106 protein-coding genes and 2 tRNA genes (2 of these 108 running past the window's edge) are annotated in these 113,246 nt (G+C 66.7%); 59 read left to right on the forward strand and 49 right to left on the reverse strand.

All coding sequences use genetic code 11. The features are described 5' to 3' along the window. From G370_RS0109520 to G370_RS0109530, 3 genes are all read left to right on the forward strand, one after another. Positions 1-1,006, forward strand: partial view of a homocysteine S-methyltransferase family protein gene (locus G370_RS0109520; protein ID WP_019660392.1) — the 3' portion only. 89 nt of this gene lie to the left of the window's left edge; 1,006 of the gene's 1,095 nt are visible here — the last part of the coding sequence; the start codon falls outside the window, past its left edge; it ends in the stop codon at positions 1,004-1,006. Then, positions 1,003-3,687 carry a methionine synthase gene (metH, locus tag G370_RS0109525; RefSeq protein ID WP_019660393.1) on the forward strand — a complete coding sequence of 895 codons (2,685 nt, stop codon included), beginning with the start codon at positions 1,003-1,005 and terminating at the stop codon, positions 3,685-3,687. Before G370_RS0109520 ends, metH begins: the two co-directional genes overlap by 4 nt. Before the next feature lie 79 nt (positions 3,688-3,766). Beyond that, complete coding sequence (locus G370_RS0109530; protein ID WP_019660394.1) at positions 3,767-4,951, forward strand: MFS transporter; 1,185 nt, start codon at positions 3,767-3,769, stop codon at positions 4,949-4,951. 12 nt (positions 4,952-4,963) lie between these two features. On the opposite strand, the gene G370_RS0109535 is transcribed toward G370_RS0109530, so the two are convergent. The 6 genes from G370_RS0109535 to G370_RS0109560 all read right to left on the reverse strand — a co-directional run bounded on the left by G370_RS0109535 (position 4,964) and on the right by G370_RS0109560 (position 11,048). Beyond that, a complete protein-coding gene (locus tag G370_RS0109535; RefSeq protein ID WP_019660395.1) occupies positions 4,964-7,036 on the reverse strand; it encodes an acyltransferase family protein in 2,073 nt (690 codons plus the stop codon). A gap of 48 nt (positions 7,037-7,084) precedes the next feature. Beyond that, complete coding sequence (locus G370_RS0109540; protein WP_019660396.1) at positions 7,085-7,771, reverse strand: DUF2058 domain-containing protein; 687 nt, start codon at positions 7,769-7,771, stop codon at positions 7,085-7,087. A gap of 10 nt (positions 7,772-7,781) precedes the next feature. After that, positions 7,782-8,021, reverse strand: coding sequence for a SlyX family protein (locus tag G370_RS0109545; RefSeq protein ID WP_019660397.1), 240 nt, complete (start codon positions 8,019-8,021; stop codon positions 7,782-7,784). Further along, positions 8,014-9,363, reverse strand: coding sequence for a UDP-glucose dehydrogenase family protein (locus G370_RS0109550; RefSeq protein ID WP_019660398.1), 1,350 nt, complete (start codon positions 9,361-9,363; stop codon positions 8,014-8,016). The genes G370_RS0109545 and G370_RS0109550 overlap by 8 nt, the downstream gene beginning before the upstream one ends. A gap of 23 nt (positions 9,364-9,386) precedes the next feature. Continuing rightward, positions 9,387-10,364 (reverse strand): FKBP-type peptidyl-prolyl cis-trans isomerase N-terminal domain-containing protein, encoded by a 978-nt coding sequence (locus G370_RS0109555; RefSeq protein ID WP_019660399.1) that lies wholly within the window; start codon positions 10,362-10,364, stop codon positions 9,387-9,389. A gap of 96 nt (positions 10,365-10,460) precedes the next feature. After that, complete coding sequence (locus G370_RS0109560) at positions 10,461-11,048, reverse strand: glutathione peroxidase (protein ID WP_019660400.1); 588 nt, start codon at positions 11,046-11,048, stop codon at positions 10,461-10,463. A 365-nt stretch (positions 11,049-11,413) separates the two neighbouring features. Between G370_RS0109560 and G370_RS1000000122055 the strand changes: the two genes are divergently transcribed. The 7 genes from G370_RS1000000122055 (at position 11,414) to G370_RS0109590 (ending at position 16,000) form a co-directional block, all read left to right on the forward strand. Beyond that, positions 11,414-11,659 (forward strand): hypothetical protein, encoded by a 246-nt coding sequence (locus G370_RS1000000122055; protein ID WP_032955307.1) that lies wholly within the window; start codon positions 11,414-11,416, stop codon positions 11,657-11,659. A gap of 2 nt (positions 11,660-11,661) precedes the next feature. Beyond that, the gene (locus G370_RS0109565) at positions 11,662-12,021 is read left to right on the forward strand and encodes a GntR family transcriptional regulator (protein WP_006453095.1); all 360 of its coding nucleotides are present in this window, start codon (positions 11,662-11,664) and stop codon (positions 12,019-12,021) included. Beyond that, the gene (locus tag G370_RS0109570; RefSeq protein ID WP_019660401.1) at positions 12,021-12,896 is read left to right on the forward strand and encodes an ABC transporter ATP-binding protein; all 876 of its coding nucleotides are present in this window, start codon (positions 12,021-12,023) and stop codon (positions 12,894-12,896) included. Before G370_RS0109565 ends, G370_RS0109570 begins: the two co-directional genes overlap by 1 nt. Beyond that, positions 12,893-13,921, forward strand: coding sequence for an ABC-2 transporter permease (locus G370_RS0109575; RefSeq protein WP_019660402.1), 1,029 nt, complete (start codon positions 12,893-12,895; stop codon positions 13,919-13,921). Before G370_RS0109570 ends, G370_RS0109575 begins: the two co-directional genes overlap by 4 nt. A gap of 24 nt (positions 13,922-13,945) precedes the next feature. After that, the gene (locus tag G370_RS0109580; RefSeq protein ID WP_019660403.1) at positions 13,946-14,833 is read left to right on the forward strand and encodes a DUF4097 family beta strand repeat-containing protein; all 888 of its coding nucleotides are present in this window, start codon (positions 13,946-13,948) and stop codon (positions 14,831-14,833) included. Positions 14,834-14,862: 29 nt separating this feature from the next. Next, positions 14,863-15,468: a YggN family protein gene (locus G370_RS0109585; RefSeq protein ID WP_019660404.1), complete on the forward strand. Its 606-nt coding sequence runs from the start codon at positions 14,863-14,865 to the stop codon at positions 15,466-15,468. 106 nt (positions 15,469-15,574) lie between these two features. Further along, positions 15,575-16,000, forward strand: coding sequence for a hypothetical protein (locus G370_RS0109590; RefSeq protein WP_032955309.1), 426 nt, complete (start codon positions 15,575-15,577; stop codon positions 15,998-16,000). A 105-nt stretch (positions 16,001-16,105) separates the two neighbouring features. On the opposite strand, the gene G370_RS0109595 is transcribed toward G370_RS0109590, so the two are convergent. Then, on the reverse strand, positions 16,106-17,530 hold the full coding sequence (locus G370_RS0109595; protein ID WP_019660406.1) for a class II fumarate hydratase: 1,425 nt from the start codon (positions 17,528-17,530) through the stop codon (positions 16,106-16,108). 292 nt (positions 17,531-17,822) lie between these two features. Here G370_RS0109595 and purB point away from each other — a divergent pair, with 292 nt between their 5' ends. The 6 genes from purB to lpdA all read left to right on the forward strand — a co-directional run bounded on the left by purB (position 17,823) and on the right by lpdA (position 28,020). Then, positions 17,823-19,190 (forward strand): adenylosuccinate lyase, encoded by a 1,368-nt coding sequence (purB, locus tag G370_RS0109600; RefSeq protein WP_019660407.1) that lies wholly within the window; start codon positions 17,823-17,825, stop codon positions 19,188-19,190. Positions 19,191-19,936: 746 nt separating this feature from the next. After that, on the forward strand, positions 19,937-21,352 hold the full coding sequence (locus G370_RS0109605) for a ribosomal protein uL16 3-hydroxylase (protein WP_019660408.1): 1,416 nt from the start codon (positions 19,937-19,939) through the stop codon (positions 21,350-21,352). Between the two features lie 11 nt (positions 21,353-21,363). Then, positions 21,364-22,260 (forward strand): GNAT family N-acetyltransferase, encoded by an 897-nt coding sequence (locus G370_RS0109610; RefSeq protein WP_019660409.1) that lies wholly within the window; start codon positions 21,364-21,366, stop codon positions 22,258-22,260. A gap of 187 nt (positions 22,261-22,447) precedes the next feature. Then, complete coding sequence (locus tag G370_RS0109615; RefSeq protein WP_019660410.1) at positions 22,448-25,279, forward strand: 2-oxoglutarate dehydrogenase E1 component; 2,832 nt, start codon at positions 22,448-22,450, stop codon at positions 25,277-25,279. 41 nt (positions 25,280-25,320) lie between these two features. Further along, the gene (gene sucB, locus G370_RS0109620; RefSeq protein ID WP_019660411.1) at positions 25,321-26,520 is read left to right on the forward strand and encodes a dihydrolipoyllysine-residue succinyltransferase; all 1,200 of its coding nucleotides are present in this window, start codon (positions 25,321-25,323) and stop codon (positions 26,518-26,520) included. A 63-nt stretch (positions 26,521-26,583) separates the two neighbouring features. Next, the gene (lpdA, locus tag G370_RS0109625; protein ID WP_019660412.1) at positions 26,584-28,020 is read left to right on the forward strand and encodes a dihydrolipoyl dehydrogenase; all 1,437 of its coding nucleotides are present in this window, start codon (positions 26,584-26,586) and stop codon (positions 28,018-28,020) included. Between the two features lie 145 nt (positions 28,021-28,165). Here lpdA and G370_RS0109630 read toward each other — a convergent pair whose 3' ends face one another. The 9 genes from G370_RS0109630 to G370_RS0109670 form a co-directional block, all read right to left on the reverse strand. Next, positions 28,166-28,414 carry a hypothetical protein gene (locus G370_RS0109630; RefSeq protein ID WP_032955311.1) on the reverse strand — a complete coding sequence of 83 codons (249 nt, stop codon included), beginning with the start codon at positions 28,412-28,414 and terminating at the stop codon, positions 28,166-28,168. Continuing rightward, complete coding sequence (locus tag G370_RS0109635; protein WP_019660414.1) at positions 28,411-28,623, reverse strand: hypothetical protein; 213 nt, start codon at positions 28,621-28,623, stop codon at positions 28,411-28,413. The genes G370_RS0109630 and G370_RS0109635 overlap by 4 nt, the downstream gene beginning before the upstream one ends. A gap of 263 nt (positions 28,624-28,886) precedes the next feature. Continuing rightward, a complete protein-coding gene (locus G370_RS0109640; protein ID WP_019660415.1) occupies positions 28,887-30,317 on the reverse strand; it encodes a replicative DNA helicase in 1,431 nt (476 codons plus the stop codon). Positions 30,318-30,529: 212 nt separating this feature from the next. Further along, positions 30,530-31,090 carry an NADPH-dependent FMN reductase gene (locus G370_RS0109645; protein ID WP_019660416.1) on the reverse strand — a complete coding sequence of 187 codons (561 nt, stop codon included), beginning with the start codon at positions 31,088-31,090 and terminating at the stop codon, positions 30,530-30,532. 66 nt (positions 31,091-31,156) lie between these two features. Further along, entirely contained in the window at positions 31,157-33,100 is a 1,944-nt protein-coding gene (gene asnB, locus G370_RS0109650; protein WP_019660417.1) for an asparagine synthase (glutamine-hydrolyzing), read from the reverse strand. Between the two features lie 3 nt (positions 33,101-33,103). Next, a complete protein-coding gene (locus G370_RS0109655) occupies positions 33,104-35,383 on the reverse strand; it encodes a thiamine pyrophosphate-dependent enzyme (protein ID WP_019660418.1) in 2,280 nt (759 codons plus the stop codon). A 77-nt stretch (positions 35,384-35,460) separates the two neighbouring features. After that, on the reverse strand, positions 35,461-36,117 hold the full coding sequence (locus G370_RS0109660) for a glutathione S-transferase family protein (protein ID WP_026347068.1): 657 nt from the start codon (positions 36,115-36,117) through the stop codon (positions 35,461-35,463). Positions 36,118-36,293: 176 nt separating this feature from the next. Continuing rightward, a complete protein-coding gene (locus tag G370_RS0109665; RefSeq protein ID WP_019660420.1) occupies positions 36,294-36,836 on the reverse strand; it encodes a GNAT family N-acetyltransferase in 543 nt (180 codons plus the stop codon). 123 nt (positions 36,837-36,959) lie between these two features. Further along, positions 36,960-37,802 carry a glycine zipper 2TM domain-containing protein gene (locus G370_RS0109670; protein WP_026347069.1) on the reverse strand — a complete coding sequence of 281 codons (843 nt, stop codon included), beginning with the start codon at positions 37,800-37,802 and terminating at the stop codon, positions 36,960-36,962. A gap of 163 nt (positions 37,803-37,965) precedes the next feature. Between G370_RS0109670 and G370_RS0109675 the strand changes: the two genes are divergently transcribed. After that, a complete protein-coding gene (locus G370_RS0109675; RefSeq protein WP_019660422.1) occupies positions 37,966-38,184 on the forward strand; it encodes a DUF6116 family protein in 219 nt (72 codons plus the stop codon). Further along, on the forward strand, positions 38,181-38,954 hold the full coding sequence (locus G370_RS0109680; RefSeq protein WP_019660423.1) for a TatD family hydrolase: 774 nt from the start codon (positions 38,181-38,183) through the stop codon (positions 38,952-38,954). Before G370_RS0109675 ends, G370_RS0109680 begins: the two co-directional genes overlap by 4 nt. A gap of 110 nt (positions 38,955-39,064) precedes the next feature. Here G370_RS0109680 and G370_RS0109685 read toward each other — a convergent pair whose 3' ends face one another. Continuing rightward, positions 39,065-39,892: a tRNA threonylcarbamoyladenosine dehydratase gene (locus G370_RS0109685; RefSeq protein ID WP_019660424.1), complete on the reverse strand. Its 828-nt coding sequence runs from the start codon at positions 39,890-39,892 to the stop codon at positions 39,065-39,067. Positions 39,893-39,971: 79 nt separating this feature from the next. Here G370_RS0109685 and G370_RS0109690 point away from each other — a divergent pair, with 79 nt between their 5' ends. Continuing rightward, on the forward strand, positions 39,972-40,406 hold the full coding sequence (locus G370_RS0109690) for a cytochrome c (RefSeq protein WP_019660425.1): 435 nt from the start codon (positions 39,972-39,974) through the stop codon (positions 40,404-40,406). Between the two features lie 136 nt (positions 40,407-40,542). Further along, entirely contained in the window at positions 40,543-41,037 is a 495-nt protein-coding gene (locus G370_RS0109695; protein WP_005410289.1) for a glycine zipper 2TM domain-containing protein, read from the forward strand. 73 nt (positions 41,038-41,110) lie between these two features. On the opposite strand, the gene G370_RS0109700 is transcribed toward G370_RS0109695, so the two are convergent. Continuing rightward, entirely contained in the window at positions 41,111-41,320 is a 210-nt protein-coding gene (locus tag G370_RS0109700) for a cold-shock protein (protein WP_005410290.1), read from the reverse strand. Positions 41,321-41,556: 236 nt separating this feature from the next. On the opposite strand from G370_RS0109700, the gene G370_RS0109705 reads away from it, so the two are divergent. From G370_RS0109705 to arsC, 3 genes are all read left to right on the forward strand, one after another. Next, complete coding sequence (locus G370_RS0109705; RefSeq protein ID WP_019660426.1) at positions 41,557-42,042, forward strand: DUF456 domain-containing protein; 486 nt, start codon at positions 41,557-41,559, stop codon at positions 42,040-42,042. Positions 42,043-42,161: 119 nt separating this feature from the next. Continuing rightward, positions 42,162-43,316 (forward strand): phospholipase A, encoded by a 1,155-nt coding sequence (locus G370_RS0109710; protein ID WP_019660427.1) that lies wholly within the window; start codon positions 42,162-42,164, stop codon positions 43,314-43,316. Continuing rightward, positions 43,316-43,657: an arsenate reductase (glutaredoxin) gene (gene arsC / locus G370_RS0109715; protein ID WP_019660428.1), complete on the forward strand. Its 342-nt coding sequence runs from the start codon at positions 43,316-43,318 to the stop codon at positions 43,655-43,657. Before G370_RS0109710 ends, arsC begins: the two co-directional genes overlap by 1 nt. 100 nt (positions 43,658-43,757) lie before the next feature. On the opposite strand, the gene G370_RS0109720 is transcribed toward arsC, so the two are convergent. From G370_RS0109720 to G370_RS0109735, 4 genes are all read right to left on the reverse strand, one after another. Beyond that, positions 43,758-44,393 (reverse strand): glutathione S-transferase family protein, encoded by a 636-nt coding sequence (locus G370_RS0109720; protein ID WP_019660429.1) that lies wholly within the window; start codon positions 44,391-44,393, stop codon positions 43,758-43,760. Between the two features lie 56 nt (positions 44,394-44,449). Beyond that, entirely contained in the window at positions 44,450-44,785 is a 336-nt protein-coding gene (locus G370_RS0109725; protein WP_019660430.1) for a hypothetical protein, read from the reverse strand. Between the two features lie 74 nt (positions 44,786-44,859). Next, on the reverse strand, positions 44,860-45,255 hold the full coding sequence (locus G370_RS0109730) for a hypothetical protein (protein ID WP_019660431.1): 396 nt from the start codon (positions 45,253-45,255) through the stop codon (positions 44,860-44,862). Between the two features lie 117 nt (positions 45,256-45,372). After that, a complete protein-coding gene (locus G370_RS0109735; protein ID WP_019660432.1) occupies positions 45,373-46,890 on the reverse strand; it encodes a fumarate hydratase in 1,518 nt (505 codons plus the stop codon). A gap of 148 nt (positions 46,891-47,038) precedes the next feature. Here G370_RS0109735 and G370_RS0109740 point away from each other — a divergent pair, with 148 nt between their 5' ends. The 4 genes from G370_RS0109740 (at position 47,039) to G370_RS0109755 (ending at position 51,571) form a co-directional block, all read left to right on the forward strand. Beyond that, positions 47,039-47,935: an RNA polymerase sigma-70 factor gene (locus G370_RS0109740; protein ID WP_019660433.1), complete on the forward strand. Its 897-nt coding sequence runs from the start codon at positions 47,039-47,041 to the stop codon at positions 47,933-47,935. Positions 47,936-47,971: 36 nt separating this feature from the next. Continuing rightward, positions 47,972-48,421 (forward strand): carboxymuconolactone decarboxylase family protein, encoded by a 450-nt coding sequence (locus G370_RS0109745; RefSeq protein WP_019660434.1) that lies wholly within the window; start codon positions 47,972-47,974, stop codon positions 48,419-48,421. A 418-nt stretch (positions 48,422-48,839) separates the two neighbouring features. After that, positions 48,840-50,711, forward strand: coding sequence for an ABC transporter ATP-binding protein (locus tag G370_RS0109750; protein WP_026347070.1), 1,872 nt, complete (start codon positions 48,840-48,842; stop codon positions 50,709-50,711). Positions 50,712-50,791: 80 nt separating this feature from the next. Next, a complete protein-coding gene (locus G370_RS0109755) occupies positions 50,792-51,571 on the forward strand; it encodes a ferredoxin--NADP reductase (RefSeq protein WP_019660436.1) in 780 nt (259 codons plus the stop codon). A gap of 94 nt (positions 51,572-51,665) precedes the next feature. Here G370_RS0109755 and G370_RS0109760 read toward each other — a convergent pair whose 3' ends face one another. After that, positions 51,666-52,145 carry a glutathione peroxidase gene (locus G370_RS0109760; protein WP_019660437.1) on the reverse strand — a complete coding sequence of 160 codons (480 nt, stop codon included), beginning with the start codon at positions 52,143-52,145 and terminating at the stop codon, positions 51,666-51,668. Between the two features lie 130 nt (positions 52,146-52,275). On the opposite strand from G370_RS0109760, the gene G370_RS0109765 reads away from it, so the two are divergent. Beyond that, positions 52,276-54,441 (forward strand): M3 family metallopeptidase, encoded by a 2,166-nt coding sequence (locus tag G370_RS0109765; protein ID WP_019660438.1) that lies wholly within the window; start codon positions 52,276-52,278, stop codon positions 54,439-54,441. A gap of 63 nt (positions 54,442-54,504) precedes the next feature. Here G370_RS0109765 and G370_RS0109770 read toward each other — a convergent pair whose 3' ends face one another. The 4 genes from G370_RS0109770 to G370_RS0109785 all read right to left on the reverse strand — a co-directional run bounded on the left by G370_RS0109770 (position 54,505) and on the right by G370_RS0109785 (position 57,764). Next, on the reverse strand, positions 54,505-55,257 hold the full coding sequence (locus G370_RS0109770; protein WP_019660439.1) for a hypothetical protein: 753 nt from the start codon (positions 55,255-55,257) through the stop codon (positions 54,505-54,507). A 150-nt stretch (positions 55,258-55,407) separates the two neighbouring features. Beyond that, on the reverse strand, positions 55,408-56,523 hold the full coding sequence (gene cfa / locus G370_RS0109775) for a cyclopropane fatty acyl phospholipid synthase (protein ID WP_019660440.1): 1,116 nt from the start codon (positions 56,521-56,523) through the stop codon (positions 55,408-55,410). A gap of 19 nt (positions 56,524-56,542) precedes the next feature. Then, positions 56,543-57,424, reverse strand: coding sequence for a DUF3298 and DUF4163 domain-containing protein (locus G370_RS0109780; RefSeq protein WP_019660441.1), 882 nt, complete (start codon positions 57,422-57,424; stop codon positions 56,543-56,545). Between the two features lie 37 nt (positions 57,425-57,461). Then, positions 57,462-57,764: a GNAT family N-acetyltransferase gene (locus G370_RS0109785; protein WP_019660442.1), complete on the reverse strand. Its 303-nt coding sequence runs from the start codon at positions 57,762-57,764 to the stop codon at positions 57,462-57,464. A 209-nt stretch (positions 57,765-57,973) separates the two neighbouring features. Between G370_RS0109785 and G370_RS1000000121600 the strand changes: the two genes are divergently transcribed. Next, positions 57,974-58,135 carry a hypothetical protein gene (locus tag G370_RS1000000121600; RefSeq protein WP_019660443.1) on the forward strand — a complete coding sequence of 54 codons (162 nt, stop codon included), beginning with the start codon at positions 57,974-57,976 and terminating at the stop codon, positions 58,133-58,135. A gap of 41 nt (positions 58,136-58,176) precedes the next feature. Here the strand turns inward: G370_RS1000000121600 and G370_RS0109795 are convergent, their stop codons facing one another. Together G370_RS0109795 and G370_RS0109800 are read right to left on the reverse strand one after the other, a co-directional pair. Beyond that, positions 58,177-58,803, reverse strand: coding sequence for a rhomboid family intramembrane serine protease (locus G370_RS0109795; RefSeq protein ID WP_019660444.1), 627 nt, complete (start codon positions 58,801-58,803; stop codon positions 58,177-58,179). A 7-nt stretch (positions 58,804-58,810) separates the two neighbouring features. After that, positions 58,811-60,376: a POT-type proton-dependent oligopeptide transporter gene (locus G370_RS0109800; protein WP_019660445.1), complete on the reverse strand. Its 1,566-nt coding sequence runs from the start codon at positions 60,374-60,376 to the stop codon at positions 58,811-58,813. 163 nt (positions 60,377-60,539) lie between these two features. On the opposite strand from G370_RS0109800, the gene G370_RS0109805 reads away from it, so the two are divergent. Then, the gene (locus tag G370_RS0109805; RefSeq protein WP_019660446.1) at positions 60,540-61,388 is read left to right on the forward strand and encodes an endonuclease/exonuclease/phosphatase family protein; all 849 of its coding nucleotides are present in this window, start codon (positions 60,540-60,542) and stop codon (positions 61,386-61,388) included. A gap of 131 nt (positions 61,389-61,519) precedes the next feature. Here G370_RS0109805 and G370_RS0109810 read toward each other — a convergent pair whose 3' ends face one another. Continuing rightward, complete coding sequence (locus G370_RS0109810) at positions 61,520-62,131, reverse strand: superoxide dismutase (protein ID WP_005410310.1); 612 nt, start codon at positions 62,129-62,131, stop codon at positions 61,520-61,522. A 221-nt stretch (positions 62,132-62,352) separates the two neighbouring features. Between G370_RS0109810 and G370_RS0109815 the strand changes: the two genes are divergently transcribed. Both G370_RS0109815 and G370_RS0109820 read left to right on the forward strand, forming a co-directional pair. Beyond that, positions 62,353-62,805 carry a guanyl-specific ribonuclease gene (locus G370_RS0109815; protein ID WP_019660447.1) on the forward strand — a complete coding sequence of 151 codons (453 nt, stop codon included), beginning with the start codon at positions 62,353-62,355 and terminating at the stop codon, positions 62,803-62,805. Continuing rightward, positions 62,805-63,218, forward strand: a complete 414-nt coding sequence (locus G370_RS0109820) for a barstar family protein (protein ID WP_019660448.1) — start codon at positions 62,805-62,807, stop codon at positions 63,216-63,218. Before G370_RS0109815 ends, G370_RS0109820 begins: the two co-directional genes overlap by 1 nt. Positions 63,219-63,320: 102 nt before the next feature. Here G370_RS0109820 and G370_RS0109825 read toward each other — a convergent pair whose 3' ends face one another. Together G370_RS0109825 and G370_RS0109830 are read right to left on the reverse strand one after the other, a co-directional pair. Continuing rightward, entirely contained in the window at positions 63,321-65,087 is a 1,767-nt protein-coding gene (locus G370_RS0109825; protein ID WP_019660449.1) for a hypothetical protein, read from the reverse strand. Positions 65,088-65,097: 10 nt separating this feature from the next. After that, the gene (locus tag G370_RS0109830) at positions 65,098-65,697 is read right to left on the reverse strand and encodes an NfuA family Fe-S biogenesis protein (protein ID WP_019660450.1); all 600 of its coding nucleotides are present in this window, start codon (positions 65,695-65,697) and stop codon (positions 65,098-65,100) included. Between the two features lie 90 nt (positions 65,698-65,787). Between G370_RS0109830 and G370_RS0109835 the strand changes: the two genes are divergently transcribed. The 3 genes from G370_RS0109835 to zupT all read left to right on the forward strand — a co-directional run bounded on the left by G370_RS0109835 (position 65,788) and on the right by zupT (position 67,459). Continuing rightward, positions 65,788-66,138: a 4a-hydroxytetrahydrobiopterin dehydratase gene (locus G370_RS0109835; RefSeq protein WP_019660451.1), complete on the forward strand. Its 351-nt coding sequence runs from the start codon at positions 65,788-65,790 to the stop codon at positions 66,136-66,138. Next, positions 66,135-66,551 (forward strand): energy transducer TonB, encoded by a 417-nt coding sequence (locus G370_RS0109840; protein WP_019660452.1) that lies wholly within the window; start codon positions 66,135-66,137, stop codon positions 66,549-66,551. The genes G370_RS0109835 and G370_RS0109840 overlap by 4 nt, the downstream gene beginning before the upstream one ends. A 98-nt stretch (positions 66,552-66,649) precedes the next feature. Further along, the gene (gene zupT / locus G370_RS0109845; RefSeq protein WP_019660453.1) at positions 66,650-67,459 is read left to right on the forward strand and encodes a zinc transporter ZupT; all 810 of its coding nucleotides are present in this window, start codon (positions 66,650-66,652) and stop codon (positions 67,457-67,459) included. A gap of 547 nt (positions 67,460-68,006) precedes the next feature. On the opposite strand, the gene G370_RS0109850 is transcribed toward zupT, so the two are convergent. Beyond that, positions 68,007-68,981, reverse strand: a complete 975-nt coding sequence (locus G370_RS0109850; RefSeq protein ID WP_026347071.1) for an RluA family pseudouridine synthase — start codon at positions 68,979-68,981, stop codon at positions 68,007-68,009. A gap of 407 nt (positions 68,982-69,388) precedes the next feature. On the opposite strand from G370_RS0109850, the gene G370_RS0109855 reads away from it, so the two are divergent. Continuing rightward, positions 69,389-72,676: an Rne/Rng family ribonuclease gene (locus tag G370_RS0109855; protein WP_019660455.1), complete on the forward strand. Its 3,288-nt coding sequence runs from the start codon at positions 69,389-69,391 to the stop codon at positions 72,674-72,676. 117 nt (positions 72,677-72,793) lie between these two features. On the opposite strand, the gene G370_RS0109860 is transcribed toward G370_RS0109855, so the two are convergent. The 10 genes from G370_RS0109860 to G370_RS0109905 all read right to left on the reverse strand — a co-directional run bounded on the left by G370_RS0109860 (position 72,794) and on the right by G370_RS0109905 (position 86,643). Further along, complete coding sequence (locus tag G370_RS0109860; RefSeq protein WP_019660456.1) at positions 72,794-73,681, reverse strand: endonuclease/exonuclease/phosphatase family protein; 888 nt, start codon at positions 73,679-73,681, stop codon at positions 72,794-72,796. 2 nt (positions 73,682-73,683) lie between these two features. Beyond that, positions 73,684-76,851, reverse strand: coding sequence for a discoidin domain-containing protein (locus G370_RS0109865; RefSeq protein ID WP_019660457.1), 3,168 nt, complete (start codon positions 76,849-76,851; stop codon positions 73,684-73,686). After that, the gene (locus G370_RS0109870) at positions 76,848-77,684 is read right to left on the reverse strand and encodes a carbohydrate ABC transporter permease (RefSeq protein ID WP_019660458.1); all 837 of its coding nucleotides are present in this window, start codon (positions 77,682-77,684) and stop codon (positions 76,848-76,850) included. Before G370_RS0109870 ends, G370_RS0109865 begins: the two co-directional genes overlap by 4 nt. Continuing rightward, positions 77,681-78,562 (reverse strand): carbohydrate ABC transporter permease, encoded by an 882-nt coding sequence (locus G370_RS0109875; protein WP_005410323.1) that lies wholly within the window; start codon positions 78,560-78,562, stop codon positions 77,681-77,683. The genes G370_RS0109870 and G370_RS0109875 overlap by 4 nt, the downstream gene beginning before the upstream one ends. After that, a complete protein-coding gene (locus tag G370_RS0109880; protein ID WP_194445152.1) occupies positions 78,559-79,935 on the reverse strand; it encodes a sugar ABC transporter substrate-binding protein in 1,377 nt (458 codons plus the stop codon). The genes G370_RS0109875 and G370_RS0109880 overlap by 4 nt, the downstream gene beginning before the upstream one ends. Then, a complete protein-coding gene (locus tag G370_RS0109885; RefSeq protein ID WP_019660460.1) occupies positions 79,904-81,508 on the reverse strand; it encodes a glucoamylase family protein in 1,605 nt (534 codons plus the stop codon). The genes G370_RS0109880 and G370_RS0109885 overlap by 32 nt, the downstream gene beginning before the upstream one ends. 243 nt (positions 81,509-81,751) lie before the next feature. Then, positions 81,752-84,808 carry a TonB-dependent receptor gene (locus G370_RS0109890; protein WP_019660461.1) on the reverse strand — a complete coding sequence of 1,019 codons (3,057 nt, stop codon included), beginning with the start codon at positions 84,806-84,808 and terminating at the stop codon, positions 81,752-81,754. A 76-nt stretch (positions 84,809-84,884) separates the two neighbouring features. Next, a complete protein-coding gene (locus tag G370_RS0109895; RefSeq protein ID WP_019660462.1) occupies positions 84,885-85,922 on the reverse strand; it encodes a LacI family DNA-binding transcriptional regulator in 1,038 nt (345 codons plus the stop codon). A 149-nt stretch (positions 85,923-86,071) separates the two neighbouring features. Beyond that, complete coding sequence (locus G370_RS0109900) at positions 86,072-86,323, reverse strand: BolA family protein (RefSeq protein ID WP_032955313.1); 252 nt, start codon at positions 86,321-86,323, stop codon at positions 86,072-86,074. A 20-nt stretch (positions 86,324-86,343) separates the two neighbouring features. Next, entirely contained in the window at positions 86,344-86,643 is a 300-nt protein-coding gene (locus G370_RS0109905; RefSeq protein ID WP_026347072.1) for a YciI family protein, read from the reverse strand. Positions 86,644-87,016: 373 nt separating this feature from the next. Between G370_RS0109905 and G370_RS0109910 the strand changes: the two genes are divergently transcribed. Genes G370_RS0109910 through G370_RS0109920 form a run of 3 tightly spaced genes read left to right on the forward strand, consistent with a single transcriptional unit; the run spans position 87,017 to position 90,432 of the window. Continuing rightward, the gene (locus G370_RS0109910; RefSeq protein ID WP_019660465.1) at positions 87,017-87,922 is read left to right on the forward strand and encodes a segregation and condensation protein A; all 906 of its coding nucleotides are present in this window, start codon (positions 87,017-87,019) and stop codon (positions 87,920-87,922) included. A 13-nt stretch (positions 87,923-87,935) separates the two neighbouring features. Beyond that, positions 87,936-88,805, forward strand: coding sequence for an SMC-Scp complex subunit ScpB (gene scpB, locus G370_RS0109915; protein ID WP_019660466.1), 870 nt, complete (start codon positions 87,936-87,938; stop codon positions 88,803-88,805). Then, on the forward strand, positions 88,798-90,432 hold the full coding sequence (locus tag G370_RS0109920) for a pseudouridine synthase (protein ID WP_019660467.1): 1,635 nt from the start codon (positions 88,798-88,800) through the stop codon (positions 90,430-90,432). The genes scpB and G370_RS0109920 overlap by 8 nt, the downstream gene beginning before the upstream one ends. Positions 90,433-90,548: 116 nt before the next feature. Here G370_RS0109920 and G370_RS0109925 read toward each other — a convergent pair whose 3' ends face one another. Further along, entirely contained in the window at positions 90,549-91,337 is a 789-nt protein-coding gene (locus G370_RS0109925; RefSeq protein ID WP_019660468.1) for an AraC family transcriptional regulator, read from the reverse strand. A 90-nt stretch (positions 91,338-91,427) separates the two neighbouring features. On the opposite strand from G370_RS0109925, the gene G370_RS0109930 reads away from it, so the two are divergent. Both G370_RS0109930 and G370_RS0109935 read left to right on the forward strand, forming a co-directional pair. After that, positions 91,428-92,555 carry an MFS transporter gene (locus tag G370_RS0109930; protein WP_019660469.1) on the forward strand — a complete coding sequence of 376 codons (1,128 nt, stop codon included), beginning with the start codon at positions 91,428-91,430 and terminating at the stop codon, positions 92,553-92,555. A gap of 95 nt (positions 92,556-92,650) precedes the next feature. After that, positions 92,651-92,944, forward strand: a complete 294-nt coding sequence (locus G370_RS0109935) for a hypothetical protein (protein ID WP_019660470.1) — start codon at positions 92,651-92,653, stop codon at positions 92,942-92,944. Here G370_RS0109935 and G370_RS0109940 read toward each other — a convergent pair. From G370_RS0109940 to G370_RS0109950, 3 genes are all read right to left on the reverse strand, one after another. After that, positions 92,931-93,365, reverse strand: coding sequence for a hypothetical protein (locus G370_RS0109940; protein WP_019660471.1), 435 nt, complete (start codon positions 93,363-93,365; stop codon positions 92,931-92,933). The two genes, G370_RS0109935 and G370_RS0109940, sit on opposite strands and share 14 nt — an antisense overlap. A 103-nt stretch (positions 93,366-93,468) precedes the next feature. Beyond that, the gene (locus G370_RS0109945; RefSeq protein WP_019660472.1) at positions 93,469-94,275 is read right to left on the reverse strand and encodes an amidohydrolase; all 807 of its coding nucleotides are present in this window, start codon (positions 94,273-94,275) and stop codon (positions 93,469-93,471) included. A 14-nt stretch (positions 94,276-94,289) separates the two neighbouring features. After that, on the reverse strand, positions 94,290-95,438 hold the full coding sequence (locus tag G370_RS0109950) for a pyridoxal phosphate-dependent aminotransferase (RefSeq protein WP_019660473.1): 1,149 nt from the start codon (positions 95,436-95,438) through the stop codon (positions 94,290-94,292). 103 nt (positions 95,439-95,541) lie between these two features. On the opposite strand from G370_RS0109950, the gene ccmA reads away from it, so the two are divergent. From ccmA to G370_RS0110010, 11 genes are all read left to right on the forward strand, one after another. Continuing rightward, positions 95,542-96,264 carry a heme ABC exporter ATP-binding protein CcmA gene (gene ccmA, locus G370_RS0109960; RefSeq protein WP_425423327.1) on the forward strand — a complete coding sequence of 241 codons (723 nt, stop codon included), beginning with the start codon at positions 95,542-95,544 and terminating at the stop codon, positions 96,262-96,264. Continuing rightward, entirely contained in the window at positions 96,261-96,956 is a 696-nt protein-coding gene (ccmB, locus tag G370_RS0109965) for a heme exporter protein CcmB (protein ID WP_006456616.1), read from the forward strand. Before ccmA ends, ccmB begins: the two co-directional genes overlap by 4 nt. 43 nt (positions 96,957-96,999) lie before the next feature. Beyond that, positions 97,000-97,770: a heme ABC transporter permease CcmC gene (gene ccmC, locus G370_RS0109970; protein WP_019660475.1), complete on the forward strand. Its 771-nt coding sequence runs from the start codon at positions 97,000-97,002 to the stop codon at positions 97,768-97,770. Then, complete coding sequence (ccmD, locus tag G370_RS0109975; protein ID WP_019660476.1) at positions 97,767-97,955, forward strand: heme exporter protein CcmD; 189 nt, start codon at positions 97,767-97,769, stop codon at positions 97,953-97,955. Before ccmC ends, ccmD begins: the two co-directional genes overlap by 4 nt. Next, the gene (ccmE, locus tag G370_RS0109980; protein ID WP_019660477.1) at positions 97,952-98,413 is read left to right on the forward strand and encodes a cytochrome c maturation protein CcmE; all 462 of its coding nucleotides are present in this window, start codon (positions 97,952-97,954) and stop codon (positions 98,411-98,413) included. Before ccmD ends, ccmE begins: the two co-directional genes overlap by 4 nt. After that, on the forward strand, positions 98,414-100,333 hold the full coding sequence (locus tag G370_RS0109985; protein ID WP_019660478.1) for a heme lyase CcmF/NrfE family subunit: 1,920 nt from the start codon (positions 98,414-98,416) through the stop codon (positions 100,331-100,333). A gap of 8 nt (positions 100,334-100,341) precedes the next feature. After that, a complete protein-coding gene (locus G370_RS0109990) occupies positions 100,342-100,959 on the forward strand; it encodes a DsbE family thiol:disulfide interchange protein (protein WP_019660479.1) in 618 nt (205 codons plus the stop codon). A gap of 4 nt (positions 100,960-100,963) precedes the next feature. Continuing rightward, positions 100,964-101,413, forward strand: a complete 450-nt coding sequence (locus G370_RS0109995; RefSeq protein ID WP_019660480.1) for a cytochrome c-type biogenesis protein — start codon at positions 100,964-100,966, stop codon at positions 101,411-101,413. Continuing rightward, complete coding sequence (locus G370_RS0110000) at positions 101,407-102,396, forward strand: tetratricopeptide repeat protein (protein WP_019660481.1); 990 nt, start codon at positions 101,407-101,409, stop codon at positions 102,394-102,396. Before G370_RS0109995 ends, G370_RS0110000 begins: the two co-directional genes overlap by 7 nt. A 180-nt stretch (positions 102,397-102,576) precedes the next feature. Further along, complete coding sequence (metX, locus tag G370_RS0110005) at positions 102,577-103,689, forward strand: homoserine O-acetyltransferase MetX (RefSeq protein ID WP_019660482.1); 1,113 nt, start codon at positions 102,577-102,579, stop codon at positions 103,687-103,689. Next, positions 103,690-104,034, forward strand: a complete 345-nt coding sequence (locus tag G370_RS0110010) for a DUF1294 domain-containing protein (RefSeq protein ID WP_019660483.1) — start codon at positions 103,690-103,692, stop codon at positions 104,032-104,034. A 100-nt stretch (positions 104,035-104,134) separates the two neighbouring features. Here the strand turns inward: G370_RS0110010 and cydC are convergent, their stop codons facing one another. Continuing rightward, complete coding sequence (gene cydC, locus G370_RS0110015; RefSeq protein WP_019660484.1) at positions 104,135-105,808, reverse strand: thiol reductant ABC exporter subunit CydC; 1,674 nt, start codon at positions 105,806-105,808, stop codon at positions 104,135-104,137. Continuing rightward, on the reverse strand, positions 105,805-107,550 hold the full coding sequence (cydD, locus tag G370_RS0110020; RefSeq protein WP_019660485.1) for a thiol reductant ABC exporter subunit CydD: 1,746 nt from the start codon (positions 107,548-107,550) through the stop codon (positions 105,805-105,807). The genes cydC and cydD overlap by 4 nt, the downstream gene beginning before the upstream one ends. A gap of 228 nt (positions 107,551-107,778) precedes the next feature. On the opposite strand from cydD, the gene G370_RS0110025 reads away from it, so the two are divergent. From G370_RS0110025 to pgaA, 7 genes are all read left to right on the forward strand, one after another. Then, on the forward strand, positions 107,779-109,368 hold the full coding sequence (locus tag G370_RS0110025; protein ID WP_019660486.1) for a cytochrome ubiquinol oxidase subunit I: 1,590 nt from the start codon (positions 107,779-107,781) through the stop codon (positions 109,366-109,368). 15 nt (positions 109,369-109,383) lie between these two features. After that, a complete protein-coding gene (cydB, locus tag G370_RS0110030; RefSeq protein WP_019660487.1) occupies positions 109,384-110,535 on the forward strand; it encodes a cytochrome d ubiquinol oxidase subunit II in 1,152 nt (383 codons plus the stop codon). Between the two features lie 58 nt (positions 110,536-110,593). Beyond that, positions 110,594-110,710: a cytochrome bd-I oxidase subunit CydX gene (cydX, locus tag G370_RS0110035; protein WP_019660488.1), complete on the forward strand. Its 117-nt coding sequence runs from the start codon at positions 110,594-110,596 to the stop codon at positions 110,708-110,710. 55 nt (positions 110,711-110,765) lie between these two features. Beyond that, positions 110,766-110,842, forward strand: a tRNA-Pro gene (locus tag G370_RS0110040). A gap of 140 nt (positions 110,843-110,982) precedes the next feature. Beyond that, positions 110,983-111,059 (forward strand) — tRNA-Pro (locus G370_RS0110045). Between the two features lie 221 nt (positions 111,060-111,280). Beyond that, entirely contained in the window at positions 111,281-112,486 is a 1,206-nt protein-coding gene (locus G370_RS0110050; RefSeq protein WP_019660489.1) for a CynX/NimT family MFS transporter, read from the forward strand. A gap of 344 nt (positions 112,487-112,830) precedes the next feature. Next, positions 112,831-113,246 carry the start of a poly-beta-1,6 N-acetyl-D-glucosamine export porin PgaA gene (gene pgaA, locus G370_RS0110055; protein WP_019660490.1) on the forward strand. Its footprint extends 1,612 nt past the window's final position, so only the first 416 of its 2,028 coding nucleotides appear in the window; its start codon is at positions 112,831-112,833; the stop codon falls past the right edge of the window.

Below are 113,246 nucleotides of genomic sequence, written 5' to 3' on the forward strand. Positions count from 1 at the left end.
GGGCACGATGATCCAGCGCCATGGCCTGCAGGAAGGCGATTACCGTGGCGAGCGCTTCGCCGGTGGCTACGACCATGCGCATGGCCCCGGCTGTGACCACGGCGTGCCCGAAGGCCATGATCTGAAGGGCAACAACGATCTGCTGCTGCTGACCCGGCCGCAGATCGTCGCCGACATCCATACCGCCTACCTGGAGGCAGGCGCGGATCTGGTCGAGACCAACACCTTCAATGCCACCTCGGTCAGCCAAGCTGACTACCACCTCGAGCACCTGGTGTACGAACTGAACAAGGCCGGTGCGGCCGTCGCGCGCGCCTGCTGTGACGCGGCGGAAGCGACCACGCCCGGCAAGCCGCGCTTCGTGATCGGGGTGATCGGCCCGACCAGCCGCACCGCCTCGATCAGTCCCGACGTGAACGATCCGGGCTTCCGCAACACCAGCTTCGACGAGCTTCGCGACACCTATCGCGAAGCCATCGAAGGCCTGATCGACGGCGGCGCCGACACGCTCATGGTCGAGACCATCTTCGATACGCTCAATGCCAAGGCCGCGCTGTATGCGCTGGAAGAGGCCTTTGATGCACGTGGCGCGCGGTTGCCGGTGATGATCTCCGGCACCATCACCGACGCGTCGGGGCGCACCTTGTCCGGACAGACTGCCGAAGCCTTCCACGCCTCGCTGGCGCATGCGCGACCGCTGTCGATCGGCCTGAACTGCGCGCTGGGCGCCAATGCGATGCGCCCGCATGTGGAAACCCTCTCGCAGGTCGCCGACTGTTACGTCAGCGCCCACCCCAACGCCGGCCTGCCCAACGCGTTCGGCGAGTACGACGAAACCCCTGAAGAGATGGCCACCACCCTGCGGGGCTTCGCCGACGATGGCCTGTTGAACCTGGTCGGTGGCTGCTGTGGTTCCACCCCCGACCATATCCGCGCGATCGCCCAGGCCGTGGCCGGGCTGGCACCGCGTGCCCTGCCGGGCGCACGGGAGCAGCACGCCGCATGAGCAGCACGCCCCTCACCCGCCTGTCCGGCCTGGAACCGCTGGTCATCACCCCGGACCTGCTGTTCATCAACGTCGGCGAACGCACCAACGTCACCGGCAGTGCGCAGTTCCGCAAGCTCATCAAGGAAGGCCGCTACGAAGAAGCGGTGGACGTGGCCCGCCAGCAGGTGGCCAGCGGTGCGCAGATCCTCGATGTGAACATGGACGAGGGCCTGATCGACTCGGAAGCGGCGATGACCCGCTACCTGAACCTGATCATGTCCGAGCCGGACATCGCGCGCATCCCCGTGATGGTCGACTCCTCCAAGTGGAGCGTGATCGAGGCCGGCCTGAAATGCCTGCAGGGCAAGAGCGTGGTCAACTCGATTTCGCTGAAGGAAGGCGAGGCGCTGTTCCGCGAGCACGCGCGCAAGGTGCTGCGCTACGGTGCTGCTGCGGTGGTGATGGCGTTCGACGAAAACGGGCAGGCCGACACCTGCGCGCGCAAGGTCGAAATCTGTACCCGTGCCTACCGCATCCTGGTCGACGAGATCGGTTTCCCGCCGCAGGACATCATCTTCGACCCGAACATCTTCGCCGTCGCTACGGGCATCGAAGAGCACGACAACTATGCAGTGGACTTCATCGAAGCCACCCGCATCATCAAGCAGACCCTGCCGCACTGCCACGTCTCCGGCGGCGTCTCCAACGTCTCGTTCTCCTTCCGCGGCAACGAAACGGTACGCCAGGCCATCCACTCGGTGTTCCTGTACCACGCGATCGCCGCCGGCATGGACATGGGCATCGTCAACGCCGGCGCGATGCCGATCTACGACGACCTGGAGCCGGACCTGCGCGAGCGCGTCGAGGACGTGATCCTCAACCGCCGAAGCGATGCCACCGAGCGTCTGCTGGAGATCGCCGAGCGCTACAAGGGCAAGAAGGGCGCGGCGAAGACCGAAGACCTGGCCTGGCGCGAAAAGCCGGTGGCACAGCGTTTGGCGCATGCCCTGGTACACGGCCTGGATGCCTTCGTCGAGGAAGACACCGAACTGGCCCGGCAGGCCTCCAGCCGCCCGCTGGACGTGATCGAAGGCCCGCTGATGGACGGCATGAACATCGTCGGCGACCTGTTCGGCGCCGGCAAGATGTTCCTGCCACAGGTGGTGAAATCCGCGCGCGTGATGAAGAAGGCCGTGGCCTACCTGCTGCCCTACATCGAAGCGGAAAAGGCGCGCAGCGGTGACACCGCCAAGAGCAACGGCAAGATCATCATGGCTACGGTGAAGGGCGATGTGCATGACATCGGCAAGAACATCGTCGGCGTCGTACTGGCCTGCAACAACTTCGACGTGGTCGACCTCGGCGTGATGGTGCCGGCGCAGAAGATCCTCGATGCCGCCCGCGAGCACAACGCCGACCTGATCGGCCTGTCCGGGCTGATCACCCCGTCCCTGGAGGAGATGAGCCACGTTGCCCGCGAGATGGAGCGCCAGGGCTTCGACCTGCCGCTGCTGATCGGGGGTGCGACCACTTCGCGTGCGCACACCGCGCTGAAGATCGACCCGCACTACAAGGCGCCGACGGTATGGGTGAAGGATGCATCGCGCGCGGTTGGCGTTGCGCAGTCGCTGATCTCGCGTGATCTGCGCGAGGCCTTCGTTGCCGCCAACGAAGCCGACTATGCCGAAATCCGCGCGCGCCACCGCAACCGGGGCGACGCCAAGCGTCTGGTCACGCTGGAACATGCGCGCGGGCAGAAATTCCAGGGCGGCTGGGACAGTTACACGCCACCGGCACCGAATCAGCCCGGCCTGCACGTGTTCGACGACTATCCCCTGGCCGAACTGGTCGACTACATCGACTGGACGCCGTTCTTCCAGGCCTGGGAGCTGGCCGGCAAGTTCCCGGCGATCCTCACCGACGAGATCGTCGGCACCCAGGCCAGCGAGCTGTACAAGGATGCCCGTGCGATGCTCGAGCGCATCGTCGGCGAGAAGTGGCTGACGGCCAAGGCCGTGTTCGGCCTGTGGCCGGCCAACAGCATCGGCGACGATGTCCGCGTGCAGCACGCACAGGGCGAAACCACCCTGCACTTCCTGCGCCAGCAGGTGGACAAGCCAGCCGAACGCCCCGATTTCTGCCTGGCCGATTTCATTGCACCGGCCGAAAGCGGAAAGCAGGACTGGATCGGCGCGTTCGCGGTCACTGCCGGTATCGGCATCGACACCCACGTCGCGCGCTTCGAGGCCGAGCATGACGACTACAACGCGATCCTGCTGAAAGCCCTCGCCGACCGCTTCGCCGAGGCACTGGCCGAGCGCCTGCACCAGCGCGTGCGTACAGAATTCTGGGGCTACGACCGCGCCGAGACGCTGGACAACGAAGCCTTGATCGACGAGCAGTACCGCGGCATCCGTCCGGCGCCGGGCTACCCGGCCTGCCCCGAGCACAGCGAGAAGCGCCGCCTGTTCGACCTGCTGCAGGCTGAGAAGAACGCTGGCATGGAACTGACCGAGAGCTTCGCGATGTTGCCCACGGCCGCTGTCTCCGGCTACTACTTCAGCCATCCGCAGAGCCAGTACTTCGTTGTCGGACGGCTCAGCCGCGAACAGGTCACCGACTATGCCCGGCGCAAGGGCGTGGACCGCGGCCAGGCCGAACGCTGGCTGGCCTCCAATCTCGACTACGACCCCGAATGAGGCGGTAGCGCCGGGCCATGCCCGGCGTCATCTCCCGTCCGCCGGGCATGGCCCGGCGCTACCGTGCATTATTCCCGCGATGACCGTTCCCGTTGCCCACCTCTCAAGTTTCTACTTGTTCTACTACGCGGCGCTCGGCGCGTTCACGCCGTACTGGAGCCTGTTCCTGACCGCGCGCGGGATGAGCGTGACCGCGATCAGCGTGATGATGGGCCTGTGGTACGCCACCCGCGTGATCGCACCCAGTGCCTGGACCTCGCTGGCGGCCGCATCACCGCGACCGATCCGCCTACTGCGCGTCGGCTGCGTGCTGACCCTGCTCAGCTTCGCCGCCTTCCTGCTGCCCCTGCCGCAGCCGTGGATGTACCCGGCGATGATCGTGTTCTGCTTCTTCTACAACGCGGTGATGCCGCAGTTCGAGTCGATCACCCTCACCCACCTGGGCAACGACAGCCATCGCTACGGGCTGATCCGGGTCTGGGGCTCGCTCGGTTTCATCGCCGTGGTCACCCTGTTCGGCTGGCTGATCGAAGGCGATGGCGCCGGCAGCCACGCCGGATTGTTGCCCTGGATGATGCTGCCCCTGTTCGTGCTGCTGGTTGCCTCGGCCTTCAGCAACCATTACGCGCGCGACATCGGCAGGACGGCGGGGGATGCCAGCGGCTTCTGGCAGATCGTGCGCCGACCGCCGGTGCTGGCGTTCTTCCTGGCCGCGTTCATGGAGCAGCTGTCGTTCGGCCCGTACTACACGTTCTTCTCGGTCTACATGGACCATCACGGTTACCGTACCTCCACCCTGGGCCTGCTGTGGACCATCGGCGTGGTCTTCGAAGTAGGCGTGTTCTTCACCATCGGCCGCTTCTTCCGCCGCTACGACGCCAGCTGGATGCTGCTGATCGCACTGGTCAGTTCCTGCCTGCGCTGGGCCGTGACCGCATTGTTCCCGGAGAACCTGCCGGTAATGCTGCTGGCGCAGACCGCGCACGCGCTGGGCTTTGCCGCGTTCTTTGCGGCGGCGATGCAGATGCTGGCGACCTACTTCCCCGGTCGTCTCAATGGCCACGGCCAGGGACTGCTCTATGGATTCTCGTCGGGTGTCGGCGGGGTGCTGGGCGCGCTTATTGCCGGCCAGCTGTGGAAGATCGACGATGGCCGCACCGCGTTCCTGGCGGCTAGCGGGTTTGCCCTGATCGGCGCCCTGCTCTGCTTCTTCGCGCTGAGCCTGCCGCTGATACGCGCGCGCCGGACCCACGGCGCACACTGACAACGCTCCGGTTCAGCGCTGCAGCAACACCTGCTGCAGCGAAGGCAGCAGCACGCGGTTGCCATGCGCGCTGAGATGATCGCCATCGAAGAACAGCGGGCGGCCATCGCGCTGCGCGGGACATAGCGCGTCGTCGCACAGCACCGGCAGCGGGTCCCACAGCACGCCCCCCGGCAGTCCATCGACCACCTGCCGCAGGCTGCCCAGCATGGGTGCCCGCAACGTTTCCATCGCGACGCGCGTGCTGTCCAGCCCGTTGCGGCAGACCTCGTTGCGCGCATTGAAGCGGTCCGAGCAGCGATAGGGGGGCGCCGGCAGCACCGGTTTGGGTGCCTCCAGCACGATGCGCACACCGCGCTCGGCCAGAGGCTTCCACTGCTTGATCGCCTCGGCCGCTTCGGCCTCACGCCCTGCCGTGGCCTCCGCTGTCAGTTCGCCCGCCAGCTGCGCCTGCGCATCGAACAGCACGAACTGATCGGACAGGCGCGGCACCCGCAGCGATACCAGAACCACGGCGTCCCCCGGCTGCGCGCGCTGCGCGATGTCGGCAAACACCGCTGCGTCGAAATCGGTGCAACCGGCCCCGGCACCGCGCCACTTCTGCAGGCTCACCTGCGGGCATCCGCCACGGCCATAGAGGGAGACCTCAGAGCCGGTTTCCAGCGCCAGGCGCTGCAGCAGCTCGATGTAGGCCATCGCATGCGAATCGCCGGCAACAAACACCCGCTTCGGCGCACCGGCCGGCAGCGGACGGTCGCAGTTTCCACGGGTAAAGGTGCGCGCACTGCCGCCTTCGAATCGATGCTTCGCGGCCACCAGAGCACAATCGGGATAATCACCCGCCACACTCTCGCCATTGGGATACCAATCGGCTGGATGCCGGCTGACGGTACTCAGCGACAGCCGCGGCGCCTGCAGGTAGAGCAATGCCTGGATGCCGGCGGCGCACAGCAGTACGACTGCGCCGCTCAGCACCCACCGGCCTGGACGCAGGCGCTGCGACAACGGGCCGCGGAAGGGTTGCTCGACCCAGCGCCACGATACCCATGACAGCAGCAGCACCAGCACCATCGCAGCGATCATCTGCGGTTGTGTCCGCAGGCCCACGGTCCAGCGCATCAGCACGAACACCGGCCAGTGCCACAGATACAGCGAGTACGACAGCAGGCCAATGCGGCGCATCGGAGCGCTGGCGAGCAGCCGCGCCACCCATGCCTGCGGATGATGATGCAGCGTCCAAAGCAGGCCTGCGGTGGCGAAGGCCGGCAGCAGGCCGTCAGGCCACGGCGAGCGCCCGGCACGCGAGGACCATAGAGCCCACCCCAGCAAGGCCAGCGCCATCATGGCCAGCAGGGAAAACACCGGCGCAGCGCGCTTCAGTGCCTGACTGGTTGCGGGGTCCAGCGATTGCCGCACGTGCAGCAGCTGGAACAGCAGCACGCCCACGCCCAGTTGCCAGAGACGGGTGCTGGTGGCGTAGAACGCCCACGATGGCGGCGCCTCGCGCAGACCCAGCACCGCAGCGTGCAGCAGCGATGCCATGCTGACCAGTGCGAACAGGCCCAGGCTGATCCAGCGCCCGCGCGCGCCACGTGCCCAGGCCAGGAACAGCAACGGGAACAGCAGGTAGAACTGCTCTTCCACACCCAGCGACCAGGTATGGGTGTAGGGATTGAATTCGGCCTTGGGCGCGAAGTAATCGTTGCCGATCGCCGCCAGCACCCAGTTGCTGAATCCGAACAACGCCATCAGCCCCGTCTTGTCACTGGCTTCGCTGAGCCACGACTCAGGAATGAACAGCACGCTCGCCACACCGGTCAGCAGCACGCACGCCAGCAGCGCCGGTGCGATACGACGGATGCGGCGCGCATAGAAGCGCAGCATCGACTGCCCCAGCGACAGCGGCGGCAGCCGATGTACCGACGCGCTGACCACGAAACCGGAAATGACGAAGAACACGTCCACGCCGGTGAACCCGCCCGGCAACCAGCCCGGGTCCAGGTGGAACACGATGACAGCCAGCACGGCGATCGCGCGCAGGCCGTCAATGTGCGGCACGTAGCCGCGGCTTGGATCAGCGGTCATCCCTTCCCCCGCGGCCGCGGGGGCAACGCGCCCACGGCGATCACGCGTTTACCAGACCAGGTCGTCCGGCACCTGGTACTGCGGGTCCGCGTACGGATCTTCCTCGGCCGGCGCATTCGGATCGACCTTCAGCGCCACCGACGGGGCGAACACTGCCTCGCACTGTGCCAGCACCTCGGCGGTCACCAGCAGGTAGCGGCCGTTGAGCTGGACCACGCCCAGTTCACCGGCATTGAGCGCGGTCAGCTGTTCGGCGGTCACGTAGATGCGCTTGATCTTGCCGCCGTACGGGAAGTGGCGGGCAATGTCCGCCTCCTCGGCATTGAGGCTTTTGCCCTGCAGCAGCGCTTCCAGCTTGGCCTTCGCCTCACGGCGCACGCGTGCTTCTTCCTGCTTCAGGCGCTCGGCCTCGATGCGCTCTTCCTTCTCCCGCTGCGCACGGATCGCATAGGCCTTGGCCAGGTCCATCTCTTCGGCGCTGCGCGGCTTGCGCGGCCCCTGCTGCCCTTGGCCACCACGCGCCTGCCCACCGGGCCTGCCCGCCCCACCATGGCCATGCCCGCGACGCTCGCCGGGCTTGTGCTCGCCCTTGCCTGCGCCCTGCGGCTTTGCATTGCCGTTGCCACCCTTGCCCTGCGGGCGGCCGTCACGGCGGGGGCCATCATTCTTGCGCTCGGGCTTGGGCGCGGGCTTGAAGCCCAGGCCCATCAGCTGGTCGCGGAGGGTATCGCTCATAGGATTCGGATCAGTAGTGCGGCGGCGGCGGTTCGCTCGCCGGATCGGAAGAATTCAGTGCGTTGCGGACCTTGCCCAGGTCCTCCAGCAGGACGCGCAGCACATCGGCATTGCGCATGCCCTGCATGCGGGCATCAGCCAGCGCATCGCTCAACTCGGCCAGCGCCTGTTCCTGGAAGGACACGCGCATCTCCAACTCGACCAGGCGCGCTTCCAGCGCCTGCTCACGTTCGGTCGGTAGATCAGACATGCAGCGAACGCCCCCGGCCGATGCCGTAGTACGCCAGGCCGGCGGCTTCCACTTCGGCCGGCTCATAGAGGTTGCGGCCGTCGAACACCACCGCGTCCTTCAGCTGCTCGCGCAGCTTCTGGAAATCGGGACTGCGGAACTGCTTCCACTCGGTCACCACGACCAGGGCGTCCGCGCCCTGCAGCGCTTCGTCAGCATTGCTGCAGAACACCAGGTCATCGCGTTCGCCGAAGATGCGCTGCGATTCGTGCATTGCTTCCGGATCGTAGGCACGCACCGTGGCACCGCCTTCCCACAGCTGCGCCAGCAGGCGACGGCTGGAAGCTTCACGCATGTCATCAGTGTTCGGCTTGAAGGCCAGGCCCCACACGGCGAAGGTCTTGCCGCGCACCCCTTCGTCCTCGCCCTTGTCGTAATGACGCTGGATGAGGGCGAACAGATGGCCCTTCTGTGCATCGTTGACCGCTTCCACTGCATTGAGCAGCTTCGGCTCCAGGCCATGCTGCTGGGCGGTACGGGCCAATGCCTGCACGTCCTTCGGGAAGCACGAGCCGCCGTAGCCGGCGCCCGGGTAGATGAAGTGCCAGCCGATGCGCGGGTCCGAGCCGATGCCCTGGCGGACCTGCTCGACGTCGGCACCGACGCGTTCGGCAATGTTGGCGATTTCGTTCATGAATGAAATCTTGGTTGCCAGCATCGCATTGGCGGCGTACTTGGTCAGCTCGGCCGAACGCACGTCCATCTCGACCACGCGGTCGTGGTTGCGGTTGAACGGCGCGTACAGGCGGCGCATTACCGCTACCGACTCATCGCTGGTCGCACCGATGATGATGCGGTCCGGGCGCATGCAATCGGCGACTGCGTCGCCTTCCTTCAGGAATTCCGGATTGGACACCACGTCGAAGGTGATGTCCGCGCCACGCGCGGCCAGCTCTTCGGCAATGGCGGCGCGCACCTTGTCGGCGGTACCCACCGGCACCGTCGACTTGTTGACCACCACGGTGGGCACGCTCATGTGCCGGCCGATGGTACGGGCAACGGCCAGCACGTACTGCAGATCGGCGCTGCCATCCTCGTCCGGCGGGGTACCAACGGCGATGAACACTACCTGGCCATGCGCGATCGCCGACGCGGCATCGGTAGTGAATGCCAGCCGCGACGCGGCGTGGTTGGCCTTCACCATCGGCTCCAGGCCAGGCTCATAGATGGGAATGACGCCCTGGTTGAGGCCATCTACCTTGGCCTGGTCGATATCGACGCAGACCACCTGATGACCGACATCGGCCAGGCAGGTACCGGTCACCAGTCCAACGTAACCCGTACCAAAAATCGCAACGCGCATATCCGTATTCGCTCCTCGATGACTTACGGCAGGACGCCCAGCAGCTCGACGTCGAACGTCAAAGTCGCGTTCGGGCCGATCGGGCCGCCGGGAGTGCCGTTCTCACCGTAGGCGAGTTCGCCCGGGATCCAGAAGCGGTACTTCGAACCGACCGGCATCAGCGCAACGCCTTCGGTCCAGCCCTTGATCACCTGGTCCAGGCCGAACTCAGCCGGCTGGCGGCCGTAGGAACTGTCGAACACGGTGCCGTTGAGCAGCTTGCCTTCGTAGTTCACGCGCACCTTGCTGCTCGGCAGCGGACGCTCGCCGCTACCCGGGCGGATCACCTGGTACTGCAGGCCCGACGCGGTGGTCACCACGCCCGGCTGGGTCTTGTTCTTGGCCAGGAACGCATTGCCTTCCTCGCGGTTGGTCTGCGCAGCGGCGGCGGCCTTGGCCTGCATTTCGGCCTGCTTGCTGCCCATGAAGGCCTGAATGGTGGCGGTCGCGTCAGCTTCCGTCATCTTCGGCTGTCCCTTGCTCAGGCCGGTGCTGATCGCGTCAAACAGCGAGGCGACGTCGATGTCATCCTTCAGCTGCGCCAGCGACGGGCCCACCGAGTAGGAACCGATCATCTGCGAGACCTTGACGCGGTCGACCTTCGGCGGCTGCGAACCCGGCGCCACGCCCGGCACCTGCTGGCCGCTGCGGGCCATCACGACCTGGCGCAGGGCCGCGTCGGTGGCCTTGGCCTGTTCCTGGGTGATCTGCGGCTGCAGGCCTTCGAACGAACGCTCCACGGCGGTGCGCAGCGCGGCCACGTCGATCTCATCGGCGATCGGAGTGAACGACTTGGCCACGTCCAGGCCGATGGCGTAGCCCAGCTTCTGCTTGGGGGAATTCAAGGTTGCGGTCTCCTTGGCGGCTGCGGGGGCAGCCGGTTGTTGCGACAGAGCGACACCCGAAGTGCCCATCGCCAGAATCAGAACCGACGCCGCGGCGCCGCGCATTCCCATCTTCATTCGCTGCATTCCTGGAAGTGTCTGGGCGCCGACGTCGGCGCGAAAAGGATCATTGTCGCACGCATGCCGTCGATGTCGAGGCATGCGTGCCGGATATCAATGCGTGGCGGCGGCCGCCAGCGCCTTGTCGATGGCCGCGATCAGCTGCGGATCGTCCGGCGTCACCTTGCTGGCGAACTGGGCGATGACCTTGCCATCGCGGCCCACGAGGTACTTGTGGAAGTTCCAGGCCGGCGCAACGCCGGTCGCTGCGGTCAGCCGCTGGTACAGCGGCGTGGCCTGCGGACCGACCACATGCACTTTCTCGAACATCGGGAACCTGACGCCGTAGGTCAGGGTGCAGAAGTCCTGGATCTGCTTCTCGTCACCGGGCTCCTGGCCCTTGAAATCGTTGGACGGGAAGCCGAGCACCGCGAAGCCCTTGCCGGCGTACTGCCTGTGCAGCGCCTCCAGGCCTTCGTACTGAGGGGTATAGCCACACTTGCTGGCGGTATTGACCACCAGCAGCACCTGGCCGTGGTAGCGCTGCTGCAGGTTGACCTGCTGCTTGCCAGCCAGCGGCCGGTAGCTGACGTCGAGCAGGTCGGCGGCCAGCGCATTGGCCGAGGCTGCCAGGCCGAGGGCCAGCAGAGTCAACAGGGACAGGCCGCGGAAGCGGTGCGGGAAGGCGGTCGACAGGGGCATGGGAACGTTCCGCAATAGCCGTTTCAAGGGTCCGGCCAGCATCGGCCGGGAATCGGCCGAACTATAGCACCGGGCCCTGTGGCACCTGTCGGCCCCGCCGTGGCACAGCTTTGCCGGGCTTGGCGACAGCCTGTGGGAAACGGCCGCGGCGCGTCGTCATTGACATAGGATTGACGTGACTGAATGGAAGGCGGTCAGGGAAGCCGGTTTCACCAACCAATTTTTCCTTTATTATCAATTGCCTGGATGGATATGGCGCGTTCTTGACCGCCCCTGCCATCAGTTGGGTGATGTGGGGGCTTGCACCCCGGCGTGCCGGTGTTATAGTTGCATACAACACCAGTCACCTGAGACAGGGGGAAGCCATGAACGTCCGGATCCGTCGCAACCTCACCGCACACGCGGCCGTCGCTGTTTCGACCCTGCTCGTGCTGGCCTGGTGGGCCACGCCCACCGCCCCTGCTTCTGCCGCTGCCGAAAGTGCGCAGGACGCGACGCTCTCCCCGGCAGGGAATGCCACCCCCTCCTCCCCCCCTCCCCCGCGTCGGCTGCACAGCGCGCTGTCCATGCCGTATTTCTCGTTCGCCCAGCCGCTGATCCCACGGAGCTGAACATGAGCGACATCCAGTGGAGCGACGGCGCTCCCATCTACCGTCAGTTGAAGGAGCGCGTGATCGCCATGATGCTCGACGGAATCCTCAAGCCGGGCGATGCCCTGCCTTCGGTGCGCCAGGTGGCCGCCGACTATCAACTCAACCCCATCACCGTTTCGCGCGCCTACCAGGAACTGGCTGACGAAGGCCTGGTGGAGAAGCGCCGCGGCCTGGGCATGTTCATGACCGAGCAGGCGGCTACGCAGCTGCGAAGCAGCGAGCGCGACCGTTTCCTCAACGAAGAATGGCCGGCGGTCCTGGAGCGCATCCAGCGCCTGGGCCTGAGCCTCGACGAATTGCTGCCCCAGGGGAAAGTCTGATGAAGAGCACTGCAAGTGAAGCGGTCATCACCGCCCGAGGCCTGCGCAAGGCCTACAAGACCACGGTTGCCCTCGACAACGCCAGCTTCAGCATCCCAAGCGGGCGCATCGTCGGCCTGATCGGGCCCAATGGCGCCGGCAAGACCACCGCGCTGAAGGCCATTCTTGGCCTGACCTCGGTGGAGGGGGACCTGAGCGTGCTCGGGCGTGACCCGCGACTGCACCGCGACGAACTGATGAATGACATCTGCTTCATCGCTGATGTCGCCGTGCTGCCGCGCTGGTTGAAGGTCCGCGAAGCGATCGACTTCGTCGCTGGCGTTCACCCGCGCTTCGACCGCGCCCGTTGCGAACGCTTCCTGGCCAACACCAAGCTGCAGCCGAAGCAGCGCGTGCGGGAGCTGTCCAAGGGCATGATCGTGCAGCTGCACCTGGCGCTGGTGATGGCCATCGATGCCCGCATCCTGGTGCTGGACGAGCCGACACTGGGCCTGGACATCCTGTACCGCAAGGAGTTCTACCAGCGCCTGCTGGAAGACTACTTCGACGAACAGAAGACGATCATCGTCACTACCCACCAGGTGGAGGAAATCGAGCATATCCTCAGCGACGTCATGTTCATCCGTGATGGCCGCATCGTGCTCGACGCTGAAATGGACGACGTCGGCCAGCGCTATACCGAGCTGCTGGTCAATGCCGAACAGCTGGACACCGCCCGCGCATTGAAGCCGATCGACGAGCGCAGCCTGGCGTTCGGCAAGACGGTGATGCTGTTCGATGGCGTGCCGCGCGCCCAGCTTTCCTCCCTCGGCGAGACCCGCATCCCGGGCCTGGCCGACCTGTTCGTCGCCATCATGAAGGGGACCTACGCATGAACGCCGTCAACCACCCCGTCAGCCCGATCGGCACCCTGCGCTGGCTGCTCAAGCGCGAGTATTGGGAGAACCGCGGCGGCTTCCTCTATGCACCGTTGATCGCCGGACTGATCTCGCTGGTGATGAGCACCATCGGCATCGCGTTCGGCCTGTTCGCGCTGCATCGTGCCGCGCGCGACGGCGGCCTGCACATCGACGGCGAAGATGTGAACATCAATGGCCTGGACCTGGCGCTGCTCACCCGCGACATCAGTGCCAAGGACCTGGCCGATCTCGGTAACGGCCTCGACCTGACCCTCGTGCTCAGCTCGGCGTGGCCATTCCTGGTCCTGGCCTTCGTGGTGTTCTTCTACTGCCTGGGCGCCCTGTACGATGACCGCCGCGACCGCAGCATCCTGTTCTGGAAGTCGCTGCCGCTGTCGGACACCCAGACGGTGCTGTCCAAGCTGATCAGTGCGCTGATCGTGGCCCCGCTGATCGCGGTGATCGCTGGCATCATCACCATGCTCGGCTTCATGCTGGTCATCAGCATCGTCGCGCTGATGCACGGTGGCAGCCCGATGACCCTGATCTGGGGCCCGGCCAGCCCGTTGACCCTGGCTGCCGGCCACCTGAGCTGGATTCCGGTCTACGCGCTGTGGGCCCTGCCCACCGCCGGCTGGCTGCTGCTGTGCTCGGCCTGGGCCAAGAGCAAGCCGTTCCTGTGGGCGGTGATGCTGCCGCTGTTTGCCGGCGTCATCGTCAGCACCACCAAGATCATGCCGCTGTTCGGTCTGACCACCGGCTGGTTCTGGCAGAACATCGTCGGCCGCCTGCTGCTGGGCGGCGTACCCGGCATGGACCTGCTGTATCGCCTCGGCGCAGGTGAAGGGTCGCGCCGAGATCTGGACTCGGTGGTCAGCCTGATGTCCCCTGCCTCGCAGCTGAAGTCGCTGGCGATGCCGGAGCTGTGGATCGGTGCGGCCGTCGGTGCAGTGTTCATCTTCCTCGCCATCCGCCTGCGCAAGCGCGCCGGCGAGATCTGATCCCATCCACCTGGAGGCATCACCATGCGTTCCCTGCTCGCCTGTTCTGCGTTGTTGCTGTTGCCGCTGTCGGCGCTGGCCGCCGATGCCCCTAACTGCAAGTTCACCGCTGCCCGTACGTTGAAGCTGGAGACATCCGGCGCCAAGGCGGTGGTGTTCGAGGTGAACCAGCATGACCTGAAGGTGGTCGCCAGCAAGGGCGGTGGCCAGCTGGATGGTCGCGCCTGCGCCTCCAGCCAGGAATGGTTGGACCAGCTGGTGCTGGATCAGCGGAAGGAAGGCGACAAGCTGGTGGTCAGCCTGCGCCGCGAAGGCCGCGACAGCGGCATCAGCCTGGGCAGCAGCTATGCCTGGCTGGACATCCGTGGCAGCGTGCCGGACAACCTGCCCCTGCAGCTGAAGGTCGGTTCCGGCGATGCCAGTGTGGACAACGCGCAGTCGCTGAGCGTGGATGTCGGCTCCGGTGATGCCATCATCCGTGGCACCCGTGGCAGCATCCACGCAGCGGTGGGCTCGGGTGACCTGGACATCGACGGCGGCAGCTCGCTGAACCTGCTGTCGCTGGGCTCTGGCGACGTCAAGGCACGCAACATCGGCGGCGATGCGGTCACCGGCACGGTGGGTTCGGGTGACCTGAAGCTCAGCGATGTCCGCGGCAACGCCCGGCTGGACACCGTCGGGTCCGGCGACGTCGGGTTCAAGCGCGTGCAGGGCAACGTCGAGGTCGGCGTGGTCGGCTCCGGCGATGTCGACCTGTCCGACATCGGCGGCAGCGTGCATGTGCGCAGCCACGGCTCGGGTGACATCCAGGTCGATGGCGTGCGCGGCAGCCTGACCGTCGACCACAGCGGCAGCGGCGACGTGGGCCACCGCAACGTCAGCGGCACCGTCACCCTGCCCCGCAAAAAGTAACCGCCACCGGACCGATCGAGGACACTGCCATGAATCTGCTGCGCGTGCTGCCTGCCACCCTGCTGTGCCTGCCGCTGATCGCCTGCGGCGGCACGTCCTCCACGCCTGATACCACCGTCGGCAAAAGCGTGGCCGAGGCGACCAGCGGGGTCGGCCAGACGGTCAAGGAGGCCATGGACGATGCCCGCAAGGACATCGCCCAGGGCAACATCAAGATCTCGGCCGACAAGCAGCCGCGTGCGGAGATCACGCCGGACGGGCGGCTGCTGATCGGCGGCAAGGAAGTGCCGGCTGATGAGGCCCAGCGCCGGCAGCTGCTGGAATACCGCGGCCACGTCGTTGCCATTGCAATGGACGGCATGGATGTCGGCCTGGCCGGTGCCAAGCTCGGCGCCAGTGCTGCCGGAGAGGCCCTGAAGGGCATCTTCAGCGGCGACAGCGAGGGCATCGAGAAGCGGATCAATGCCGAGGCGGAGAAGATCGAAGCCCAGGCCAAGCGCATCTGCAACCGCATGCCGGCGATGCTGGCCAGCCAGCAGGCGCTGGCCGCATCGCTGCCCGCGTTCAAGCCGTACGCCACGATGGACCAGAGTGACGTCGACGACTGCGGCAAGGACACCGTGGTCCAGCGCTAGGCCTGTGACAGATCAGCACACCCGGCCGGCAGCGGCGCCCCGCTGCCGGCCGTAACGTGCCGACCGGCTTACAATGTCGGCCCCGGACGCCCCCGAACCGAATGCCATGAAGAAGTTGTTCCTGCTGCTGGCCGCCCTGCTCTGCCTGGGCCTGGTCGGCTGTGACAAGGATTACCGCAACCACCGCGCCGAGCGCGGCAAGCCCAAGATTTCCGTCAGCGAAGGGATGGTGACCGTGCGTCGCCCGCCGGCACCGAACATCATCATCCTCGGCGATGGCACGATGAAGGTGGACGAGATCCAGATCCCGCTCGACGAAGGGCAGAAGCAGATGCTGCAGACGATGTTCGGCCGGCTGCAAGTACTGCGCCAGAACACCCTGGTCGCCGCCCCGGCCGATCCCAACATGCAACCGGTGAAGATCCAGCCGCCGGAAGGCATGGAAGTGATCCCGTCCGACCTGGTCCAGCGCATCCCCGAGTTCAAGGACTACACCGACACCTTCGGCAACATCGTCGCCGACCGCCGCTGAAAAAACGCCGCCCCCTGGGCGGCGTTTCCTCTTGTAGAGCCGAGCCCATGCCCGGCTCAGGTCCAGGAAGCAGCCGAGCATGGGCTCGGCCCTACGACCGGCGCATCAACCGCCGCCACCGCCCCCCGCGTGGATGCCACCGGCAGTCAGCGCGGTGGGGTCCAGCAGGCGGCGCAGTTCCGCTTCCTGCAGGCCGCTGTCTTCCAGCGCTACGTCCAGCACCGGGCGCTGTTCCTTGTAGGCACGCTTGGCAATGGCCGCTGCCTTCTCGTAGCCGATGATCGGGTTCAGCGCCGTGACCAGGATGGGATTGCGCGACAGCGCCTCGGCAACACGGTCTTGGCGCACCTTCAGCCCGGCAATCGCGCTGTCGGCCAGCAGCCGCGACACATTGGCCAGCAGGCCGATGCCATCCAGCAGGTTCACCGCAATCAGCGGCAGGGTGACGTTGAGCTGGAAGTTGCCGGTCTGCCCGGCCACGGTGATCGCGGTGTGGTGGCCAATCACCTGCGCGCACGCCATCACGGTTGCTTCCGGAATCACCGGGTTGACCTTGCCCGGCATGATCGAGCTGCCCGGCTGCAGTGCCGGCAGTTCGATCTCGCCCAGCCCGGCCAGCGGACCGGCGTTCATCCAGCGAAGATCATTGGCGATCTTGATCAGCGCCACCGCCAGTGCATTGAGCTGGCCGGACAACTCCACTGCATCGTCCTGCGCGGCCAGGCCTTCGAACTTGTTCTCGGCGCTGTCGAACTTGAAACCGGTCTGTTGCTTCAGTGCCTTGGCTACCTGCGCGCCAAAACGCGGGTCGGCGTTGATGCCGGTGCCGATGGCGGTGCCACCCAGCGGCAGGCGGCGCACGCGCTTGAGGCTGTCTTCGATGCGCTCCTGCGCCGAGGCCAGCTGCGCCGACCATGCGCCGAACTCCTGCTCGAAGGTCAGTGGCATCGCGTCCATCAGGTGGGTACGGCCGGTCTTGACCACCTTGCGCAGGCTGCGGCCCTTCTTGTCGAGGGTCTTGCGCAGGTGCACCAGCGCCGGCAGCAGCTGTTCGTGCGTCGCCAGCACCGCCGACACGCGCAGCGCGGTCGGGATCACGTCGTTGGAGCTCTGCCCCTGGTTGACGTGGTCATTGGGATGCACGGTGGTCTTGCCCGCCTTGCCGGCACGGTTGGCCAGGGTGGCGATGACCTCATTGGCATTCATGTTCGACGACGTGCCCGAACCGGTCTGGTAGACGTCGATCGGGAAGTGCGCGTCCCAGTTGCCGGCGGCCACTTCGGCAGCAGCGGTCTGGATGGCCTTGGCCACGTTCTTCGGCAGGTGGCCCAGCTCGGCGTTGACGCCGGCGGCAGCGCCCTTGACCAGGCCCAGGGCACGGATGAAACCGCGCGGCATGCGCTGGCCCGACACCGGGAAATTCTGCACGGCACGCTGGGTCTGGGCGCCCCACAGGGCGTCCGCAGGCACCTGCAGCTCGCCCATGCTGTCGTGTTCGATTCTGAAACCCTTGCTTGCAGCTTTGCTCATTGCATCAACTCCGCACTACTTCAGTTGGGGAAAGGGAAGCGGCGGCTGGCAGGGTGTCGCTTCCCGGGCTGGCGGCTGCGCCAACGATACTCCCTTGCCCGCAGCGTGGGATGACGAGGACGGGCCAGAACGTTCCGTCCGCAGGGCCGTGTTGTAGAGCCGAGCCCATGCTCGGCTTCCCGCAGGGCGCCGGATTCTCTGAAGCAGCCGAGCGTGGGCTCGGCTCTACAGGGCACGCCCCGCCGGCACGTCGTAGAATATCGGCCCCGCCGCTCGTCCCAGCCCTGCCGACATGTCCGATTCCGCCCTGCTCGCCCTGTCCCCGCTCGATGGCCGCTATGCCGGCAAGGTCGACGCGCTGCGCCCGATCTTCTCCGAATACGGCCTGATCAAGGCCCGCATCACGGTCGAGGTGGAATGGCTGCTGGCGCTGGCCGCCGAACCGGGCATCGTCGAACTGGCGCCGTTCTCCGACGCCGCCGTCGCCCGCCTGCGCGACCTGGCCGCCCGCTTCAGCCCGGCCCAGGCCGCGCGCGTGAAGGAGATCGAGCGCACCACCAACCATGACGTCAAGGCGGTGGAGTACTTCATCAAGGAACAGCTGAAGGATGACGCCGAGCTGGCGCCGGCGCTGGAATTCGTGCATTTCGCCTGCACCAGCGAAGACATCAACAACCTCAGCTACGGCCTGATGCTGGAACAGGCCCGCCGCGAGGTGCTGCTGCCGACCCTGGACGGCATCGCCAGCACCCTGCGCACCCTGGCCCACGCCCAGGCCGGCCAGCCGATGCTGTCGCGCACCCACGGCCAGACCGCCTCGCCGACCACTTTGGGCAAGGAACTGGCCAACGTGGTCGCTCGCCTGGAACGCCAGCGCCGGCAGATCGCCGCGGTCGAACTGACCGGCAAGATCAACGGTGCCGTCGGCAACTACAACGCCCACGTGGCCAGCTACCCGGACGTGGACTGGCCGGCCTTCGCCGAGCGCTTCGTGACCGGCCTGGGCCTGGTATTCAACCCGTACACCACGCAGATCGAGCCGCACGACAACGTGGCCGAGATCGGCGATGCCGCACGCCGCGCCAACATCATCCTGATCGATCTGGCTCGCGACATCTGGGGCTACATCTCGCTGGGCTATTTCAAGCAGCGCCTGAAGGAAGGCGAAGTCGGTTCGTCGACGATGCCGCACAAGGTCAACCCGATCGATTTCGAGAATGCCGAAGGCAACTTCGGCATCGCCAACGCGCTGTTTGAGCACTTCAGCGCGAAGCTGCCGATCAGCCGCTGGCAGCGTGACCTGACCGATTCCACCGTGCTGCGTGCACTGGGCACCGCGTTCGGCCACAGCCAGGTGGCGCTGGATTCGCTGGCCAAGGGCCTGGGCAAGCTGGAAGTGAACCCGCAGCGCCTGGATGCCGATCTGGACGCGGCCTGGGAAGTGCTGGCCGAGGCCGTGCAGACGGTGATGCGCCGCCATGGCCTGCCGAACCCGTACGAGCAGCTGAAGGCGCTGACCCGCGGCCAGGGCATCACTGCTGAGTCGATGCGTGCGTTCGTGCAGGGGCTGGAGCTGCCCGCGGATGCGAAGCAGCGCCTGCTGGAGATGACCCCGGGCAGCTACACCGGCCTGGCCGAGTCACTGGCGAAGAAGATCTAAGAGGTTTCCGTTGCGGCGGCGGCCGCGGCCGCGGGCGCTGCCTGCGGCAGGCAACGGCAACAGCAATAGCAACGTCAAGAGCGGCTCTGGATTGCTGCTAGCTGGGCGGGCCGGGAGGGGCCAGCGGGACACGCCGTAAACCCATCCATGGGGGCTCGATGGCGCCATCCATGGCGCCAACGGTCCCGCTGACCCCTCCCGCCCCACCTCTGACAGATTTCCGGTGACGGATCGAAGAGCGTGGGGTTGTCGGGGCAGAATTTGAAAGAGGGACGCGGCTTCGCCGCGTCCGTCTTTGTTTGAGGGTCTTTTGTAGAGCCGAGCCCGTGCTCGGCTGCTTTTGGGCGTGGGCAACAGCAAGCCGAGCGTGGGCTCGGCTCTACACAAGCAAGCGCAGCGCGCGACCCGCCGTTGCCTTTCATCTTCTTCTTCCATTCCGTGGCGGGCCGCACAGGAAATTGTCAGGGGCCGGGCGGGTGGGCTGCGCGGGGGTGTCCGCCGCATGGATGCGGCGGCCAAGCTTACAGGGACGTACTTGCAGCGTCCCCCGCGCAGCCCACCCGCCCGGCCAAACCCGGCTTTTGCTTTCAGCGACCAACCCAAACCCCGCCACGAGGGGCTCCGCCGTTGGCCGGACACCCCGCGACAAACCACCGCACGTGCGCAATCCCGACGAACGGCGGACAATGGAACCCTTGGCGGCCCGCCACGCCGCCCCTCCCGCTTTCCGCTGCAAGGATTCCCCCATGGCCGCCCGCAAGTCCTCCGCCCCCCTGATCGAAGTCACCGCCCGCCCCGGCCAGCCGCTGGGCATGGCGCCGGCCACCTTCCTGCGCGACTTCTGGCAGAAACGCCCGCTGCTGATCCGCAACGCCTTCCCCAATTTCCAGACCCCGGTGCAGCCGGAAGACCTGGCCGGGCTGGCCTGCGAGGAAGGCGTGCTGGCGCGCCTGATCGAGCACGACAAGACCCAGGACGGCTGGCGCGTGCGCACCGGCCCGTTCCAGGAAGACGTGTTCCCCGCCCTGCCCGACCACGATTGGACCCTGCTGGTGCAGGACGTGGACAAGTGGGACCCGGACGTGCGCGCCCTGATCGAGCACTTCAGCTTCCTGCCGCGCTGGCGCATGGATGACGTGATGATCAGCTTCGCCGCCACCGGCGGCTCGGTCGGCGCCCATGTCGACCAGTACGACGTGTTCCTGCTGCAGGCCCACGGCCATCGCCGCTGGCAGATCGATGCCAGCGAATCGATCAAGGGCAGGCAGCCGCCGCTGGGCTTCCGCCCGGACGTGGAGCTGAAGCTGCTGAAGGTGTTCAAGCCCACCCACGACTGGGTGCTGGCGCCGGGCGACATGCTCTACCTGCCGCCGAACGTGCCGCACCACGGCGTCGCCGAAGACCCCTGCCTGACCTTCTCCTTCGGCATGCGTGCGCCGTCCTCGGCCGAGCTGATCAGCGACTACCTGGACACCCTGATTGCCGATGCCGACGAGAACATCCGCTATCAGGATGCCGACCTGAAGGTGCCGGCCGACCCGAACGAGATCGACACGGTGGCGATGGCGCGGGTGATCACCGCGCTCAACGCCATCCGCATGAACGACCCGGACAAGCTGGGTGACTGGTTCGGCCGTTTCATCACCACCTACCGCGCCGCCGGCGAAGTGATGGCTCACCAGGCCGCTCCCGCACCGGAGGAAGTGGTCCAGGCCCTGGCCTCGGGCCTGCTGCTGCAGCGTCACCCCTGGGCGCGCCTGGCCTGGCGCCGGGCCAAGCGTGGCGCCAGCCTGTACGTCAGCGGCCAGGACTTCGCGCTGCCGGTGAAGGACGCGCAGCGCCTCGCCGGCGCCGAGCAGCTCGATGCCGCCGCCTATCGCGGCCTGTCCGACAAGGGCCGCGCGGTGGTCCAGCAGCTGTTGGCCGGTGGCGTGTTCCAGCTGATCGATCCGAACGAGGTGTATGACGCTGAAGATGAGGATGACGGCGAAGACGCCGTGGTGCTCGGCGAAGTGGTTGAAGGCCGTGACCGTGTCGACGCGATCGACGCCGACGCGGTGTCCGACGATGTCCACACCGTGACCGTGCACGACGACGGCATCGAGGTCATCGTCAACTTCGAGGATCACGACGAAGACGACAGCGACGACGGTCGCGCCTGAGCCCTGCCGCCATGGTCCGGGTCCAGCAGGTCAGCCACGCCGACGCCCATGTTGCCATCCACGACGTGCGCCAACGCGTGTTCGTGCAGGAACAGGGCATCGCCGCCGAACTGGAACGCGACGCGCTGGACCCGGTCAGCGCCCATGTGCTGGCGCTGGACGCCGAAGGCCTGCCGGTCGGCACCGGCCGCCTGGCCCCCGATGGCCGCATCGGTCGCATGGCGGTGCTGGCCGACCATCGCAGCCAGGGCGTCGGTGAGGCCCTGCTGGAGGCACTGGTGGAGGCCGGGCGCCGGCTCGGCCTGGCCGAACTGCACCTGCACGCCCAGCTGCCCGCCCGCGACTTCTATGCCCGCCAGGGCTTCCTGCCCGAGGGCGAGGTGTTCGAGGAGGCCGGCATCGGCCACCAGCAGATGCGGCGGCGGCTGGGCGCGGCCAGCGCCATCGACAGCCGCGCCGAGGCCGTGGCGGCCACTACCGCCGTCATTCACCGCGCCCGTCGCCAGCTGTGGCTGCACAGCCGCCAGCTCGACCCGGGCCTGCTCGACACGCCTACGGTGCAGGCCGCGCTGCGCCGCTTCGTCACTGCCCGCCACGACAAGCAGCTGCAGGTGATCGTGCACGATGCCGCTGCGATCGCCGCTGCCGGCGCCCCACTGCTGGCGCTGGCCCAGCGCCTGCCCAGCGTGGTCCGGTTCCGCGAGGTCAGCGATCCGGTCGACCGTGCGTTGGCCTCGGCCTGCCTGCTCAACGATGCGGGCGACTTCTACTTTCGTCTGATCGGCCATCGCCTCGACGGCGAGGCCGGCATCGCACTGCCTGCACGTTCGCAGCCGTTCGAGCAGCAATTGCTGCGTGTCTGGGACCGTTCGCGCGATTGCAGCGAACTGCGCGCGCTCGGCATCTGAGCCGGCGCCGCCGACCCAACCTGTCTGGAACCGGCACCCGAGGACGCGGGTTGCCTGCGGCAATGCCCCTTCGTGGCCCGTTGGGGGTACAATTTGGCTGTTTGAACGCGCCCGCGCAGGGCTATTCATCATTCCTGCCGGGTCCTTCTGAAGCCATACCCCACAAAGCGAATCAACACCCTCCATCGTGGACAATCAACTGAAGCAGTTTGCGCAATCTTCGCAACTCGCCGGCGGCAACGCCTCCTATGTCGAGGACCTGTACGAGCAGTACCTGGTCTCCCCGGATAGTGTCGATCCCAAATGGAAAACCTACTTCGATGGCTTCAAGGGCCGTGAAGCAGGTGACATTCCGCACTCGGCCGTCATCTCCCACATCGCGGACGCGGCCAAGGATGCGCTGAAAGCTGGCACCGGCAGCGGTGCGGGCGACGAGCGCGAGCGCAATGTCGGTCGTCTGATCACCGCCTACCGCTCCCGCGGCCACCTCGACGCCCGCCTGGACCCGCTGGGCCTGGCCGCACCGGTCAACACCCCGGACCTGGGCCTGCCGTTCCACAGCCTGTCCGATGCCGACCTCAACAGCGAGTTCAGCACCGGCGGCGTCGGCGGCCAGCCGCGCATGAAGCTGCGCGACCTGCTGGCACGCCTGAAGGCGACCTACACCGGCTCGATCGGTGCGGAGTTCATGCACATCTCCGAGGTCGAGCAGCGCCAGTGGATCTACAAGAAGCTGGAAGCGGCCGGTGGCAACTACCAGCTGGACGCTGACACCCAGCGCCGCACCCTGGAGCGCCTGACCGCGGCCGAAGGCCTGGAGCGCTACCTGCACACCAAGTACGTCGGCCAGAAGCGCTTCTCGCTGGAAGGCGGCGACTCGCTGATCCCGATGATGGACACCATCATCCGCAGCGCCGGCAAGGATGGCGTCAAGGACGTGGTGATCGGCATGGCCCACCGCGGCCGCCTGAACGTGCTGGTCAACACCCTGGGCAAGAACCCGCGCAAGCTGTTCGACGAGTTCGAGGGCAAGTTCGAGCACGACGAGCACGCTTCGGCCGGCGACGTGAAGTACCACATGGGCTTCTCCGCCGACGTCGCCACTGAAGGCGGCCCGGTGCACCTGGCGCTGGCGTTCAACCCGTCGCACCTGGAAATCGCCGACCCGGTCGTGGCCGGTTCCGTGCGTTCGCGCCAGGAGCGCCGGAAGGACACCGCCCGCAAGCAGGTGATGCCGATCCTGATCCACGGCGACGCGGCCTTCTCCGGCCAGGGCGTGGTCATGGAGCTGTTCCAGATGTCGCAGGCCCGCGGCTTCGCCGTCGGTGGCACCGTGCACATCGTGGTCAACAACCAGGTGGGCTTCACCACCTCCAACCCGCTGGATACGCGCTCCACGCGCTATGCCACCGACGTGGCGAAGATGATCGCCGCGCCGGTACTGCACGTGAACGGCGATGATCCGGAAGCGGTGGTGTTCGCCGCGCAGCTGGCCTTCGAGTTCCGCCAGAAGTTCGCCAAGGACGTGGTCATCGACCTGATGTGCTACCGCCGTTGGGGCCACAACGAGGCCGACGAACCGGCAATCACCCAGCCGCTGATGTACCAGGTGATCCGCAAGCACCCGACCACCCGCGAGATGTACGCCGAGCAGCTGGAGAAGGCAGGCGTGATCGCCGCCGGTGCCGGCAAGGCGATGGTCGATGCCTACCGCGAGAAGCTGGACGCCGGTGAAGTGACCACCGAACTGGCCAAGGTCGAGAAGACCCCGCCGAGCAGCCCGCTGTTCGTCGATTGGCCGAAGCTGCTGGAAGGCAAGCTGTCCGACCCGGTCTCGACCAAGGTCGAGAAGAACAAGCTGGTCGAACTGGCCAGGCTGATCAACACCATCCCGGACGAAGTGCAGCTGCACTCGCGCGTGGCCAAGGTCTACGACGACCGCCGCAAGATGGCCGCCGGCGAGATTCCGGGCGACTGGGGCTTTGCCGAGAACCTGGCCTACGCCACCCTGCTCGACGAAGGCCATGCACTGCGCCTGGTCGGCCAGGACGTCGGCCGCGGTACGTTCACGCACCGCCACGCGATCCTGCACGACCAGAAGACCGACAACTACTACATGCCGCTGCGGCAGCTGGTGGATTCGCCGGAGAAGGCCACCGTCATCGACTCGCTGCTGAGCGAAGAAGCGGTGATGGCCTACGAATACGGCTTCTCCACCACCGATCCGAACACGCTGTGCATCTGGGAAGGCCAGTTCGGCGACTTCGCCAACGGCGCCCAGGTGGTGATCGACCAGTTCATCGCCGCCGGTGAAGCCAAGTGGGGCCGCATTTCCGGCCTGACCCTGCTGCTGCCGCACGGCTATGAAGGGCAAGGCCCCGAACACAGCTCGGCGCGCCTGGAGCGCTTCCTGCAGCTGTGCGCGCTGGAGAACATGCTGGTGGTCGTGCCGTCGACTCCGGCCCAGGCCTTCCACATGCTGCGTCGCCAGCTGCACATGACCACCCGCAAGCCGCTGGTGGTGATGTCGCCGAAGTCGCTGCTGCGCCACAAGCTGGCGGTGTCGACCCTCGACGAGCTGGCCAACGGCGAGTTCCAGCACCTGATCGGCGACGCCAATGCCGACGCCAAGAAGGTCAAGCGCGTGGTGCTGTGCTCGGGCAAGGTCTACTACGACCTGCTGGAGGACCAGACCAAGCGTGGCCAGGACGACGTGGCGATCATCCGCGTGGAGCAACTGTATCCGTTCCCGCGTGCGCTGCTGGCTGCCGAGCTGAAGAAGTACGGCAAGGCCACCGACGTGGTGTGGACGCAGGAAGAACCGCAGAACCAGGGTGCGTGGTACCAGATCCGCCACCACCTGCAGTTCTGCCTGGCCGATGGCCAGAACCTGCACTACGCCGGTCGCGCACGTTCGGCCTCGCCGGCTGCCGGTCACATGGCTGACCATGTCCGCGAGCAGCAGCAGCTGATCGCCGACGCACTGGTCAACCCGTTCAACGACCAGGTCGCTGAATAACTCTCCCCCCTATTTAGAAGACAAACCAGGAAGCTCCCGCAATGGCCACCGAAGTCAAAGCCCCGGTACTGCCCGAATCCGTCGCCGACGGCACCATCGCCACCTGGCACAAGAAGGTGGGCGACGCCGTCAAGCGCGACGAAAACCTGCTTGACCTGGAAACCGACAAGGTCGTCCTGGAAGTGCCGTCGCCTGTTGACGGCGTGCTCAAGGAAATCAAGTTCAAGGAAGGCGATACCGTGACCTCCAGCCAGGTCGTGGCGATCATCGAAGAAGGCGCCGTAGCTGCGGCTCCGGCCCCGGCCGCTGAAGAGAAGAAGGCTGAAGCCGCACCGGCCGCCGCTGCTCCGGCCGCTGCCGCTGCGCCGGCCCCGGCTGCCAAGTCGGCCGCCGACGCGCTGCCGCCGGGCGCCCGCTTCACCGCCATCACCGAAGGCGTGAACCCAGCCGACGTCGACGGCACCGGCCGTCGTGGCGCGGTGACCAAGGAAGACATCGTCAACTTCGCCCGCAACGGCGGCGCCGGCAAGGCCGGTGGCGCACGTCCGGAAGAGCGCGTGCCGATGACCCGCATCCGCAAGCGCATTGCCGAGCGCCTGATGGAGTCGAAGAACTCCACCGCCATGCTGACCACCTTCAACGAAGTCGACCTGTCCAAGGTTTCGGCCGCGCGCAAGGAACTGCAGGACGAGTTCGTCAAGGCCCACGGCATCAAGCTGGGCTTCATGAGCTTCTTCGTGAAGGCCGCCGCCAACGCGCTGCAGCGTTTCCCGCTCGTCAACGCCTCGATCGACGGCGACGACATCATCTACCACGGCTACTCGGACATCTCGATCGCCGTCTCGACCGAAAAGGGCCTGGTCACGCCGGTCCTGCGCAACGTCGAGCGCATGTCGTTCGCCGACATCGAGAAGACCATCGCCGACTACGCCAAGAAGGCACGTGACGGCAAGCTGGGCCTGGAGGAACTGCAGGGCGGCACCTTCACCGTGACCAACGGCGGCACCTTCGGTTCGCTGCTGTCGACCCCGATCATCAATCCGCCGCAGAGCGCCATCCTGGGCATGCACGCCATCAAGGAGCGTCCGATCGCCCAGAACGGCCAGGTCGTGATCGCGCCGATGATGTACCTGGCGCTGTCCTACGACCACCGCATCATCGACGGCAAGGACTCGGTGCAGTTCCTGGTGGACATCAAGAACCAGCTGGAAAACCCGGGCCGCATGCTGTTCGGCCTGTAAGAAACCTCCCGCCCCTCCGCGCCTGCGCGGAGGGGTTCTGGTAATGCATCAAGGAATAATTCAATGGCTGAACAATTCGACGTCGTCGTCATCGGTGCCGGCCCGGCCGGTTACCACGCTGCCATCCGCGCGGCCCAGCTGGGCCTGAAGACCGCCTGCATCGACGCAGCGCTGGGCAAGGACGGCAAGCCGGCCCTCGGCGGCACCTGCCTGCGCGTGGGCTGCATCCCGTCCAAGGCGCTGCTGGATTCCTCGCGCCAGTTCTGGAACATGGGCCACATCTTTGGCGACCACGGCATCAGCTTCAAGGATGCCAAGATCGACGTCGAGGCGATGATTGGCCGCAAGGACAAGATCGTCAAGCAGTTCACCGGCGGCATCGGCATGCTGTTCAAGGCCAACAAGGTCGCCGCCTATTACGGCTTCGGCCAGCTGCAGCCAGGCAACGTGGTCAAGGTGAAGCAGCACGACGGTTCGGAAGTCGAGCTGAAGGGCACCAACGTCATCATCGCGGCCGGTTCGGATTCGATCGAGCTGCCGTTCGCCAAGTTCGACGGCGAGACCATCGTCGACAACGTCGGCGGCCTGGACTTCACCGAAGTGCCGAACCGCCTGGCGGTGATCGGCGCCGGCGTGATCGGCCTGGAACTGGGCAGCGTGTGGAAGCGCCTGGGCGCTGAAGTGACCATCCTGGAAGCCATGCCGGAGTTCCTGGCCGCTGCTGACGCCGAAGTGGCCAAGACCGCTGCCAAGGAGTTCAAGAAGCAGGGCCTGGACATCAAGCTCAATGCCAAGGTTTCCAAGACCGAGATCACCGGCAAGGGCAAGAAGAAGGAAGTCATCGTCACCTACACCGACGCCGAAGGCGAAAAGACCCTGACCGTGGACAAGCTGCTGGTGGCCGTGGGCCGTCGCGCCGCCACCAAGGGCCTGCTGGCCGAAGGCACCGGCGTCAAGGTCAACGAGCGCGGCCAGATTGAAGTCGATGCGCACTGCCACACCGGCGTCGACGGCGTGTGGGCGGTCGGCGACTGCGTGCGCGGCCCGATGCTGGCGCACAAGGGCTTCGAGGAAGGCATCGCGGTGGCTGAGCTGATCGCCGGCCTGCCGGGCCACGTCAACTTCGACACCATCCCGTGGGTCATCTACACCGAGCCGGAACTGGCCTGGGTCGGCAAGACCGAAGCCCAGCTGAAGGCCGAGGGCATTCCGTACAAGGCCGGCAGCTTCCCGTTCGCCGCCAACGGCCGTGCCGTGGCGATGATCGAGCCGGCGGGCTTCGTGAAGATCCTGGCCCATGCCGAAACCGATCGCATCCTCGGCATGCACCTGGTCGGCGCCAACGTCTCCGAGCTGGTGCACGAAGGCGTGCTGACCATGGAATTCAGCGGCTCGGCCGACGACCTGGCCCGCATCTGCCACGCCCACCCGTCGCTGTCGGAAGTGATCCACGACGCGGCGATGGCGGTCAGCAAGCGCGCCATCCACAAGGCGAACTGATCGTTCGCGGGTTGTGCCGGCCGCTGGCCGGGATGGCCGGATGCAAGGAACCCCGCTTCGGCGGGGTTTTTTGTTGCTCATTTCCCTGTAGTGCCGAGTCCACGCTCGGCTGCCCTGCACAGGCCGCCGAGCATTGGGCTCGGCGCTACACCTTTCCGGCCGGCTTCTTCGGCGGATCGTCACAGATGCGGTGCCGGACCACGGTTCCACCCGCCTTCCACTCCTTCACCACCCGGCAGCGCTCCCTGGGCTTGACCGCCCTGGCCGCTGCAGCATCCGCCTCATCGGCAGCGGCGGCCTGCTGTCGTTCCAGCCATGCGGACGACGGTGACACCGGTGTGGCCGGTGCCGGCCCCGCAAGCAATGCCAGCGCGACCAGCACCACTGCCCTCATGCCGCCACCGGGCCGCCGCCGAGCAGGCGCGCGGGCAGCATGAACAGCGCGCGCAGGAACGCAAACAGCGCCGAGAACGTGATGCCGACCAAGCGGAACGGCAGGCTCAGCAACCAGACAAACGGCCACGCGATCAGGGCGAGGACCGCCAGCGGCCAGCACAGCACGAACAGCAGGCACCACACACCGAGCGCGAACAGGGTCTTCATCACGGTCTCCTTGTGGCGGCACCTTGCCGCCTGCCGACACGTTGGCGCCCTGCCCTTGCCGCGCGCAAATGGTTTGCGACGAAACCGGGCTGGGGGCGATGAAACCGACCCAGCGCCGGTGCAATGCCGAGCCCATGCCCGGCTGCGCTTCGTGGCGACCGCATGGAACCCGCGCTGCACGGGGGCGCTGACAGCGGCTCCTGCCGCTGCCTTGGGCTCTACAGCGCCCGATGGCGGTTGCCGGCCAACGGCCGGCACGACCGTTACTCGAACGAACCGACCGAATCGTGGGCCAGGTTGTCGAATCGGGTGTATTCGCCAAAGAACTTCAGCTTGCACGAACCGGTCGGGCCACCACGGTGCTTGCCGATGATGATCTCGGCCAAGCCCTTGTCTGGCGAATTTTCCTTGTTGTAGTAATCGTCGCGGTAGATGAAGACGATCATGTCCGCGTCCTGCTCGATTGCGCCCGATTCGCGAAGGTCGGCCATCACCGGGCGCTTGTCGGTACGCGTTTCCAGCGAGCGGTTGAGCTGCGACAACGCGATCACTGGAACGTTCAGTTCCTTGGCCAGGCCCTTCAGCGAACGCGAGATTTCCGAGATTTCAGTCGCGCGGTTCTCGCTGTTGCCCGGCACGCTCATCAGCTGCAGGTAGTCGATCACCACCAGGCCCAGGTCATGCTCGCGCTTGAGGCGGCGGCACTTGGAACGCAGCACTTCAGGCGACACGCCGGGCGTGTCGTCGATGAAGATCTTGGTTTCCTTCAGCATCTTGATCGCGCTGGTGACACGGCTCCAGTCCTCGTCTTCCAGCTGGCCGGTACGCAGGCGCTGCGCGTTGATGCGGCCATTGGAGGAAATCAGGCGCATCGCCAACTGCGCGGCCGACATTTCCATCGAGAACACGGCCACGCCTTTCTTCGATTTGATCGCTGCGTACTCGGCGATGTTCAGTGCGAAGGTGGTCTTGCCCATGGCCGGGCGCGCGGCAAGGATGATCAGGTCGGTCGGCTGCAGGCCGGAGGTCATTGCGTCGAAATCGGTATAACCGGTCGGCAGGCCGGTAATGTTGCCGCCGTTCTCGAAACGACTGCGCAGCTCTTCGAAGGCATCCTTCAGTGCACCGGGCATCGCCACGAAATCGGTACGGCCGCGTGCGCCCTGTTCGGCGATGGCGAACACGCTCTTTTCTGCCGAGGCCAGCAGCTCGCTGCTGTCACGCCCTTCGGGCTGGAAGCCGTCGTTGACGATATCCGTGCCGACCTGGATCAGCTGCCGCAGCACCGCCTTGTCACGCACGATCTCGGCATAGGCCACGATGTTGGCGGCTGACGGCGTGGTACTGGCCAGCTCGACCAGGTAGGCGCCATCACCCACCAGTTCCATCTTGCCCTGCGATTCGAACCACTCGCCCAGGGTCACCGCATCGAACGGCCGCTCGCGCTCGGACAGCTCACGGATTGCGCGATAGATCATCTGGTGGTCGCGGCGGTAGAAGTCGCTTTCGGTCAGCTGGTCATTGACCCGGTCGTAGGCCTCCGGGGCCAGCATCAGGCCACCCAGCACCGCCTGCTCGGCTTCCACCGAATGCGGCGGTACCCGCAGCTGGTCGATGCGCGACTCGTCGCGTTCGCGATCGAAGCCATCACCGCGCTCTCTGCGGTTGGAACGGAAGCCGGGGCGAGCGGACATGCTGCGATGTTTCCTGCAAAAGTGGGCGAGACGAGTGTAGGCATGTGCCGCCCCCGGCGGCGATGGACAAGCCTGTGGATAAACCGTGGGAAAACGGGGGATATCCGCCGGTACCTGGCCAGACTGGCGTGGGAGCGTCGCACTGCCTGCGACGGGCGCCGTTGCGGCGCCCGAGCACCCATTATCGCAGATGGGGGTGTCGACCGCTGGCGTCAATCGCCCTTGACGTGCACCGCGATCAGCGCCAGGAACCGGTCCATATAGCCCTGCAGGAATTTCTGCGTGCCCTCGTTGTGGACCGTGCCGTCGGCATCGATCAGGCCGTCCTTGAAATGAATGAATGCCTCTGGCTGGCCGAGCACGTGCATGTCCAGGAAGGCCAGGCTGTTGCGCAGATGCTGCTGGGCCACGGCGGTGCCGATCTGGCCGATGGAGGCGCCGATCACCGCCGCCGGCTTGCCGGCAAACGCACTGTCACCATACGGGCGCGATCCGATATCGATGGCGTTCTTGAGCACGCCGGGCACCGACCGGTTGTACTCGGGGGTCACGAACAGCACCGCGTCGGCGGCACGGACCTGGTCCTTCAGCCGGGTACCCTGCGCCGGATAGTGCCCATCGAAGTCCTGGTCGTACAACGGCAGATCACCGATCTGCACGTACTGGAAGCGCGCACGGTCACCGGCAATCTTCTCCAGCGCATGGGCCAGTTTGCGGTTGCAGGAATCCTTGCGCAGGCTGCCGACGAACACGGCGATGGTGGGGACGGACATCGGGATTTTCTCCTCACGGTGCGGGAGGCCCAGCCTAGACGCCGGGTCCGTGCCGTCCGGTGAAGATCAGCCGCCGGTCACGCCCGCGCGCACCTGCCGCCAATGTGCCTGCCAGGCCTGGAACATCAGCACGTTCCACAGATGGGTATGCCACTTGCGCTGGCCGCCGAGGAACTGCTGCCACAGCGGCTGCACCGCCGCCGCCGACAACACGCCCTCCTGCTCCAGCCGTGCGGGCTGCAGCAGGTCTTCGGCCCACGGCCGCAGGTCGCCCTTCAGCCAGTCGCTGACCGGCGCACCGAATCCGCGCTTGGGCCGGTGCACCATCGACTGCGGCACGTAGCGGCCAAGAACGCGCTTGAGCAGCACCTTGCTGGTGGTTTCGCTGCGCTTGAAGCCCAGCGGCAGCGACCAGGCGAACTCGGCCACGCGCCAGTCCAGCAGCGGCGCGCGTGCCTCCAGGCTGACTGCCATCGAGGTGCGGTCGACCTTGCACAGCAGGTCATCCGGCAGGTAGGTCACGTAATCGGCCAGCATCATCGCGTCGGCCGGTGTGCCGGCGCCGTGCAACGGATCGGCCAGGTCGTAGAAGCTGCCGGCAGCCTGTGCGCCCGGCACTGCCGCCGTCGGGTCGCGCCAGCGCGAGATGCGGTTGCGGTACACGTCACCGATGCCACGCGCGCCGGACTCGGCCAACAGCGCGGCCAGGCCGCCGGTACGCGAGGCCTCGCCCTGCTGCTGGGAGCGCGCGCCCATCCAGCGCCGCAGCGGCCCCGGCACGCGGCCCAGCATCTGCCAGTTGCGCAGCGCGCGCACATAGCGGGTATAGCCGAAGAACAGCTCGTCACCACCATCGCCGGACAGCGCGACGGTTACGCCCTGCCGCGCCAAGCGGGCGACCAGCGCGGTCGGCACCTGCGAGGCATCAGCGAAGGGTTCGTCGAACATCGCCGGCAACTGCGGCACCACCGCCAGTGCATCGGCACCGCTGACGTAGAGTTCGGTGTGGTCACAGCCCAGATGCGCGGCCAGTTCCCTGGCCAGCGGCGCCTCGTCGTGGCCCGAACCGGTGAAGCCGATACTGAAGCTGTGCACCGGCTGACCGCTCTGTGCCTGCATCAGCGCGGCCACCAGCGATGAATCGGTGCCGCCGGACAGGAACACGCCCACCGGCACGTCGGCCACCATGCGCAGCGCCACTGCGTCGCGCAGCAGCCCGTCCAGCTGTTCCTCGGCCTCCTCGATGCGGCCCTGGAACGGCGCAGCCAGCGCCGCCTGCATGCGTGCTCGCGCATCCCAGTAGGGGCGCTGCGCCTGTTCCGGGCGGTGCGCCGATGCACCCGCCGCGACGGCTTCGGCATCCAGGCGCAGCACGCGGCCCGGCATCAGCTTGTAGCAGCGCTGGTGGATGCTGTGCGGGGCCGGAATGTAGTCCAATCGCAGCAACAGGGTCAGTGCGTCGCGGTCGATGTCGTTGTCGAAGGCCGGGTGCTGCCACAGCGCCTTCAGTTCGGAACCGAACACCAGGGTGTCACCGGCCCAGCCGTAGTACAGCGGCTTCTTGCCAACACGATCGCGGGCCAGCCACAGGCACTGCTGCTGGCGGTCCCACAGCGCGATGGCGAACATGCCGTTGCAGCGCTGCAGGGTGTCCTCGATGCCCCATTGCAGGATCGCTGCCAGCAGCACCTCGGTGTCGGAGTGGCCACGGAAGGCATGCCCCAGCGGCTCCAGTTCGGCACGCAGGGCGGCGAAGTTGTAGACCTCGCCGTTGTAGGCCATCACGTAGCGACCATCGGATGAGGCCATCGGCTGGTGGCCCAGCGGCGACAGGTCGAGAATGCTCAGCCGACGGTGCGCCAGCGCGATGCCTGCCCCGGCATCGGCCCAGCTGCCGCCATCATCCGGCCCGCGGTGGTGCAGCGCCTCGCCCATGGCCAGAACCTGCGCCTGCAGCACTTCGGCCGACGCCACAGGCGCCGGCAACAACATTCCCGCCAATCCACACATGCATCAAGGTTCCTGCGCCAGTTCAAGGGCGGCGCCAATCACCGCATTGTCGCTTGGAAGCCCGAACATTGCTGCCCCCGCCAGCGGGGTATAGGTATCGGCACCGCAGACCCGGCGCAGCGGCAGGTGGCCGAAACCGGCCTCGACCAGTGCCGTGACCACGCCCTCGCCCACCCCACCACTGTGGCGGCCCTCGTCCAGCACCAGCACCCGCCGTGCACTGGCGGCCTGGCTGGCGATGAAGCCGGCATCCAGCGGCACCAGCCAGCGCAGGTCGACCACCCGCACCTGCCAGCCCAGCTGCTGCTCGATCGCCCGCGCCGCGCGCAGCGCCATCGGCACGCCGTTGCCATAGGTGTAGACCACCAGGTCGCCTGCCTCCGGCGCATAGACCCGGCCTTCACCCGGTACCAGCGCCTGGCCCTGGTCCGGGTAGTCGAACAGCCACCGGCCATCGCCCGGCTCATGCAGGTCCTTGCTCATGTACAGTGCGATGGGCTCCAGGAACACCGCCACACGTCCATCCACCCGGGCCAGCGCCGCCAGCGTGCGCAGCATCATCACCGCATCGTCGCCACGCGACGGGCAACCGACCACCAGGCCGGGAATGTCGCGCAGCGCCGTGATCGAATTGTCGTTGTGGAAGTGGCCACCGAAGCCCTTCTGGTACCCCAGCCCGGCCACCCGCACCAGCATCGGATTGCGGTACTGGTCATTGGAGAAGAACTGCAACGAACACGCTTCGCCGCGCACCTGGTCGATGGCGTTGTGCAGGTAGGCCAGGTACTGGATCTCCGGAATCGGCAGCATGCCCATGTTGGCCAGGCCCTGCGCCATGCCCAGGATCATGGTCTCGTCCAGCAGCGTGTTGAACACCCGGCGCGGCCCGAAGCGGCGCAGCAGATCCTTGGTGACGGTGTAGACACCGCCCTTCTGCGCGACGTCCTCGCCGAACAACAGGCTCTGCGGATACTTCGCCAGCAGTTCCTGCAGGCCGTGGTTGATCTGGATGGCGAGGTGCCGTGGCGCCTGCCGCTCAGGCAGGGTCTCCGCACCGCCATACAGCGCTTCGCGCATCTCGGCGGGCACCTCGCGCCGCGCTTCAGCCTGCACCGCCGCCGGTGTGTACGGCGCCAGCGGCGCCATCACGTCCTGCAGCGACTGCAGCGTCGGGTGGCCTTCGGCGTCGGCGGCCGCCGCCATGCAGCGCGCGCGCATCGTTTCGTAGGCCACTTCGATGGCGGCTGCATCCATCCAGCCCGATTCCATCGCGATCTGCGCCGAGCGCAGCAGCGGATCCTGCGCCTCGGCCGCGCACAGCTCCGGCAGCGCGCGCCATTCCACTTCAAAGTCGGTGCCGGCATGGCCCATCAGGCGCGTGGTACGCAGATGCAGGAAGGTCGGCCGCCGCGTGCGCCGGCAATGTTCCACCGCGGCCTGCACCTGGGCATGCCCGGTGGCCAGGTCCAGGCCATCGGCGAAGAAATAGTCGAGCCCCGGCTGCCGGCTGAAGCGCTCGGCAATCCAGCCGTCCGGCGTCTTCACCGAAATGCCCAGCCCGTTGTCCTCGCAGACGAACAGGATCGGCGCCGGCAGCTTCTGGTAGGCCGACCACATCGCGGTATTGAACGCGGTCTGCGCGGTGGCATGGTTGGCCGAGGCGTCGCCGAACGAGCACAGCACGATGCTATCGGTGGGAACCGGCAGCGCCTGCCCCAACCGCTTGCCGCTCTCGATGGCCAGCGCGGTGCCCAGCGCCTTCGGCAGGTGCGAAGCAATCGTCGAGGTCTGCGGCAGCACCCACAATGGCTTGCTGCCCCACACCTTGTGGCGGCCACCGCTGGCCGGATCATCCGCGCTGGCGGCGAAGGACAGAGCGGCATCGCGCAGCGGGTCGATACCCGGCACCTGGCGTGAACGCTCGGCCATGAAGGCACCGGAGCGATAGTGCAGGAAGGCGGGATCGGTATGCCGGCAGGCCCGCGCCAGCAGCGCATTGCCTTCATGGCCGGAGGAACCGATGGTGTAGAAGACCTTGTTCTGCACGCGCAGCACGCGTGCCATCAGGTCCAGCTGGCGGCTGGCCAGCTGCGAGTCGAACAGCTCGCCGAAAGCAGCGGCGGTGAGCGTGCTGCCCGGCAGGATCGGCGCATCCGGTGCCGGGCGCGGACGCGGGGTTCCGCGCCAGCCACGCACCGCATCGAGGAAGTTGACGTCGCACACTTCGGCGCGGTTGAGCACGCGCATGCGTGCGGGAATTGGATCTGGAACCACAGCGAACATCGAACACCCTCCGTGTCGTTGTTGCATTCCGCCGGGCATGGCCCGGCGCTACCCTGTGGGGGTTACCTTGGTGAGAGTCACGCGGCCTCGAATCGCGAGCGCACTTCGGCGGTCACCGCCGGCATCGGCAGGAAGCGCGGCTGCTCACGCACGCGCTGCAGCCAGGCGCGCACCTCGGGGAATGGCTCCAGGCTGATGCCGCCCTCGCCTGCCACGTCGGTGTAGGCAAACAGGGCGATATCGGCGATGCCGTAGCTGCTGCCGGTGAACCACTGCGCCTGGCGAAGGTGCTGCTCCATCACCGCCAGCGCGGTGGCGGCGCGCTCGTGCAACCGTGGCAGCTCGGCGCGGCGTGGCGAGTCGGGCGCCGTCCAGCCCCGGATGAAGCGCGCTACCGCCACGCACGGCTCGTGCGTGTACTGCTCGAAGAACATCCAGCTCAACGCCTGCGCACGCTCCCAGCCATCGCTGGGCAGGTAGGGCGTGCCTTCGGCCAGCCAGAACAGGATCGCGTTGGATTCGGTCAGCACGCGGCCGTCGTCGCGGACGATCAGCGGCACCTTGGCATTCGGGTTGAGCGCAAGGAATTCGGGCGTGTGGGTCTGGCCATGGGCACTGTCCACTTCCACCCAGCGGTAACGGCTCCCGAGCTGCTCAAGCAGCAGCCGGACCTTGTGGCAATTGCCCGAGACCGACATGCCATGCACCGTCAGCGGGACGCGCTCTTCCACCATTGCCTGCTCCATCGGATCCGGCCGGCGGCCGGCTGCGTGCAGTCTGGCAAGTGCGCCAGGGAATGCCAAGCGCGGATGCAGCATGGCAACCAGGTAACGCTGGCCGCGGGCCGGCGATTGCACGAATGCTGCCGCAACATGGTTGCCGGCCAGCGGCCGGCACTACCAGGCAACGCTCAGCGCGCGCGTTGCCGCCACTGCTCGCGCGACTGGCCCCAGATCTGCATTGGTTTGTCGTTGTACGGCGGCGGCAATTCGCCCATGCGCAGCAACCTGCTGCCGAGCTTGCGCGCGACCGCCCGCGAGTTGTCGTTGTTCTCGGCGATGGTATGGATCACCTCGTGCCAACCCAGCGTGTCGAAGGCCCAGTCGATCGCCGCGACCGCCGCTTCCGGCGCATAGCCCCGGCCCCAGCTGGCGCGGCGGATGCCCCAGCCGACCTCGGTACCCGGCCAGTCCTGCGGTTGCCAGGGGCCCATCCGCCCGATCCAGTCCCCGCTGGATTTTTCGATCACGCTGAACATCGAGAAGCCGAACAGCTGCCAGGCGCCAGCCAGGCTGCAGAAGCCGCGCCAGGCTACCGAAGGCGGCTGCACGCCACCGAGGGTGCGCATCGTTTCCTCGTCGGCGCAGAACGCCAGATAGGGTTCGTAGTCCTCGCGCCGCAGCGGGCGCAGGATCAGGCGCTCGGTTTCCAGGCGCAGGTCGAAGATGCTCATGCCGACTCCATGTCGAAGGGGCCACCATGATGGTGGATTCGGCCTCCACACGGATGAATGCCCGCGCTCACAACGAAACGGGCCGGCATGCGCCGGCCCGTCGGGTACAGCACGTATTCTGGATTACTGGCGCGTGGCCGCAGTGGCGCCGGCAGCAGCGGTCTGCGTGACCAGCTGGCCATCGACCACCGGCAGGCGATCGCTGGCCGGCTTGTTGTCCATGCGCACGGTCTTCTCGGCGCCGTCGTAGCGGTAGGTCACGTTGTAGCCCTTCACCACGTCATTGGTGCCCATGGCGATGCGGTTGCCCGGCTTGCTGGCCATGCGCATGGTACCGGTGGTGCCGTCTTCGTTGCGGTAGGTCACGTTGTAGCCGGTAACACGGCTCGACTCGGAGGTGGCGGTCTCGGTGTGGCACTGGCGCTCGGTGCGGTTGACCACGCGGCCACCCACGTGGCGCTTGTCGATCTGGTTGCCGATGAAGCCACCGGCCACCGCGCCTGCGGCGGTCGCGGCCTTCTTGCCGTTGCCGCCGCCAACCTGGTTGCCGAGCAGGCCGCCGACCACGGCGCCGACCACGGTGCCACCGACGTTGCCATCACGCTCCGGCAGGCGTTCCTGCACGGTCACGTCCTGGCACACCTCGTGCGGGGTCTGGGTGGTGGAAGTCTCGCGCACCGGATCGGTGCCGATCACAGTGGCGTAGGCCTTCTGCTTCTCGGTGATCGGGTCGACCTTCAGCACGTCGGCGTATTCCAGCCCACGCGGCGCAGACGGGTCGAGCCTGTCACCACGTGCGCCATCGTCGGTGGCACTGCCGTCGACCAGGCGCGACTCGCCATTGGGGGTGGTGGCGCTGATGGAATCGGGCGATTTGTCGCCACTCTTCATGAAGGCGGCGGTGGCGATGCCACCGACCAGCAGCGCGCCCGCTGCGACCAGGACAGTTGTAGTTGTGCTTTTCATGACCTGCTCCTTGCGGACCATCCGCAACGTTCTCGAACCAGATTGCAGCATGCGCTGCCTGAACGGAATCTCCACATTTCCTGCTCATTCCTGTAACCCATTCAGCATCGGGAAATGCTGGGCCCGTGGTAGCGTTTGCATATTCCCCACGAGGATTTCCGCCATGGCCAACCCGATGCTGCTGCCGGTACTGCAATGGGCCCGCCGGCTGCGCTACCCCACCCTGTTCAAGCTTACAGCGGGCCTGTTCGTGCTGACGCTGTTCATCCCGGACCCGATCCCGTTCGTCGATGAGCTGGTGCTCGGCTTCGGCACCCTGCTGCTGGCCAACTGGAAAAGCCGCCACGCTGCCACGGTTGCGCCGTCGCTGGAACAGCGTTGAGCCCGCTGGTCGACAGCCACTGCCACCTCGATGCCGGCGAGTTCGACAGTGACCGCAGCGCCGTGATCGCGCGCGCGCAGGCCGCTGGCGTGCGCCTGCAGGTGGTGCCGGCGGTGACCGCGGCCAGCTGGCCGAAGCTGCGCGTGGTCTGCCAGCAGGCGCCGGGGCTGCATCCGGCCTACGGGCTGCACCCGATGTTCCTGGCCGAGCACCGGCCCGACCATCTGCCGCTGCTGCGCGAATGGATCGAGCGCGAACGCCCGTGTGCGATCGGCGAATGCGGGCTGGATTTCTTCGTCGAGGGGCTGGATGAGGAGGCGCAACAGGCGTATTTCATCGGTCAGCTGCAACTGGCCCGCGAGTTCGAGCTGCCGGTAATCGTGCACGCGCGACGCGCGGTGGACGCGGTGATCGCCGCGATCCGCCGTATCGGCGGCCTGCGCGGCGTGGTGCACAGCTTTTCCGGCAGCCCCGAACAGGCTGCGCAGCTCCACCGGCAGGGCTTCCTGCTCGGTCTCGGTGGTCCGCTGACCTACGAACGCGCGCAACGGCTGCAGCGCCTGGTGCGCGGGATGCCGCTGGAACAGCTGCTGCTGGAGACCGACGCGCCCGACCAGCCTGACGCCGGCATCCGCGGCCAGCGCAACGAACCGGCACGGCTGGCGGTCATCGCCCGCCATGTCGCGGCACTGCGCGGAATGGACGTTGAAGCCGTTGCACATGCCACGACGGAGAACGCGCGACGGCTGTTTGCTCTGCCAGCGTTGTAACGGGCGGCGGACCCGCCACCGGGCAGGGCCCGGCGCTACCGGCTGCACTTACGTGTTGATCGAATCGGCGACGATCAACGGCAATGCCGGCCAGCGGCCGGCGTCTACCGTCATGCGTCGGCGTGGGCTTCAGCCACGTCGGCCTTCACCTTCTTCGGCTCCAGCAGCATTTCCAGCGCCTTGCCCACTGCGGCGAAGGCGAACGCACCGGTGATGTGGGTCGCTGCCCCCAGGCCTGCACCACAATCGAGCTTCAATGCCGCATCGGCGCCCAGGTTCGGCCGGATGCCGCAGACACTGCCATCGGCCTGCGGGTACTTCACGTTCTCCAGCGAATACACCGCCGGCACGCCAAAGTAGCGCTTGGCATTCCTAGGGAAGTTGAACTCGCTGCGCAGCTTCTTGCGGATCAGTGCCAGCATGGCATCGTGCTCGGTGCGCGAGACATCGCGGATGCGCACCAGGGTCGGATCGGTGCGACCACCGGCAGCCCCCACGGTCAGCAGCGGCAGCTTGCGGCGACGGCACCAGGCGATCGTCTCGACCTTGACCCGGAAGCTGTCGCAGGCATCGATCACCAAGTCGAAGCCACGGTCCAGCAACTCGGCCATGTTCGACACGGTCAGGAATGCCTGCACGGCATCGACCTCGATGTCCGGGTTGATCGCGCGGCAACGCTCGGCCATCGCCTCGGCCTTGTTACGGCCGTAGTTGCCTTCCATCGCCGGCAGCTGCCGGTTGGTGTTGGACACGCAGATGTCATCGGCATCGATCAGGGTCAGGTGGCCGACCGCAGAGCGGGCCAATGCCTCCACCACCCACGAGCCGACGCCGCCCATGCCCACCACCGCCACGCGGCTGCCCTGCAGGCGCTCGAGTGCGCCCACGCCATACAGCCGTTCGATGCCGGCGAAGCGTTGTTTGACCAGTTCGTTCATGCCGCTATTTTAACGTGCACCTGCCGGCACCTGCTGCGCGCCGGCATCGAACCCACCGTTGCACGCCGGAGAGCCTGCCATGAACGCCAGCCCGCCCCGCCGCCCGTCCCCTGCCTACCGTTACCTGTTCGTGCTCGGCCTGGGCCTGCTGATCGGGCTGGTCGCCACGGTGATGGTCGGCCGTGCCCTGCAGTCCCGCCGCGACCCGTTCCCCGACAGCCTGATGCAGGTGATGCAACGGCAGTCGCAGCTGCTGCTGCAGGCCCAGCAGCAGAACCGCTGCAGCCTGGCCGACAGCGTGCCGCGGTTGCAGGCAATGCGCTTGCTGTCCAACGACCTGGATCTTGCCTTCCCCGGGCTGAAGGACAGCGCGCAGTTCCAGCAGCATGCCAGCCAGCTGCGCGGCAGCCTCAATGCCGCCTTGGCCGCGCCGCCCAGCGACTGCACGGCCCTGGCGCAGGTGGTGGAAACGGTGCAGGCCGATTGCCGCGCCTGCCACCAGGACTTCCGCTGAGCCGCATTCATCCTGCAGCCGGGCAAGGGCTGCGCGGTTGGCGCCTTGTTCACGTTCAAAAGGGGACGATTCGTCCACCCTGCTGCACGACGCAGTACCACCCAACGCACCCGCCTTCACGGCCAGGAGACGCCCCATGAAGATCCAGCTCATCGCCGCCAGCGCCATCGCTACCCTCGCCCTGGCTGGCTGTGCCACCTCCCCCGGCTATGGCGGTGGCGGCTACAACAACGGCTACAACAACGGCGGCTACGGCAACAACGGCGGCTACAACCAGGGCCGTTGTGCCGACTGCGGCATCGTCACCCGCATCAACACCGTGCCCTCGGGCCGCACTGCGCCCAGCGCGACCGGCGCGATCCTCGGCGGCATCGTCGGCGCGGTGGCTGGCCACGAGATCTCCGACCACACCGGCGGCAGCCGTGGCAACAAGAACATCGCCGCCGCTGCGGGCGCGGTCGGCGGCGCGCTGGCGGGCAACCAGATCCAGAAGAACGTCACCAGCGATACCTACGACATCAGCGTGCGCATGGACGATGGCCGCACCATCGTGGTCAACCAGCGCGACCTCGGCGGCATCCGCGAAAACACCTACGTGCGCGTAGTCAACGGCAAGGTCATCCTGCGCTGATCTGCACCGGGCCGATCGCAAAGAAAAAGGCCCGCTTGCGCGGGCCTTTTTCATGCGACGGCTTGCAGCGCGATCAGGTCGGCTGCACGGCGTCGGCCTGCAGGCCTTTCTGGCCCTGCACGACGGTGAAGGTGACCTTCTGGCCTTCCTTCAGGCTCTTGAAGCCCTGGGTCTGGATGGCGCGGAAGTGCACGAACACGTCTTCGCCGTTTTCACGGCTGATGAAGCCGAAGCCCTTCGCATCGTTGAACCACTTGACGGTACCGGTCTCGCGATCAGACATCTCACTAACTCCCTGGTGACTCTCTCTTGTTGTTGGAAACGCCTGGTGGGCGGCTGACAAGCAAGGGGGAAGCGAGGTGCATCGATGCAGCGGATCGGGAAGATCTTGCTTCATCAGGCCACGATCCACGGTGACCTTGCCAAGCTCAGCGACTGCGACTTAACCCGCCCAAAACGAAAAAGCAACTGGCAAAATCTTTCACTGTCAACCCCAAAACGGCCACCATACGGGACAGCATGGGACTCTCATTCATCTTGTATCTGCTAGCGGTCATTTTTGTCCTCGCCGGCATCGCGGGCATCATCCTCCCGGCCCTGCCCGGCATCCCGCTGGTGTTCATCGGACTGCTGCTGGCGGCCTGGGCGGACGGCTTCGTCCACGTCGGCTGGCCGACCCTGGTTGCGCTGGGCGTACTGACCGTGCTCTCGCTGCTGGCGGACGTGCTGGCCACCGTAGTGGGTGCACAGCGGGTGGGTGCCAGCCGCAAGGCGCTGTGGGGCACCTTCGCCGGCAGCATCGTGGGGCTGTTCTTCATGCCCATCGGCCTGTTTGCGGGCCCACTGCTCGGCGCCCTGCTCGGCGAGTACTGGCACACCCGCGAGCTGGGCCGCTCGACCAGGGTGGGACTGGCCACCTGGCTCGGCATCCTGCTCGGCCTGGCGCTGAAACTGGCCGTAGTGATCGCGATGCTTGGCCTGTTCGCCTTCGCGTGGTTCCTGTAATCGGCACCGCCTTCACGCCGCACGCACGCGGTGGGCGTGCATAAACCGTGGGGGCTGGCCGCGACCCGGTACAGCCGCCACACTGTGCGACTCCCGTATTCACCGAAGGGCCTGCTGGAATGACCCTCCCCCCGCTGCTTCCCCGCCTCGCACCGCTGGCGCTGGCCTTGGCCAGTGCTCCGCTCGCTGCGCAGGAGTTCGCGCCCAGCGCCGAAGCCTCGCCGGCCGCATGTGCGGCGATTACCACAGACGCTGCCCGCCTGGCCTGTTATGACCGGCAGTTCGGGCGCTCCGCGCAGTCCACCGCCGAGGCCGACGCTGCCGCCGAGGCAGCAGCACAGGCCCGTCGCGAAGAACGACAGACTGCACGCGTAAGCCAGGGCGAAGAGAAACTGCGCGAGCGGGTCAGTGATCTGCTCCGCCCAGCAGAGCCCGACAGCGCGCTGGCAAACGCTGGCCGGGGCTCACTGCTGGACAGCCGCTGGGAACTGGCCGAGGACTCCAAGCTCGGCCCGTTCCAGCTGCGCGCCTACAAGCCGGTGTACCTGCTGCCTGCGTTCTGGACCAGCGACCGCAACACCACACCGCATTCGCCGAATCCGGCCAACACGGTCACCACGCCGCAGGTGCTGGACAGTGCCGAGCTGAAGTTCCAGATCAGTTTCAAGACCAAGATCGCCGAGAACCTGTTCGGCGACAACGGCGACATCTGGGCCGGCTACACCCAGAGCTCGCGCTGGCAGGCCTACAACAGCGAGGATTCGCGCCCCTTCCGCGAAACCAATTACGAACCGGAAGTGATGATGGTCTTCCGCAACGGCTACTCGATCGGTGGCTGGCGCGGGCGGATGACCGGCATCGCGCTGAACCACCAGTCCAATGGCCGGGCCGACCCACTGTCGCGCAGCTGGAACCGGGTCATGCTCAACATCGGCCTGGACCGCGAGAACTGGGCGCTGGTGCTGCGCCCCTGGTACCGCATCCCGGAAACCCGCAGCGATGACAACAACCCGGACATCGAGGATTACATGGGCCGCGGTGACGCGACCCTGACCTGGAACCGCAACGGCCACGAAGTCTCGTTGATGGCACGCCATTCGCTGCGCACCGGCAGCCGCTCGCACGGCGCCCTGCAGCTGGATTACGGCTTCCCGATCAGCAACCTGCTGCGCGGCCATGTGCAGGTCTTCGACGGCTACGGCGAAAGCCTGATCGATTACAACCACAAGGCCACCTACGTGGGCGTGGGTGTGTCCCTGCTGGAGTGGTTCTGATGGACGTGACGATCTGGCACAACCCGGCCTGCAGCAACTCGCGCGGCGCACTGAAGCTGATCCGCGATGCAGGCTTCGATCCGGAGGTGATCGAATACCTGGGCAACCCACCCGATGCGGCCACGCTGCGCCAGGTGCTGGCCGAATCCGGACTGGACGCGCGGGCGCTGGTGCGCAACAAGGAGGCGCAGTTCACCGAACTTGGCCTGGAGGATGCGGACGAGGCCACGCTGCTGGCCGCGATGGCCGAACACCCGCGGCTGATCAACCGCCCCGTGGTGCGCACGCCCAAGGGCACACGGCTGTGCCGGCCGCCGGAAACGGTGCTGGAGATCCTGTAACCCGCACTGCCAGAGCCGAGCCCTGCCCGGCTGCTGCCCGGCTGCTGCTCGCGTGCCACCCGTGAATGCAGCCGAGCGTGGCTCGGCGCTGCAGAACGGGCTACTGCCAGTCGGTGATGCCCTCGCGGCGATACACCTCGGCGAACGCCGGGCGCGCCTTCATCGACGTGGCATGCGCCTTCAGCGCCGGCCAGGTGTCGCTGGGCCTCGGCATGTTGCGCGACCAGCGCATCAGCATCACCAGCATGTAGTCGGCCACGCAGGGCGTGGCGCCCAGCAGGTAGGGGCCATGTGCATGCAGGTGCGCGGCCACATGCTGCCAGGCCGCTTCCAGGCGCTGCCGTGCCATCCCGCGGCTGGCCTCGATATTCGCCTCGCCCGCCATTTCGTGTGGATAGAACCAGGCTCGATAGGCCGGCTGCAGCGTATTGGCACACCAGAACATCCAACGGTAGGCATCGGCGCGCTGCGGTGTGCCCAGCGCGGGCAGCAGGTTGGCGTCCGGATGGCGATCAGCCAGGTACAGTGCAATGGCCGCCGCTTCGGTCAGTACCAGGCCATCGATCAGCAGCGTCGGCACCACGCCAGCAGGGTTCAGTGCCAGGTACTCGGCCGACTTGTGCTCGCGTGCGTCGAAATCCAGCAGCACCAGTTCGTGCTCGATGCCGAGTTCGATCAGCAGCCAGTGCACCACCAGGGCTGCGGTGCTGGTCGAACCATACAGCGTGGTGCTCATGCGCAAGTCCCGGGTGGATGAATCGGCCGATTATGCCCTGCACGGGCAATCGTTGCTCAGCCGCAGCGGCTCATGCAGGTATCGCGGCCTTCGCTACAGGACATGATCGGCGTGCGTATCGCGCAGTCGTGTGTCTTCAGTTCACAGGAACGGCGCAGTTCGGGATTGGCAACGTCCTTGCAGCGTTTGTCCGGCGCCGGCACCATCTGTTGTTCGCAGCTGAAGTCGTTGCTGCCGATACTCCCCCGCGCCATGCAGCTCCGATAATCGGCCTGGCATTGCACGCGGCACTGCGAGGAGGCGGAGAAATCCGCACCTTCATAGGAGGACGTTGTGCTGCAGCCGGCCAGGACCAGCAGGAACACAGTCGCGACGGATCGATGCAGGCGCATGGGCACATCCAGTGCAGGGATGTGCCGACCCTAGCAGACTACGGTTACTCGTGCAGGCCCGACGCGCGCCACGATCAGTACACGGGAACACCGGTGTCGGTGCGGCCATCATTCACGGTGCCGCCGCAGGAGAGCAGGCATTGGGCGTACGGAGCGCCGCATGAAGGAAGCACCGGGGGACCGCAGTAGTTGCCGGCACCGTTGCCCCCTTCGCAGTTGTGCCGCTGCTTGTCATCGGCGATATCACTGCAGCGGCTGATGACCCGGCTCTTCTCGCTTTCGCAGCTGCGCTGATCCGACTCGGCAAGGGCGCGGTTGTGGAAGTCGCAGGTTGCTTTCCGGTTCTCGCAGACCGACGCGCAGATCTTCCCCGCTTCGTGGGTGGGAGGCTCGACGAAGTAACGTGGCCCGCAGGCGCTGCACGTCAGCGCAGCGACCAGCAACACGAAAACACGCGGCCACTGCAGCACGATGGACTCCCTTCCAGAACGCCAGCCAGTACGTTAGCAGAGCAGGCCACGCGCAGGCAGGCTGCACACAACAACGGCGCCACACGGGCGCCGTTGTCTGAACACTGGGTGGAAGGACTACTCCACCACCACCGGAATCTTGCCAATACGGGCCTGCCATTCGCGCGGGCCGGTCTTGTGCACCGATTCGCCGGTGGAATCGACGGCCACGGTCACGGGCATGTCCTGCACGGTGAACTCGTAGATCGCTTCCATGCCCAGGTCGGCGAAACCGACCACCTTGGCCGCCTTGATCGCCTTGGACACCAGGTAGGCCGAACCACCAACGGCCATCAGGTAGGCCGACTTGTGCTTCTTGATCGCTTCGATGGCGGCCGGGCCGCGCTCGGCCTTGCCGACCATGCCCAGCAGGCCGGTCTGCGCCAGCACCTGCTCGGTGAACTTGTCCATGCGGGTCGCCGTGGTCGGGCCGGCCGGGCCCACCACTTCGTCGCGCACAGGATCTACCGGGCCGACGTAGTAGATGAAGCGGCCCTTCAGATCCACCGGCAGTTCCTCGCCCTTGTTGAGCATGTCGACCATGCGCTTGTGCGCGGCGTCGCGGCCGGTCAGCAGCTTGCCGTTGAGCAGCAGGGTCTGGCCCGGCTTCCAGCTGGCCACGTCTTCCGGGGTGATCGTGTCCAGGTCCACGCGGGTGCCCTTGGACGCGTCATAGGTCAGCTTCGGCCAGTCTTCCAGCGACGGCGGGTCCAGCATCACCGGGCCGCTGCCATCCAGGGTGAAGTGCGCATGGCGGGTGGCCGCGCAGTTCGGGATCATCGCCACCGGCAGGTTGGCCGCGTGGGTCGGGTAATCCTTGATCTTGATGTCGAGCACGGTGGTCAGGCCCCCCAGGCCCTGCGCACCAATGCCAAGCGCGTTGACCTTCTCGTACAGCTCCAGGCGCAGCTCTTCAATGCGGTTGGACGCACCCCGGGCCTGCAGTTCGGTGATGTCGATCGGCTCCATCAGCGCTTCCTTGGCCAGCAGCATCGCCTTCTCGGCGGTGCCACCGATGCCGATGCCGAGCATGCCCGGCGGGCACCAGCCGGCGCCCATGGTCGGCACGGTCTTCAGCACCCAGTCGACGATGGAGTCGGACGGGTTGAGCATGGCGAACTTGGTCTTCGCTTCCGAACCACCGCCCTTGGCGGCGACGATCACGTCGACGGTGTTGCCCGGCACCACCTTGACGTTGACCACGCCCGGAGTGTTGTCCTTGGTATTGATGCGCTTGCCGGCCGGATCAGCCAGCACAGAGGCGCGCAGCTTGTTGTCCGGGTGCATGTAGGCGCGGCGAACGCCCTCATTGGCCATCTCTTCCACGCCCATGGTGGCGTCGTCCCAGCGCACGTCCATGCCGATTTCCAGGAACACGGTGACGATGCCGGTGTCCTGGCAGATCGGGCGGTGGCCCTCGGCGCACATGCGCGAATTGATCAGGATCTGGGCCATCGCTTCCTTCGCGGCCGGCGACTCCTCGCGCTCGTAGGCAGCGGCGAGGTTCTTGATGTAGTCGACCGGGTGGTAGTACGAGATGTACTGCAGCGCGTCGGCGATGGACTGGATGAGGTCTTCCTGCTTGATCGATGTCACGGCTTGCTCGCTTGCTCGAGGCTGGCGGGGGTAATCCGCCCATTTTACCCCCTCCCCCGGCCCCGGGGTGGTCGTGCTGGGCGCTGGCCGGCAAGATCAGATCCAGAAGCCCTGTCACGCCCCGCCCCGTTGGCGCGTCCTTGCCCACATGAACGCCGAAACCGCTTTCCAGACCCACCGCCCGCGCCTGATGGCCCTGGCCTATCGCCTGCTCGGCAGCCGCGCCGACGCCGAAGACGTGGTCCAGGATGCCTGGCTGCGCTGGTCCGGCGCCGATCCGGCCGGCGTCCGCGACCCCGAGGCCTGGCTGGTCACCACCACCACCCGGCTCGGCCTGGACCGGCTGCGTGCGGCCAAGCGCGAGCGCGCGCACTACGTCGGGCCGTGGCTGGCCGAGCCGCTGGCCGTCACGCTGGAGCCTGACCCGGCGCCCGGCCCGGCCCAGCTGCATGCGCTGGCCGACGATGTCTCGGTGGCCTTCCTGACCTTGCTCGAACAACTCGGCCCCGAAGAACGCGCCGCCTTCCTGCTGAAAGAGGCCTTCGACCACGACTATCGCGAGATCGCCGAGCTGATCGGTCACAGCGAGGCCAACTGCCGGCAGATGGTGCACCGTGCCCGGCAACGCCTGCAGGCCCGGCGGCCGCGCTTCAACGCCGATGCCAGCCAGCACCGGCAGCTGCTGGCGCGCTTCATGGACGCCTCGCAGCGCGGCGACAGCGAGGCGATCCAAGCCCTGCTGCACGCCAACGCGCAACTGGTCTCCGACGGTGGCGGCGTGGTTACCGCAGCGATCCGCCCACTGCTGGGTGCCGAGCGCATCGGCCGCCTGTTCTGGGCCATCGCCCGCCGTGGCGCGGTGCATCCGGCCCACCTGGGCTGCGTCAATGGCGAGCCGGCGATTCTGCGCTTCCAGGGCGACCGCCTGCACTCGATCACCACCATCGAAGTGGTCGATGGCCGCATCGCCAACGTGTACAGCGTGTTGAATCCGGAGAAGCTGCCGGACGTTGTCACGCGCGGCGACGGTACGGCGTCCTGGTAGTGAAAGGCGGCCACTGTGGCCGCCGTGGAGCCCACGATGTCGAACCATGCCTCTCCCCGCGTCCCCTACACCCGCCTGGCCGCCGAGGCCTTCAAGGGCCTGCTGGCCACCAGCCAGGCGGTGCATGACAGCTCGGTCGATCCGACCCTGATGGAACTGGTGTTCCTGCGCGTGTCGCAGCTCAACGGCTGCGGCTACTGCATGGACATGCACGGCACTGCGCTGCGCAAGGGCGGCATCGAGCCGCGCAAGCTCGATACGCTGCCCGCCTGGCACGAAAGCCGCTTCTTTGATGCCCGTGAACGTGCGGCGCTGGGCTGGGCCGAGGCGCTGACCCGGCTGACCGACGGTGCGCCGTCGCAGGCGGCGTTCGATGCACTGGCACCGCACTTCGATGAGAAGGGCATCAGTGACCTGAGCATGGGCATTGCGGTGATCAATGCGTGGAACCGGCTGGGTGCGGGGTTGCTGCCGCCGCTGCCGTAAAAGGGGCCTGTTGGCCGGGCTGCCGCCCGGCACCCGCAGAGGCCAGAGCAACAGCTGGAGCAACGGCAGAAGCTGGCTCTTCTGCGGGTTGGCAGGGTGGGTCAGGTCGCAGGGGACGCTGCAAGTACGTCCATGGAAGCTCGGTCGCCGCATCCATGCGGCTCAAGCCGCTACGACCTGACCCACCCCGCCCTCGACAGACTTCTACTGCTGTTGGTAGGTGTCGACCTTGGTCGACACGGTAGGTCCACGCCATGCGTGGATGCGGGAGGGTCGGATCCCTTCGCTTCGCGATGGCTCTGACCCGATCCGGGCTGATGGGGTCAGAGCCCGTTGCGTGGCAGAGGGATCGGACCCCGGTGCCGGCCACACGGCTGCACTGACCCCCTCTGCACGTATCAGGCCGCACAATATGCGCATGCCTGCTACCCCCACCGCTGGCGCCGCCGCCGCGAACAGACCCAGCCTGCGCCAGCGCTTCAGGGCGATGCGCAACCTGCCGCCGTTCCTGCGCATGGTCTGGAAAACCAGCCCCGCGCTCACCCTGGCCAGCCTTGGCCTGCGGCTGATCCGGGCGCTGCTGCCGGTGGCGATGCTGTACGTGGGCAAGCTGATCATCGACAGCGCCCTGCACCTGAGCCAGCACGGTGCCGGCTTCCCGCCACTGGGCGAGGCGCTGTCCAGCGGACTGCTCAATCCACTGCTGGGCCTGCTGGCGCTGGAATTCGGCCTGGCCATCGCCTCGGACCTGCTCGGCCGGCTGGTCAGCTACGCCGATGCGCTGCTCTCGGAACTGTTCGCCAATGCCACCAGCATCCGGCTGATGGAACACGCCGCAACGCTGGACCTGGAGGACTTCGAAGACCCGGACCTGCAGGACAAGCTGGACCGTGCGCGGCGCCAGACAATGGGCCGGATGAACCTGATGAGCCAGCTGTTCGGCCAGGTACAGGACGCGATCACCGTAGCCAGCCTCGCCGTTGGCCTGCTGGTCTACGCACCGTGGCTGATCCTGCTGCTGGCGCTGGCACTGGTGCCGGCCTTCATCGGCGAATCGCACTTCAACGCGGCCGGTTACAGCCTCAACTTCCAATGGACGCCCGAGCGCCGCCAGCTCGACTACCTGCGCCAGCTCGGTGCCAGCGTGGAAACGGCCAAGGAAGTGAAGATCTACAACCTGCACCGCTTCCTGGTGGAACGCTACCGGCGGCTGTCGGTGGCGCTGTTCCAGGCCAACCGTGCACTGGCCCGGCGCCGCGCGTTCTGGGGCACGCTGCTGGCTGCACTGGGCACGCTGGGGTACTACACCGCCTACGCCTACATCGCGTGGCGCACGGTGCGCGGCGACTTTTCGATCGGCGACCTGACCTTCCTCGCCGGCAGCTTCCTGCGCCTGCGCCAGCTGCTGGAAGGCCTGCTGATCGGCTTCTCGCAGGTCGCCAGCCAGGCGCTGTATCTGGATGACCTGTTCTCGTTCTTCCAGATCGAGCCGGAAATCCACTCGCGTGAAGGCGCCGTGCGCGTGCCGCAGCCAATCCGCCAGGGCTTCGTGTTCGAGAACGTCGGCTTCCGCTATCCCGATGCCGAACAGTGGGCGGTGCGCCATCTGGATTTCCAGCTGTACGCAGGTGAAGTGCTGGCCCTGGTCGGTGAGAACGGCGCCGGCAAGACCACGCTGGTGAAACTGCTGGCACGGCTGTACGAGCCGGACGAAGGCCGGATCCTGCTCGATGGCCGCGATCTGCGCGACTACGACCTGGACGACCTGCGCGCCAACCTCGGGGTGATCTTCCAGGACTTCGTGCGCTACAACCTCAGCGCGGGCGAGAACATCGGCGTTGGCCAGGTCGAGGCGATGGACGACCAGGCGCGCATTGCCGACGCCGCAAGGCGCGGCATGGCCGAGGAAGTGATCGAGGACCTGCCCGGTGGCTACGACCAGCAGATCGGCCGGCGCTTCAAGCAGGGCGTGGACCTGTCCGGCGGCCAATGGCAGAAGATCGCCATTGCCCGCGCATGGATGCGCAATGCGCAGGTGATGATCCTGGATGAGCCAACCGCAGCGCTGGATGCGCGCAGTGAGTTTGAAGTGTTCCAGCGGTTCAGGGAACTGGCGGATAATCGCACCGCAGTATTGATTTCCCACCGTTTTTCCTCGGTACGCATGGCCGATCGCATCCTGGTGCTGGCCGATGGCCACATCGAGGCCAGCGGCACCCATGAGCAGCTGATGGCCCAGGGAGGACGGTACGCCGAGCTGTTCGAGCTGCAGGCAGCGGGTTACCGCTGAGAACGCCTCTCGTTCCGCCTAATGAGAACCTGTCTCATTTGAGATAGAATCACCCCCGACGACTTTTGATAGATACGCCCATGTCCACCGCTTTTGGCGCCGAAACGGTGCTTGAGGTCCGCCACTGGACCGACGCCTACTTCAGTTTCACCACCACCCGCGACAGCGGCTTCCGCTTCGAGAACGGCCAGTTCGTGATGATCGGCCTGGAAACCGAGGCGCGCCCGTTGCTGCGTGCCTACTCCATCGCCAGTGCCAACTGGGAAGAGCAGCTGGAGTTCTTCAGCATCAAGGTGCAGGACGGCCCGCTGACCTCGCGCCTGCAGCACATCAAGCCGGGCGACAAGGTGCTGGTCGGCAAGAAGCCCACCGGCACCCTGCTGATCAGCGACCTGCACCCCGGCAGGAACCTGTACCTGCTGGGCACCGGCACCGGCCTGGCGCCGTGGCTGTCAGTGATCAAGGACCCGGAAACCTACGAGCGCTTCGAGAAGGTGATCCTGTGCCACGGCGTGCGCTACGAGAAGGACCTGGCCTATCGCGACTACTTCGAGAAGGAACTGCGTGAGCACGAGTTCCTCGGCGACATGATCGGCGACAAGCTGCTGTACTACCCGGCCGTCACCCGCGAGCCCTTCGCCAACCAGGGCCGCCTGACCTCGCTGATGGAAAGCGGCCAGATGCAGCGCACCCTCGGCCTGCCGGAACTGAGCCCGGAAAACGACCGTGCGATGATCTGCGGCAGTCCGCAGATGCTGGCTGATCTGCGCACCGTGCTCGATGCCCGGGGTTTCCAGGTTTCGCCGCGCATCGGCCAGCCGGGTCACTACGTGTTTGAGCGCGCGTTCGTCGAGAAATAATCCATCGTATCTGTAGAGCCGAGCCCGCGCTCGGCTTGCGCGCGGCGCGCGCTCTCGGAGTCAGCCGGAAAAGCAGCCGAGCGTGGGCTCGGCTCTACAGCAGCGCTTCAATCGCGCCGCGCAGCTGTTCCGGCCTGGTGGTGGGCGCATGCCGCGACACCACCCGCCCCTGGCGATCAACCAGGAACTTGCTGAAATTCCACTTGATACGGGCACTGCCAAGCAGGCCGCGCTTCTCGCGTGACAGCCAGGCCCACAACGGATCAGCCCCCTCGCCGTTGACCTCGATCTTCTCCGACAGCGGAAAGCTGACCGGATAGTCCAGCGAACAGAACTGGCGGATCTGCGCCGCATCCCCAGGCTCCTGCGCACCGAACTGGTTGCAGGGAAAGCCGATCACCACCAGGCCGCGCTCGCGATAGTCCTGCCAGAGCTGTTCCAGCCCCCTGTACTGCGGGGTGAAGCCACAGCGGCTGGCGACGTTCACCAGCAGCAACGGGTGGCCCTGATAACGGGCCAACGCATGCGGCTGGCCTTCGAGGTCACGGAAACTGAAATCGTAGGCGCTGGTCATGATGGCGGGCCGTGGGCGGTGAATGCATGGTACCCGCGCCCGGCCCCGGCAACATGCCTTTTGACACAAGTGCGGACGCCGCCGGCCGGGTTACCCTCGGGCCCTTGTTTGCCTTACCGGAGTTCCTGCCTTGACCACCCGCCTTGCCCTTGCCGTGGCCATGTCCCTCGGCCTTGCCCTGCCCGCCTTCTCGGCCGGCGCCGCCCCGGCCGCCAGCAGCACCGCTCAGCAGGCCAATCCGTTCTTCGCCGAAAGCCCGTTGCCGCTGCACTTCCCACAGTTCGACAGGATCAAGGACAGCGACTTCGCCCCGGCCTTCGACGCCGGCATGGCGCAGCAGCTGAAGGAAGTAGAAGCGATCGCCAACAACAAGGCCAAGCCGACCTTCGACAACACCATCATCGCCCTGGAGAAGAGCGGTGACATCCTCGACCGTGCGACCACCGTGTTCTTCAGCCTGGTCGGCGCCGACACCAATGACACCCGCAAGAAGCTGCAGGCCGACTACTCGGCGAAGTTCGCCGCGCACAGCGATGCGATCGCGCTGAACGGCAAGCTGTTCGCCCGCATCCAGGCGCTGTATGACACCCGCAGCCAGCTGGGCCTGGACGCCGAAGGCGTGCGTCTGGTCGAGAAGTACTACGACAACTACGTGCGCGCCGGCGCCAAGCTGTCCGAGGCCGACAAGGCCAAGCTGAAGGAGATGAACGCCGAACTGGCCAGCCTGGGCACCAGGTTCAGCCAGAACGTGCAGTCGGAAGTGAACGCCTCGGCGATCACCGTCGACGACGTCAAGGAACTGGACGGGCTGTCCAAGGAGCAGATCGCCGCCGCCGCCGAAGCCGCCAAGGCCCGGGGCCTGGAAGGCAAGTATGTAATCACCCTGCTCAACACCACCGGCCAGCCGCCGCTGACCAACCTGGCCAACCGCGCCCTGCGCCAGAAGATCTACGAAGCGTCGGTCAGCCGCGGCAGCCGCGGCGGTGAGTTCGACAACACCGCGCTGGTTTCGCGCATCATGCAGCTGCGTGCCGACAAGGCCAAGCTGATGGGCTTCCCGAACTTCGCCGCCTACAACCTGACCAACCAGACCGCCAAGACGCCGGAAGCGGTCAACGCGATGCTGGGCAAGCTGGCCCCGGCCGCGGTGGCCAACGCCAAGCGCGAAGCCGCCGACCTGCAGGCGATGATCGACCAGGAACAGAAGGCCGCAGGCAAGCCGACCTTCAAGCTGGAACCGTGGGACTGGGCCTTCTACAGCGAGAAGGTGCGCCAGGCCAAGTACAACTTCGACGAGTCGCAGCTGAAGCCGTACTTCGAAATGAAGAACGTGCTGGAGAACGGCGTGTTCCATGCCGCCAACCTGGAATTCGGCCTGACCTTCAAGCAGCGCACAGACCTGCCGGTCTACCACGACGACGTGACCGTCTACGACGTGTTCGACGCCGACGGCAGCCAGCTGGCAATCTTCATCTTCGACCCGTACGCACGCGCCTCCAAGCGCGGCGGCGCGTGGATGAACTCCTACGTCTCGCAGTCGAAGCTGACCGGCTTCAAGCCGGTGGTCGCCAATCACCTGAACATCCCGAAGCCGCCGGCCGGCCAGCCGACCCTGCTGACCTGGGACGAGGTGAACACCACCTTCCACGAGTTCGGCCACGCCCTGCACGGCATGTTCTCCAATGTGAAGTACCCGTACTTCTCGGGCACCTCGGTGCCGCGTGACTTCGTCGAGTTCCCCTCGCAGGTGAACGAGATGTGGGCCGACAACCCGGTCATCCTGAAGAACTACGCCAAGCACTACCAGAACGGTTCGGCGATGCCGCAGGCGCTGCTGGACAAGGTGCTGGCGGCGGCCAAGTTCAACCAGGGCTTCGCCACCACCGAGTACCTGGGTGCAGCGATGCTGGACCAGCGCTGGCACCAGATCGGTGCCGACCAGGTGCCGACCGCCAAGGACGTGATGGCCTTCGAGCGCGCCGCGCTGGAGAAGGACGGCATCTACTACGCGCCGGTGCCGCCGCGCTACAAGACCCCGTACTTCAGCCACATCATGGGTGGCTACTCGGCCGGCTACTACGCCTACATCTGGTCGGAAGTGCTCGACGCCAACACCCAGAAGTGGTTCAAGGACAACGGTGGCCTGAGCCGCAAGAACGGCGACCACTTCCGCGCCACCCTGCTGTCCAAGGGTGGCAGCGTCGACGCGATGCAGCTGTTCCGCGATTTCGCCGGCCACGAGCCGCAGATCGAACCGCTGCTGGAAAAGCGTGGCCTGACCGGCGCCGGCAACTGATCGCCTGCGCGCTAGCGTGAAACGAAAACCGCCCGGGAGACCGGGCGGTTTTTTTCGTTGAGGTCATCGCCGGAACAATCGTTCCCACCATCGTTTCTGCGTGTTTGCCGCCGGAGCCGTATCCGTATCCAGGGTTTCCGGCACGAACTGCGCCAGCTGCGCCGCGACGGCCTCTGCGTACAGCAACGCGCCATCGGGGGCGCAGTTGAGCAGATTGCTCATGCTGGTCGATGCGTTGAGGTCCATCGGATTCGGCTCGACCACCTCGCTTGCTTCCAGCAATCCGCATCCCTTGCCGATGGCATCATCGACAACGCTCCAGAACACGGCCAGTCGACCATCGGAGAACAGCTCGTGCAGACGCGCGCGCAGGTCATTGTCCCCGGCGTAGTCCGCGCGCATCTGCTTCAGCCGGTCATGCGTGATGAACACACCACCACCGTAGTTTTCGCGCAGGTGGTTGCCTGCAGCGGCGTCCGCCCACTGTGGCGGCACCAGTTGCCGCCAGTCCGCGAAATAGCGGGCAACCACCGGATCGTCGATGAAGAACGAAAGGGCGCTCCCGCGAAGATAGTGATACCGGCGCAGGTGACCGGCCACGATCGCCAGGTACAAAGCATGCCCCTTCTCGAAGGGCACGTCTGTGCTGATCGAGCGAGCCTCGTCGATGCGTTCCTGCAGCTGCTCCATGTAGAACGGCTCGATCCGGAATTGCTCCTGCAGCGGCTCAACCAGCGTCGCGTCCTCCAGCGCACGGAAATAGAGGCCACCGATTTCCGAGTCCGCGACTGGATGGTAGGTGATGTCCCAACCCATGCTGCAACGCCTTCAGGAATGCGGTAATGCCGCCGACCCAACAGCTTAGCGTCGTCGGCACCCTTGCGGAGAGCAGGCCGTGCAATACCCGTAGTCAACGTCAATGAGTGTCGTATCAGGCCTGATCTATCCCTCTCTCCCGACGCAACACTACCGTGGCGCCACGTACCCGCCCGGCACGCCTTCCGGCGACAGCACCAGCTGCCACAACTGCGCATGGCGGCAGCGGAAGGTGGCCATCGACCCGGCCAGGTAGAAGCGCCACATGCGGCGGAAGTGCTCGTCATAGCGCGCATCCAGCCGTGGCCACGCCGCTTCCACGTTGCGCCGCCAGGCCTGCAGGGTCAGGTCGTAGTCGGTGCCGAAGTTGTGCCAGTCTTCCAGTACGAAGCGGCCTTCGAACGCCCGGGTGATCTGCACCGCCGACGGCAGCATCGAGTTGGGGAAGATGTAGCGCGCGATCCACGGATCGGTGCGATGCCGGGAGACGTTGGTGCCGATGCTGTGCAACAGCAGCAGGCCACGCGGCGACAGGCAGCGTTTGGCCACCTCGAAGAAGCTGGCGTAGTTCTTGTCACCGACGTGCTCGAACATGCCGATCGAGAAAATCGCATCGAACGGCTCGTCCAGTTCCCGGTAATCCTGCAGGCGGATCTCGATCGGAAGGCCGGCGCACAGTTCGCGCGCGAACCCGGCCTGCTCCTGCGAAATGGTCACACCCACGCCACTGACGCCATAGCGTTCGGCAGCAAACTTCAGTGCCTCGCCCCAACCACAGCCGATGTCCAGCACACGCTGGCCCGGGCGCAGGCCCAGCTTGCGGCAGACCAGGTCCAGCTTGGCTTCCTGCGCGGCATCGAGATCATCGGCATTGCGCCAGTAGCCGCAGCTGTAGACCAGACGCTGGCCCAGCATGGCCTGGTAGAGATCGTTGCCGAGGTCGTAGTGGCGGCGGCCGACCTCGTAGCTGCCCTGCCCGGCCTGCAGGTTGAACAGGCGCGCCTTCAGCGCATCGGCCACTTCGCGCCAGCCGTGCACCCGTTCATCCAGGTGCGCCTGCATCAGATGGACAAGGAATTCATCCAGGAAGTTGGCATCCCACCAGCCGTCCATGTAGCTCTCGCCCAGGCCAAGCGAGCCGTGGGCCATGACCCGCGCGAAAAAGCGCGGGTCATGCACCTGGATGTCCTGCGGCTGGGTACCGCCGATGCGGACCCCGGCTTCGTGAAGCAGGCCGGTGACCCGCTCCTGCAACCCTGTATCCACGCCACCTCCTCCACTGCGGTCAACCGCGTGCGAACAGCTCCACGTAGTCCCTGGCCACGTGCGGCAACAGCACCGCCGCCGGTACATCGGCGGTCTGGGTGCCGTCCGAGTATGGACCCACCTGGTACGGCGGGAAAACAAAGCGCAGCGCGGTGATCTGCCCCTTGTCGTCGGTCAGTGGCTGGAACTGGCTGAAGTTCTCGGCCTGCGGGCCGGTACCGTCGGCAATCATGCGCGATGCGTTGCGCAGCGATTCCTGCAGCTGGGCCGGGTCCATGTCCTCGCCGCTGAGCCGCGTGGCCACGCGTTCGCGCAGCTGGTCGGCGACGAAATCGCTGATCGCCTTCCAGCCCTTGGCATCGGTCACCAGCTTTTCGGCACTGAGCATCTGCTGCTGCTGCGGCAGCCATACGAAGCGCGCCACCAGCGGTTCGCCGTGGGCGCCACCGGTGTAGCGGCTGCCATCAGCACTGACCACCACCAGCTGCGGGGTTTCCAGCAGTTTCTCGAAACTCAGCGACAGCTCGTAGGGCATGGTCGGCTTGTCGTTGCCGAGCCCGTCCAACGCCTGTTGCAGGTCACTGCGCGCACTCGTCGCATAGTTCTGCAGCGCACGGGCCAACCCCGGATAACGGTCGATGCCGGCCGGGTAGCTGATGCCCACCACTTCGCGCTCGTTGTTCTCGATCACGTCGCGCAGGTCCAGCGGCGCTTCCGTGGCCGGCGTTTCGGCTGCGGCGGTGGCCTCGACGGCGGGAGCCGCCTCAGCCGCCGGTGCCGGCTCGCTTTCACGCTGGCAACCGGCCAGCAACAGCACGCCCACCACGCCGGCCAACGCGCTGCCGCGCAGTGGCCGGTTGTTTCCAATCTTCATCGGGATCCCCTGTTCATGTTTGTACATCATTGCCTGCCATGGCTGAAGCGTGGCCCGCCGGCGTTCAGCCAGCGAGCAGATCGTGATACTCCTCATGCCGCTGCAGGAACGCCTCGGCGTAGGAACAGGCCGGCACCACCTTGTACTTCTGCTCGCGGGCGAAACGCAGTGCCACGCGGGTCAGCTCACCGGCGATCCCACGGCCGGCGATCGGCTCAGGCACCTCGGTGTGGGTGATGACCATGCGTTTGCGCTTGATCTGGTAGTCCAGCACCGCCAGCTGTCCACGCACACGGGCGGTGAAGCGATGGTTGGCCAGGTCGTGTTCGACCTCATAGGCCAGACCGGGGGGCGTGACCGAAGCCATGGAACTGTCTCCTGCGGCGACTGCGTGGATGGTGCGCAGCCGGGCGCCATGATCGCGTGAAGCCTGAACAGGGGCAAGTCTGATCCATTCACGTCAGTTTGCGACCCTCAAGCTGGAGCGCTGACGGCCGCTATCGCCTGTGGAGGGGTACGGCCAGCTTGGCACGCCCCTTGCGAACGTTGACCATGCGCACCCCCGCGGAGGCTCCGATGCACCCCAGCGATCCCCATTCAGATACTGACCGCGCCCTGCTGGAGGGCCTGCTGCAACTTGCGGTGGAAGGGCAGACCGAAGACCAGGATTTCCAGCGCATCGGCGAGGAAGTGTTCGCCCGCCTGCTGGATACCTACGGCCAGCAGCACACGCTCTGAAAACCGGGGCGAATCGTCACCGATTCGCCCCGCTACCCGCTTCAACCGCCGCCGAGGCGGAAGGTCGGGTTGGACAGTTCGCGCAGGAAGTGGTTGAAGATGCTCGGCTGCATGGCCAGCATGAAGATCACGCCGAACGCCGCACCGGCCAGATGCGCGCTGTGGTTGATGCGGTCGCCGCCGCGCTTGTCCATCCAGATGCTGTAGCCGACATAGAACGCGGCATAGATGATCGCCGGTGCCGGGATGAAGAACACCAGGATGATCGACCACGGCTTGATCAGGATGAAGGCGAACAGCACCGCCGATACCGCCCCGGACGCGCCAAGGCTGAGGTAGTTCGGGTTCTTCTGGTTCTTCAGGTAGCTGGGCAGGATCGAGACCAGCAGCGCGCCGATGTAGAACGCCGGGTAGGTCAGGTAGCTGCCGGTCAGCTGCACCATCACGCTCTCGATGAATCCCCCGAAGAAGAACAGGGTGATCATGTTGAAGATCAGGTGCGACCAGTCGGCGTGGATGAAGCCATAGGTCACCAGCCGGTCGTACTGGCGATGGCGATCCACGGCAGGCGGCCACAGGATCAGGCGGTCGGCCAGCGTGCGGTTGTTGAACGCCATCCACGACACGATGGCGGTAATGGCGATCAACAGAAGATTGACGGGGGTCATGTCAGGCTCAGGCGCTACGGTAATTGTCGACCATACGATAGCGTTTCGCATACCAACCGAAGGCCAACGCCGCGACGAAGGCGAAACCGGCAAAGAAGAACATCAGGAATGCCGCTTCGCTGAGACCTGTACTGGCGATCTTGTGGGTCACCGCGTCGTTGCGCACGGCAGCGTTCGACAGCAGCACCCACAGGTTGCCGATGGTGGTGGTCAGGTTCCAGAAGCTCATCACCACGCCCTTCATCGCCTGCGGCGCCTGACTGTAGGCGAACTCCAGGCCGGTGGCCGAGACCAGCACCTCACCGAAGGTCAGCAATGCATACGGCAGGATCTGCCAGAAGATCGACAAAGCGTTGCCGCCGTCCATCACCACCTGGATGCCGCCGACCACGATCCAGGCCAGGCCACTGAAGGCGATGCCGGCGGTCATGCGGCGCAGCGCGGTCGGCTCCAAGCCGAAGCGGCGCAGGGCCGGGTACAGCACCAGGTTGTTGAACGGAATCAGGATCATCACCAGCAGCGGGTTCAGCGCCTGCATCTGCGAGGCGCTGAACCAGCTCGGCATCTGCATCTGCTGGCCCTGCAGGACCCAGGTCGAGGCCTTCTGGTCGAACAGCGAGAAGAACGGCGTGGTCAGCGCGAAGATCACCAGCACGCGCAGCACCGAGCGCACGCCTTCCACGGCTTCGGCTGGATGCTGGCCACGGGCCCGGTCCAGCTGCAACCAGGTGCCGCCACCGATGCCGGCGAGAATGGCCACCAGCGCCAGGCACAGGCAGATCACGATGCCCAGCGAACCGACCAGGCCGAACGACGCCGCTGCCAGCACCAGGCCGAGCACGGCGATCACCAGGCCCGGGCGGCCTTGGCCGGCCGCGCGTGCGGTCAGCGCAGTGCGCACCACGTTGGCGAACGAGTGCGGGTCCTTCGGTGGCAGCGGCACCAGCACGTAACGCTTGCGGCCCAGCCAGAACACGAAGGTGGCGATGAACATCAGGATGCCCGGGATGCCGAACGCCCACTGCGGGCCCCAGTTCTTCAGCGCCAGCGGGATCAGCAGCGAGGCGAACAGCGAGCCGAAGTTGATGATCCAGTAGAAGGCGTCGAAGACGATCTTGGCCAGGTGCTTGTTGCTCTGGTCGAACTGGTCGCCCATGAAGGAGGCCACCAGCGGCTTGATGCCACCGGCACCCAGGGCGATCAGGCCCAGGCCGAGGAAGAAGCCCTCGCGGCTGTTCTCGAACAGGGCAAGGCACAGATGGCCGGCGCAGTAGACCAGGCTGAACCAGAGGATGGTGTGGTACTTGCCGAAGAACCTGTCGGCCAGCCAACCTCCGAGCAGCGGGAAGAAATACACGCCGATCATGAAGCTGTGCATGATGTCCTTGGCTTCACCGGCACGGCCTTCGGCTGTGATTTCCTGCAACAGCAGCGAGGTGATCAGGAACTGCACCAGGATGTTGCGCATCCCGTAGAAACTGAACCGCTCGCAGGCCTCATTGCCGATGATGTACGGGATCTGGCGCGGCATCTTTCCCTGGCCGGCGATGGGGGCAACTGCGTCGTGGCTCATCCTGTAAGGCATTCCTGCAAAGCGAAAGGCGCAAGGTTACCGGAACCGGGCCTTGCGAAGCACGCTGCAGGGCTGCATGACAACGGTGCCCATCCATGGCAGGCAACCGCGCTCCGTGCCGGAAGTCACGGCACCTGCACGACAAAAGCGTAAACTTATCGTTATGTGCCCCCTCCCCCCCGCCCGTCTCCTGCTCAGTTGCCTGATGCTGCTGATGGCGTTGCAGGCACAGGCGCGGCCGCAGGCACCGGCCACGGCGGCCAGCGAAAGCGGCTCCCGCCAGCTGACGGTGGCCGCGCTGGAGCTGCCCAGCCACGATGATGCGCAATGGAAGTTGCGCCGCGAGCAGGTCGCGCAGTTGCTGACCGACCTGCAGCCGGACGTGATCTCGGTGCAGCAGGTGCTGCAGCAGCAGGGCCGCAACCCGGCCTGCTGGCTGGCCAGCCGGCTGCGTTACAGCTGCGACTTCGTCACCGCCGATCCACCCAGCCAGACATTGCGGCATGGCAACGCGATGCTGACCCGGCTGCCGGTCAGCGAGGACGGCGTGACCCTGCTGCATCCTCCCGGCACCTTCAGCGCCGCCGGCATGATGCGGCTGAAGCTGGGCGAGGCGCTGGTCAACATCTATGTGGCACGGCTCCGCCCCGACCCGGACGAGGCCGCCGCGCGCCAGCACCAGACCAGCGACCTGATGACCTGGATTGGTGCCACCGCCGAGGGCATGCCCAGCCTGATCGCCGGCGACTTCTCGGCCAACACGATGGAACTGGTGCGCAGCACGCCGGGCTTCCAGCCGGCGCGGCGCAATCCCGGCGGCCGAGCCGAGGCGCCTGCGGCCAGTGGCGGGGGCAGCACTGGCCATGGTCTGGATGTGCTCTTCCAGGTCAAGCATTTCGACGGCATCCGCCAGCAGCCGATCCTGCTGCCGGCCGACGGCGACCTGCCCGGTCTGCGCCTGGGCGTGATGGCCACGTTGCGCCTGCAAGGCAATACGGCCACCGCCGAATAGGGAGTACCGGCCGCTGGCCGGCTCCCCGGGGATCACACGATTGCCGGCCAGCGGCCGGCACTACCGAATGATTGCTGCAACAGAAAAGGCCGGGTTTTCCCCGGCCTTCTCCGTTCATCCCATCACCGCGATCAGGCGATCGCTTCCTGATAACGGCGCTCGACTTCGTTCCAGTCGATGACGTTGAAGAACGCGCCGATGTATTCCGGGCGACGGTTCTGGTACTTCAGGTAGTACGCGTGCTCCCACACGTCCAGGCCGAGGATGGGGGTGTTGCCTTCCATCAGCGGGCTGTCCTGGTTGCCGGTGCTTTCGACCACCACCTTCTTGTCCGGGGTCACGCTCAGCCACGCCCAGCCGCTGCCGAAACGGGTCAGCGCCGCCTTGGTGAAGGCGTCCTTGAACTTGTCGAAGCCGCCCAGGTCCTTGTCGATGGCCTTGGCCACGTCGCCCACCGGGTTGCCGCCAGCATTGGGAGCCATCACGGTCCAGAACAGCGAGTGGTTGGCATGGCCACCACCGTTGTTGCGCACCGGACCCTGCAGGTTCTCCGGCAGCGACTTGAGCTTCTTCACCAGTTCTTCGACCGGCAGGTCAGCGTACTCGGTGCCTTCCAGCGCCGCGTTGACGTTGTTGATGTAGGTCTGGTGATGCTTGGTGTGATGGATTTCCATCGTCGCCGCATCGATATGCGGTTCCAGCGCGTCGTAGGCGTAGGACAGCTTGGGCAGGGTATAGGCCATGGTGCATCTCCTGATTGCGAGGGCACCCGACGTTGTCGGGCGGTGCGCGGTGAATGATGGGGACAGAACGGCAGATTACCAAGGGGGATGTAAAGGAAATTGCGTCCCGCCGGTGAGCACGACGGCAATTGTTACGCGGCGGTGACGCAGCCCCCTCCTCATGCGCCGTGCAGCGCGCAGGCGCTACAGTGCGAGCATCACCCTCGCCCGCTCCCTTGCCCATGCGCAACCCCCGGCTGCTGATCGTCGCCATCGCCCTGCTGCTGCTCGGCCTGGTAGTCAACCATTTCATGCAGCGCCCGCCGGCGCCGCAGTTCGCGCCGGACCTGCAGGGTGCGCCTGCCGCGCGCGCACCGGCCACGGCCACGCCCGGCAGGGACAACGGTCTGCCCACCTTCCTGCCCGCCGAAGCCCGGCAGACGATCGCGCTGATCCAGCGCGGCGGGCCGTTCCCGCACCGCCAGGACGGCAGCACGTTCGGCAACCGCGAACAGCAGTTGCCGCAGCGTCCGCGCGGCTACTACCGCGAATACACCGTGGACACCCCCGGCGCGCGCACCCGTGGCACGCGCCGCATCGTCACCGGCGGCGATCCGCCGGAGGCGTGGTACTACACCGACGACCATTACGAATCATTCCGCAGCTTCACCGTACCGGCCCAGGGAGCGCAGTGATGAGCCATGACGATTTCGGCCTCGGCCTGCACGACATCAACAATGCCGGTGTCTACGCCATCGACAGCGACGACATCGGCGCCCTGGCCGCCGCAATGCGCGATGCCGGGCTGAAGGTGATCCGCATCGATCTGGAAGGGGTGGCCGACAAGCGCACCCTGCTCGCACGGCTGGCCGCGCAGCTGGATTTTCCGGCCGGTTTCGGCGGCAACTGGGATGCGCTGTCGGACAATCTACGCGACCTGCAATGGCTGCCAGCCAACGGCTATGCACTGTTCCTGTGCGACGTGGACGCGCTGCGCGCCACCGCGCAGAAGGACTTCGACACCCTGCTGGACGTGATGGACGAGACCAGCCGCGACTGGCTTGGCCGCGACGTCCCGTTCTGGGTGTTCCTGTCGCAGAGCGCGTAAGGTCACTGCCGTGGTGGATGCCGACCTTGGTCGGCGCTTCTGTGCCAACCAAGATTGACACCTACCCAAGCGAGCCTGCCAGGACGTGGCGCGCTCCCTAGCCTACCGGCTCCCGTTATCTTCCTGCAGTTCTTTCTTGAACGGAATGTCCGGCGGTGGCCGCGCCACGGCCGGCTGGTCCTGCATGTTCGGATTGGTAAGGCCACAGCCACCACCGGCCTGCAGGATCGAGATCACGCAGGAAATCTTCGTATTGGTACCCGGCAACGGAATCTCCATTGCCTTTATTCCCTTGCGCACCCACTCGGCCAGCAGCGATTCCTGCGGGACCCAGTATTTGTCGAATGACGTGGGCGTGTAGTCGTAAGGCGGTCGCTTCAACCAGGTGCCCGATTGCGCGATGCGTTCCTTGCTCCAGCCATCGTTGGCACCACCGGGCGCACCGCGCTCGGCACGTCCATCGCCTTCCTGGCCCGGCACGCGGACGCTGCCATCGGCGTTGAACAGGCCACTGCCCTTGCCGGTGGCGCTGGCCTGGCGGGCGCCCTTGTTGGCGCCGTCCTGTTTGCGGCTCGACGCCCCCCAGTCATCGCCCTTGGCGGGCGTGGCCCAGTTGCCCGGATCGGGGGCCGGGCGCGCTCCAGCCTGGGCCGGTGCCGTGCTGGAGGCGGACGGCCGTGGCGTGCTGCTTTCGGCCTGGCGCGCACTGCCACTGGCCGCAGGCGCGGCCGTTGTCGCTGGCGCGCTGCCGCTGGACGTTGAAGGCGCCGCCGCGGGTGCCGACGCGACTTCGCGTTCCCGCACCTGCAGGTCACGGCCCAGCGGCGCACGCACGGTCGGCTCGCGCCCGGCCACAGCAGCCATCCGTACCTGCGGATCGACCACGGCCTGCACTTCGCGCTCGCGCACCTGCACATCGCGCTGCGGCACACGGACCTGTACATCGGCCGTGCGCAGCGGCTGCGACACTGCCGGCGCTTCGACCGTACTGACTTCGCGCTCCTGCACCGGAATGTCACGCAACTGCGGTGCCGGCACGGCGATCTCCGGCGCACGCAGTGGGGTTGGGACTGGCGGCGCCTGCACGGGCTGCACGCTGCGCTCGCGCACCGTGGGCGTGGTGTCACGCGGCACGATGCTGACCTCGGTACGCGGCACGCTCACCGGCGGCACCACGAAATCCGCACTGGCCTGCGCCACTTCGGTGGCCTGTACGGGCGAAGGCGGCGGGGCGGCAAGCGGGGCCGGCTCCGCTTCGGCAGGCGGTGGTGGCAGGCTGGCGGTCGGCGCTGGAGCCGGTGCGGGCGCAGGCGACGATCTGGACGCAGGACGCGGTTCAGGCGACGTCGCTGCCCCTCCCTCCTGGCCGGCGGCAACCTGGCCGCCAGGAGCAGCCGCAGCTGCGTCGGCACCAGGCTGATCGCCACCGCCTTGCTGGCTCGCGCGACCGACGAATTCCACCTGCAAGCGCTCGCCTTCGGCGCCCTCCGCTTCCGGTGCCGTGGTGCGGATCACCGCCACCCACAGCAGCAGCATGAAGAACAGCAGATGCAGCAGCGCGCTGGCCACTGCCGAGAGCCAGCGCATCCAGCGCTGGTCGCGCGGCGCGGCGTCCCAGTCCTGCCAGAACAAGCGGCGCAGCGCCTGCCACGGCGACAGCTGCGGCGATTGACCGGGTGGCCCCGGCAACGGTCGGGGCAGCAATACCGCGATCACGTCGCGCGCGTGGTACGGCCGCGGCAGCGGCCCCAGCGAGCGCAGCCACAGCGCCCAGCCATAAGGCAGGCGCGTGATCTTCTCGAGGACGGCGCGGGGCTGCTGGCGCGCCAGCAGTAGATCGATGAGTTGCTCGGCCCGGGTCAGAGGCACGCGTCAGCGATCAGGCGACGTTGTCGCGCGGGATGTACGGCGCGTGGCCGCTGTCGTGGTCGGTCGCGTCGCGCACGGCGGTCACGCCCGGCACGCGGCCCATCAGGGTCTTTTCGATGCCCTGCTTCAGTGTCACATCGGCCATGCCACAGCCCTGGCAGCCACCGCCGAAGCGCAGCAGTACCACGCCGTCGGCCGAGACTTCCTGCACGGCCACCTTGCCGCCATGCGAGGCCAGCTGCGGATTGACTTCGTTCTCCACCACCCAGTGCACGCGCTCGACCAGCGAGGCCGCATCACCGGGCGCTTCACCCTTGATGCGCGGCGCCTTGATGGTCAGCTGCTGGGTACCGGTATTGCCGGCGACGATGTCGATCTCGGCCCCGTCCAGCCAGCCGACGCTGCCGGCATCGACGTACAGGGTGAATCCTTCGCAGTCCACCGCCCACTCATCGCCGAGCAGGTCGGTCGGTTCGGCGAACTCCAGCCGGGCGTCGGCGCGCGGGGTGCCGGGATCGACCGCGCTCAAGCGCACACCCATGCCGGGCACGCCCTCGCGTTCGATCAGCTTGCGGAAATGGGTCTGGGCAGTGTCGGAGATCTGGATCATCAGGCTATTCTAGCCAAGTACGCGTCAGCCGCTCATTCGGTTTATACACCGTCCGGCGCATTGTTCAGTCAACACGAGGTGGAGATTCCCATGGCCGACCTGATTCCACTGGCCCAGGCCCGTTGCGTGCCACGCCAAGGCAGCGACCACAAGCTCGGCGAGGCCCGCCTGGCCGAACTGCTGCCGCAGATTCCCGGCTGGGAGCTGAGCGAGGGCGGACAGGCCCTGACGCGCACCTTCCGCTTCAAGGATTACTACGCCACCATGGCCTTCGTGAACGCGCTGGCCTGGATTGCCCACCGCGAGGACCACCATCCGGACCTGGCCGTGCACTACGACCGCGCTGTGGTGCGCTTTTCCACCCACGATGTGGGCGGCCTGAGCGAGAACGACTTCATCTGCGCTGCGAAGACTTCGGCCCTGACGGAGCAACTGCCATGAACGTACGCTTGCTGAGCCTGTCCCTGATTGCTGCGACCGGCCTGGCCGGTTGTGGTGCCTCCGAGCCGCCGGCGCCGCCAGCGACCGCGCCGACCGAGGTGGCCGCGGTGAAGACGCCGCCGCCGCAGTACCCGCTTGAACTGGCCTGCATGGGCGTGGGTGGCACCAGCACGTTCAAGGTGACCATCGGCACCGACGGCAAGCCAAGCGAGGTCGCCCTGCTCACCGGCGCCGGCAATCCGCAGCTGGACGAGCTGGCCAAAACGGCCGTTCAGGGCTGGCAGTTCAAGGCTGCCACCCGTAACGGCGCTGCCGTGCCGGCCACCATCCAGGTGCCGGTCAGCTTCAACCCGCCGCAGCCGAAGCCCGATCAGTGCTTCGCCATCGAAGAACGCTTGCGCCGCGGCGGCTGATCGCGCGCGCCCCGACGAGGCCAGCCGACGCCCGCCTCGCCCTCCCCGCCCCGGGCTTATCCGGGGCGGCTGTCTGTTGACCAGGACCGCGTCGGTACATGCTGCAGATTCCCCCCGAAAATGTCTGGATCGCACTGGCGGTCACCCTCGCGGCCGGCCTGGCCACCGCCATCGGCAGCCTGCTGGTGCTGTTCTCGCGCCGCCCCAACCCGCGCCTGCTGGCCTTTGGCCTGGCCTTCGCCGGCGGCGCGATGGTCTACGTGTCGCTCTCGGAAATCCTCAACAAGTCCATCGCATCGTTCGCCCTGGCCTATGGCGAGCGCAGCGGCTTCACCTACGGCACCCTGGCGTTCCTGCTGGGCGTGATCGTCATCGTGCTGATCGATCACTTCATTCCCAATCCGCATGACAGCCTGGACAAGCAGGACCCCGCGTTCCGCGAAAACAGCCGCGAGTACCTGAAGCGGGTCGCGCTGCTGACCTCGGTCGCGATCACAGCGCACAATTTCCCGGAAGGGCTGGCGACCTTCTTCGCCACGCTGGAAAGCCCGTCGGTGGGCATGCCACTGGCCTTTGCCATTGCCATCCACAACATCCCCGAGGGCATCGCGATCGCGGTGCCGGTGTACTTCGCCACCCAGAACAAGGCCTATGCATTCAGTGCCAGCCTGCTGTCCGGCCTGGCCGAGCCGGTGGGCGCGGCGCTGGGCTACTGGCTGCTGTCAGGATCGCTGTCGCACGCCACGTTTGGCTGGGTGTTCGGACTGATCGCCGGCGTGATGGTGTTCCTGGCGCTGGATGAGCTGCTGCCGGCGGCCAAGCGCTATGCCAAGGGCCACGAGACGGTTTACGGACTGGTGGCCGGCATGGGCACCCTGGCGATCAGCCTGGTGCTGTTCAAGTGGTGAGGGGTTCCCGGCCAACGGGCTGAGCCCCCTCGCGGCTGGCGGAGCGACATTCCGGGTTGGGCCGGCCGAGGTGGGTTTGCGGGGGACGCCGTAAACCCATCCTTGGGGGCTTGGGCGCGCCATCCATGGCGCTTACACCCCCGCAAACCCACCTCGCCCGGCCTCTGACAGGCTATAGGCGTGCCAGCCGCGCGATGAAAGAATGAAAAAGCGAAGCCCGCGCTGCGCGCGTGAGTCGAGCGTGGCTCGACTCTACAAGGGCTGCGTGCGGGTATGGGTCTACGCTGCGGCTGTCAGGTCCGCCTTGTAGCGAGCCGAGCACCGCAGGTCCGGCGAGGGCGAAGAGGCGCGGGTGTCTGAGCGCAGCGAGTTCCGCGCCGCCCCTCGGCGGACCGAGGAGCGCAGGGTACCGGCGCGCAGCGCCGGCTCGCGGATGGCGGCGTGTTTCTTTGGTTACTTTACTTTGCACGAGCAAAGAAAGTGACGAGCCCACTCATCGCAGGGAAGCGACGGCGCCGACCAAGCACCCGGCGCCGCCGAACCGCCGTCAGCGCAGGCGGTCCAGCGCCTCAACCAGCTCATCGGCCAGCGGTGCATTCAGCACGTACGGGCTCTTGCCGTCATCCAGCGCGAACTCCAGCGAAGCCGCGTGCAGAAACAGGCGCTTCAGCCCGATCTGCTCACGAAGCCGCTTGTTCACCGCCGGATCGCCGTACTTGTCGTCACCGGCCACCGGGTGGCCCAGATGCTGGGCGTGCACGCGGATCTGATGGGTGCGGCCAGTCTCGATGCGCACCTCGCAGTACGAATGGCCGCCGCGGCGCTCCAGCACCCGGAAGTGGCTGATCGATTCCTTGCCGATCGCGTTGACCTGCACATGGCGCTCGCCGCCCTGGCGCAGGCCCACGTGCAGCGGCGCGTCCACCGTCATCACGCCATCGGGCATGCGCCCGGCCAGCAGGCTCAGGTAGCGCTTGCGGATGCCAGCGCCATGGTCTTCACGCAGCAGGGCCTGCAGTTCACTCAGCGCCGAGCGCTTCTTGGCCACGATCAGCAGGCCGGAGGTGTCGCGATCCAGCCGATGGACCAGCTCCAGGGTCTGCCCCGGGCGCAGCGCACGCAGGGTCTCGATCGCCCCGAAGCTGATGCCGCTGCCGCCATGACTGGCCACGCCAGAGGGCTTGTTCAGGGCCAGCAGGCGGGCATCCTCGAACACGATGGCCTGCTCCAGGCGGCGCATGAACGCCTCAGGTGGACCGGCCTTGTCTCCCTCCTCGCTGAGACGCACGGGTGGTACACGCACCTCATCGCCCGCCTCCAGCTTGCGCTCGGCCTTGGCGCGACCGCCGTTGACCCGCACCTGGCCACTGCGCACCAGCTTGTAGACCAGGCTGCGCGGGGCCCCCTTCAGCTGGCCGAGCAGGAAGTTGTCCAGGCGCTGGCCGGCGCGGTCGGCGGGAACGGTGATCATGCGCACGGAAGGCTTGTCGCCTGCGGGCTTGGTGGGGTCTTGGGCGGTCATCAGGCTGTTTATTCTGTTACACTCGGGGGGCGAGATAAGGGATTGATTTCGTTGGAAGTTACTCAGGGCCAGAAGCCCAGCTTCCGACGAATCCGGCACAGTGCGCGACCACCGCCCGCGGGGCGGCCATGTTAGCGGCTCACCGGCCTTCCCGGCCATCGCCGGATGCCTGACACGCAACCGTGCTGAACATGTCCCGCGTGGCGCTCCAGCCTGGCTGACAGCTGCCTGCGGCCCTGCAACACCCAAAACCCATAAGAGTGAAGCGCTCCCGCGGCCTGCCGTGGTGTCGTAGCGCTGGAAACCCAAGCCGCCCTCCCCGCGCTTGCGCGAATGGGCGGCGAGCCGTGTCCAGAGGCGAAACCCCATGGCGTTCCGCGCGGTAGCCGCTTGCGAGGAACGCAACAATGAAGCGAATGCTGATCAACGCAACGCAGGCTGAAGAGCTGCGTGTTGCCATCGTGGATGGCCAGTCGTTGTATGACATCGACATCGAGCAGCCGTCGAAGGAACAGAAGAAGTCCAACATCTACAAGGGCCGGATCTTCCGCATCGAGCCCTCGCTGGAAGCGGCCTTCGTCGAATACGGCGGTGGCCGCCATGGCTTCCTGCCGTTGAAGGAAATCTCCCGCGACTACTTCCAGGCCGGCGTCGACCACAACAAGGCCGGCATCCGCGAACTGCTGAAGGAAGGCCAGGAGATCGTCGTCCAGGTCGACAAGGAAGAGCGTGGCAACAAGGGCGCCGCCCTGACCACGTTCATCTCGCTGGCCGGCCGCTACATGGTGCTGATGCCGAACTCGCCCAGCGCCGGTGGTGTGTCCCGCCGCATCGAGGGCGAAGACCGGGCCGCGCTGAAGGACGCGCTGGACAAGCTGAACATTCCCGACGACATGGGCGTGATCATCCGTACCGCCGGCGTCGGCCGCGATGCGGAAGAACTGCAGTGGGACCTGGACTACCTGCTCAACGTCTGGCGCGCCATCGCCGAAGCCGCGCTGAGCAAGCCCGCTCCGTTCCTGATCTACCAGGAGTCGCGCCTGATCGTGCGCGCCCTGCGTGACTACCTGCGCGCCGACATCGGCGAGATCCTGGTGGACACCGAGGAGATGTACGAGCACGCCCGCGAGTTCATGCAGCAGGTGATGCCGCAGACCCTGCGCAAGCTCAAGCACTACAAGGACGACATCCCGCTGTTCAACCGCTTCCAGATCGAGTCGCAGATCGAAGGTGCATACGAGCGCAACGTGCGCCTGCCGTCGGGCGGCTCGATCGTGGTCGACCAGACCGAAGCACTGACCGCGGTCGACGTGAACTCCTCGCGCGCCACCAAGGGCAGCGACATCGAGGACACCGCGTTCCAGACGAACCTGGAAGCGGCTGAGGAAGTGGCCCGCCAGCTGCGCCTGCGCGACCTGGGTGGCCTGGTGGTCATCGATTTCATCGACATGGCCTCCAACAAGCACCAGCGCGAGGTCGAGAATCGCTTGGCCAACGCGCTGAAGTACGACCGGGCCCGCGTCCAGGTCGGCCGCATCTCGCGCTTCGGCCTGCTGGAAATGAGCCGCCAGCGCCTGCGCCCGAGCCTGGGCGAGTCCAGCCAGATCGTCTGCCCGCGCTGTGACGGCCACGGCCGCATGCGCAGCGTCGAGTCGCTGTCGCTGTCGATCATCCGCGTCGCCGAAGAGCATGCGATGAAGGAGAACACCGGGCAGGTGCTGGTGCAGGCCCCCGTGGAGATCGCCAATTACCTGCTGAACGAGAAGCGCAGCGCCCTGCGCGAGATCGAGCAGCGCCACGAGGCGCCGATCGTGATCGTGGCCGACGAGCAGCTGCATACCCCGCACTACACCGTCACCCGCCTGCGCGAGAACGAGTTGGGTGAAGAAAGCAGCAAGCCCAGCTACCAGCGGGGCACCCCGCGCAAGCTGCCGGTGCACGCGCTGACCAAGGGCCAGCTGAACATCCCGCCGCCGGCGGTGACCCAGGTCAAACACACCTCGCCCGCCCCGGTTCGCGAGGAAGTTGAGCCGGCCAAGGCAGCCCCGGCCCCGGTCGCGGTCGCACCGACGGCCCCGGCCCCCAGCGGCGGCGTGATCGGCTGGCTCAAGCGCGTGTTCGGTGGCGAACCGGCCCCGGCGCCGGCGCCGGCCGCTCCGGCGGCGCGTCAGTCGCAGGACGGTGGCCGCAAGGACCGCAACAAGGATCGCAACAAGGACCGCAAGGACCGTCGCGACGACAGTCGTGGCAATGGCAACGCGCAGCAGCAGAAGGATGGCGGCAACCGCAAGGACCGCGGCGAGCAGCGCAAGGACGGCCGCAACGGCAACAACGGCAATGCGCAGCAGCAGCCGCAGCAGGGCAAGCAGAAGGAGCCGCAGCACAAGGATGGCCAGCAGCAGCCGCAGCAGCAGAACAAGCCGCGCAACGAGCAGCAGGGCCAGAACCAGAACCAGCAGCCAAAGCTGAAGCAGCCCAAGCAGCCGCGCCCGCAGCAGCAGGACGGTGACAAGCCGGCCGAGAAGCCGCAGCGCAATGCCGCCGAAGCAGCTGCCGAAGCCGTGACCGCAGCGGCAGCCGTAGCCGTTACGGCCGTCGCCGCCAACGGGGTGAACGCGCTGGAAGCCACCGCGCCGGTGACGCCGGTTGCTCCGGCACCCGCCGCTCCGGTGGAAGCCGCTGCGTCGGCCGACACCGCTGCCAACGCTGGCAGCGCGGCCGAGGTGACTGCGGTTGCCGGCGAGGAGGCTGCAACCGCCACCAATGGCGAGCAGGCAGGCGAAGGCGCAACCCGCCGTCGTCGTGGCCGTCGTGGTGGCCGTCGCCGTCGTCGCGGTGGCACCGAGAATGCCGTCGGCAGCGACGCCCTGGGCGATGACCAGGACGATGGTGATGACGGTGAAGACACCGACGGCGCCGAGCCGAGCGTCAACAACACCGCCGGAACCGCTCCGGTTGCTGCGGTGCAGCCGGTCCGTTCGCAGCCGGAGTTCGACTTCGATGACGAAGTCGAGCCGATCGCCATCGAAGCCGGGAAGCCGGCCCGCGCTGCCGCCGCTGCGGTTTCCGCACCGGTTGCGGTGGTGAGCAGCGCCGTGGTCGAAGTCTCCGCCCCCGTCGCGGCTGAAGCGCAGGCGCCGGCCGAGGCTGCTGCGAAAACTGAAACGGTGTCCTCGCCGGTGCAGACCAGCATGCTCGATGCCATCGACGCTGCGACCCCGGTTCAGCCGGTCGCCGACGCCACTCCGGTGGTGGACGCTGCCGCGCCGGTGATCGAAGCAAAGCCGGTTGTGGCTGAAACGACCGCAGTGGCTGAAGCCGCTCCGGTGATCGAAACGAAGCCGGTCGCGGTCGAGGCCGCGCCGGTCGTGGAATCGAAGCCGCAGGTGGTTGAAGCAACCCCGGTGGTTGAAACCAAGCCGGTGGCCAGTGAGAGTGGCCCGGTGGTGGAGGCCGCCCCGGCCGTTGAAGCCACGCCGGTCGTCGAGACTGCGCCGATCGTGGAACAGCCGGTCGCGCCGGTGGCGGTGGAAGCCGCGCCGATCGAGGCCGCTGCCCCGGTCGCCGAAGCCGTGGTGACGCCGTCAATCGATCCGGTCGCCGATGGCCATGCCGACGCCGCAGCGCAGGCTGCAGAAGCCAGGGCCGATGAAGAAGACGAAGAGGCAGCCAAGCGCACGCCTCCGTCGAACTGATCGCGCCTTGATAGCGTGAAAACGAAACGGCGGGGATCAATGATCCCCGCCGTTTTTGTTTGTGCGTCGGGCCGAACCGTGCCGACCAAGGTTGGCACCTACCCAAGCGTGCCTGCGTCAGGGTTTCGGCGCGAACTGCAGGCGGGTCCACACGCCGTAGTGGTCCGAGGCCCAGCGACCGCTGTCATCGGGCTGGTCGAACAGGATCTTCGCCTCGCGTGCGACCATCTCGTCCTGCTGGAAGAAGATGTGGTCGATCCGCGACGGCGCCTGGTAATAGTGACGGTTGAGCGTACTGACCGCGGACAGATCGGTGTTGACATGCACGCTGCCGTAGCTGTCGCCGTAGTGGCTGCGCAGCTCGCTCAGGTCGCCGGCATCCACCAGTGCATTGAAGTCGCCGGCGATCACCACCGGTGCACCGGCCGAGGTTGCAGTGATGAAGCGCAGCAGGTCTTCGACCTGGGTGCGACGGATGCGCTGCCCGTTCTCGTCGCTGCGCTCGTTCAGATGCGTGGCGTAGATGTTTACCGGCGTGCCGTCGACGTCGATGCGCAGGTGGGCCACGGTGCGGTAGTCGTCCAGCGGCTGCAGCAGATGATCGCCCTGAGCGAGGATCGGCCGCCGGGTCAGCAGCGCATTGCCGTAGCGCTTGGGTGCCGCGACCGGATCGGTGGACACGAACACATACCTGTAGCCGAGTTGGCCGGCCAGCCATTGCGCCTGGTTTCGCACGTTGCGGCGCTGGATCACTTCCTGCAGGGCAACCGCATCCGGCTGCAGGCGCTTGAGCTCGGCCAGGATGGTGCGGCGCCGGCTCGGCCAGTCTTCGCGGTCGTGGTGCAGGTTGAAGGTGACCATGCTCATGCCCGGCGCGCTGGCAACGTCGGGCGCCACAGTCGTGCCAGCCGGTTCAGCCGCCATCATCACGCCCGGCAATGCCATTGCAATGGCCAGCCCCAGGGCGCGCACCGACGTGCGCACCTTCGCCCGCTGCTGCTTCATCGTTACTGCCCCTTGCGTTCGGCGCGGCGCACTGCGCTCGGCACGTCGATCTCGATCCGCGCCGGCAGCTGGTGCACGTGCAGTTCTCTGTTGATCCACTGGGCCGCTTCACCGTTGATGCTCGCCTCGCCCGGGTCGCCAGCATACGGCCACGGCAGCACCACACCACCGACCGGCGGCACCAGGCCCGGTTGCACCTCCAGCACCAGCTGCTTGTCGCTGCGCTGCAGGCGGTAGTTCAACTGCCCCTGCGGCGTGCGCAGGCCCTGCACGGCAATGCCCTCGCCCTGCAGCCACGCGGTCGGCACGCCAGCGGCCAGTACCAGCGCATCGTCCAGATCACGGTTGTAAGCGAACATGTCCAACGCAGAGCGCACGAAGTCCGAAGCCACCCAGGCGTGCGGCAGGTCACCGACGAAGAACGGCTTGCGCGGCGTGCGCGAGACCACTTCGGCCCACTGGTTCCAGGCCTGTGGCGCGCGGTCCCTGAAGAAGAACTCGGTGGCCTGCCAGGCGCGGTCGCGCCAGCCCAGGCGCACGAACGCTGCCACGTTGCGCCATTCGTACGGGGTGTAATCCTTCCACTCGCGCTTGCCATCGCGACGGGCAACGAACTCGTTCCAGTAGCGCTCGAAGGTCGCCTCCAGCGCCTGCTGCGGCAGCCGGCCCTGCTCGCCGCCGGGGGCAAGCGCGATCGTGGTGGAGGTCGCGTCGAAGTCGCCCAGCTCGGCCGAGCCCGGCAGGTAATCGATGTTGTGCTGCTGCATCGCCGACAGCAGCGAGGCCTGCAGGTCAGCACGGAACTGGTCGCGCGATTCGGCGATCTGCATCGCCTCGACCTTGCCCAGCTGGGTCGCCAGCAGCGCCGCGTCCTTGTAGCCGCGCAGCGCCCAGAAGTTGTCCCAGTAGGAATGCATCGGCTTGGCCGAATAGCCTTCATGGCTGATCGAGGCCGGCATCATCCCGTAGAACGCCGGGTTGCGCGCGCGGTTTTCCTCGGTGCGCTCGCTGGCGCGCAGCTGCTCCATGTAGTTGTAGGCGCCCTGCACGTGCGGCCACATCAGCTCGGTGAACGTGCTGTCGCCGGTGTAGCGCCCATACTCGGCGATGCTGTAGATCAACTCGCCATGGCTGTCGTTCTCCGGCACCGGGTCGCTGCCGCGCGCGTCGACGCAGCACGGCACCTTGCCGTTTTCGAACTGGTACGGCGCATACCAGTTGATGTAATCGCGCACCGCATCACTGCGCCCCATGCGCAGCAGGCCCTCGGAGATCATCGCGCCGTCGCGGATCCAGCTGCGCGCATACGACCGCGTGCCCGGCTGCAGGCGCGGTCCGACACGCGAGATCAGCATGTGCGCCACCGCCGTGCGCAGGGTGTCGACCAGTGGCTGGCCTGCAGCAGGCACCTGCAGCGAAACCACGCCCAGCTTCTTCCGCCATTGCTCGGCCACCTGCGCCTGCGCCTTGGCCACATCCAGCGCCTGCGGCGCCCAGCCACCGGTCTGTGGCAGCACCACCGCCACCTCACGGTTCTGCCCGGGCTCCAGCCTGATCGTGTACACCAGCGCACCCGACGCCATGCCGGTGCTGTCCTTCACCGCCGTGGTCGCCGGGTACGTGCCGCTTTCCAGATGCATCGCATCGAGCTTGCCATCGAACGTACTGGCAAAGCGCGCGTCCGGTACCTGCAGCGGATAGATCCGCGGCTCACCGTTGACCCGAACCAGCTGCTCACCTACATCCAGGGCATCAATCCGGCTGAAGCCTCCGACGGTATTAAGGAACTGGGTGGGCGGATTGACCTGCCACGGCCGTATCGCCAGTGCCAGGGTGTATTCGTGCGCGACCTTGTCCGGATTGCTCAGCCGGTAGCGGCCGATCAGCTGCGCACGCTCGGGCGTGCCCTGCACGAAACCGGTCACCGAGAGTCCGGCCTTCTCATGCACCCAGTCGACGGTGGCGATCGGCAGGTAGTGATCCTGCAGCGACTGGGTGATAGCCACTTTCGACCAGTCCAGCAGCTTGCCGTCCAGGCGGATGAACGGCTCGATGCTGAAGCTGCCCTTGGCCGGCTCCAGCGCGCCATCTTCGCTGATCAGCGCCTGCTCCTGGCCACCATCGAGGCCGAGCAGGGTCCAGTAGGGCTGTTCGCCCACATACGCGCGCGGCAACGAACCGCGCGGCAGATCGGCGGCTACCGAGGACAGGAAGGCATTGGGCGTGGCGGCGAACGCCAGCGGCTTGAGTGCGATGTCACGGATGCCATAGCGCCAGTTCGGGCCATCGCGCAGATCGAAACGCACGTAGCGCGCGTCGGTATCCGGCAGGGCAAGCCAGTCGCGGCCACCGGCACCGCTGGTCACTTCGCGCACGATGCGCCAATCCCGGCCATCCTCGGACGTCCGCACGGTGTAGCGATTGGCTTCCAGGTTCGGCAGCCAATCGATCACGACACCGCCGATCTCGCGGCTCTTGTGCAGGTCCAGGCTGATGGTCTGCTGCTTGACGCCACCGCTGATCCAGAACGTATCGCTCTTGCCGTCGATCATGCGGTCCTGCAGCGCGGTGGCGGTATCGGCAATCACCGACGGCACCAGCGCCGAATCATCCTGCGGTGGCAGCCCCTGCAGGGTCAGCCTGTCGAAGCATACGGTGCCGCGGCCGCCGACCTTGCTGTAGATCGTGAACTCGACGGCGGCGCTGCGCGCCATCTCCTTCTCGGGCGAGGGACCCCACGCCTTGTCGATCTGGCGGCGGCGGTACTCGACCGGCGTCCAGCCCTTGGGGAAACTGTAGCCGGGACGATTGACCCACCAGACGTTGTCACCGCTGGCATCGATCAACTTGAACTGCAGGTCGTTGCCCGGTGAATCACCGCGCAACTGGAAGCCGAAACGGTAATTGACCGGGTATTCGATGTTCAGCGCGCGGCGGATGCCGACGTAGCCGGAGACATCGTGGAAGTCATAGTCCAGGCACAGCGCGCGGCCGCCGCCAGCGCCACTGACCGGGCGCAGCGAACCGCTGACCTGGTCGGACAACACCAGCTTCCAGGCCGCGACGTCGTCGAAGTCGTCCAGCACCTTCGGTGCCGGCAGCGCCGGTGGCGCGGCGATCGCCAGGGAGGTCCACAGCAGGCCCAGTCCAACGGCGATCGCTCGCTTCATCCCTTGACGCTCCCCAGCAACAGACCTTGGATGTAGTACCGCTGCAGCACCAGGAACAGCGCCAGCACCGGGACCACGGTGACCACCGCGCCGGCCATCATCATTTCCACGTCCATGATGTGCTCGCGCGAGAGGGTGGCCAGCGCCACCGGCAAAGTGTAGTGCTCCTGATCGGTCAACACGATCAGCGGCCACATGAAATCGTTCCATGCGCCCATGAAGGTGAAGATCGCCAGGGTCACCAGCACCGGCTTGAGCATCGGCAGCACGATCTGGAAGAAGATGCGCAGCTCCCCTGCCCCGTCGATACGGGCCGCTTCCAGCAATTCGTCCGGAATCGAACGCGCGTACTGGCGCACCAGGAAGATGCCGAACACGCTGGCCAGCGCCGGCACGATCACGCCGCCGAAGCTGTTGACCAGGCCCAGCTGCTTCATCAGCAGGAACAGCGGCAGCATCGCCACCTGCGCTGGAATCACCAGCGCCGCCATCAGCACCTGGAACAGGCGCTCGCGCCCGACGAAGTTGAGCTTGGCGAACGCATAGCCGGCCATGGTGTTGAGCAACAGCGAGCCAAAGGTGATCGCCAGCGAGACGAGCAGGCTGTTGGCGAAGTTGCCACCCATGCCGGTACGCGCGAACAACTCATGGTAGTTGTGCGTGGTGATGCTCGAAGGCAGCAGCGGCGGCGGGAAATGGCTGGCCTCGCCCTGCGGCATGAACGAGACCGAGAGCATCCACAGCAGCGGTGCCAGGCTGACCAGGGCCAGCACCAGCAACGCGCCATTGATCATCCACGGGTACCAGCGCGACTGGCCGATTTCACGACTCATACCAACTGCCTCTTGCGGCCGAAACGCAGCATCACGGTGGTCACCGCCAGGATGATCAGGAACAGCAGGAACGCCACCGCGGAGGCGCGTCCCAGGTTCCACCACTTGAAGCCTTCCTCGAACATGAAATACAGCACGCTAACGGTGCTCTGCAGCGGGTCGCCGCGGGTCATGACATACGGCTCGGCGAACAGCTGGAAGTAGCCGGACACGGTGATCACCCCGACCACCAGCAGCACCGGGCCGAGCATCGGCAGGGTGATGTGCAGGAACTGCTTCCAGCGCGAGGCGCCGTCGATGCGCGCAGCCTCGTACAGGTCATGCGGGATCGCCTGCAGGCCGGCCAGGAAGATCACCATGTTGTAGCCGAAGTTCTTCCACACCGCGAACAGCATGATGGTCGGCATCGCCCAGTTGGGATCGCCCAGCCAGTCGATCGGGCTGATGCCCAGGTGGCCCAGGCCGTAGTTCACCAGGCCGTAGCTGGTGTGGAACAGGTAACGCCAGATCACCGCCACCGCCACCAGCGTGGTCACCACCGGCGCGAACAGCGCGGTGCGGAACAGCGCCTTGAAGCGCGCGGCCGGCGCGTTGAGCAGCATCGCCGCGCCCAGCGACACGCCGATCGACAATGGCACCCCGATCAGCACGAAGTAGGTGGTGTTCCACAGCGACTTCCAGAACATCGGTGTCTGCAGCAGGTCGATGTAGTTGCCGAGGCCGACAAACCGCAGGTTGCTGCTGTCAGCCAGGGCATACAGGTCGAAGTCGGTCACGCTCAGCGCCAGCGCCGAAGCCACCGGCAGGCCGAAGAACACGCCCAGCACGATCAACGAGGGCCCGGCGAAGATCCAGCCGGCAAGCGAAGTACGTTTCATTGCGCGCTCCCGGCGGCTACGGCACTGCTGGACTGCGACGACGGTGCGCGCTGCTGCAGGCGTTGTTGTTCATGCATCCAGCGGCGCTTGGCCAGCACCTTGTCCACGCGCTGGTCCAGTTCTTCCACGGCCTTGTCCTGCGGCAGGCCACCGCGCACCACCTTCTCGGTGACGATGCGCATTTCCTGCACGATGCGCTCCCATTCGAGCACCTTCGGCGTCGGCTTGACCCGCTCCAGCTGGTCACGGAATGCCGCTGCCAGCGGATCGTTGGCCAGCGACGGTGCGTTCCAGGTACTGCGGCGCGGCGGCAGATCGCCGATGATCGAATGGAAACGCGCCTGGATCTGCGGCCGCGACAGGAACTCGATCAGCTTCCACGACGCTTCCTTCTGCTGCGACTTGCGGAAGATCACCAGGCTGGTACCACCGGCGATGCCGGCGCCGGGGCCGTCCGGACCCGGTAGCGCCGCGGTGCCCCACTGCCCTTCCAGTTCCTTCGGCTGCAGCTTCTTGAACTCGCGGATGTTCCAGGGGCCGGAGATGTAGAACACGTTGAAGCCGCGGAAGAACTCGTCCCAGACGTTGGAGATCTGCGTCTCGGACATCTTCGGCGCCCAGCCCTGCTCGAACATGTTGGCGTAGAAGGCCAGCGTGCGGCGGAACCCCGGGCTGGCGAAATTGCCGCGGGTGTCATCGTCGCGCAGCAGCGGATCGGGTTGCTGCAGTGCCAAGGACAACTGCTGCTCGAACTCATTGATCGGCATCAGCACCGCATAGCGGTTCGGCCCCTGCATGCGCTTGATCGCCGCCATCTGCTCGTCCCACTCGGCCCAGGTACGCGGCGGGTGGTCGTAGCCGGCCTTGGCCAGCAGGTCCTTGCGGTAGTAGATCAGGCGTGTATCGACGTACCACGGCACGCCCACCAGCTCGCCGTGGATCACGTTGGTATCCCAGATGCCCTGGAAGTAGTCCTTTTCATCAACGACCGCCGAGTGATCGACGAACGGCTGCAGCGGTGTCAGCGCATCGAGCTCGGCGAACTCGGGCACCCAGGTGTTTCCGAGCTGGCAGACATCCGGCAGGCCATCGGCAGCGAACGCGGTCAGCAGCTTCTCGTGCGCTGCCGTCCACGGGATGTTCTGCACATCCACCTTGATGCCGGGGTTCTCGGCCTCGAACTCGTGGATCAGCTCGCTGACCACCTCGGCTTCGCGACCCATCGCCCAGAAGCGCACGGTGGTGGTTCCAGGCTCGGTGCGGGCGCAGCCGGCCACGGCCAAAGCGGCCAGGGCGGGCAGCGCCCAGCGGCGCAGGCGGTCGATCCAGTTCGGCACCGGGTTACTTCCCCTGCCCTGTGTTGCGGTTGGCATTGTTTTTCTGTTCCTGCGCGGCAGCCGCGCGTGATTCGGCGATACCCACCGCGCGTGCCGCCGCGGCCTTTTCGTCCTTCTGCAGCTCCAGCGGCTGGAACGCGCCTTCCGGCGCCAGCCAGCCACCGCTGAACCCTGCCCGCTCCAGTCCCTTGCGGATGTAGGGGTTCTTCTTCATCACCTCCCACACGAAATCGTTGCGGTAGTTGGCGATCATGGTCAGGATCGGTCCCTGGTCGATGGCGATGTAATCGCTGGCGACCCAGCCGCGATCCGGCACCAGGCGGCCGGTCTTGATCGGGATGTCGTAGTTGAAGCTGGGGTTGAATGAATCCAGGAAGCCGTAGCTGGAATAGATGTAGTCGCCGTAGCGCTTGTGCATTTCCAGCGTGGCCGGGATCACCTGCTCCGGCGCAAACACCACCGAGGCGATCGCAGCAGTCGGGGCAATGGTGCCGTCATCGAAATTCTCGCGCAGCCCAGCGCCGCGCGAGGAGTAATGGCGGAACTGGCGCTGCTCGCCGCGGTACTCCTGCGTGGTGTTCTGCGGGCCATCGCTGGCGGTCAGGCCCCACACATTCTCGCCATACTCCTTCCACTGCATCGGGTTGGCGATGGCGTATTCGCGCTGGGCCAGCGCAGCCGAGCGGCTGTTGAGGAAATAAGTGCTGCCGCGCTCGCGCATGTATGCGTCCTGGATATCGCGGAAGTCGATCCAGACGTGGCTGTACTGGTGGCCGAACAGCGGGCCGAAGGACAGGTATTCCTGGCCCTGGTAAACACCCCAGTCGTTGTCGTAGGTGCGCGTCCACACCGTCCACGCATCCGGGCTGACCGGGTGCGTGGGCGACCCCAGGGCAAGGATGTAGACCATCATCGCCTCGTTGTAGCCCATCCAGTCGTGGTCGATGAAGCCGCTCTCGGGGAACCAGCCCATCGAGATCAGCGGCGCACGCTGCTGCAGCCACGGCCAGTCCACCTTCTTGTACAAGGTGTCGGCGATCTGGCGGATCTCCTTCTCGCGCGGATCATCGCCGTCGTAGTACGACTGCGCGAACAGCACGCCCATCATCAGCAGTGCGGTATCCACCGAGGACAGTTCGACCCAGCTGTCGTAGCGACGGCCTTCCTGCATGTCCAGGAAGTGGTAGTAGAAGCCCTTGTAGCCGGCCTTGCCGGTGCGCTGCGGGCCCATCGGCACATCGCGGAAGAACTTCAGCGTTGTCAGCGTCCGATCGATCGCTTGGTTGCGGCTGACCCAGCCGTTCTCGATACCGATCGGATAGGCGGTCAGTGCGAAGCCGACCGAAGCGATGCTGGCGAACGGCCGCGACGGATAGCGGTCCGGGGTCAGGCCGTTCACTTCGTTGGTGGTGTCCCAGAAGAACTGGAAGGTGCGGCGTTCGATGTCATCGAACAGCGGAGGAAGCTCCGGCTTCATCGGCCGCGGCGGTGCGTCGGCCTCGATCAGGATCACCGGCGGGCGGGGCTTGGCAGGTTCCTGCTGGGCCGGCTGGCAGGCGGCCACGGCCAGGCTCAACGCTGCGGCGGACAACAGATGGCGTGCCTGCATGGCGCGGTTCCTCCGGTGGTCTGATCGATGGGAAAGCATAACGTCCAATGATCTGAAATCGTTTACAACGTGCGTTCTTAAAAAACCACGAAAAACGTGGCTTGACACCGCGATCATTGCCCACGCCGCTGCCCCTTGGCCGGCAGCGGCGTGGGCAATGGACCGGCACAGGGCCGGCCATTGCCGTTTTCACCGATGCCGCCAGCGAGCCGGCGGCATCGGGTCATGCATCACCGCCCGGGCTTAGAAGCGGAAGCCCACTTCGGCCTTGACCTGGCGCGGAGTACCGATGATGTCGCCGGTCTCGTTGTAGCTGGCCTGCAGCTTGCCGTTGGTCTTGACGTAGTTGTAGGTGGAGAAGTTGTCGAAGTTGAACACGTTGATGATGTCCAGGCGGGCGTACAGTTCGGTGTTGCCCGCCAGCTTGAACGTCTTCGTCGCCTGCAGGTCGACCGAACGGTAGCCGAAGATCTTGCCACCCACCAGGAACTTGCCGGTGGCGTTGGGCACGGCCGCCTGCGGAGTCGGCAGGGTGTAGCCGCTGGCCTGCATCACCGGGTACCAGTCGTTGACGGCGGTCGGGGTGGCCAGGGTGATCTTGCCGCCGAAAGTGATGCCCCAGAAGCCCGCGTAGGAACCGGTCACCACCAGGCGGTGGCGCGGCGCGCCGTTGGAGCGGATGGTCGGGTAGTCACCGATCAGGCCGCGATCAAAGGCGTACTTCTCGTTGATGTCGCGGTTGTGGCGCGCAGTGGTCCAGGTATAGGCGATCGAGGTGCCCCAGCCGCTTTCCTTGGTGAACGGCTTCTGTGCCGACAACAGGACCTGGGTGGCGCGGGTCTTGATGCCCTGCTGGCCGATGATCAGGCTGCCGAAGCCCGGCACGTTGCAGCTCCAGGCCTGGCTCAGGCCTGCGGAGGTGCCGCCGCACAGGCGCGGATCATCGAAGAACTGGCCGGTCGGGTAGCGGTTGCCCAGGGTGAAGGCGAAGCCGTCGTAGCTCAGGGTACGAGCGATGGTGGCATCGGTCAGCCAGTCGCCGATCTGGTTGCTCATGCCCAGGCTGAACTGATCGGAGTACGGCGCCTTCAGCTTGTTGTTCAGCAGGTCAACCTCCAGCCCGGCATTGCTGGTCGCGCCGACCAGTGCCTGCAGGTTGCCGATGCCGTTGAGCAGGTTCGGGTTCCAGTCATAGCAGGCGGCCTGGCCGTTGATGCAGGCGCCAGTGGCCGGGTTGCGGAAGTAGATGGTCGGCTGCGGCAGGGCCAGCTTGGTGGTTTCCAGCTGCAGGTTGTCGAACAGGTCACGGTCGTAGGAACGGCCGGCACCACCGTGGATCACGTGCTGCTCGTCGGCATTGATGTCATACGAGAAGCCCAGGCGCGGCTGCCAGGCATCCTTGAATGCCTTGCGGTTGTGGCCGTTGCTGATGTAGTCGCTGATGTCCAGGCCGCCCAGTGCCAGCGAATCGGCATAGGTCTGGCCGGCGGGGGCGCGCGGATCCTGCGAATAGATGGCGTCGACCACCTGCTGCGGGGTCACGAAGTCCAGGTAGGACGGGGTCTTTTCGTAGTCCCAGCGCAGGCCGATGTTCAGCTGCAGGTGGTCGTTGACCTGCCAGTCGTCCTGGATGAACACGCCGTACTGCTTGGACTTCGAACGCACTTCGCCGGACACGCCGGACACGCCGGTCACCGGCTTGACGAACTGCGCCTTGTACGGAATCGAATCGGGGAAGTCCGGATCGCCCAGCGAGTAGGTGAAGGTCGGGTTGATCTGTGCCGCATCGGATGCGTACAGATCGATCGCCTTGTACTTCACGCCCATCTTGATGGTGTGGTCACCGGCCCACTGGATGCCATCCAGGGTCAGGTTGTCTTCGATCGACCAGCCCTTCTGGCCCTTCACCTGCGAATCCAGTGCCGAGGCGCCACCGATCTTCACGATGGTGCGGTCTTCGGGGCCGTCCGGTGCGGTGTAGGTGATGCCGTTGGCCAGCGTCAGCGGGGTCGGGTTGTTGAACGAGTCTTCGTGGGTGACCATCAACTCGTTGTAGTAGCGCTCACCGCTGTGGTTCCAGCGCAGGGCGTAACGACGGTCGGTGTTGACCACTTCACGGCCGGCTTCCGGCGAGGTCTGGCCACTGAACTGCGACTGGGTTTCGTCGCGGTCCTGGAAGGTCAGCTCGATGCGATCGTTGTCGGTCGGCTCGAAGTCGATCTTGCCGAAGATCAGGTCCTGCTGGAACGGCTGGCTGGCCGGGCCAAGGCCGGCGGCGCCGGCCGGCGGCAGCAGGCCGGCAGCGCCGGTGACCGCGCCATCCGGCGCGATGGTGACCGGCAGGTCGAAGCGCTTGGCTTCGTAGGTCACGAAGAAGTGCGCCTTGTCCTGGATGATCGGGCCGCCCAGGGCGAAGCCGTATTCCTTCTCGGCCGAGACCATCTTCTCCTTGCCACCCTGGCGCTCGGCCGGGGTCTTGGCACGCATGTCTTCATCGGTGTAGCGGTAGAACGCCTCACCCTTGAACTCATTGGTGCCGGACTTGGTTGCAGCCGTCACCGCGGCGCTCGACACCTGGCCATACTCGGCCTTGTAGTTGCCGCTGATGACCTTGTATTCGCCGATGGCCAGCTGCGGGAACGGGTTGCCGGCGCTGCCGGACTGGCCGGCCACGCCGCCGCCCTTGACGTAGCTCTTCTGGCCCACGCCGTCGATGTACACGTTGGTGCCATCGGCATTGGTGGCGCCGCCGCGCAGCGAGGTGTTGCCCTTGGCGTCGCGGGTGAAGATCAGGCCCGGCACCGCGTCGGCGAACTCCAGGAAGTTGCGCGATACCTGCGGGGTGGTCTGGATCTGCTGCAGGCTGACGGTCTTGCCGACTTCGGAGGTGCGCACTTCCTGCAGCAGGGTCGGCGCAACAACGTTGACGGTGTCCAGGTTGGTGGCCGCGGTCGAACCCGGGGTGCTGCTGGCGGCACCGGCAAAGTTCAGCGTCGCGGTCGAGGCCACGGTGACGGTGACCTTCTGGGTCTGGCCGTTGGCGACCACGTTGTAGGTGCCCGGATCCAGGCCCATCAGCGAGTAGCTGCCGTCGGCGCGGATGGTGCCACGGCGGACGGTACCGGTGGCCACGTTGGTGGCGGTCACTTCGGTGCCTGCCTGGGCGCCGGCAACCTGGCCGCGCAGGCTGGCGTTGGCCGACTGCGCCATGACGTTGGGGGCGGCAGCCAGCATCAGGCAGCTGACCAGTGCGGTGCTCAGCAGCCGGCGCGCCGGCATGCGGAAGGTGGTATGCATCATCAACTCAATCTCCGGGTGGCGGTAACCGCTTGCGCGGTCCCTGCGATCAATCAAAAAAGAAGGAACGCCTCTGGCTTCAACGGCCGGATGGCGGAGTGGTGGAATCGCGAACAATCAAGCGGGGAACCAGGGTCTGCTTGTCCCCTGCCCCATCCGTGGAGGTGCCGTCCATCAACTGCATCAGACGCGTCATGGCCCGGTCGCCGAGCTCGGCGATGCTGACCTGCATGGTGGTCAGCGACGGGTGGACGAAACGCGCCAGTGGAATGTCATCGAAACCCGCCAGGGCAACATCGGCGGGCACACGGACGCCGGCCTGGGTGAATGCATACAGGCACCCCAGGGCCATCATGTCGTTGGCGGCGAATACGGCATCGGGCAGCGCTCCGGCTGCCAGCAACTCCTGACCGGCACGATGGCCGGAAGCTTCGTCGAAATCACCGGGCAACTCGATGCCTTCGGCGCCACCGCCAAAAGCCACCAGCGCGTCACGGAAGCCGCGCAGGCGCTCGCGCGCGTCGAAGTTGAGATCCGGGCCAGAAATGAAAGCGATGCGACGGTGGCCGGCGTCCAGCAGGTGGCGGGTCATCGCCATCGCACCTGCGTGGTCATCGATGCTCAGCACCGGGTGGTCCTGCCCGGGCAGATAGGTATTGATCAACACCGTCGGCAGCGACTGCGGCAGGTTGTCGGTCAGGAAGCCCGGGCTCTCGGCGTAGGGCGAGAGCACAAGCAGGCCGTCGACGCGGCCGCGCATGGCACGCAGGGCCGCGCCCTGCTGTTCCTGGTCGCCGTGGTAGCTGGACACCAGCAGGTGCTGGCGGCGGTTGCGGGCCACGCCGTCGATGCCGCGCATCAACTCGGAGAAGAATTCGCCGTACAGGTCAGGCAGCACCACGCCCACCGTATTGGTGCGGCGGCTGCTCAGGCTGCGGGCGGCGGCGTGCGGGGTGTAACGCAACCGTGCGGCCACCTCCAGCACAAGCTGGCGGACCGGTTCGGCGACATTTTCATGCCCGTTGAGCGCGCGGGAAACCGTGGCCACAGAGACCCGGGCTTCGCGTGCGACGTCTTTGATTGTGATAGCTGCCTTGTTCACGAAGCCGCCCTCCACGGCTTGGACCTACCAGCATTGGCGCGGAATGTAAGCGTTTCCATCTGGGCTTGTAAACAGTCCGTTAGGCGAATGTCCCGAAATGGACATGAAAACCTGTCCGTGGCGAGGCCCATGAAGGACCCGCCAGGACAGCGTGGGACAAGGGCTCAGCCCTGTTCTGACGGGGTCTGCGCGCGGATGGACAACGCGTGGATATCGGTCTCCATCATCGACCCCAGCGCGGCATAGACCGCGCGGTGCCGGGCCAGCGGACCCAGCGCGGCGAAGCGCTCACTGACCACATGCACGTTGAAATGGCCGCGGCCATCGCGTGCACCGGCATGACCGGCGTGACGATGGCTGTCGTCTTCGATTTCGAGCACGCTCGGCGCGAGTGCCTGCTGCAGTGCGTCACGCATCCGCTCGATCCGCTCCGCGTTCACGGCAGGACCTTGCGGAACGGCCGCACCTGCACATGGGTGTATACGCCGGCGGCGACGTACGGGTCGGCATCGGCCCAGGCCTGGGCCTGCGGCAGCGACTCGAACTGTGCAATCACCACCGAACCACTGAAGCCGGCCGGGCCCGGGTCTTCACTGTCCACCACCGGGCACGGCCCGGCCAGCAGCAGGCGCCCCTCGTCGCGCAGCGCATGCAGGCGCGCCAGGTGTTCCGGCCGCGCCTGCAGCCGCTGCGCCAGCACATCCTGGCCGTCATACCCTTCGATCACATACCACACCGGCATTTCCTCGCTTGCTTTGTCGGGTGCGCAGATTCTAGCCAATGCGCTCCCTGCCCCGGCCCGGCTGGACACTGGCGCGACAAAGGCTTACCCTAGACTCCATTGCACGTGGTGGATGCAGCAGCCCGTCGGTTTTGCGGCCAACGCAGCCCCCGACGACCGTCCCGCTGCTTCAAACCGGACCATCCGGCCGGGCCACGTAGACGACCTCCCCGTAGTTCTGTCGCTGCCGTCTCCTGCGGCGCGTCCTGCTGTTTGATATGTGTGGAATCGCGCCGATCCCGGCGTGTCTGGTGCCCTGGGGCGCCGTGGCGTTGGCCCGGCGAACCCGGTGCCGCGACTGGTCCGTTGCAATCCTGATGTCCATTAGATGACTTCCGAACTCGCGCTTGACGCGAACCCGCCAACCCGGCCGCCCGCCCCCCAGCAGCAGGAAATGCCGCTGGCCGTGGTGCATGGGCAACCGGTCCTGCAGATCCCGCAGGACCTGTACATCCCGCCGGACGCGCTGGAAGTCATCCTGGACGCCTTCGAAGGCCCGCTGGACCTGCTGCTGTACCTGATCCGCCGCCAGAACCTGGATGTACTGGACATCCCCGTCGCCGAGATCACCCGGCAGTACGTGGAATACATCACTGTGATGCGCGAGCTGCGCTTCGAGCTGGCGGCCGAGTACCTGGTGATGGCCGCGATCCTGGCCGAGGTGAAGTCGCGGATGCTGTTGCCGCGCCCGGTCAGCGAGGAAGGCGATGAGGCCGACCCGCGCGCCGAGCTGGTGCGCCGGCTGCAGGAGTACGAACGTTTCAAGCAGGCCGCCGAGGACATCGACGCCCTGCCCCGTCAGGACCGCGACACCACGGTGGCGCATGCCTTCATGCCCGAACGCGCCACGGTGAAGCTGCCGCCGCCGGTGGACCTGAAGGAAATGCTGCTGGCTTTGCACGACGTGCTCAAGCGCGCCGAGCTGTTCAGCGGCCACGCCATCAAGCGCGAGGCACTGAGCGTGCGGCAACGCATGGGCGAGGTACTCGGCCGCCTGGAAGACGGCAGGTTCTATCGCTTCGAAGGGCTGTTCACGGCCGAAGAAGGCAAGCTGGGCGTGCTGGTCACGTTCCTGGCGGTGCTGGAGCTGGCCAAGGAACAGCTGCTGGACATCGTCCAGGAAGAACCGCTGGCGCCGATCTACGTCAAGTCGCTGGCGGCCGGCAACACCAACGCCCCGCTGCAGTTCAGCAGCGAGTTTGACGACAACGACGCCGCCAATGCCAATGAGTGAGCGCTGAGTGCCGATGGACCAATCGCTGATCGACCGCATTGTCGAGGGTGCCCTGCTGGCCTCCAGCCAGCCGCTCACCCTGGCCCAGCTGAAGGACCTGTTCCCGGAAGATGAGCCCGCACCGCCGGGCAGCATCGAACGTGCGCTGGAACGGCTGCGCGAGGCCTGCGAAGGACGCGGCGTGGAACTGGTCGAGGTCGCTTCGGGCTTCCGCTACCAGGTCACCAGCGAAGTGCATGGCTGGATCAGCCGGCTGTGGACCGAACGCAAGACCCGCTACACCCGTGCCACCCTGGAAACCCTGGCGCTGATCGCCTACCGGCAGCCGATCACCCGCGGCGAGATCGAACAGGTGCGCGGCGTGGCGGTCAGCAGCAACATCATCCAGGCACTGGAAGAACGCGAATGGATCCGCGTGGTCGGCCACCGCGACGTGCCCGGCAAGCCGGCACTGTTCGGCACCACCAAGGGCTTCCTGGACTACTTCGGGCTGAAGCGGCTGGACGAACTGCCGCCGCTGTCGGAACTGAAGGACTTGGGCGAGCTGGAACCGCAGCTGGCGCTGGACCGCGATGCTCCGGCCGTTGCCGGCGCCGACGGTCCGGACGTCTCGGCCGACGGCGCTGCCGCCAACGACGACGCCGGCCTGGCCGGCAGTGACACCCCCGATTCCGCCGATGCAGCGCCTGCGTCGGCCACCGATGAGCAAGCACCTTCGCCCCTCGATGATGGGCACCCCGATTCCGCGCCGGGCGAGCGCGCGGTGCCCCTGAACGAACGCGAAGACAACGCCGTCGCGATGACGACCGTGGCTGTTGACCAAGCCGATTCCGAACCAGAGGCCGACCTCGAAACCGTCGGCCGGAGCAAAACTGATGAGTGACACCCCCCGTAACAAGCTCTCGCTGAAGCGCGAAGCCACCTCCGAACAGTTCAAGCTGGAAGAGCGCCTGCACAAAGTGCTGGCCCAGGCCGGCCTCGGCTCGCGCCGTGCGCTGGAACAGCGCATCGCCGAGGGCCTGGTCAAGGTCAACGGTGAAGTCGCGCAGACCGGCATGTCGGTCAAGAGCGGCGACAGGATCGAACTGGACGGTCGCGGCTTCGTCGCCACCGCCCTGTCCGAACCGTCGCGCGTGCTGGTCTACAACAAGCCTGAAGGCGAAGTGACCACCCGCGAAGATCCCGAAGGCCGCCCGACCGTGTTCGAATCGCTGCCGCCGCTGAAGGGCGCGCGCTGGATCGCGATCGGCCGCCTGGACATCAACACCACCGGCCTGCTGCTGGCCACCACCGACGGTGAACTGGCCAACGCCATGATGCACCCGTCGTTCGAGGTCGAGCGCGAGTACGTGGTGCGCGTGCGTGCACCGGAAGGCGAGGAAAAGGTCTCCGACGCCATCGTCGATCGCCTCAGCCGTGGCGTCGCGCTGGAGGACGGTCCGGCCAAGTTCGATGAGATCGAACGCATCGGCGGCACCGATTCGCACGACTGGTTCCGCGTCGTGGTGAAGGAAGGCCGCAACCGCGAAGTGCGCCGCCTGTGGGAATCGCAGGGCTGCCAGGTCAGCCGCCTGAAGCGCACCCGCTACGGCAAGGTGAGCCTGCCGCGCGAACTGGCCCGTGGCCAGTCGGTGGAACTGGGCACCGCCCAGGTTGAAGCCCTGCGTGCGCAGCTGAAGCTGGAAGAAGGCGCGCCGTCGGCGCTGACCCTGCAGCCGGTGATCGGCCAGCGTCGCGCCGCCAAGACCACCGTGCGCGTGCGCGAAGGTGGCCGCGGCAATGCCTACGTCAATGGCCACAACACCGCTGACGAAGGTCGCGAGCTGCGCCGTTTCGACAACGTCCGCGAAGACCGCGGCCGTGGTCGCGGCGGCAAGGGTGGCGGCTTCAAGGGCGGCCTGACGGTCAGCGGTGAAGCGGCAGCCAAGCAGTCGCAGAAGCCGTTCAAGCAGCGCGCCCCGAAGAATGATCGCTCGCTGCCGGAAGGCAATCCGGCGGCATTCCGCACCTGGTACGTGCCGGATGGCGTGAGCACCGGCCCGAGCGGCCATCGCAACGCCGGTCCGGGCGCGCGCGGCCCCGGTGCCCGTGGTCCGGGTGCAGGCGGCCAGGGCCGTCCGTATGGCAAGCCGAAGGGTCCGGGTGCAGGCGCCGGTGGCGGGCAGGGCCGTGGCGGTTTCGGCGGTGAAGGCCGTGGCGGCGCAGGCGGCCAGGGTCGTCCGGCCGGTGCCGGCAACCGCTCGCAGGGCCAGGGCAACAGGCACCCGTACGGCCATCCGGGCAATGCCCCGAGCTTCCCGTCCGACCACGCCACGCCGGGCTTCAACCCCTACGGCAGCCCGAAGCCGGCGCACGGTGCGCGTCCGGGCGGTCGTGGTCCGGGCGGCGGCAACCGTGGCCCGGGCGGCAATCGCGGCCCTGGCGGCCCGGGTGGGAACCGTGGTCCGGGCGGCCCCGGTGGCAACCGCGGTCCGGGCGGCCCGCGCCGCAGCGGCCCGCGCGGCGGCTGATCACCGGCCCGACTGAAATGAAAAACCCCGGCTCCGGCCGGGGTTTTTCTTTGAAAAGGGGACGGAGGGGATTAAGTCGTTTTTGCCACGGCCTGTATCAAAGGGGCGAAAGCGACTTAATCCCCTCCGTCCCCTTTTGCGTGGCGCTGGAACGCGGCGGGCGTGGTGCCGGTCATGCCGCGGAAGAAGGCGATGAACGGGCTCTCGGCGGAGAAGCCGGTGTCTTGGGCCACATGCGCGACGCGATGACCGAGCGACAGCAGCTCCATGGCCCGCATCAGGCGCCATTGCTGGCGCCAGGCCTGATAGCCCATGCCTGTATCGTGTTGCATCAACCGGCCAACCGTACGCGCGCTCAGGCCGGTACGCGTGGCCAGTTCGTGCAGTTCGGGCGGCAGCTGTTCGGCCAACGGCAGGCAACGTGCAATGCGCGGATCACGCGGCAAAGGCAGGTCCATCGGCGCCACCGGTGCAGCAGCGATTTCCAGCACGCACAACGCCAGTTGGTGGTGCGCGCGCGGCGACTGCCAGTCATGGTCGAACGGCGCCTGCGCAATCGGCTCCAGCAAGGCCTGCAGCAGCGGCCCCACGCCGATGATCGCTGGTTGCCGGGGCAGCTGGGCTGACAGCGTGGCGTCGAAGTACAACGAACGGTAGTCGACCGCCTGGCGCATCTGCGCGCGATGGCGTAGCCCACCGGGAATCCACGCGGCGCGCGCGGGCGGCAGCAGGCTGATGCGATCACCGTAGGTGAGGCGCGTGCAGCCCTGCCGGGTGTAGAGCAGCTGCGCGCGTGCATGCTGGTGCCAACCCGAGTCGTGATCCGCCAGTGAGGCTGCGATCCCCAGCACCGGAGCGCTCCAGGCATCGGCGTCGAAGTGCGTGTGCGGCTGCAACCAGGCCATGTCTGATTTCATACATTCGATGACAGGATAGACAGGGTGCGTCATTGCAGTCGCGACCACAATGCGCAGCCCCGTTTCTGGAGCGCCCGCATGTCGCGCCGCCTGTTGTTGCTCACCATTGCACTGCTGATGTTTCCGCAGTTGGCACAGACCCTGTACAGCCCGGCCCTGGCCGATCTGGCCAAACGCTTCGCCCTGCCGCCGGGTACCGCCAGCCAGGCCATGAGCCTGTATCTGTTCGGCTTCGCTGCAGGCGTGCTGCTGTGGGGGCGCCTGGCCGATCGTATCGGTCGTCGCCCAGCCCTTCTATGTGGCTTGGGCGTCTTTGCCGTGGCTGCACTGGGCGGCCTGCTCGCTGGTAGCTTCGGCCAGGTGCTGCTGGCCCAGGCGTTGGCCGCAGTCGGCGCCGCCGCCGCTTCGGTGGTGACCCAGACCCTGCTGCGCGACCATCTGCAGGGTCCAGCGTTGGCGCAGGCATTCTCCTGGATCGGCATGGCCCTGGCCCTGAGCCCGGCCATCGGCCTTGCACTGGGCACGCTGCTGGTCGCCGCCCATGGCTATGCCGGCGTACAGTCCGGCCTGCTGCTGGTTGCTGCCCTGCTGGCAGTCGCATGCCTGGCTGGCCTGCGCGAAAGCCGCCCTGCACATATCCCGCACACGCCCATGCTGCCGCTGCTGCGGCAACTGCTGTGCGATCGCTGGATCTGGTCACACGCATTGCTGGTGATGGCTTTCAACGTAGCGATGTACAGCTGGTACGCGCTCGGTCCTTTCGTATTTGCGCGCCTGCACTGGCCCGCCGCCTGGTTCGGCGCCAGCGGCGCGTTGCTGGCACTGGGCTCGGCACTGGGTGCATGGGGCAATGGCCGCCTGTTGCGTGCCGGCGTTGCCGCGGCCACGCGCATCCGCACCGCCGCAGGCCTGGTTCTGACGGGAGGCCTGCTGGTTGCGCTGCCGCATGATCACCCTGCCGTGGTCGCGGCGATGGTGCCGGTGGTGACGGGCTTCGGCCTTGCCATTCCCAATGTGCTGGGCCAGGCCCTGCGCGGCTACCCACATTGTCTTGGCAGCGCAGGCGCACTGTTCGGCCTGCTCTACTACCTGTTGATGGGTGCGGCAATGGCGTTGGTCGGTGCAGTGCAGCTGCTGGCCCCGACGCTCATCGTGTGTGGCCTGCTGGCCTTCTGGCTGCAGCGGCGGCGTCCCGCTGCGACCTAGGAATTGCTGCAAAAACAGCGCACTGTGCGCGGCTTCCGGGAACGGCTTTGATTCGCTGGCTATCGTGCGCGCTGTCCCACACAAGACCGATGCCCATGATCACCATCACCGCCGAACAGGCCCGCGCCAACGCTGACGCCGCCAAGCGCCCGATCGAACTGTTCTACCGCGACCTCGACAACGCCATCCAGGCCGGCTCGGAAAATGGCCGTCGCTACATCGTGTTCGGCTTCAGCCAGGTAATGGCCAGCGAGCAGCTCGTCGAAGACGCGGTCGCACAATTGCTGAAAAATGGTTTCGATGTCGAACGGCTGTTGAGCGATTCCGAACAGCACTACATCCGCATCAGCTGGGGAACTGCCCAGCCGACGCGCCTCAGCGCCGGCTGATGGTGAAGGCGGCGCCGTCCACGCCCAGGTCCCAGCCCTTGCCGGTACCGGACAGGGCCAGCGAGATGTCGCCCTTGGTCATCACCTGCGCGTTGCTGGATTTCACCGCACCCGCATGCGCACCCACCGACGCGTAGGTACCCAGCAGTTCGTTAACGCTGACCGCACCGGTGAAGCTGCCACGCCCATTGGTGATCTTCGACTTGCCCACGGTCAGGCCCCCGCCCTTCACTTCGATACGCACCGGCATGCTGGCGCCATTGCTGCAGGTGACCGTGCCGGTGCCGGAAGCGGTCTTGTAGATCAGCGACCAACCGGACAGGTTGTAGCGCAGCTGGCAATCGAGATTGCCGGCGGCGTGTGCAGCTGGGGCCAGCGTTGCAGCAGACAGGGCCAGCAGCAGGGCGAGAGGCTTGTTCATGGCGGCACTTCCAGTTCGGTCGGACTGCCGGCGAATCTAGCAGCGCGCGCGTGCAGATTGGATGCAGGCGCGCGCGCTGGTGCGGCGGTGTTCAGGCCGTGGCTCAGGCCTGTTCGTCCAGGCGAAAGGCATCGGCATCGAGCATCGCCGGGAAGCGCGCACGATGTGCGGCCAGTGCTTCGGCCGAAATGGTGGTGGTCACCACCTGTTCGCGTTCGCGGATCTCCACCTGCGGCTGGCCGAGGAAGTCGATCACCGCGCTGTCGCCGGCGTAGTGCAGCTGGTTGCCGTCCACGCCGACACGGTTTACCGCCGCCACGAAGCACAGGTTCTCGATCGCGCGCGCACGCAGCAGGGTTTTCCACGCATAGGCGCGCGCCGACGGCCAGTTGGCCACGAAGATCTGCAGGTCGAAATCCAGCTGCTGCGGGCGTTCGACGTTGTAGCGGTTGCGGCAGAACACCGGGAAGCGCAGGTCGTAGCAGACCTGCGGATTGATCCGCCAGCCCTTCCATTCCACGCTCAGGCGCTCACGGCCAGCGGCATAGCGCTCGTGCTCGCCGCCGTAACGGAACAGGTGGCGCTTGTCGTAGTACTGCAGGTTGCCATCGGGGGTGGCGAACAGCAGGCGGTTGTACACGCCCTCGCCGTCGCGCAGCTGCACGCTGCCGATCACCGCCGCACCCAGGGCCCGGGCCTGTTCGCGCGCCCAGGCCACGGTCGGGCCGTCCATGCCTTCGGCCTGGGCAATGGCGTCATTGGAGAAGCCACTGGTGAAGGTCTCCGGCAGGATCACCAGGTCGGTGGTGCCGGCCAGCGGTGCGAGCAGCGCGCCGTAGTAGGCGCGGTTGCCGACCGGATCGTGCCAGCGGGTGTCACCCTGGACGAGGGAAATGCGCAGGTCCTGCATGTTCACGCCTCCGCTCAGAGCAGGCGCAGGCGTTCGATCGCCGCGTCCATCGTTGCTTCATTCTTCGCAAAGCACAGGCGCACCAGGCGCTGGCCGGCCGGCGGCGTCTCGTAGAACGGCGACAGCGGGATGGCGGTCACGCCCTTCTCGATGGTCAGCCACTTCACGAACTCATGGTCCGGCAGGTCGCTGATGGCCGAGTAGTCGACCAGCTGGAAGTAGCCGCCCGGGACCGGCAGCGCCTTCAGGCGGGTACCGGTCAGCTGCTCGCGGAAACGGTCGCGCTTGGCCTGGTAGAACGCGCCCAGTTCCAGGTGGTGTTGGGGTTCGTCGCGGATCATCGCGGCGAAGCCGTACTGGGCCGGGCCGAAGCTGGTGAACGTGTTGTACTGGTGCACCTTGCGGAATTCAGCGGTCAGCAATGGCGGCGCCACGGCGTAGCCGATCTTCCAGCCAGTGCAGTGGTAGGTCTTGCCGAAGCTGGAAATGACGAAGGTGCGCTCGCGCAGTTCGGGATAGCGCAGCGCCGACTCATGGCGGCGACCGTCGTAGATGATGTGCTCGTACACCTCATCGGAGACCAGGTAGATCTGCGTGCCGCGCAGCAGCGCGGCCAGCGCCTGCATGTCAGCCTCGTCCAGCATCGCACCGGACGGATTGTGCGGGGTGTTGACCATCAGCATGCGGGTGCGCGGGGTGATTGCCGCGCGCACGCGGTCCCAGTCCACAGCGAAGGTCTGCGGGTCCAGCGGCACGTGCACGGCCTTGGCACCGGCAAGCTCGATCGCCGGCTCGTAGCAGTCATAGGCCGGGTCGAGCACGATGACTTCCTCGCCGGCGCGCACCACCGCGTGGATGGCATTGAAGATGGCCTCGGTGGCGCCACTGGTGACGGTGATTTCGGTGTCCGGATCAATGGTGGCGCCGTACAGGTCCAGCGACTTCTGTGCGATGGCCTGGCGCAGCGGCGCCACGCCGGTCATCGGCGGATACTGGTTGAGGCCGGCCGCCATCGCCCTGGCGGTCTCATCGATCAGGCGCTGCGGCGCGGAAAAGTCCGGGAACCCCTGGCCCAGGTTGACCGCGCCATGTTCGGCAGCGAGCTGGGACATCACGGTGAAGATCGTGGTACCGACCTTGGGCAGCTTGGTGGTGGGTTGCATCGGCCTGGAGTCTGGGGGAACGAGGCCCAGAAGTGTACGAAATCCACGCTGCGACTGTGGGTTCAGCCGGTAGCGCCGGGTCATGCCCGGCGGCTCTTTGCATATGCCTTGCGGCCGCCGGGCATGGCCCGGCGCTACCGGGACAGCATTCACCGCTACAATTGCCATCGCACTCCGGCATGAAGACCCCTGCCCCTTGAACACCCCTGCATTGCTGGCCGCCAGCGGCCTGAGCTTCTCCCGCAATGACGAGCCGGTGTTCGGCCCGCTGGACTTCCATGTGGACGCCGGCGAGGCACTGCTGGTGCAGGGTGGCAATGGCGCCGGCAAGACCACCCTGCTGCGCGTGCTGGCCGGCCTGGCCCGGCCCGGCGCCGGCCAGGTGCGGATCGACGGCAAGCCCGCCAGCAACGCCGAGCGTGCGCGCTATGTCGCCTATCTCAGCCACCTGCCGGCGCTGAAGCCGGACCTCGGTACGCTGGAGAACCTGCACTTCCTGTGTGGCCTGCACGGCCGCCGCGTGCGGCAGATGCCCGGCAACGCGCTGGCCATCGTCGGCCTGGCCGGTTACGAGGACACTCTGGTACGCCACCTGTCGGCCGGGCAGAAGCGGCGGCTGGCACTGGCGCGCATCTGGCTGTCGCCGGCGCCGCTGTGGCTGCTGGACGAGCCCTATGCCAACCTCGACCTGGAGGGCATCACCCTGGTCAACCGGATGATTTCGGCGCACCTGCGCGCCGGTGGCGCTGCGCTGGTCACCACCCACGGCGCCTATGCCGCACCGCCGGTGCGTACCCGCCAGCTCGACCTCGGCGGTGCCGCATGATCGCGCCGGGTACCGAACCGGGCCTGTGGCAGACCGCAGGCGCCCTGCTCAAGCGCGACCTGCGCCTGCTCTGGCGCCGCCGTGGCGATGCACTGCAGCCGCTGCTGTTCGCGGTGCTGGTGGTGGTGCTGTTCGCGCTGGCGCAGGGCCGCGAGCCACAGCTGTTGGCCGCCACCGCCGGCGCGGTGCTGTGGCTGGCCGTGCTGCTGGCGGGACAGCTGTCGCTGGATTCGCTGTTCCGTTCCGATGCCGAAGACGGCTCGTTGGAACAATGGCTGCTGGCGCCGGTGCCGCTGGCCTGGCTGGTGCTGGTACGCGTGCTGCTGCACTGGGCCACCACCGCCCTGCCGTTGATCGTGGTCAGCCCGCTGCTGGCCGAAATGCTGCATCTGCCGCATGACCAGCTGCCGATGTTGCTGGCATCGTTGCTGCTGGGAACGCCGTTGCTGAGCCTGATCGGTGGCGTGGTCGCTGCACTGACCGTCGGCATCCGGCGCTCTGGTATTCTCGTGGCGTTGCTGTCGTTGCCGCTGTACGTGCCCGTGCTGGTGTTCGGCGCAGGCAGCCTGGCGGCAGCCGGGCGCGGGCAGGATCCGGTCGGTGCGCTGCTGATGCTGGGCGCTGGCCTGCTGGTCGCGCTGGTGCTGGCTCCGCTGGCCACTGCTGCTGCAATACGTATTTCTCTGAGTTGACCGAGCTGAGAGCCAATCCACCCCTGCTGGATAGCCGCCACGCATGAATCCGATTGTCCGCTGGTTCCACCAACTCGGTTCGCCTCCCACGTTCGACCGTTTCGCCGCCCGCTGGTCGCGGGTGTTCTACCTCGCCGCAGTGCCGGTGCTGCTGGTCGGCATGTGGCAGGCGCTGCTGGTGGTTCCGCCGGAAGCCAAGCAGCTGGACAGTTTCCGCATCCTCTACATCCACGTCCCCAGTGCCTGGATGAGCCTGTTCGTGTTCGCACTGATGGCGCTGTACGCGGCCATCGCGCTGATCTGGCGGATCAAGGTCTGCGAGATCCTGGCCATGGCCTGCGCGCCGATGGGCGCCGGTTTCACCCTGATCACCCTGCTGACCGGCAGCATCTGGGGCAAGGGCACCTGGGGCACCTGGTGGGACTGGGACCCGCGCATGACCAGCGAGCTGGTGCTGCTGTTCCTGTACCTGGGCGTGATCGGCCTGTACCACGCCATCGAGGACCGCCGCAGCGCCGCACGCGCGGCCGGCCTGCTGGCCATCGTCGGTGTCAGCCTGCTGCCAGTGATCCGCTATTCGGTGGACTGGTGGGGCGGCCTGCACCAGCGCCAGTCCATCAACGTGTTCGGTGAATCGGCGATCAGCAGCGCGATGATCGCGCCGCTGTGGTGGATGGTGATCGGCACCAAGTTCTGGTTTGCCGGTTCGGTGCTGGCCAAGGCGCGCTCTGACAATCTCGACCGCGAGGCCGGCAAGGCCTGGGTCGGTGGACGTGTCGGTGCCGAACGCCCTGTCCCGGAGGCCCAGCCATGACCCACCTTCCCTATGTGATCGGCGCCTACGCCGTGTTCGTACTGGTGCTCGGCGCCGATGCCATCGGTTCGTGGCTGCGACTGCGCGTGGCACGCCGGCTGGCACTGGCCCGCCAGCAACGCCAGCAGACCCGGGCGGGCAGGCAGGACGCAGCGACGCCGCTGTCGACGGAGCTGGAACGATGACGCCGGTACAACGCCGCCGCCTGGCCTGGGTACTGCTGGCACTGCTCGCCTCCGGCCTGGCCACCGCGCTGGTGGCGATGGCACTGGAGCGCAACATCGCCTACCTGTACACCCCTTCGGAAGTGCTGCGCGGCGATGTCGATGCGCAGTCGCGCTTCCGCTTGGGCGGCATGGTGGTGAAGGGCTCCTTCAACCGCCCGGTCGGCTCGCTGGAGGCGCGCTTCGAAGTGACCGACGGCGATGCACAGCTGGCGGTGACCACCTCGCGGATCCTGCCGGACATGTTCGCCGAAGGCACCGCGGTGGTCGCCAGTGGCCGCCTGCAGGACGGTGTCTTCGTCGCCGACGAAGTGCTGGCCAAGCACGATGAGAAGTACGTGCCGAAGGAAGTGGCCGACAAGATGGGCGATGCCCATCGCAGGCACGACGTGCCGGTGACGGCCCCCGAGGTGCGCTGAGTGCTGCCCGAACTGGGTCAGATCCTGCTGTTGTGTGCGTTGCTGGCCTCGCTGCTGCAGGCCGGCCTGCCGCTGGTCGGTGCGCATCGCAACAACGCGGCATGGATGGCAGTGGCGCGGCCTGCCGCCTTCGCGCAGCTGCTGCTGTTGGCCGGCGCGTTCGCGGTGCTGACCGCCGCGTTCGTGCAGCAGGATTTCTCGGTGCGCTACGTGGCCGAGAACTCCAATTCGCTGCTGCCGATGATCTACCGCTATTCGGCGGTGTGGGGTGCGCATGAGGGCTCGCTGCTGATGTGGGCGCTGGTGCTGGCATTGTGGACCGGCGCGGTGGCGCTGTTCTCGCGGCACCTGCCAGCACCGGTGCAGGCGCGCGTACTGGCGGTGATGGGCATTGTCAGCGTCGGCTTTCTCGCCTTCCTGATCTTCACCTCCAATCCGTTCCTGCGCCTGAACCCGGCACCGCTGGAAGGCCGCGACCTCAACCCGCTGCTGCAGGACCCGGGGCTGATCATCCATCCGCCGATGCTGTACATCGGTTACGTGGGTTTCGCGGTGCCGTTCGCGTTCGCGGTGGCCGCGCTTCTGGAAGGCCGCGTCGACGCCCGCTGGCTGCGCTGGACGCGGCCCTGGACCAACGTCGCCTGGGGCTTCCTGACTCTTGGCATCGCGCTGGGCAGCTGGTGGGCCTACTACGAGCTGGGCTGGGGTGGCTGGTGGTTCTGGGACCCGGTGGAGAACGCCAGCTTCATGCCATGGCTGGTCGGTGCGGCACTGATCCATTCGCAGGCCGTCACTGAAAAGCGCGGCACGTTCGGCAGCTGGACCCTGCTGCTGGCGATCGCGGCCTTCGCGCTTTCGCTGCTGGGCACCTTCCTGGTGCGCTCCGGTGTGCTGACCAGCGTGCATTCGTTCGCCGCCGATCCGTCGCGTGGCCTGTTCATCCTGGTGTTCCTGTCGGTGCTGGTCGGCGGCAGCCTGCTGCTGTACGCGCTGCGCGCCAGCCAGCTGAGCGTGGACGCCGACGATCCGCGCCGTGGCTTCACCGCCGCCTCGCGCGAGACCCTGCTGCTGGCCAACAACCTGCTGCTGGCCACCGCCTGCGCGATGGTCCTGCTGGGCACGCTGTACCCGCTGCTGGCCGATGCGCTGTCGCTGGGCAAGATCTCGGTCGGCCCGCCCTACTTCGGCAGCCTGTTCCTGCTGCTGATGGCGCCGATGATCCTGCTGCTGCCGTTCGGCCCGCTGGTGAAGTGGCAGCGCGACCAAACTTCGCGTGCATTCGCGCTGCTGGCGCCATGGCTGGGGCTGGCCGTGCTGCTGGGCGCGCTGGCTTGGTGGCAGGCGCCGCAGAACGGCTGGAAGGCCGGCATCGGCGTCGCCGCTGCGGCCTGGGTCGCACTCGGCACCGCACGCTTCGTCTGGCAGCGCCTGCGCGGCAATGGCCGCTTCACCGCCGAGATGCTCGGCATGATCGTCGCCCACGCCGGCATCGCCGTGTTCCTGGCTGGCGCGCTGCTGGTCGAAGCGCTGAACGTGCAGCGTGAAGTGGCGCTGGCACCGGGCCAGCAGCTGGTGGTCGGTCGCTACGAAGTGCGCTTCGAGGGCGTGGACCATCGCGAAGGCCCCAATTTCATCGCCGACCGCGGTCACCTGCGGGTGTTCCGCGACGGCCGCGAACGGGCCCTGCTGCACCCGGAGAAGCGCCAGTACGCCAGCGGCGGCCAGGTGATGACCGAGGCCGGCATCGATGCACGCTTCGACGGCGATGTCTACGTGGCATTGGGCGAGCCGCTGGGCAACAATGCATGGGCGGTACGGGTGCACATCAAGCCGTTCGTGCGCTGGATCTGGCTGGGCGCGCTGTTGATGGCCCTGGGCGGATTCATCGCCGCCGCCGACCGCCGTTTCCGTCGTCCGTAGGAGTTTCCATGTCCGAGTCCCCTGCCCCGCGCCCCTCCCGCCCGCTGCCGCCGGTAGCCATCGTGATCGGCGTGCTGTTCTTCTTCGGCCTGCTCGGGCTGATGATCTACGGGGTGATGAAATCGGGTGACCCGCAGCGCGACGTGCTGCCGTCTGCGCTGATCGACAAGCCGGCACCCGCGTTCGCGCTCCCGGTGCTGCACGATCCGGAGATGATCGTGCACAGCGACGACCTGCGCGGTGCGCCCTACCTGCTGAACGTATGGGGCAGCTGGTGCGCGGCCTGCCGCGAAGAACACCCGGTGCTGACCCGCTTCGCGGAAAGCAAGCGCGTGCGCGTGATCGGCTACAACTGGAAGGACGACCCGACCGACGCGCTGCACTGGCTGGAACAGCTGGGCAACCCGTTCATGGTGGTGCTCAGTGACGTCGAGGGCCGCACCGCGATCGACTGGGGCGTGACCGCCGCACCGGAGACGTTCCTGGTCGATGGCAGTGGCATCGTGCGCTGGAAGTACAGTGGCGCGATGACCCAGCGCGTGGTCGACGAGAAGCTGATCCCGGCACTGGAGAAGATCGAGAAGGCTCAGGGCAGTGCCGGCAACACCCTGCATACGGCGCCCTGAGCCAATGCGCTGGCTGCTGGCGCTGCTGCTCCTGATGCTGCCGCTGGCCGCGCTGGCCCAGCAGCCGCTGCACGATCCGCAGCCGCTGCAGTTCCGCGATGGTGCCGAGGAACGCCGCTTCCATGACCTGGCCGCGCAGCTGCGCTGCGTGCAGTGCCAGAACCAGTCGCTGGCCGACTCCAACGCGCAGATCGCCCAGGACCTGCGCCGGGAGGTGCTGCAGTTGATGCAGCAGGGCCACGACGACGCACAGATCAAGCAGTTCCTGGTCGCCCGCTATGGCGACTTCGTGCTCTATCAACCGCCGCTGCAGCCGGGCACCTGGCTGCTGTGGGGTGGGCCTCTGCTGATGCTCTGCGCCGGTGCACTGGTGGTGCTGGCCATTGTCCGCCGCCGTGGACGCGCGGTCGGTGCAACGCCGCCCGGCAAGGCCGATGAAGGAGACGGATGGTGAGCCACTGGCTGCCGACGTTGGCCGGCCTGGTGGCCGCATTGATGGCAGCGCTGGTGCTGTGGCCATTGCACCACCACGGTCGCCGCAGTTTCGCGGTGGGTGTGCTTGCGCTCGGCGTGGCCGGCGCCTGCCTGTACCTGCTGGTTGGTGACCCGCGTGCAGCACAGCTGCAGCCTGCGCCCTCGGTGGCGACATTGCGCGATGGCGTGCAGGCCCTGCAGGACGCGTTGAAGCGCGACCCGCAGCGCGCCGATGGCTGGGTGCTGCTGGGCCGTTCGCAGGCCGAACTCGGCAACTTGGCCGCCGCAGCGGATGCCTTCGCGCGTGCTGCGGCATTGGCACCCGATGATCCGGGCGTGCTGGTGGAAGCCGCACAGGCGCGCGCGCAGGCCGATGCCGGCAAGCAGTTCGATGACACTGCAATGGCCTGGTTGCAGCAGGCGCGCACGCTGGCACCCGACGCAGAGCGCGCAAGTTGGTTGCTGGGCATCGCGCTGCGCCAACGCGGAAGGAATGCCGAGGCCGCGGATGTGTGGAGCGGCCTGCTGCCGCGACTGGAGCCGGGTGCCGCGCAGGCCCTGCGGGCGCAGATCGCGATCGCCCGCGAGGCCGCCGGCCATGCGCCCGATGCTGGCGTTGCGGCGCCACCGGCGCTGCTGCAGGTGCGCGTGCAGCTGCCGGCACTGAACAACGACGAGTGGCCCGCCAGCACCCGGGTGTTCGTGCTGGCCCGTGCCGTCGGCGGCCCGCCGATGCCGGTGGCCGCTCGCAAGCTGCCGCTGAGCGGATTCCCGGACACGGTCGGGCTGGGCGACGGTGACAGTCCGATGCCAACCGCACCGCTGTCGGCCCATCGCGAAGTGGAAGTGCTGGCACGCATCTCGCGCACCGGCAGCGCCAATCGCAGCGAGGGCGACCTGCAAAGCGACGTGGTGCGGGTGACGCTGCCGCATGACGGCGTGGTTGAGCTGCGGTTTCCCTGACTTGTAGAGCCGAGCCCACGCTCGGCTGCGATTGGGTTGCCGGCGCCCGCCAGCCGAGCATCGGCTCGGCTCTACAGCAGATCCACGCCATGCGTGGATACGACGGTCCGGTCCGCGTCCACCCGCTGCTGGAAACCAGCGTGTCGCCAGCTCCACATGCGGCCCCGCTAGAATGCGTGCATGACCGAATTCATCCCGCCCGGCACCCGCTTCCACGCCCTGCCCTCGCCCTTCCCGTTCAAGCGCGGTGGCGCCCTGCATGGTGCACGGGTGGCCTACGAGACCTGGGGAACGCTGGCGACTGACGCCAGCAATGCGATCCTGATCGTGACCGGCCTGTCGCCGGATGCGCATGCGGCGGCCAACGAGGCCAATCCGGCACCGGGCTGGTGGGAAGCGATGGTTGGCCCCGACAAACCCATCGATACCAACCGCTGGTTCGTGGTGTGCGTGAATTCGCTGGGCAGCTGCAAGGGCTCGACCGGCCCGGCTTCGCTCAACCCGGCCAACGGTGAGCCCTACCGCCTGGACTTCCCCGAACTGTCCATCGAGGACGGCGCTCGCGCCGCGATCGAAGTCGTGCGTGCGCTGGGCATCGGGCAGCTGGCCTGCGTGGTCGGCAACTCGATGGGCGGCATGACGGCCCTTGCCATCCTGATGCTGCATCCGGGCATCGCGCGCAGCCACGTCAACATTTCCGGCAGCGCGCAGGCGTTGCCGTTCTCGATCGCGATCCGCTCGCTGCAGCGCGAGGCAATCCGCCTTGACCCCCGCTGGAATGGCGGCCACTACGACGACGACGCGTATCCCGAGTCCGGCATGCGCATGGCGCGCAAGCTGGGCGTGATCACCTACCGCTCGGCGCTGGAGTGGGATGGCCGCTTCGGCCGCGTGCGGCTGGATTCGGACCAGACCGACGACGATCCGTTCGGCCTGGAGTTCCAGGTGGAAAGCTATCTGGAAGGCCACGCACGGCGCTTCGTGCGTTTCTTCGATCCGAACTGCTATCTGTACCTGAGCCGCTCGATGGACTGGTTCGACCTGGCCGAGTACGCCGATGGCGATGTGCTGGCCGGGCTCGCGAAGATCCGGGTGGAGAAGGCGCTGGCCATCGGCGCCAACACCGACATCCTGTTCCCGGTGCAGCAGCAGCAACAGGTCGCCGATGGCCTGCGTGCCGGAGGCGCTGACGCCCATTTCATCGGATTGGAGTCACCGCAGGGCCATGACGCCTTCCTCGTCGATTTCGAGCGTTTCGGCCCGGCCGTGCGCGGCTTCCTCGACGCATTGTAAGTGGCGTGGCGGCGTAACCTCGCACTGGCCGCGTTCGGCGCGTTGATCGCGCTGATGATCAGCGGCGTGCTGCCGCTGTGGCTGGGCGGCTGGTGCCTGCTGGCCAGTGCGGTGTCGTTCGGCCTCTATGGCCATGACAAGCGCGCGGCGCAGCGAAAGCAGTGGCGTATTCCCGAGCGCACCCTGCAGCTGCTGGCCTTTGCCGGTGGTTGGCCCGGCGCACTGCTGGGCCAGGCGATGTTCCGCCACAAGCACCGCAAGGCCGCGTTCCAATGGGTGTTCTGGCTGTGCGTGCTGGCCAACGTGGCCTCGATCGCGGTGATGCTGCGCGAGTTTTCGCGATAGCCAACCTGTAGAGGCGAGCCCATGCTCGGCTCCGTACAGAGGCAGCCGAGCATGGGCTCGGCTCTACAGTAGATCCACGCCACGCGCGGATGTGCATCGGTCAAAGTTCGCGGACCAACACCCCGTCGCGCAATCTGTACTGCGTATCGACCACGCCTTGAGGCAGATCATCGTGGGTGATCATCAGCAGGCTGCGCCCGTCCAGCAACCCGGAAAGGTCCTGCAACAGCGCGCGTGCGGTATCCACGTCGAGGCCTTCGGTCGGTTCGTCCAGCAGCAGGATCGGCGCATTGCGCAGCAGCGCGCGCGCCAGTGCCAACCGCCGCGCCTGGCCGGCTGACATCGTCGCGCCGTTCTCGCCCACCCAGGCCTGCAGGCCGCCGTTGCGCTCGGCCCATTCGCCCAGACGCACGCGGCGCAGCGCCGCCCACAACGCGGCGTCGCTGGCATCGGGATAACCAAGGCGCAGGTTCTCGGCCACGCTGCCGGCAAACACCGGCGCGTTCTGCGGCAGCCACGCCAGTTGCCGGTGCCAGTCAGCCTGGGCGAAATCACGCAGATCGCGGCCACCGTAGGTCAGCCGTCCCTGCTGCGGATCCCACAGCCGCAGCAGCAGGCTGGACAGCGTGGTCTTGCCGCTGCCGCTGTCGCCGCGAATCGCGATGCGCTCGCCCGGCGCCAAGGTCAGATGCAGGCCGGACAGCACCGGCCGCGCCGCACCGGGCCACTGGAAATGCACGTCATCCCACTGTACGCGCGCGGCCTGCGGTACCGGCTGCGGCGCCTGCGGATCGTCCACCGTCGGCGGTTGCTCGACGATGGCCTGCAACTGATCGGCGGCAATGCGCCCGGACTGCAGCGACTGCCAGGCCAGGCCCAGGCCGGCCCACAGCTCGATCAACGCCACGGTCAGGAACACCAGGCCCGCGGCCATCTCCGGCGCGATGCGCTGCTGTTCGGCCGCATGCAGGGCCAATGCCAGCATCGCCACCAACCCCAGCCCGGCGACCAGACCGTGCAGCATCGAGGCCGCGATCAGGCGCCAGCGGCGGCGGCGATCACGCGAGGCCAGCTGCTTGGCAGCTACGCGTACCTTGAGCTGCCAGGCCGCATCGGCGTGCAGCGCGGCCAGGTCACCCGCACCTTCCAACCCTTCAAAGGCCGCGGTGCGCAATGCGGCGCGATGCGCGGCGCGGTCGGCTTCTTCATCATCGTGGCCACGCACGCCCAGCCACGGCACGCCGAAGGCGATCAGCAGCGCCAGCACCGCCATCAGCACCGCAGCCGACGGCAGGATCAGTGCCGCCGAAACGATCGCGACCAGCGACAATCCGCCCAACGCCACCAGCGGCCCGATCGCACGCACCAGCAGGCCGTCCACTTCACCGATATCGCCGAGCAGGCGCGCCAGAAGGTCGCCGGTGCGCGTAGCCCCCAACCGTGCGGGTGCCAGCGGCAACGCGCGGCGGAAGAACCACACGCGCAGGTCGCGGGCGATGCGCAGCGTGGCGTCGTGGCCGACCAGCTTCTCGAAATAGCGCGACACGATGCGCGCCATCGTCAGCCCGCGTATGCCAGCGGACGGTGAAAAGAAGTTGAAGCCTTGGCCGAGGCCGGCCGCGCCAGCCAACGCGGCGGCGGTGAGGAAGCCACCGGACAGACCTAGCAATGCGGTGCCGGCCAGCATGGTGGTCCACAGCAGCAGCACGGTCAGCAGCAGGCGCGGCCGATGGCGCAGGAACACCGCGCGCAGCGAATCAGGCGAACGGCTCATGCGCGCACCGCCTGTGCCGGCTCGACCAAGCGGCCTTCCGGCAACAGCAGGCAACGGTCGGCCCAGGCGATCACCGCTGGGCTGTGGGTGGCGACCACCACGCTGCGGCCACGTGCATAGGCGGCCAGGCTGCGCAAAAGCGCCGCTTCGGTATCGGCATCGAGGAACGCGGTGGGTTCGTCCAGCAGCAGCACCTGCGGATCGCGCAGCAACAACCGGGCCAGGCCGATACGACGGGCTTCGCCGCCGGACAGGCCGAAGCCACGTTCGCCGATCACCGTGTCCAGGCCCAGTGGCAGGCGCTGTGCGAACTGCAGCACCTGCGCGGCCTCGGCCACCGCACGAAGACGCGCATCGCTGGCAACCGGATCGGCCAGGCGCAGGTTGTCGGCAATGCTGCCGTGGAACAGGTAGGGGCGCTGGCTGGCATAGGCCACCTGCACACCGGGACGCAGCTGCAGCTTGCCGGCGCGCGGCGGCAGCCAGCCGGCCAGCGCTTCCAGCAGGGTGCTTTTACCGGAGCCGCTGGGACCAACCAGAGCCAGGCGCTGGCCCGGCTCCAGCCGCAGGTCCAGATCCTGCAGCACATCCTGCGGCGCGCCCAGCGGGCGCAGCACCAGCCCTTGTGCCTGCAGCGGCGGCAAGGCGGCCTCGGCCGGCTCCACCGCCAGCGGTGCAACCTCGTTCTCGATCAGGCCCTGCTCATCAGGCAGCGACTGCAGCAGGCGCTCCACTTCGGCGGCGGCGGCCAGTGCATTGGCGCGATCATGGTAATGCGCGGCCAGCCGTCGCAGCGGCGCATAGAACTCCGGTGCCAGCAGCAGGCAGAACAGCCCCGCACCCAGCGTCGGCACCGCTGCATGCAGCGACATCATGCCCAGATAGCTCAGGCCCAGGTACAGCGCCACCATCGCCACGCTCACCGAGGCGAAGAATTCCAGCACCGTGGACGAGAGGAAAGCGATGCGCAGAACCTTCAGGGTGCGCACGCGCACGCCTTCGGCAGCCGCCTCGATCCCCTCCAGCTCAGCTTCGCCGCGGCCATACAGGCGTAGCAGGCCCAGGCCCTTGATCCGGTCGGCGAAATGGCCGCTCATGCGTGCCAGCTCACCCAGCTGCGCACGGCCGGCCGCTTCGGCGCCCCAGCCCACCAGCATCATGAAAAATGGCACCAGCGGCGCAGTGAACAGCAGGATCAGCGCCACCACCCAGTCGACCCAGGCGACAGCGGCCAGGATCAGCAGCGGCACCACCACCACTTCAGTGCGCACCGGCAGGAAGCCGCTGTAATAGCTCTCGATCGCATCACCGTGATGCAGCATCAGTTCGCCCAGTTCGCCGGTGCGGCGCTGCCGCAGCCACAGTGGGCCGTGGCCCAGCAGGCGTGCGAACACGCGTTCGCGCAATGCCAGGCGTGCGGCGTCGGCCACGTCACCGGCAGCCGCCTGGGTGGCGCTGCCCAGCAGCGTGCGCAGCACCAGGATCACCGCCAGCCCACCCAGCGCTGGCAGTCCCGAGGCCAGCGGCACGCGCTCCACCAGCACCTGCTGCACCAGCCAGGCGATGGCGGCAGCCTGGCCGATCAACAGCGCGCCGGACAGGCTGATGCACAGCGCGGCCAAGCGCTGGCGGCCCCGGGCGGAGCGTGCCAGGTCGGCCAGCCAGGCCGTGCGCACACGCCGCTGGCGGGCGGTTTCAGCTTCCGGGGACAGGCCGTCAGGGGTCGTTTCGGCAGCGCTCAAGAGGTCTTCACGGGCAACGGGGGAGACACGGCATTGTAGGCGCAGGCAATAGCCCGCCCCTGCGGCCGGCGGTCGCAGTCTTCATCAGGTTGGCATACGATCAACCGGGGCACCTGTTCATACATTGATCTGGATCAAGGCTGTTTGAAGTAGTCGGTCACATCATTCACGTCGTAGACCACCCTTCCCGCCACCTGCAACGGCACTATCCAACGAGGTAGCCAGGCCATGATTGATCAGACAGTCGTAGAACTGTCGCGGCTGCAATTCGCGCTGACCGCGATGTACCACTTCCTATTCGTACCGCTCACCCTCGGCCTGTCCTTCATGGTGGCCATCATGGAGAGCGTGTACGTGATGACCGGCAAGGAGATCTGGCGCAGGATGACCCTGTTCTGGGGCGTCCTGTTCGGCATCAACTTCGCCATGGGCGTCGCCACCGGCATTGTCATGGAGTTCCAGTTCGGCATGAACTGGTCCTACTACAGCCACTACGTGGGTGACATCTTCGGTGCGCCGCTGGCCATCGAAGGCCTGATGGCCTTCTTCCTGGAAGCCACCTTCGTCGGCCTGTTCTTCTTCGGCTGGAATCGCCTGAGCAAGGTCAAGCACCTGATGGTGACCTGGCTGATGGCGTTGGGCACCAACCTGTCGGCGATCTGGATCCTGGTCGCCAATGGCTGGATGCAGAACCCGACCGGTGCGGTGTTCAACCCGGAAACCATGCGCATGGAAGTGGTCGACTTCATGGCGGTGGTGTTCAACCCGGTGGCGCAGGCCAAGTTCGTGCACACCGTCAGCGCCGGTTATGTGACCGGTGCGGTGTTCGTGATGGCGATCAGCGCCCTGTTCCTGCTGCGCAACAAGCACAAGGACCTGGCCCGACGTTCGTTCGCGGTGGCCGCGGCGTTCGGCCTGCTGTCCTCGCTGTCGGTGGTGGTGCTGGGTGACGAGAGTGGCTACGCCGCCAGCGAACACCAGAAGATGAAGCTGGCCGCGATCGAAGCGATGTGGGAGACCGAGCGTGCGCCGGCCGACTTCACCGCCTTCGGCATCCCGAACCAGGACACCCACCAGAACGACTACGCGGTGAAGATCCCCTACCTGATGGGCCTGATCGCCACCCGTTCGTTGAACCAGCCGATTCCAGGCATCCTGGAACTGGTCGAGCGCGCCGAACACCGCGTGCGTGGCGGCCAGCTGGCCTACGGCGCGCTGGAACGCCTGCGTGCGAACAAGAACGACGTGGAAGCGCGCGAGATGTTCGACCGCCACTGGCAGGACCTGGGCCACGGCCTGCTGCTCAAGCGCTATCGCGATGACATCCTCAACGCCACCCCGCAGGAGATCTCGCAGGCGGCGATGGACACGGTGCCGCGCGTGATGCCGCTGTTCTGGACCTTCCGCGTGATGGCCGGCCTCGGCTTCTACCTCATCGCCTTCTTCGCCCTGGCCTTCTACTACTCCTGCCGCAACAATTTCCAGGACAAGCGCTGGTTCCTCAAGCTGGCCCTGTGGACGCTGCCGGCACCGTGGATCGCGATCGAGTGCGGCTGGTTCGTGGCCGAGTATGGTCGCCAGCCGTGGGCGGTCGATGGCGTGCTGCCAACCTTCTATGCGGCATCGGGGCTGGCCCTGCATGAAATCGTGCTGACCCTGGCCGGCTTCACTGCCATCTACACCGCGCTGATCGTGGTCGAGATCAAGCTGATGCTCAAGGCGATCCGCAAGGGTCCGGACGAGCTGCTGCCATCGCTGCAGTCGCCCCAGCCGCATGCTTCCCACAATGCCTCGGCGCCGGTCGCCGGCCAGGCCTGAGGCAGGAGAACCAAGATGGATTTCATTCTTCTGGACTACACCACGCTGCGCGTGATCTGGTGGCTGCTGCTCGGCATCCTGCTGATCGGTTTTGCCGTGATGGATGGTTTCGACCTGGGCGTGGGCACCCTGCTGCCCTTCGTCGCCCGCACTGACGCCGAACGCCGCCGGGTGATCAACACCATCGGCCCGGTCTGGGAAGGCAACCAGGTGTGGCTGATCCTGGGTGGCGGCGCCATCTTCGCCGCCTGGCCGCCGCTGTACGCGGTCAGCTTCTCTGGCTTCTACCTGGCGATGTTCGTGATCCTGTTCGCCCTGATCCTGCGCCCGGTCGGCTTCAAGTTCCGCAGCAAGATGCCCAGCGAACGCTGGCGCAACACCTGGGACTGGGCGCTGTTCATCGGTGGCTTCATCCCGGCGCTGATCATGGGCGTGGCAGTGGGCAACGTGCTGCTGGGCGTGCCGTTCCATTTCGATGACAGCATGCGCATCTTCTACACCGGCTCGTTCTTCGGCCTGCTGATGCCCTTCGCGCTGCTGGCCGGCCTGCTGAGCGTGTCGATGCTGGTCGCCCACGGTGCCGCCATGCTGGTGATCAAGACCGACGGCGCGGTGGCCGAGCGTGCCGCCCGATTCGGCAGCATCGCGGCGATCATCGCCTTCGTGCTGTTCGCGGTGGGCGGCGCCTGGGTGGCCTTCGGCCTGCCGGGTTACCAGATCACCTCGCAGGTGGTTACCGATGGCGCCACCAATCCGCTGCTGAAGACCGCCGAACTCGGCGCCGCCGGTGGCTGGATGCGCAACTACAGCGCGATGCCGGCCACGATCCTGGCCCCCCTGCTCGGCCTGGCCGGCCTGCTGGCCAGTGCGGTGCTGCTGCGGGCCCGTCGTGGTGGCCTGGCCTTCATCGCCTCCGGTGCGGCCATCGCCGGCGTCATCCTGACCGTCGGCTTCGCCATCTTCCCGTTCCTGCTGCCGTCCTCGAGCCAGCCCACCTCCAGCCTGACCGTGTGGGATGCCTCGTCCAGCCACCTGACCCTGTGGATCATGCTGCTGGCCACGGCGGTGTTCCTGCCGATCATCCTCGCCTACACCACCTGGGTGTACCGCGTGCTGAAGGGCAAGACCACCTCCGAAGAGATGGGCAACAACCCCAACGCGTATTGATTGCTTGCACGTGTGCCGATCAACGGTCGGCACCTACCCGGAATGAAGGAGACTGATCATGTGGTATTTCGCCTGGATTCTCGGTGCCGGCCTCGCCTCGACGGTGGCCATCCTCAACGGCATGTGGTTCGAAGCCCGCGAGCAGAACCGCATCGAGAACGAAAATCGTTGCTGAGATGTAAAAAGACCTTGCCGCCTTGGCCTTCACACGGTATCTTAGGCGGCTCCTTCGGGGTGTAGCTCAGTCTGGTAGAGCGCTACGTTCGGGACGTAGAGGTCGCAGGTTCGAATCCTGTCTCCCCGACCACTTCGGTGGTCGCATTGAAGCCTGGTGATGTCGCCCAGGCTTTTTTGTTCCCTGAAGTGGCACCGCTTTCGCGGTGTGAAGAAAACAGCGTTCACCCCTTGCCGCCATCGGGATGAATCGCTAGAATAGGCGGCTCCCTTCGGGGTGTAGCTCAGTCTGGTAGAGCGCTACGTTCGGGACGTAGAGGTCGCAGGTTCGAATCCTGTCTCCCCGACCACTTCGGTGGTCACCAAGAAGCCTGGAAGACATCACTGTCCTCCGGGTTTTTTTGTACCAGGCGCCAGGCCTCCCGCATGACGGGACCTTGCCAGGCAGCGCACGTACAATGGCCGCGCTGCCGGCCCGCCAGCAGCCCCTCCCCCACCTGCCGCTTCGGCGTAGACCGATGCCGGCGCGGCATGCCATTGCCCCGGCGTGCGACACCTGCAAGGACCACCGATGAGTTCCTCCACTTCCGATTCGCCGTCGCTGCTGCACGGTCGTGTCCTCGCGTTTGCCGCGATCCTGCTGGCAGCGGTCAACCTGCGCACTGCGGTCACCTCGATCACCCCGCTGCTGGACGTACTCGGCCAGCAATTCGGCTTCGGCACCACCATGACCGGCGTGCTGGGCATGCTGCCGACCGCCTCGTTCGCGGTGTTCGGCGTGGCCACGCCGACGCTGGCGCGGCGCCTGGGCCTGGAGCGCACCACGCTGCTGGCGATGGTGATGGCGATGGCCGGCCTGCTGCTGCGCTCCAGCGCCGGCAACGTCGGCACGCTGCTGCTCGGCTCGGTGCTGGCACTGGCCGGCATGGGCATCGGCAACGTGGTGGTGCCGCCGCTGGTGAAGCGCTACTTCGCCAACAAGGTCGGCACCATGAGCACGCTCTACATCAGCGTGCTGCAGCTGGGCACCATGCTGCCCGCATTGCTGGCGGTACCGGTGGCCAACGCCGCTGGCTGGCGCGTGTCGCTGGGCATGTGGGCACTGCTGGCACTGGCCGCAGCATTGCCGTGGCTGGTTCTGGCCAGGCGCGCACCGAAGCCGCAGGCAGATGCCATCGACCCGACCGCACAGCCGCATGGGAAAGTCTGGCGCACCTCACTGGGCTGGAGCATGACGCTGATGTTCGGCATGACTTCGCTGATGACCTATTCGATGTTCACCTGGCTGCCACGCATCGTGGTCGAGGCCGGCGGCACACCGGCCTTTGGTGGCGTGATGGTGGCGGTGTTCTCGGCGCTCGGGCTGCTGCCGTCGCTGGTCATTCCATCCATGGCAGTTCGCATGCAGAACCCGTTTCCGCTGGTGCTGATCGGCTTCTTCTCGTTCGTGATCGCCTTCACCGGCCTGCTGCTGGCACCGATGAAGGCCCCCCTGCTGTGGGCGTGCCTGCTCGGCGTCGGTCCATCCACCTTCCCACTGGCGCTGACCCTGATCAACCTGCGCACGCGCACCCCCACCGGCTCGGCGGCACTGTCCGGCTTCATGCAGGGCGTGGGTTACAGCTTCAGCTGCCTGGGGCCGTTCCTGGTCGGCTGGCTGCATACGGTCAGCAACGGCTGGACGCTCCCGTTCAGCTTCCTGTTCGGCTGCGCCACCCTGATGCTGTGCGCCTCCTGGGTGGCCTGCAAGCCGCGCAAGCTGGAAGACCTCTGGTAAGCCGCGCAGGGCCTCGCAACCGGCCCCACCTACCGCTCGTCAGCCCGTCTGCGCATTTTGACGCCGGGCTGACAATTCCGGGCGGATAGTGCCCACGAATGCCCATCCTTGCCGCGTGCCGGCATCGGGCATGGGGGCGGCAGCGCCGCCCAGGCCACCATTCGGTGTGCGGGGGACTCTCGTTTCAGACAAGACATTGCAGGTCGCTGTCCGGGTTTGTATCCGTCCTTGCTGGACGGGAATGCACGAAGGGAGTGACGCGGGCCACGGCCACGCCAAAAGCTGGCATGTGATGTGCGTCACATTTCTCAGGTTGTCTGGTTCGGAAGCCAAGGGGGTCCCCAATGGTTGTCCACCGCCGGCTGGCGCTCTGCGTCGGCCTTGCCTGCACCGCCCTGGCCTGGGCCAGCGGCGCCGCCCCGCCTGACCGCGAGGCGGCCTTGGCCGAGATCGGCCGCTACCGCGACCAGGCCCGCTGGCTGGATGCCCTCGGCGCGATCGAGCGCGCCAGCCAAGAGCAACCCAACGACGACCTGCTGTTCAAGCTGCGCGTACTGACCCTGGGCGACATCGGCAACGCCTGGCGCGCCTGGGAGCTGTACCAGCAGCGCCCGCAGCTGTTCGACGCTGCACAGAAGCAGCGCATCGAAGGCGACTACCTGGCCAAGCGGGTGGTGTGGAGCCTGGCCTACAGCAGCAGCGAAGACAGCCGCCTGGAAGAAGCCGAATCGACCCTGGCGCGCATGCAGCGCTACCTGGG

The organism is Stenotrophomonas hibiscicola ATCC 19867, assembly GCF_000382065.1.
Lineage (GTDB): Bacteria > Pseudomonadota > Gammaproteobacteria > Xanthomonadales > Xanthomonadaceae > Stenotrophomonas > Stenotrophomonas hibiscicola.

Coding starts and splice junctions, on each gene's coding strand:
- G370_RS0109815 (WP_019660447.1), top strand. CDS start 62,353: ATGCGCAACCCCCGGCTGCTGATCGTCGCCATCGCCCTGCTGCTGCTC.
- G370_RS0109785 (WP_019660442.1), bottom strand. CDS start 57,764: ATGGCTTCGGTCACGCCCCCCGGTCTGGCCTATGAGGTCGAACACGAC.
- G370_RS0109770 (WP_019660439.1), bottom strand. CDS start 55,257: ATGGGTTGGGACATCACCTACCATCCAGTCGCGGACTCGGAAATCGGT.
- G370_RS0109830 (WP_019660450.1), bottom strand. CDS start 65,697: ATGATCCAGATCTCCGACACTGCCCAGACCCATTTCCGCAAGCTGATC.
- G370_RS0109675 (WP_019660422.1), top strand. CDS start 37,966: ATGGCCAACCCGATGCTGCTGCCGGTACTGCAATGGGCCCGCCGGCTG.
- G370_RS0109540 (WP_019660396.1), bottom strand. CDS start 7,771: ATGAGCGATACCCTCCGCGACCAGCTGATGGGCCTGGGCTTCAAGCCC.
- G370_RS0109720 (WP_019660429.1), bottom strand. CDS start 44,393: ATGAGCACCACGCTGTATGGTTCGACCAGCACCGCAGCCCTGGTGGTG.
- G370_RS0109820 (WP_019660448.1), top strand. CDS start 62,805: ATGAGCCATGACGATTTCGGCCTCGGCCTGCACGACATCAACAATGCC.
- G370_RS0109750 (WP_026347070.1), top strand. CDS start 48,840: ATGCCTGCTACCCCCACCGCTGGCGCCGCCGCCGCGAACAGACCCAGC.
- G370_RS0109660 (WP_026347068.1), bottom strand. CDS start 36,117: ATGGTGGAAGAGCGCGTCCCGCTGACGGTGCATGGCATGTCGGTCTCG.
- G370_RS0109560 (WP_019660400.1), bottom strand. CDS start 11,048: ATGCCCCTGTCGACCGCCTTCCCGCACCGCTTCCGCGGCCTGTCCCTG.
- G370_RS0109685 (WP_019660424.1), bottom strand. CDS start 39,892: ATGAACGAACTGGTCAAACAACGCTTCGCCGGCATCGAACGGCTGTAT.
- G370_RS0109550 (WP_019660398.1), bottom strand. CDS start 9,363: ATGCGCGTTGCGATTTTTGGTACGGGTTACGTTGGACTGGTGACCGGT.
- ccmD (WP_019660476.1), top strand. CDS start 97,767: ATGACCCACCTTCCCTATGTGATCGGCGCCTACGCCGTGTTCGTACTG.
- lpdA (WP_019660412.1), top strand. CDS start 26,584: ATGGCTGAACAATTCGACGTCGTCGTCATCGGTGCCGGCCCGGCCGGT.
- G370_RS0109995 (WP_019660480.1), top strand. CDS start 100,964: ATGCGCTGGCTGCTGGCGCTGCTGCTCCTGATGCTGCCGCTGGCCGCG.
- G370_RS0109535 (WP_019660395.1), bottom strand. CDS start 7,036: ATGACCGCTGATCCAAGCCGCGGCTACGTGCCGCACATTGACGGCCTG.
- G370_RS0109585 (WP_019660404.1), top strand. CDS start 14,863: ATGAATCTGCTGCGCGTGCTGCCTGCCACCCTGCTGTGCCTGCCGCTG.
- G370_RS0109595 (WP_019660406.1), bottom strand. CDS start 17,530: ATGAGCAAAGCTGCAAGCAAGGGTTTCAGAATCGAACACGACAGCATG.
- G370_RS0109605 (WP_019660408.1), top strand. CDS start 19,937: ATGGCCGCCCGCAAGTCCTCCGCCCCCCTGATCGAAGTCACCGCCCGC.
- G370_RS0109640 (WP_019660415.1), bottom strand. CDS start 30,317: ATGTCCGCTCGCCCCGGCTTCCGTTCCAACCGCAGAGAGCGCGGTGAT.
- G370_RS0109690 (WP_019660425.1), top strand. CDS start 39,972: ATGAACGCCAGCCCGCCCCGCCGCCCGTCCCCTGCCTACCGTTACCTG.
- G370_RS0109835 (WP_019660451.1), top strand. CDS start 65,788: ATGGCCGACCTGATTCCACTGGCCCAGGCCCGTTGCGTGCCACGCCAA.
- G370_RS0109545 (WP_019660397.1), bottom strand. CDS start 8,021: ATGTCTGATCTACCGACCGAACGTGAGCAGGCGCTGGAAGCGCGCCTG.
- G370_RS0109695 (WP_005410289.1), top strand. CDS start 40,543: ATGAAGATCCAGCTCATCGCCGCCAGCGCCATCGCTACCCTCGCCCTG.
- G370_RS0109670 (WP_026347069.1), bottom strand. CDS start 37,802: ATGAAAAGCACAACTACAACTGTCCTGGTCGCAGCGGGCGCGCTGCTG.
- sucB (WP_019660411.1), top strand. CDS start 25,321: ATGGCCACCGAAGTCAAAGCCCCGGTACTGCCCGAATCCGTCGCCGAC.
- G370_RS0109800 (WP_019660445.1), bottom strand. CDS start 60,376: ATGAGCCACGACGCAGTTGCCCCCATCGCCGGCCAGGGAAAGATGCCG.
- G370_RS0109655 (WP_019660418.1), bottom strand. CDS start 35,383: ATGTTCGCTGTGGTTCCAGATCCAATTCCCGCACGCATGCGCGTGCTC.
- G370_RS0109565 (WP_006453095.1), top strand. CDS start 11,662: ATGAGCGACATCCAGTGGAGCGACGGCGCTCCCATCTACCGTCAGTTG.
- G370_RS0109990 (WP_019660479.1), top strand. CDS start 100,342: ATGTCCGAGTCCCCTGCCCCGCGCCCCTCCCGCCCGCTGCCGCCGGTA.
- G370_RS0109635 (WP_019660414.1), bottom strand. CDS start 28,623: ATGAAGACCCTGTTCGCGCTCGGTGTGTGGTGCCTGCTGTTCGTGCTG.
- metH (WP_019660393.1), top strand. CDS start 1,003: ATGAGCAGCACGCCCCTCACCCGCCTGTCCGGCCTGGAACCGCTGGTC.
- G370_RS0109575 (WP_019660402.1), top strand. CDS start 12,893: ATGAACGCCGTCAACCACCCCGTCAGCCCGATCGGCACCCTGCGCTGG.
- G370_RS0109850 (WP_026347071.1), bottom strand. CDS start 68,981: ATGACCGCCCAAGACCCCACCAAGCCCGCAGGCGACAAGCCTTCCGTG.
- G370_RS0109530 (WP_019660394.1), top strand. CDS start 3,767: ATGACCGTTCCCGTTGCCCACCTCTCAAGTTTCTACTTGTTCTACTAC.
- G370_RS0109760 (WP_019660437.1), bottom strand. CDS start 52,145: ATGACCAGCGCCTACGATTTCAGTTTCCGTGACCTCGAAGGCCAGCCG.
- G370_RS0110000 (WP_019660481.1), top strand. CDS start 101,407: ATGGTGAGCCACTGGCTGCCGACGTTGGCCGGCCTGGTGGCCGCATTG.
- cydC (WP_019660484.1), bottom strand. CDS start 105,808: ATGAGCCGTTCGCCTGATTCGCTGCGCGCGGTGTTCCTGCGCCATCGG.
- G370_RS0109860 (WP_019660456.1), bottom strand. CDS start 73,681: ATGAAGCAGCAGCGGGCGAAGGTGCGCACGTCGGTGCGCGCCCTGGGG.
- G370_RS0109700 (WP_005410290.1), bottom strand. CDS start 41,320: ATGTCTGATCGCGAGACCGGTACCGTCAAGTGGTTCAACGATGCGAAG.
- zupT (WP_019660453.1), top strand. CDS start 66,650: ATGCTGCAGATTCCCCCCGAAAATGTCTGGATCGCACTGGCGGTCACC.
- G370_RS0109875 (WP_005410323.1), bottom strand. CDS start 78,562: ATGAAACGTACTTCGCTTGCCGGCTGGATCTTCGCCGGGCCCTCGTTG.
- G370_RS0109950 (WP_019660473.1), bottom strand. CDS start 95,438: ATGCAACCCACCACCAAGCTGCCCAAGGTCGGTACCACGATCTTCACC.
- ccmB (WP_006456616.1), top strand. CDS start 96,261: ATGATCGCGCCGGGTACCGAACCGGGCCTGTGGCAGACCGCAGGCGCC.
- G370_RS0109925 (WP_019660468.1), bottom strand. CDS start 91,337: ATGGCCTGGTTGCAGCCGCACACGCACTTCGACGCCGATGCCTGGAGC.
- cydX (WP_019660488.1), top strand. CDS start 110,594: ATGTGGTATTTCGCCTGGATTCTCGGTGCCGGCCTCGCCTCGACGGTG.
- G370_RS0109900 (WP_032955313.1), bottom strand. CDS start 86,323: ATGCGTGACGCACTGCAGCAGGCACTCGCGCCGAGCGTGCTCGAAATC.
- G370_RS0109630 (WP_032955311.1), bottom strand. CDS start 28,414: ATGAGGGCAGTGGTGCTGGTCGCGCTGGCATTGCTTGCGGGGCCGGCA.
- G370_RS0109665 (WP_019660420.1), bottom strand. CDS start 36,836: ATGAGCATCTTCGACCTGCGCCTGGAAACCGAGCGCCTGATCCTGCGC.
- scpB (WP_019660466.1), top strand. CDS start 87,936: ATGGACCAATCGCTGATCGACCGCATTGTCGAGGGTGCCCTGCTGGCC.
- G370_RS0109810 (WP_005410310.1), bottom strand. CDS start 62,131: ATGGCCTATACCCTGCCCAAGCTGTCCTACGCCTACGACGCGCTGGAA.
- G370_RS1000000122055 (WP_032955307.1), top strand. CDS start 11,414: ATGAACGTCCGGATCCGTCGCAACCTCACCGCACACGCGGCCGTCGCT.
- G370_RS0109935 (WP_019660470.1), top strand. CDS start 92,651: ATGATCACCATCACCGCCGAACAGGCCCGCGCCAACGCTGACGCCGCC.
- G370_RS0109745 (WP_019660434.1), top strand. CDS start 47,972: ATGTCGAACCATGCCTCTCCCCGCGTCCCCTACACCCGCCTGGCCGCC.
- G370_RS0109880 (WP_194445152.1), bottom strand. CDS start 79,935: ATGCCAACCGCAACACAGGGCAGGGGAAGTAACCCGGTGCCGAACTGG.
- G370_RS0109610 (WP_019660409.1), top strand. CDS start 21,364: ATGGTCCGGGTCCAGCAGGTCAGCCACGCCGACGCCCATGTTGCCATC.
- G370_RS1000000121600 (WP_019660443.1), top strand. CDS start 57,974: ATGCACCCCAGCGATCCCCATTCAGATACTGACCGCGCCCTGCTGGAG.
- G370_RS0109940 (WP_019660471.1), bottom strand. CDS start 93,365: ATGAACAAGCCTCTCGCCCTGCTGCTGGCCCTGTCTGCTGCAACGCTG.
- G370_RS0109590 (WP_032955309.1), top strand. CDS start 15,575: ATGAAGAAGTTGTTCCTGCTGCTGGCCGCCCTGCTCTGCCTGGGCCTG.
- G370_RS0109885 (WP_019660460.1), bottom strand. CDS start 81,508: ATGCAGGCACGCCATCTGTTGTCCGCCGCAGCGTTGAGCCTGGCCGTG.
- G370_RS0109795 (WP_019660444.1), bottom strand. CDS start 58,803: ATGACCCCCGTCAATCTTCTGTTGATCGCCATTACCGCCATCGTGTCG.
- G370_RS0109930 (WP_019660469.1), top strand. CDS start 91,428: ATGTCGCGCCGCCTGTTGTTGCTCACCATTGCACTGCTGATGTTTCCG.
- arsC (WP_019660428.1), top strand. CDS start 43,316: ATGGACGTGACGATCTGGCACAACCCGGCCTGCAGCAACTCGCGCGGC.
- cydB (WP_019660487.1), top strand. CDS start 109,384: ATGGATTTCATTCTTCTGGACTACACCACGCTGCGCGTGATCTGGTGG.
- G370_RS0109740 (WP_019660433.1), top strand. CDS start 47,039: ATGAACGCCGAAACCGCTTTCCAGACCCACCGCCCGCGCCTGATGGCC.
- G370_RS0109705 (WP_019660426.1), top strand. CDS start 41,557: ATGGGACTCTCATTCATCTTGTATCTGCTAGCGGTCATTTTTGTCCTC.
- G370_RS0109710 (WP_019660427.1), top strand. CDS start 42,162: ATGACCCTCCCCCCGCTGCTTCCCCGCCTCGCACCGCTGGCGCTGGCC.
- G370_RS0109570 (WP_019660401.1), top strand. CDS start 12,021: ATGAAGAGCACTGCAAGTGAAGCGGTCATCACCGCCCGAGGCCTGCGC.
- metX (WP_019660482.1), top strand. CDS start 102,577: ATGACCGAATTCATCCCGCCCGGCACCCGCTTCCACGCCCTGCCCTCG.
- G370_RS0109840 (WP_019660452.1), top strand. CDS start 66,135: ATGAACGTACGCTTGCTGAGCCTGTCCCTGATTGCTGCGACCGGCCTG.
- G370_RS0110050 (WP_019660489.1), top strand. CDS start 111,281: ATGAGTTCCTCCACTTCCGATTCGCCGTCGCTGCTGCACGGTCGTGTC.
- G370_RS0109865 (WP_019660457.1), bottom strand. CDS start 76,851: ATGAAGCGAGCGATCGCCGTTGGACTGGGCCTGCTGTGGACCTCCCTG.
- asnB (WP_019660417.1), bottom strand. CDS start 33,100: ATGTGTGGATTGGCGGGAATGTTGTTGCCGGCGCCTGTGGCGTCGGCC.
- G370_RS0109755 (WP_019660436.1), top strand. CDS start 50,792: ATGTCCACCGCTTTTGGCGCCGAAACGGTGCTTGAGGTCCGCCACTGG.
- G370_RS0109910 (WP_019660465.1), top strand. CDS start 87,017: ATGACTTCCGAACTCGCGCTTGACGCGAACCCGCCAACCCGGCCGCCC.
- ccmE (WP_019660477.1), top strand. CDS start 97,952: ATGACGCCGGTACAACGCCGCCGCCTGGCCTGGGTACTGCTGGCACTG.
- purB (WP_019660407.1), top strand. CDS start 17,823: ATGTCCGATTCCGCCCTGCTCGCCCTGTCCCCGCTCGATGGCCGCTAT.
- G370_RS0109945 (WP_019660472.1), bottom strand. CDS start 94,275: ATGCAGGACCTGCGCATTTCCCTCGTCCAGGGTGACACCCGCTGGCAC.
- G370_RS0109870 (WP_019660458.1), bottom strand. CDS start 77,684: ATGAGTCGTGAAATCGGCCAGTCGCGCTGGTACCCGTGGATGATCAAT.
- G370_RS0110025 (WP_019660486.1), top strand. CDS start 107,779: ATGATTGATCAGACAGTCGTAGAACTGTCGCGGCTGCAATTCGCGCTG.
- G370_RS0109890 (WP_019660461.1), bottom strand. CDS start 84,808: ATGATGCATACCACCTTCCGCATGCCGGCGCGCCGGCTGCTGAGCACC.
- G370_RS0109725 (WP_019660430.1), bottom strand. CDS start 44,785: ATGCGCCTGCATCGATCCGTCGCGACTGTGTTCCTGCTGGTCCTGGCC.
- G370_RS0109645 (WP_019660416.1), bottom strand. CDS start 31,090: ATGTCCGTCCCCACCATCGCCGTGTTCGTCGGCAGCCTGCGCAAGGAT.
- G370_RS0109555 (WP_019660399.1), bottom strand. CDS start 10,364: ATGAAGATGGGAATGCGCGGCGCCGCGGCGTCGGTTCTGATTCTGGCG.
- G370_RS0109920 (WP_019660467.1), top strand. CDS start 88,798: ATGAGTGACACCCCCCGTAACAAGCTCTCGCTGAAGCGCGAAGCCACC.
- ccmC (WP_019660475.1), top strand. CDS start 97,000: ATGAATCCGATTGTCCGCTGGTTCCACCAACTCGGTTCGCCTCCCACG.
- G370_RS0109855 (WP_019660455.1), top strand. CDS start 69,389: ATGAAGCGAATGCTGATCAACGCAACGCAGGCTGAAGAGCTGCGTGTT.
- G370_RS0109805 (WP_019660446.1), top strand. CDS start 60,540: ATGTGCCCCCTCCCCCCCGCCCGTCTCCTGCTCAGTTGCCTGATGCTG.
- G370_RS0109580 (WP_019660403.1), top strand. CDS start 13,946: ATGCGTTCCCTGCTCGCCTGTTCTGCGTTGTTGCTGTTGCCGCTGTCG.
- G370_RS0109780 (WP_019660441.1), bottom strand. CDS start 57,424: ATGTACAAACATGAACAGGGGATCCCGATGAAGATTGGAAACAACCGG.
- ccmA (WP_425423327.1), top strand. CDS start 95,542: ATGCCTTGCGGCCGCCGGGCATGGCCCGGCGCTACCGGGACAGCATTC.